86 protein-coding genes, 1 tRNA gene and 2 pseudogenes (1 of these 89 running past the window's edge) are annotated in these 115,343 nt (G+C 72.2%); 58 read left to right on the top strand and 31 right to left on the bottom strand.

Annotated features, from left to right (window positions below; genetic code table 11):
• Positions 1 to 911 carry the start of a penicillin-binding protein 2 gene (mrdA, locus tag ACZ6X9_RS02040; protein WP_469775984.1) on the bottom strand. 1,267 nt of this gene lie to the left of the window's left edge, so only the first 911 of its 2,178 coding nucleotides appear in the window; it begins with the start codon at positions 909 to 911; its stop codon lies beyond the left edge, outside the window.
• A gap of 320 nt (positions 912 to 1,231) precedes the next feature.
• Positions 1,232 to 2,176 (bottom strand): arginase family protein, encoded by a 945-nt coding sequence (locus ACZ6X9_RS02035; RefSeq protein ID WP_469775983.1) that lies wholly within the window; start codon positions 2,174 to 2,176, stop codon positions 1,232 to 1,234.
• A gap of 422 nt (positions 2,177 to 2,598) precedes the next feature.
• Here ACZ6X9_RS02035 and ACZ6X9_RS02030 point away from each other — a divergent pair, with 422 nt between their 5' ends.
• The 8 genes from ACZ6X9_RS02030 (at position 2,599) to bla (ending at position 11,529) form a co-directional block, all read left to right on the top strand.
• The gene (locus ACZ6X9_RS02030; RefSeq protein WP_469775982.1) at positions 2,599 to 3,309 is read left to right on the top strand and encodes a CmcI family methyltransferase; all 711 of its coding nucleotides are present in this window, start codon (positions 2,599 to 2,601) and stop codon (positions 3,307 to 3,309) included.
• 47 nt (positions 3,310 to 3,356) lie between these two features.
• Positions 3,357 to 4,238: a CmcJ/NvfI family oxidoreductase gene (locus ACZ6X9_RS02025; RefSeq protein WP_469775981.1), complete on the top strand. Its 882-nt coding sequence runs from the start codon at positions 3,357 to 3,359 to the stop codon at positions 4,236 to 4,238.
• 36 nt (positions 4,239 to 4,274) lie between these two features.
• Positions 4,275 to 5,228, top strand: coding sequence for a 2OG-Fe(II) oxygenase family protein (locus ACZ6X9_RS02020; protein ID WP_469775980.1), 954 nt, complete (start codon positions 4,275 to 4,277; stop codon positions 5,226 to 5,228).
• A gap of 100 nt (positions 5,229 to 5,328) precedes the next feature.
• Positions 5,329 to 6,072 (top strand): class I SAM-dependent methyltransferase, encoded by a 744-nt coding sequence (locus ACZ6X9_RS02015; RefSeq protein ID WP_469775979.1) that lies wholly within the window; start codon positions 5,329 to 5,331, stop codon positions 6,070 to 6,072.
• Positions 6,069 to 7,685, top strand: a complete 1,617-nt coding sequence (locus ACZ6X9_RS02010) for a long-chain-fatty-acid--CoA ligase (RefSeq protein WP_469775978.1) — start codon at positions 6,069 to 6,071, stop codon at positions 7,683 to 7,685. Before ACZ6X9_RS02015 ends, ACZ6X9_RS02010 begins: the two co-directional genes overlap by 4 nt.
• 39 nt (positions 7,686 to 7,724) lie before the next feature.
• On the top strand, positions 7,725 to 8,852 hold the full coding sequence (gene metX / locus ACZ6X9_RS02005) for a homoserine O-acetyltransferase MetX (RefSeq protein ID WP_469775977.1): 1,128 nt from the start codon (positions 7,725 to 7,727) through the stop codon (positions 8,850 to 8,852).
• A 4-nt stretch (positions 8,853 to 8,856) separates the two neighbouring features.
• Positions 8,857 to 10,293 (top strand): MFS transporter, encoded by a 1,437-nt coding sequence (locus ACZ6X9_RS02000; protein ID WP_469775976.1) that lies wholly within the window; start codon positions 8,857 to 8,859, stop codon positions 10,291 to 10,293.
• 267 nt (positions 10,294 to 10,560) lie between these two features.
• Entirely contained in the window at positions 10,561 to 11,529 is a 969-nt protein-coding gene (gene bla / locus ACZ6X9_RS01995; protein ID WP_469775975.1) for a class A beta-lactamase, read from the top strand.
• A gap of 20 nt (positions 11,530 to 11,549) precedes the next feature.
• Here bla and ACZ6X9_RS01990 read toward each other — a convergent pair whose 3' ends face one another.
• From ACZ6X9_RS01990 to ACZ6X9_RS01975, 4 genes are all read right to left on the bottom strand, one after another.
• Positions 11,550 to 14,948, bottom strand: a complete 3,399-nt coding sequence (locus ACZ6X9_RS01990; protein ID WP_469775974.1) for a D-alanyl-D-alanine carboxypeptidase family protein — start codon at positions 14,946 to 14,948, stop codon at positions 11,550 to 11,552.
• Between the two features lie 412 nt (positions 14,949 to 15,360).
• Positions 15,361 to 16,899 carry an L-piperidine-6-carboxylate dehydrogenase gene (amaB, locus tag ACZ6X9_RS01985; RefSeq protein ID WP_469775973.1) on the bottom strand — a complete coding sequence of 513 codons (1,539 nt, stop codon included), beginning with the start codon at positions 16,897 to 16,899 and terminating at the stop codon, positions 15,361 to 15,363.
• 15 nt (positions 16,900 to 16,914) lie between these two features.
• Positions 16,915 to 17,850, bottom strand: a complete 936-nt coding sequence (locus ACZ6X9_RS01980; protein WP_469776617.1) for a 2OG-Fe(II) oxygenase family protein — start codon at positions 17,848 to 17,850, stop codon at positions 16,915 to 16,917.
• Between the two features lie 138 nt (positions 17,851 to 17,988).
• Positions 17,989 to 19,221, bottom strand: coding sequence for an aminotransferase class V-fold PLP-dependent enzyme (locus tag ACZ6X9_RS01975; protein WP_469775972.1), 1,233 nt, complete (start codon positions 19,219 to 19,221; stop codon positions 17,989 to 17,991).
• Between the two features lie 261 nt (positions 19,222 to 19,482).
• Between ACZ6X9_RS01975 and lat the strand changes: the two genes are divergently transcribed.
• The 3 genes from lat (at position 19,483) to ACZ6X9_RS01960 (ending at position 33,676) form a co-directional block, all read left to right on the top strand.
• The gene (lat, locus tag ACZ6X9_RS01970) at positions 19,483 to 20,850 is read left to right on the top strand and encodes an L-lysine 6-transaminase (RefSeq protein ID WP_469775971.1); all 1,368 of its coding nucleotides are present in this window, start codon (positions 19,483 to 19,485) and stop codon (positions 20,848 to 20,850) included.
• Positions 20,851 to 21,272: 422 nt separating this feature from the next.
• Positions 21,273 to 32,657 (top strand): amino acid adenylation domain-containing protein, encoded by an 11,385-nt coding sequence (locus tag ACZ6X9_RS01965; protein ID WP_469775970.1) that lies wholly within the window; start codon positions 21,273 to 21,275, stop codon positions 32,655 to 32,657.
• A 29-nt stretch (positions 32,658 to 32,686) separates the two neighbouring features.
• Entirely contained in the window at positions 32,687 to 33,676 is a 990-nt protein-coding gene (locus ACZ6X9_RS01960; protein WP_469775969.1) for a 2OG-Fe(II) oxygenase family protein, read from the top strand.
• Between the two features lie 978 nt (positions 33,677 to 34,654).
• On the opposite strand, the pseudogene ACZ6X9_RS01955 reads toward ACZ6X9_RS01960, so the two are convergent.
• Positions 34,655 to 35,473, bottom strand: a pseudogene (locus ACZ6X9_RS01955) (IS5 family transposase).
• Between the two features lie 291 nt (positions 35,474 to 35,764).
• On the opposite strand from ACZ6X9_RS01955, the gene ACZ6X9_RS01950 reads away from it, so the two are divergent.
• Positions 35,765 to 35,962 (top strand): helix-turn-helix transcriptional regulator, encoded by a 198-nt coding sequence (locus ACZ6X9_RS01950; RefSeq protein WP_469775968.1) that lies wholly within the window; start codon positions 35,765 to 35,767, stop codon positions 35,960 to 35,962.
• Positions 35,963 to 37,004: 1,042 nt separating this feature from the next.
• On the top strand, positions 37,005 to 37,484 hold the full coding sequence (locus ACZ6X9_RS01945) for a hypothetical protein (RefSeq protein ID WP_469775967.1): 480 nt from the start codon (positions 37,005 to 37,007) through the stop codon (positions 37,482 to 37,484).
• 101 nt (positions 37,485 to 37,585) lie between these two features.
• Here ACZ6X9_RS01945 and ACZ6X9_RS01940 read toward each other — a convergent pair.
• Positions 37,586 to 37,657, bottom strand: a tRNA-Arg gene (locus ACZ6X9_RS01940).
• 234 nt (positions 37,658 to 37,891) lie between these two features.
• Between ACZ6X9_RS01940 and ACZ6X9_RS01935 the strand changes: the two genes are divergently transcribed.
• The 25 genes from ACZ6X9_RS01935 to ACZ6X9_RS01815 all read left to right on the top strand — a co-directional run bounded on the left by ACZ6X9_RS01935 (position 37,892) and on the right by ACZ6X9_RS01815 (position 64,487).
• On the top strand, positions 37,892 to 38,341 hold the full coding sequence (locus ACZ6X9_RS01935) for a response regulator (RefSeq protein WP_469775966.1): 450 nt from the start codon (positions 37,892 to 37,894) through the stop codon (positions 38,339 to 38,341).
• Positions 38,342 to 38,422: 81 nt separating this feature from the next.
• Positions 38,423 to 39,250 carry an ArgS-related anticodon-binding protein NrtL gene (gene nrtL, locus ACZ6X9_RS01930; protein WP_469775965.1) on the top strand — a complete coding sequence of 276 codons (828 nt, stop codon included), beginning with the start codon at positions 38,423 to 38,425 and terminating at the stop codon, positions 39,248 to 39,250.
• A gap of 120 nt (positions 39,251 to 39,370) precedes the next feature.
• Positions 39,371 to 40,762, top strand: coding sequence for a diaminopimelate decarboxylase (gene lysA / locus ACZ6X9_RS01925; protein WP_469775964.1), 1,392 nt, complete (start codon positions 39,371 to 39,373; stop codon positions 40,760 to 40,762).
• A 165-nt stretch (positions 40,763 to 40,927) separates the two neighbouring features.
• Positions 40,928 to 42,220: a homoserine dehydrogenase gene (locus ACZ6X9_RS01920; protein ID WP_469775963.1), complete on the top strand. Its 1,293-nt coding sequence runs from the start codon at positions 40,928 to 40,930 to the stop codon at positions 42,218 to 42,220.
• 16 nt (positions 42,221 to 42,236) lie between these two features.
• Positions 42,237 to 43,319, top strand: coding sequence for a threonine synthase (thrC, locus tag ACZ6X9_RS01915; RefSeq protein ID WP_469775962.1), 1,083 nt, complete (start codon positions 42,237 to 42,239; stop codon positions 43,317 to 43,319).
• A gap of 769 nt (positions 43,320 to 44,088) precedes the next feature.
• The gene (gene thrB / locus ACZ6X9_RS01910; RefSeq protein ID WP_436780301.1) at positions 44,089 to 45,003 is read left to right on the top strand and encodes a homoserine kinase; all 915 of its coding nucleotides are present in this window, start codon (positions 44,089 to 44,091) and stop codon (positions 45,001 to 45,003) included.
• A gap of 426 nt (positions 45,004 to 45,429) precedes the next feature.
• Positions 45,430 to 47,496: a transcription termination factor Rho gene (gene rho, locus ACZ6X9_RS01905; RefSeq protein ID WP_469775961.1), complete on the top strand. Its 2,067-nt coding sequence runs from the start codon at positions 45,430 to 45,432 to the stop codon at positions 47,494 to 47,496.
• A 413-nt stretch (positions 47,497 to 47,909) separates the two neighbouring features.
• Positions 47,910 to 49,025: an LCP family protein gene (locus tag ACZ6X9_RS01900; protein ID WP_469775960.1), complete on the top strand. Its 1,116-nt coding sequence runs from the start codon at positions 47,910 to 47,912 to the stop codon at positions 49,023 to 49,025.
• A 164-nt stretch (positions 49,026 to 49,189) separates the two neighbouring features.
• The gene (gene rpmE, locus ACZ6X9_RS01895) at positions 49,190 to 49,414 is read left to right on the top strand and encodes a 50S ribosomal protein L31 (protein ID WP_004953295.1); all 225 of its coding nucleotides are present in this window, start codon (positions 49,190 to 49,192) and stop codon (positions 49,412 to 49,414) included.
• Positions 49,415 to 49,532: 118 nt separating this feature from the next.
• Complete coding sequence (gene prfA / locus ACZ6X9_RS01890; protein WP_469775959.1) at positions 49,533 to 50,612, top strand: peptide chain release factor 1; 1,080 nt, start codon at positions 49,533 to 49,535, stop codon at positions 50,610 to 50,612.
• A 49-nt stretch (positions 50,613 to 50,661) separates the two neighbouring features.
• Positions 50,662 to 51,507 carry a peptide chain release factor N(5)-glutamine methyltransferase gene (gene prmC, locus ACZ6X9_RS01885; protein WP_004953292.1) on the top strand — a complete coding sequence of 282 codons (846 nt, stop codon included), beginning with the start codon at positions 50,662 to 50,664 and terminating at the stop codon, positions 51,505 to 51,507.
• A gap of 47 nt (positions 51,508 to 51,554) precedes the next feature.
• A complete protein-coding gene (locus ACZ6X9_RS01880) occupies positions 51,555 to 52,202 on the top strand; it encodes an L-threonylcarbamoyladenylate synthase (protein WP_469775958.1) in 648 nt (215 codons plus the stop codon).
• A complete protein-coding gene (locus tag ACZ6X9_RS01875) occupies positions 52,199 to 52,849 on the top strand; it encodes an arsenate reductase/protein-tyrosine-phosphatase family protein (RefSeq protein ID WP_469775957.1) in 651 nt (216 codons plus the stop codon). The genes ACZ6X9_RS01880 and ACZ6X9_RS01875 overlap by 4 nt, the downstream gene beginning before the upstream one ends.
• 253 nt (positions 52,850 to 53,102) lie before the next feature.
• The gene (locus tag ACZ6X9_RS01870) at positions 53,103 to 54,344 is read left to right on the top strand and encodes a serine hydroxymethyltransferase (RefSeq protein WP_469775956.1); all 1,242 of its coding nucleotides are present in this window, start codon (positions 53,103 to 53,105) and stop codon (positions 54,342 to 54,344) included.
• Between the two features lie 123 nt (positions 54,345 to 54,467).
• Positions 54,468 to 55,814, top strand: coding sequence for an MraY family glycosyltransferase (locus tag ACZ6X9_RS01865; protein ID WP_469775955.1), 1,347 nt, complete (start codon positions 54,468 to 54,470; stop codon positions 55,812 to 55,814).
• 271 nt (positions 55,815 to 56,085) lie between these two features.
• A complete protein-coding gene (locus ACZ6X9_RS01860; protein WP_469775954.1) occupies positions 56,086 to 56,526 on the top strand; it encodes a hypothetical protein in 441 nt (146 codons plus the stop codon).
• A gap of 279 nt (positions 56,527 to 56,805) precedes the next feature.
• Positions 56,806 to 57,600 (top strand): F0F1 ATP synthase subunit A, encoded by a 795-nt coding sequence (gene atpB / locus ACZ6X9_RS01855; RefSeq protein ID WP_185940202.1) that lies wholly within the window; start codon positions 56,806 to 56,808, stop codon positions 57,598 to 57,600.
• A gap of 76 nt (positions 57,601 to 57,676) precedes the next feature.
• Positions 57,677 to 57,931 (top strand): ATP synthase subunit c family protein, encoded by a 255-nt coding sequence (locus tag ACZ6X9_RS01850; RefSeq protein ID WP_004953266.1) that lies wholly within the window; start codon positions 57,677 to 57,679, stop codon positions 57,929 to 57,931.
• 49 nt (positions 57,932 to 57,980) lie between these two features.
• Positions 57,981 to 58,541, top strand: a complete 561-nt coding sequence (locus tag ACZ6X9_RS01845) for a F0F1 ATP synthase subunit B (RefSeq protein ID WP_469776616.1) — start codon at positions 57,981 to 57,983, stop codon at positions 58,539 to 58,541.
• Positions 58,538 to 59,353, top strand: coding sequence for a F0F1 ATP synthase subunit delta (locus ACZ6X9_RS01840; RefSeq protein WP_469775953.1), 816 nt, complete (start codon positions 58,538 to 58,540; stop codon positions 59,351 to 59,353). Before ACZ6X9_RS01845 ends, ACZ6X9_RS01840 begins: the two co-directional genes overlap by 4 nt.
• 138 nt (positions 59,354 to 59,491) lie before the next feature.
• A complete protein-coding gene (gene atpA / locus ACZ6X9_RS01835) occupies positions 59,492 to 61,063 on the top strand; it encodes a F0F1 ATP synthase subunit alpha (RefSeq protein ID WP_469775952.1) in 1,572 nt (523 codons plus the stop codon).
• Between the two features lie 2 nt (positions 61,064 to 61,065).
• Positions 61,066 to 61,983, top strand: a complete 918-nt coding sequence (locus ACZ6X9_RS01830; RefSeq protein WP_469775951.1) for a F0F1 ATP synthase subunit gamma — start codon at positions 61,066 to 61,068, stop codon at positions 61,981 to 61,983.
• Positions 61,984 to 63,426: a F0F1 ATP synthase subunit beta gene (gene atpD / locus ACZ6X9_RS01825; RefSeq protein WP_469775950.1), complete on the top strand. Its 1,443-nt coding sequence runs from the start codon at positions 61,984 to 61,986 to the stop codon at positions 63,424 to 63,426.
• A gap of 114 nt (positions 63,427 to 63,540) precedes the next feature.
• On the top strand, positions 63,541 to 63,918 hold the full coding sequence (locus tag ACZ6X9_RS01820) for a F0F1 ATP synthase subunit epsilon (RefSeq protein WP_469775949.1): 378 nt from the start codon (positions 63,541 to 63,543) through the stop codon (positions 63,916 to 63,918).
• 113 nt (positions 63,919 to 64,031) lie between these two features.
• On the top strand, positions 64,032 to 64,487 hold the full coding sequence (locus ACZ6X9_RS01815) for a DUF2550 domain-containing protein (protein ID WP_469775948.1): 456 nt from the start codon (positions 64,032 to 64,034) through the stop codon (positions 64,485 to 64,487).
• Positions 64,488 to 64,652: 165 nt separating this feature from the next.
• On the opposite strand, the gene ACZ6X9_RS01810 is transcribed toward ACZ6X9_RS01815, so the two are convergent.
• From ACZ6X9_RS01810 to ACZ6X9_RS01800, 3 genes are all read right to left on the bottom strand, one after another.
• Positions 64,653 to 67,040 (bottom strand): glycosyl hydrolase family 18 protein, encoded by a 2,388-nt coding sequence (locus ACZ6X9_RS01810; protein ID WP_469775947.1) that lies wholly within the window; start codon positions 67,038 to 67,040, stop codon positions 64,653 to 64,655.
• Positions 67,041 to 67,225: 185 nt separating this feature from the next.
• Complete coding sequence (locus ACZ6X9_RS01805; protein ID WP_469775946.1) at positions 67,226 to 67,900, bottom strand: response regulator; 675 nt, start codon at positions 67,898 to 67,900, stop codon at positions 67,226 to 67,228.
• Positions 67,897 to 69,087: a sensor histidine kinase gene (locus tag ACZ6X9_RS01800; RefSeq protein WP_469775945.1), complete on the bottom strand. Its 1,191-nt coding sequence runs from the start codon at positions 69,085 to 69,087 to the stop codon at positions 67,897 to 67,899. The genes ACZ6X9_RS01805 and ACZ6X9_RS01800 overlap by 4 nt, the downstream gene beginning before the upstream one ends.
• 159 nt (positions 69,088 to 69,246) lie before the next feature.
• On the opposite strand from ACZ6X9_RS01800, the pseudogene ACZ6X9_RS01795 reads away from it, so the two are divergent.
• A pseudogene (locus tag ACZ6X9_RS01795) lies at positions 69,247 to 69,947 on the top strand (hypothetical protein).
• Here the strand turns inward: ACZ6X9_RS01795 and ACZ6X9_RS01790 are convergent.
• Positions 69,880 to 70,452 (bottom strand): cob(I)yrinic acid a,c-diamide adenosyltransferase, encoded by a 573-nt coding sequence (locus ACZ6X9_RS01790; protein ID WP_469775944.1) that lies wholly within the window; start codon positions 70,450 to 70,452, stop codon positions 69,880 to 69,882. The pseudogene ACZ6X9_RS01795 and the gene ACZ6X9_RS01790 overlap by 68 nt on opposite strands.
• Positions 70,453 to 70,708: 256 nt before the next feature.
• On the opposite strand from ACZ6X9_RS01790, the gene ACZ6X9_RS01785 reads away from it, so the two are divergent.
• The 3 genes from ACZ6X9_RS01785 (at position 70,709) to ACZ6X9_RS01775 (ending at position 74,812) form a co-directional block, all read left to right on the top strand.
• The gene (locus tag ACZ6X9_RS01785; RefSeq protein WP_469775943.1) at positions 70,709 to 71,557 is read left to right on the top strand and encodes a 3-hydroxyacyl-CoA dehydrogenase family protein; all 849 of its coding nucleotides are present in this window, start codon (positions 70,709 to 70,711) and stop codon (positions 71,555 to 71,557) included.
• Between the two features lie 137 nt (positions 71,558 to 71,694).
• Positions 71,695 to 72,039, top strand: coding sequence for an STAS domain-containing protein (locus ACZ6X9_RS01780; RefSeq protein WP_436783564.1), 345 nt, complete (start codon positions 71,695 to 71,697; stop codon positions 72,037 to 72,039).
• Positions 72,040 to 72,247: 208 nt separating this feature from the next.
• Positions 72,248 to 74,812, top strand: coding sequence for an ATP-binding protein (locus tag ACZ6X9_RS01775; RefSeq protein WP_469775942.1), 2,565 nt, complete (start codon positions 72,248 to 72,250; stop codon positions 74,810 to 74,812).
• 233 nt (positions 74,813 to 75,045) lie between these two features.
• Here ACZ6X9_RS01775 and nucS read toward each other — a convergent pair whose 3' ends face one another.
• A complete protein-coding gene (gene nucS / locus ACZ6X9_RS01770; protein ID WP_469775941.1) occupies positions 75,046 to 75,708 on the bottom strand; it encodes an endonuclease NucS in 663 nt (220 codons plus the stop codon).
• A gap of 211 nt (positions 75,709 to 75,919) precedes the next feature.
• On the opposite strand from nucS, the gene ACZ6X9_RS01765 reads away from it, so the two are divergent.
• Positions 75,920 to 76,312, top strand: coding sequence for an SCO5389 family protein (locus ACZ6X9_RS01765; RefSeq protein ID WP_469775940.1), 393 nt, complete (start codon positions 75,920 to 75,922; stop codon positions 76,310 to 76,312).
• A gap of 389 nt (positions 76,313 to 76,701) precedes the next feature.
• Here the strand turns inward: ACZ6X9_RS01765 and ACZ6X9_RS01760 are convergent, their stop codons facing one another.
• Positions 76,702 to 77,727, bottom strand: coding sequence for an LLM class flavin-dependent oxidoreductase (locus ACZ6X9_RS01760; RefSeq protein ID WP_469775939.1), 1,026 nt, complete (start codon positions 77,725 to 77,727; stop codon positions 76,702 to 76,704).
• Between the two features lie 201 nt (positions 77,728 to 77,928).
• Between ACZ6X9_RS01760 and ACZ6X9_RS01755 the strand changes: the two genes are divergently transcribed.
• Positions 77,929 to 78,267 (top strand): ATP/GTP-binding protein, encoded by a 339-nt coding sequence (locus ACZ6X9_RS01755; protein ID WP_469775938.1) that lies wholly within the window; start codon positions 77,929 to 77,931, stop codon positions 78,265 to 78,267.
• A gap of 45 nt (positions 78,268 to 78,312) precedes the next feature.
• Here ACZ6X9_RS01755 and ACZ6X9_RS01750 read toward each other — a convergent pair whose 3' ends face one another.
• From ACZ6X9_RS01750 to mce, 8 genes are all read right to left on the bottom strand, one after another.
• On the bottom strand, positions 78,313 to 79,224 hold the full coding sequence (locus tag ACZ6X9_RS01750; RefSeq protein ID WP_469775937.1) for an ABC transporter permease: 912 nt from the start codon (positions 79,222 to 79,224) through the stop codon (positions 78,313 to 78,315).
• The gene (locus tag ACZ6X9_RS01745; RefSeq protein ID WP_469775936.1) at positions 79,221 to 80,441 is read right to left on the bottom strand and encodes an ABC transporter ATP-binding protein; all 1,221 of its coding nucleotides are present in this window, start codon (positions 80,439 to 80,441) and stop codon (positions 79,221 to 79,223) included. Before ACZ6X9_RS01745 ends, ACZ6X9_RS01750 begins: the two co-directional genes overlap by 4 nt.
• A gap of 105 nt (positions 80,442 to 80,546) precedes the next feature.
• A complete protein-coding gene (locus ACZ6X9_RS01740) occupies positions 80,547 to 81,536 on the bottom strand; it encodes a hypothetical protein (protein WP_469775935.1) in 990 nt (329 codons plus the stop codon).
• A 4-nt stretch (positions 81,537 to 81,540) separates the two neighbouring features.
• Complete coding sequence (locus ACZ6X9_RS01735) at positions 81,541 to 82,311, bottom strand: ABC transporter permease (protein WP_469775934.1); 771 nt, start codon at positions 82,309 to 82,311, stop codon at positions 81,541 to 81,543.
• 2 nt (positions 82,312 to 82,313) lie between these two features.
• The gene (locus tag ACZ6X9_RS01730) at positions 82,314 to 83,369 is read right to left on the bottom strand and encodes an ATP-binding cassette domain-containing protein (RefSeq protein WP_469775933.1); all 1,056 of its coding nucleotides are present in this window, start codon (positions 83,367 to 83,369) and stop codon (positions 82,314 to 82,316) included.
• A 352-nt stretch (positions 83,370 to 83,721) separates the two neighbouring features.
• Complete coding sequence (locus ACZ6X9_RS01725) at positions 83,722 to 84,660, bottom strand: coiled-coil domain-containing protein (protein WP_004952125.1); 939 nt, start codon at positions 84,658 to 84,660, stop codon at positions 83,722 to 83,724.
• A gap of 124 nt (positions 84,661 to 84,784) precedes the next feature.
• Positions 84,785 to 89,257, bottom strand: coding sequence for a polarized growth protein Scy (gene scy, locus ACZ6X9_RS01720; protein WP_469776615.1), 4,473 nt, complete (start codon positions 89,255 to 89,257; stop codon positions 84,785 to 84,787).
• 170 nt (positions 89,258 to 89,427) lie between these two features.
• Entirely contained in the window at positions 89,428 to 89,868 is a 441-nt protein-coding gene (mce, locus tag ACZ6X9_RS01715; protein WP_469775932.1) for a methylmalonyl-CoA epimerase, read from the bottom strand.
• A 173-nt stretch (positions 89,869 to 90,041) separates the two neighbouring features.
• Here mce and ACZ6X9_RS01710 point away from each other — a divergent pair, with 173 nt between their 5' ends.
• Positions 90,042 to 91,217: an acetyl-CoA C-acetyltransferase gene (locus tag ACZ6X9_RS01710; protein WP_469776614.1), complete on the top strand. Its 1,176-nt coding sequence runs from the start codon at positions 90,042 to 90,044 to the stop codon at positions 91,215 to 91,217.
• A gap of 37 nt (positions 91,218 to 91,254) precedes the next feature.
• On the top strand, positions 91,255 to 92,223 hold the full coding sequence (gene meaB / locus ACZ6X9_RS01705) for a methylmalonyl Co-A mutase-associated GTPase MeaB (RefSeq protein ID WP_469775931.1): 969 nt from the start codon (positions 91,255 to 91,257) through the stop codon (positions 92,221 to 92,223).
• 114 nt (positions 92,224 to 92,337) lie between these two features.
• On the opposite strand, the gene ACZ6X9_RS01700 is transcribed toward meaB, so the two are convergent.
• The 4 genes from ACZ6X9_RS01700 to ACZ6X9_RS01685 all read right to left on the bottom strand — a co-directional run bounded on the left by ACZ6X9_RS01700 (position 92,338) and on the right by ACZ6X9_RS01685 (position 94,975).
• Complete coding sequence (locus tag ACZ6X9_RS01700; RefSeq protein ID WP_436780348.1) at positions 92,338 to 92,814, bottom strand: MarR family winged helix-turn-helix transcriptional regulator; 477 nt, start codon at positions 92,812 to 92,814, stop codon at positions 92,338 to 92,340.
• A gap of 99 nt (positions 92,815 to 92,913) precedes the next feature.
• Positions 92,914 to 93,690, bottom strand: coding sequence for an AIM24 family protein (locus ACZ6X9_RS01695; protein ID WP_469775930.1), 777 nt, complete (start codon positions 93,688 to 93,690; stop codon positions 92,914 to 92,916).
• A complete protein-coding gene (locus ACZ6X9_RS01690) occupies positions 93,687 to 94,337 on the bottom strand; it encodes an AIM24 family protein (protein ID WP_469775929.1) in 651 nt (216 codons plus the stop codon). The genes ACZ6X9_RS01695 and ACZ6X9_RS01690 overlap by 4 nt, the downstream gene beginning before the upstream one ends.
• Positions 94,337 to 94,975: an AIM24 family protein gene (locus ACZ6X9_RS01685; RefSeq protein WP_469775928.1), complete on the bottom strand. Its 639-nt coding sequence runs from the start codon at positions 94,973 to 94,975 to the stop codon at positions 94,337 to 94,339. The genes ACZ6X9_RS01690 and ACZ6X9_RS01685 overlap by 1 nt, the downstream gene beginning before the upstream one ends.
• Positions 94,976 to 95,217: 242 nt before the next feature.
• On the opposite strand from ACZ6X9_RS01685, the gene ACZ6X9_RS01680 reads away from it, so the two are divergent.
• The gene (locus ACZ6X9_RS01680; protein WP_469775927.1) at positions 95,218 to 95,562 is read left to right on the top strand and encodes a DUF3817 domain-containing protein; all 345 of its coding nucleotides are present in this window, start codon (positions 95,218 to 95,220) and stop codon (positions 95,560 to 95,562) included.
• Positions 95,559 to 95,852 (top strand): MTH1187 family thiamine-binding protein, encoded by a 294-nt coding sequence (locus ACZ6X9_RS01675; protein WP_469775926.1) that lies wholly within the window; start codon positions 95,559 to 95,561, stop codon positions 95,850 to 95,852. The genes ACZ6X9_RS01680 and ACZ6X9_RS01675 overlap by 4 nt, the downstream gene beginning before the upstream one ends.
• Here the strand turns inward: ACZ6X9_RS01675 and ACZ6X9_RS01670 are convergent.
• Positions 95,809 to 96,903 carry an ArsR/SmtB family transcription factor gene (locus tag ACZ6X9_RS01670; protein WP_469775925.1) on the bottom strand — a complete coding sequence of 365 codons (1,095 nt, stop codon included), beginning with the start codon at positions 96,901 to 96,903 and terminating at the stop codon, positions 95,809 to 95,811. The two genes, ACZ6X9_RS01675 and ACZ6X9_RS01670, sit on opposite strands and share 44 nt — an antisense overlap.
• A 148-nt stretch (positions 96,904 to 97,051) precedes the next feature.
• Between ACZ6X9_RS01670 and ACZ6X9_RS01665 the strand changes: the two genes are divergently transcribed.
• The 5 genes from ACZ6X9_RS01665 (at position 97,052) to ACZ6X9_RS01645 (ending at position 102,802) form a co-directional block, all read left to right on the top strand.
• Positions 97,052 to 98,509 carry an MFS transporter gene (locus ACZ6X9_RS01665; RefSeq protein ID WP_469775924.1) on the top strand — a complete coding sequence of 486 codons (1,458 nt, stop codon included), beginning with the start codon at positions 97,052 to 97,054 and terminating at the stop codon, positions 98,507 to 98,509.
• 9 nt (positions 98,510 to 98,518) lie between these two features.
• Positions 98,519 to 99,070, top strand: a complete 552-nt coding sequence (locus ACZ6X9_RS01660) for a MarR family winged helix-turn-helix transcriptional regulator (protein WP_469775923.1) — start codon at positions 98,519 to 98,521, stop codon at positions 99,068 to 99,070.
• Between the two features lie 224 nt (positions 99,071 to 99,294).
• The gene (locus ACZ6X9_RS01655) at positions 99,295 to 99,636 is read left to right on the top strand and encodes a DUF3817 domain-containing protein (RefSeq protein ID WP_469775922.1); all 342 of its coding nucleotides are present in this window, start codon (positions 99,295 to 99,297) and stop codon (positions 99,634 to 99,636) included.
• A gap of 215 nt (positions 99,637 to 99,851) precedes the next feature.
• Positions 99,852 to 101,552: an acyl-CoA mutase large subunit family protein gene (locus ACZ6X9_RS01650; protein ID WP_469775921.1), complete on the top strand. Its 1,701-nt coding sequence runs from the start codon at positions 99,852 to 99,854 to the stop codon at positions 101,550 to 101,552.
• Positions 101,553 to 101,656: 104 nt separating this feature from the next.
• Positions 101,657 to 102,802, top strand: a complete 1,146-nt coding sequence (locus tag ACZ6X9_RS01645) for a serine hydrolase domain-containing protein (protein WP_469775920.1) — start codon at positions 101,657 to 101,659, stop codon at positions 102,800 to 102,802.
• A gap of 212 nt (positions 102,803 to 103,014) precedes the next feature.
• Here the strand turns inward: ACZ6X9_RS01645 and ACZ6X9_RS01640 are convergent, their stop codons facing one another.
• Entirely contained in the window at positions 103,015 to 103,662 is a 648-nt protein-coding gene (locus ACZ6X9_RS01640; RefSeq protein WP_469775919.1) for a TetR/AcrR family transcriptional regulator, read from the bottom strand.
• A gap of 207 nt (positions 103,663 to 103,869) precedes the next feature.
• Between ACZ6X9_RS01640 and ACZ6X9_RS01635 the strand changes: the two genes are divergently transcribed.
• The 4 genes from ACZ6X9_RS01635 (at position 103,870) to ACZ6X9_RS01620 (ending at position 108,129) form a co-directional block, all read left to right on the top strand.
• Positions 103,870 to 104,835 carry a tetratricopeptide repeat protein gene (locus tag ACZ6X9_RS01635; RefSeq protein WP_469775918.1) on the top strand — a complete coding sequence of 322 codons (966 nt, stop codon included), beginning with the start codon at positions 103,870 to 103,872 and terminating at the stop codon, positions 104,833 to 104,835.
• Positions 104,836 to 105,428: 593 nt separating this feature from the next.
• The gene (locus tag ACZ6X9_RS01630; protein ID WP_469775917.1) at positions 105,429 to 106,100 is read left to right on the top strand and encodes a DUF6230 family protein; all 672 of its coding nucleotides are present in this window, start codon (positions 105,429 to 105,431) and stop codon (positions 106,098 to 106,100) included.
• A gap of 118 nt (positions 106,101 to 106,218) precedes the next feature.
• The gene (locus ACZ6X9_RS01625) at positions 106,219 to 106,707 is read left to right on the top strand and encodes a DUF6114 domain-containing protein (protein ID WP_469775916.1); all 489 of its coding nucleotides are present in this window, start codon (positions 106,219 to 106,221) and stop codon (positions 106,705 to 106,707) included.
• Positions 106,708 to 106,719: 12 nt separating this feature from the next.
• The gene (locus tag ACZ6X9_RS01620) at positions 106,720 to 108,129 is read left to right on the top strand and encodes a hypothetical protein (RefSeq protein ID WP_469775915.1); all 1,410 of its coding nucleotides are present in this window, start codon (positions 106,720 to 106,722) and stop codon (positions 108,127 to 108,129) included.
• Positions 108,130 to 108,216: 87 nt separating this feature from the next.
• Here ACZ6X9_RS01620 and pyk read toward each other — a convergent pair whose 3' ends face one another.
• The 3 genes from pyk to pta all read right to left on the bottom strand — a co-directional run bounded on the left by pyk (position 108,217) and on the right by pta (position 113,108).
• The gene (gene pyk / locus ACZ6X9_RS01615) at positions 108,217 to 109,641 is read right to left on the bottom strand and encodes a pyruvate kinase (protein WP_469775914.1); all 1,425 of its coding nucleotides are present in this window, start codon (positions 109,639 to 109,641) and stop codon (positions 108,217 to 108,219) included.
• A gap of 96 nt (positions 109,642 to 109,737) precedes the next feature.
• Positions 109,738 to 110,967: an acetate kinase gene (locus ACZ6X9_RS01610; RefSeq protein WP_469775913.1), complete on the bottom strand. Its 1,230-nt coding sequence runs from the start codon at positions 110,965 to 110,967 to the stop codon at positions 109,738 to 109,740.
• A gap of 44 nt (positions 110,968 to 111,011) precedes the next feature.
• Positions 111,012 to 113,108: a phosphate acetyltransferase gene (gene pta / locus ACZ6X9_RS01605; RefSeq protein WP_469775912.1), complete on the bottom strand. Its 2,097-nt coding sequence runs from the start codon at positions 113,106 to 113,108 to the stop codon at positions 111,012 to 111,014.
• A gap of 286 nt (positions 113,109 to 113,394) precedes the next feature.
• Here pta and ACZ6X9_RS01600 point away from each other — a divergent pair, with 286 nt between their 5' ends.
• A complete protein-coding gene (locus ACZ6X9_RS01600) occupies positions 113,395 to 114,420 on the top strand; it encodes an ATP-dependent 6-phosphofructokinase (protein ID WP_004950879.1) in 1,026 nt (341 codons plus the stop codon).
• Positions 114,421 to 115,343 lie beyond the last annotated feature (923 nt).

Below are 115,343 nucleotides of genomic sequence, written 5' to 3'. Positions count from 1 at the left end.
ATGACCACGACGGAGCCGGAGTCCGCCTTGTAGTTCTCGCCGGTGTTGTGGTCCCACTCCTTGCGCGCGGCCTTCATGGCCTCGTTCAGCTCGTACTCGGCGACCCGCTGGACGCGGGCGTCGATGCTGGTGACGAGGTTCGAGCCGGGCACGGGCGGGTCGCTCTCGGCGGTGCCGACGACCCGGCCCAGCTTGTCGACCTCGTGCCGGGTCACCCCGGCCCTGCCGCGCAGCACCGCGTCGTACTGCCGCTCCAGGCCGGAGCGGCCGATCATGTCCGAGCGGAGGTAGGGCGAGTCGGTGTCCTTGGCCCGCTGGACCTCCTCGTCGGTGACGGGGGAGAGGTAGCCGAGCACCTGCGCGGTGTTGGCCTCGCCGGGGGCGGGGTAGCGGCGCACCGCCGTGGGCTCGGCGGTGATGCCCGGGAACTCCTCGGCGCGCTCCCGGATCTGGAGCGCCTGCCGGGTGGTGGCCTTGTCGGTGATGGGGATCGGCTGGTAGGGAGAACCGTTCCAGCAGGGCCGGGGCGTCTTGGCGTCACACAGCCGGACCTTCGCCGTGACCTCCTTCGGGTCCATGCCCAGCAGCCCGGCGAGCCGGGTCAGCACCGCCTTGCCGCGGTCCTTCGCCTTCGACAGCTCGGTGCGGGACGCGGTGACGACGAGGCGGCTCTCGTTGTCCGCGAGCGGGACGCCGCGCGCGTCGAGGATCGAGCCCCGGACGGCCGGCTGGACGGACCGCTGGACCCGGTTGCCGGTCGCCTCCGCGGCGTACTCGTCCCCCTTGCGGATCTGGAGGTACCAGAGCCGTCCGCCCAGGGTCAGGAGGAGCGAGAAGACGAGGATCTGGACGACGACGAGCCGTATGCGTATTCGCTGTGTCCGGCCACCGGTCTCCGGAATGTTGGTCACGCGCCATCCCTCTGCTGTGCCGTCGAGGGGGCGCTCGCCACCCGGCCCTCCCGCCTTCCCGTGCGGCGCGCACGCCGTGGGAGAGGGCGCGGACGGGGCCGGGAGTGCCCCGGTGCCCACCGGCCCCGCCCGGACGCGGCCACGGCGGAAGTGCGGTGCGGATGCGCGGCGTTCCCCCCACTGGAACCGAACAGTCGTACCAGGTGCAGAGCTTAGGCGACGCTTCCCGCGTACCGCAGCCCGGGATCACGTCAACTTCGCGGTCGGCGCCGTGGAGCCCGCCGGCCGCCGGCCCGTTCCCGCCGCAGGGCTTCCCGGCGCTACGGCAGGACGTCCCGGACGGCGCCGGTGGTGTAGGCGCGGGCGTACTGGTGGAGCAGCTCCGCCCCGACCTCCGCGGCCAGGACCGACGCGGTGCCGCCGCGGTCGTCGAGCGGCGCGGCCTCCACGACGTCGAAGCCGACCGGTCCGAGGTCGCCGACGCAGCGGAGCAGGGAGAGGACCTCGCGCGAGCCGAGGCCGTCCGGTGCCGGCGCGGCCGTGCCGGGGGCGACGGCGGGACCGGACGCGCCGATGCCGACCGAGACGTACAGCGGCCGGAAGCCGATCCGTTCACGGATGAGGTCGGTGGTGCCGCGCACCCCCAGCTCGCCGAACTCCCCGGCCGTCACCACCCGGACGCCCCGGTCGCGGGCCCGGCCGGCCGCGTCCGGCCGCGTCGCCGGCCCCCGGCCGCCGACCCGGACCGTCGCGGCGGGATCGACGAGCCGTTCGTCGATGCCGTGCCGGAACGGCGTGCTCCGCGGGTACCGGCCGGCCGGGCCGGCGTCGCACCGGGCCTCGAGGAGCACCAGGGCGACCGGGCCGTGCTGTTCGGCCACCGCGCGCAGGGCGGCCACGGTCAGCGCGTGGTCGCCGCCCAGCATCAGGAAGGCGGCGTTGGTCCGCAGCAGCGTTCCCAGGCGCCGCTCGGCCGCCAGGATGGCCAAGTCCACGTCCGGCGGCGCGAGATCCATGTCCCCGGCGTCCACACAGGTGATCAGGTCGAGGAGACCGCGGCCGGCCCCCGCCCCGCGCGCCGCACGGGACGCGGTGCGGACGCTCCCCGGGCCGAACCGGGCGCCGGGCGGCCGGCCGGTGCCGCCGTCGTGGGGCGCTCCGACGACCACGACGTCGTACCCCCGGGGGAACCGGACGTGCGGCAGGCGCATGAAGGTGGGGAACGGCGCGTGATCGGGCGGGACGCGCGGATTGATGCACTCCAACGGTTTCCGCTTCCTCTCCTGGGAGTTCGGTGACGGCCGGGGCGCGGGCTTCCGGGGATCCTGGCAGAACCCTCTCTTCACGCCCTCTCCGGGAGGTATCGGCGGCGATGGTGCGGAGAGCGGACGGATGGTGGGGATTCGGCCGGAATTACCGGCGGAGCCGACGGCGCGGCACCCGGCCGGAAAGGCCGGATTTCCCGCGCGGCGTCGGAACGGCGGGCCCCGGCGCGCCTTCCGGCCCGGAAACGGCCCGCATTTCCCCGCGTCTTCCGGGAATCCCGCAAGATCGTCCGGAGAGAGCCCGGAGAGGATCCCAAGAGGACCGCCCCATAGGCTCGACAAGCCCGATCACCCCGGAACACCGTATCCGTTTCGCCACCACGGCACCGGAAAGACTCCGGGAATTCACGAGGGAGAAGCGCGTGAACGACTACTCCAGTACGGAGTTCCTGGACCTGAACACCTTCCGCGGACTGGGAGAGGACCCGGCATACCACCCCCCGGCCCTCACCGGCCGGCCGCGCGACTGGCCGCTGGACCGCTGGGACGAGGCGCCGCGCGACCTCGGCTTCCCGGACTTCGCCCGCTACCAGTGGCGGGGTCTGCGGATGCTCAAGGACCCGGACACCCAGGCGGCCCTCCACGACCTCGTGTACGAGCTGCGCCCGCGCACCATCGTCGAACTGGGCGTGTACAGCGGCGGATCCCTCGTCTGGTTCCGTGACCTGACCCGGCTCATGGGCATCGACTGCCAGGTCGTCGGCATCGACCGGGACCTGTCCCGCTGCCGCATCCCGGAGAACGAGATGACGGGCATCTCCCTCCGCGAGGCCGACTGCTCCGACCTGAAGACCTTCGAGCAGCTCCGCGAACTGGCGCACCCGCTGCTTTTCATCGACGACGCCCACGCCAACACGTTCAACATCATGAAATGGGCGGTCGACCACCTCCTCGAAGCGGGCGACTATTTCGTCATCGAGGACATGATTCCGTACTGGCACCGGTACAGCCCCAAGCTGCTGACCGAATACCTCGCGACGTTCCGCGACGTCCTGACCATGGACATGGTGTACGCCAACACGAGCCCGCAACTGGACCGCGGAGTCTTCCGCCGGACGTCGCACGGACTGTAACCCCGGCGGCCGGTGACGTTTCCGCGGACGGGAAAGGAGGTGCGGTCGTGCCGACCGTGTCGGGTCTCCTGAACTACAGCGCGCCCCTGACACCGGAGGGACGGACCGACGACTGGTGCGTCGACGCCGTGTCCCGGGCCCCCGAGGTGGTCCTCAACTTCCGTATGGACCCCGTCGAGACGGTCGTCACCGACCTGCGCGACGGCGGCCCGCGGCCGGCGCTGGACGTCACGGGCTTCGAGAAGGCCGACGTCCCCACCCGCGCCGGACAGCGGGACCTCGCCGAGGGCGCGGAATCGGCCCTGGAGCGGTACCGGCGGGAGACCGCCGAGCTGCTGACGGCGCTCACCGGCGCCGACGACGTGCGGTTCTTCGACGCCACGATCCGGCGGAAGGGCGGGGAGGGCCCGGCGGGCCCGTTCCAGGAGTCCCCGCACCTGCGGGTGCACGTGGACCAGACCCCGCGCAGCGCCCGGGCCCGCGCCGAGCTGCACACCGGCCCCGGACGGCCGTTCCGCAGGTTCCAGATCGTCAACGTCTGGCGCCCGCTCCTCGCGCCCGTCCGCAACTACCCGCTCGCCGTCTGCGACTACCGGTCGCTGGACCTCGCGGCCGACCTGGTGGCGACCCGACTGGAGTTCCCCGCGTGGCTCAAGGACCGCGAGACCTACTCCGTGCGGCACAACCCCCGCCACCGGTGGCACCACTGGAGCGCGCTCACACCGGACGAGGCCATCGTCTTCAAGTGCTACGACAGCGCGAGCCGCGGCCTGGCGGCCGCCGGTGACGACGCGGAACACGCCGGCCGGGACGGCCTCCGCGAGATCGCCGGCCTCGTCCCGCACACGGCCTTCCGCGACCCGGACGGGCCCGCCGACGGACCACTGCGCACCTCCCTGGAGCTGCGCGCCGTGCTCTACCACCACTGATCTGCACCGAGGAACCGCGAAAGGGAGCAGGGGGACATGCAGGACACGACGGTACCGCTCTTCAGCCTCGCCGCACTGCGGAAGGGGGACGGCCTGGACGCGTTCCGCACGTGCGTGACCGGGACCGGGGTCTTCTACCTCACCGAGTACGGCGTCACCGAGGCGGACCACCAACGGGCCACGCGCACGGCGACCGACTTCTTCGAGCGGGGCACCCCGGAGGAGAAGAAGGCCGTGACCACCGACGTCCCCACCCTGCGCCGCGGTTACTCCGCGCTGGAGGCCGAGAGCACCGCCCAGGTGACGAAGACCGGCAGTTACACGGACTACTCCATGTCGTTCTCGATGGGCGTCGCGGACAACCTCTTCCCCTCGCGGGCCTTCGAGGACGTATGGACGGACTATTTCCGCCGGCTCCGCACCGCCGCCGAGGACACCGCACGGGTCGTCCTGGAGACGTGCGGGACGCACGGCGGGGACACCCCGCCCACCGGTACCGCCGACCCGCTCCGGGACACCGACCCCGTCCTGCGGCTGCGCTACTTCCCCGAGGTGCCCGAGGACCGCGCGGCCGAGCGGGAACCGCGCCGGATGGCGCCGCACTACGATTTGTCCCTGGTCACCCTGATCCACCAGACCCCGTGCGCCAACGGCTTCGTGAGCCTCCAGGCGGAGATCGACGGCACCATGGTGGACCTGCCGCACGTGCCGGAGGCGGTGGTCGTGCTCTGCGGCGCCATCGCCCCGCTGGCCACCGGCGGCGCGGTGCCCGCGCCCCGCCACCACGTCGCCTCGCCGGGCGCGGACCAGCGTGAGGGCAGCGACCGCACGTCGAGCGTCTTCTTCCTGCGCCCCTCGACCGACTACACCTTCTCGGTCCCCGAGGCGCGGGCCTACGGCCTCGACGTGAGCCTGGACGCCGAGACCGCGACGTTCGGCGACTGGATCGGCACCAACTACGTGACCATGCACGCCGCCCCCCGCGCCTGACCCCGCACCGCCCCTTCCGGCCCGTCCCCCTGCGCCCTTCTTCTCTTCCCCCCTTCCCTGTCCGGCCCAGCCACGCCTTCCCCACGCCGAGGAGACACCCATGGAACACCGGTCCGACGCCGTCTTCGCCAAACCCTCGATCTTCCGGGAGGGCATCCGGGAGTACGCGGAACGCTCCTCCTCGCCGGTCTCCGCCGAACTCGCGGAGATCGCCGAGGAGACCACCCGCGCCACCCCCGAGTGGGCGGACATCTCCACCACCGCCGTCCAGGCGACCTTCCTCCAGATGCTGATCTCCACCGCCGGCATGCGCCGCGTGCTGGAGGTGGGCACCTTCACCGGCCACGGCACCCTCGCCATGGCGGCGGCCCTCCCCGACGACGGCGAGATCCTCACCATCGACAGCTACGTCGCCGACAAGCGGACGCAGGACGTGGCCTCCAAGGCGTTCGAGCGCAGCTCCCACGGGCACAAGATCAAGCCCGTGCTGGACGACGCCCTCTCCGCCCTCCAGGAGGTCGAGGGCGACTTCGACCTCATCTTCATGGACGCGGACAAGCCCAACTACATCTCGTACTTCGAGACCATCCTGGCCCGCCGCCTCCTCCGGCCCCGCGGCCTCCTGGTCATCGACAACACCCTCTGGGGCGGCGAGGTCCTCAACCCGCGCACCCTGCCCCCGGCCGACGAGGCGAGCAGCGGCGAGGAGTGGGTGGAGCGCATGTTCGCCAACTGGGCCCACGACGTCGTCAAGTTCAACCGGCACATCGCCGAGGACCCGCGCGTGCGCACCGCCGTGCTCACCGTCCAGGACGGCATGACCCTCGTCCAGCTCGCGTCGTGAGCGGGCAGGGCGGCATCGGCCTCTCGGTGGGCATGCTGCTGCGGCGCGCCGTCGCCGTGGCACCCGGCAAGGAGATCCGCGAGACGGACGTCGCCGGGCGCACCGGGGGAACGTCCTGGAGCGTGCTGCGGGACCACGTCCTGCGACTGGTCGGCGCCCTCGGGCAGCGGCTCGGCATCGAACCGGGCGCCTCGGTGGCCACGTTCGCCTGGAACAGCACGCGCCACCTCGAATGGTTCTTCGGTGCCCCGATGGCGGGCGCCGTCCTGGTCCCGGTCAACGTCCGGTTCTCGGACGAGCAGATCGAGTGGGTCGTCACCCACGCGAACGCCCGGGTGATGGTGGTCGACGCCTCCCTCACCTGGCGGCTGGCGGAGATCCTGGACCGGCTCGGCACGGTACGGGAGTTCGTCGTCGTCCCGGACGGCGGCGAGGCGCACCCCGCGTTCGCCGACGCGGTCCGCCACGACGACCTGCTCGCCGGGTCCGAGCCCGTCGAGCCGCGCGACGTGGCGGAGAACCGGACCGCCTGCGTGTGCTACACGGGCGGCACCACCGGGCGGCCCAAGGCCGTGGCCCACTCGCACCGGTCCCTGGTCCTGCACTCGCTGGCCGTGTGCGCGGCCGACGCCTACGCGGTCCGCGAACCGGACGTGATCCTCCCGCTGACACCGCTGTTCCACGCCGTCGCCTGGGGGCTGCCCTACGCCGCCGCGCTGGCCGGCGCGGGCCTGGTGTTCACCGGGCCGCACCTGGAGCCGGAGTCCATCGCGGCGACCCTGGAGCGGGAAGGCGTCACCCTGTCGGCCGGCGTGCCCACCTTCTGGCTCGCCCTCGACGAACTCGATCCGCCCGCCTCGGTGTTCGCCTCCGTCGAGCGCGTCATCTGCGGCGGCTCGGCGATCCCCGCCGGCCTGGTCCGCCGGTACGCCGACCGGGGCGTGACCATGCAGCAGGGGCTCGGCATGACGGAGAACATGGCGCTGGTCGCCCTGACCAACGTCCGCAGCGTGCACGCCGCCCAGCCCCTCGAGAAGCAACTGGAACTGCACCACACCCAGGGCCTGGCGGCGCCCGGCGTCGAACTGCGGTTGGTCGGCGAGGACGGCGAGGCGCTGCCCCACGACGGCGTCACCCAGGGCGAACTGGAGATCCGGTCGCTCTGGGGCGCGACCCGCTACGGGACCCCCGACGACGAGACGCCCGGCGCCGACGCCACCGGCTTCCACGACGGCTGGGTGCGCAGCGGCGACATCGCCACCATCGACCCGGACGGCTACATCAGGATCACCGACCGCGCCAAGGACCTGATCAAGTCCGGCGGAGAGTGGATCAGTTCCATCGAGGTGGAGTCCGCGCTCATGGACCACCCCGGCGTCCGCGAGGCGGCCGTCGTCGCGGTGCCGGACGCCCGCTGGCAGGAACGCCCGCTGGCCGTCGTGGTGGCCCGCCCCGGCGCCGAGCCGACCGCCGACGACCTGCGGGCCTTCCTCCTCGGCCGGCTGACGAAGTGGTGGGTGCCCGACCGCTTCGTGTTCGTCCCGGAACTCCCGCGGACGGCCACCAACAAGTTCGACAAGAAGGCACTGCGCAGCCGCTACGCGGACCACTGACGCGCGGGCCCGACCGGAGCGACCACGGAGGATGCGCGCATGCGCCTGCACAACACCGGAGCGTGGCAGCCCGGTGACCCCGAGGGGAACCGGCGGTTCGTCACGACCCACTCGGCCGAGGCCCCCCTGACGCTGTTCTCCGGGCGCACCCTCGGGCCGGTGACCATGGCGTACGAGGCGTGGGGCGAGCTCGATCCGGACCGCGGCAACGCGGTCCTGGTCCTGCCGCCGCTCAGCATGAGCAGCCACGCGGCGGGCCCCGCCGGGCCCGGGCACCGGGCGGAGGGCTGGTGGGACTCCGTGATCGGCCCCGGCCGGCCGCTGGACACCGACCGCTTCCACGTCGTCGTCGTCAACAACCTCGGCGGCTGCGACGGGAGCACCGGCCCCGCGAGCCTCGACCCGGCGGGCCGGCCGTGGGCCTCCCGCTTCCCCGCGCTGGACGTGGTCGACCAGGTGAACGCCGAGGCGGCGCTGGCCGACGCGCTGGGCATCCGGCGCTGGCACACGGTCGTCGGCATGTCCATCGGCGGGGCCCGCGCCCTGGAGTGGGCGGTGTCCCGCCCGGACCGGGTGGGCCGGCTGCTGCTCATCGCCGTGGCGGCGGCCACCCGGATCGAACAGGCCGGCCACACCCACGTGGAACTGGAGCTGATCCGGCGGGACCCGCACTTCCACGGCGGCGAGTTCTACCACCTGCCCGAGGGCTGCGGTCCCGTCACCGGCATGGCGCTCGCCCGCAGCTTCTCCCACCTGCGCTACGGCACGGAGGCGTACTGGCAGGAACGGTTCGGCGGCGAGGCCTGGTACCACGACTCGGACGGCTGCCACGCGAAGTTCCGCGAGTACGTGCTGGCCCAGGGCGAGAAGGTGTGGGAACGCTTCGACACCAACTGCCACGTCGTCCTCTCCGAGACCGCCCTGAGCGCCACCGTGGCACGCGGCCGGGGGAGCATCGGCGACGCCCTGGCCCGGATCACCGCCCCCACCCACATCGTCGGCTTCTCTTCCGACCGCGCCTACCCGCCGGAGTGCCAGCGGGAGCTGGCGGACGGCATCCGGGGCGCCCGCGTGCGGACCGTCGACACCCACCTGGGCCACTACGGCTTCCTCTTCGAGCCCGGCCTGATCGAACCCGACCTCCGCCGGGCCCTCGGAGAGGAGTGAGCCGGTGCTCGCCGTGCTCCTCGTGGGTGCCTTCATGCCCACCCTGGACTTCTTCATCGTCAACGTCGCCGTCCCGTCCATCACCGCGGACCTCGCCGCGACCAGCGGCGAGACGCAGCTCGTCGTGGCCTCCTACGGGATCGTCTACGCCTGCCTGCTGGTGCTCGGCGGCCGGCTCGGCGACCACTGGGGGCGCAAACGGGCGTTCGTCGTCGGAATCGCCCTGTTCACGGCCACGTCGGCGATCTGCGGCTTCGCCCCGGACGTGTGGTGGTTGATCTGCGGACGCGCGCTCCAGGGCGCCGCCTCCGTCGTGCTCTTCCCCCAGGTGCTCGCCCTCATCCGGATCCACTACCCGCCGGCCGAACGGCCGCGGGTGATGCGCGTCTACGGGTTCACCCTGGGCAGCGCGATGGCCGGGGGACAGCTCCTCGGCGGACTGCTCCTCAGCCTCGACTGGCTGGGCCTGTCCTGGCGGTGGGCCTTCCTCGTCAACCTCCCGGTCGGCGTGGTGACCCTGCTCCTCGCCCCCCGGATGCTGCCCGCCACCCCCCGCCGGGGCGGACTGCGGTTCGACCGCATGGGGGTGCTGCTGTTCGCGGGGGCCATGGTGCTGCTGGTGGTGCCCCTGACGGTCGGGCGCTCAGTGGGCTGGCCGGCGTGGGCCCTGGGCATGCTCGGGGGCGCGGCCGTGCTGCTGCCCGTGTTCTGGCACTGGGAGCGCCGCACCGAGGCCCGCGGCCGCGAGGCCCTGCTGCCCACCGGGCTGCTGCGTGACGGCACGATGCGCACCGGGCTGCTGACCAGCTTCGCCTTCTACGCCTCCCTCTCCTCGTTCCTGTACGTGCTGGCCGTGCTCCTCCAGGAGGGGCACGGCCTGTCGCCGATCCGCGCGGGCCTGGCGACCAGCCCGCTGGCCTTCGGTTTCTGCGGGGCGAGCATGGCCTCGTCCGCCCTGACGGCCCGCTGGGGGACACGGCCCCTCAAGGTGGCGATGTACGTCCAGATCGCGGGCTACGCGGCGCAGTTCCTGCTGCTGCTCGGGCGGCCGGAGGACGTGAGCCTGCCGGCGCTGGCGGCCCTGCTCGCCGTCAACGGGATCTGCACCGGCGTCGTGATGAGCCCGCTGCTCGGACTGGTCCTCGACGGGGCGGACCCCGCGCAGGCCGGTGCCGCCAGCGGCCTGCTGGCCACGACCCAGCAGGTCGCCGCGGCCGTCGGGCTCTCCGTCATCGGCGCCGTGTTCTACGGCCTCACCCGGCACCCGGCGCCGGACCCCGACCGGATCGCCGCCGGTTACCGGCACGGCCTGGTCTTCCTCACGCTGACGTCGGTGGCCACACTCGCCGGACTGTACGCGCTGGCCCGGGGCCGGGACGACGGCCGGCGGCCCGCCGGGAACGCCGCTGGTACGGGGGACGCGGTGGCAGCGCGGCAGTGAGGGTTCGCACCGGGGGGCAGCCGGAGCCAAGAGATCCGCACGTTCCTCGTACGCCCGTACGAGAGGGTCACACGACGTGACGGCGGAGGTGGACGGTCGGCCGCACGAGCGCGTACAAATGCGACAACAGGGCCTGCTGGTACGTCGGTTGGGGTCGATCCGGAGCAGGTCACGCCGTCGCGTGCCCGTTCGCGCGTGGCGCCCCGCCCGACCGAGCGAGCCCCTTGAGCGACCCGTGGGGGGCGTCCGAAAGCAGGTACCACCGCGATGCCCTCCCAGCCCGCCCGGCCCGTCCGGCCCCCGACGCCGTCCCGCCGCGTGTTCCTGCTCTCGGCGGCCCTGCTGCCGCTGGCCGGCTGCGGGGGGCGCGGCCGTACCGAGACCGCGCCGTCGCCCGGCTCCGGCGGCCGCCCCGCCGGTCCCTCCCCGGCGGGCCCCCGCCCGGCGGCCCATGTCCCCGCCGCCCGGTTCACCGAGCTCGAACGCCGTTACGGCGCACGGCTGGGCGTCTACGCCCTGGCCACCGGCACCGGCGCCACCGTCACCCACCGGGCGGACGAGCGGTTCGCGTTCTGCTCCACGTACAAGGCGTTCGCCGCGGCGGCCGTCCTGCACCGCGACCCGGTCGACCGCCTCGACCGGCGCATCGCCTACACGGCGGACGACATCGACTCCACGTCACCCGTCACCAGGGACCACACCGGCACCGGCATGACCCTCCGGCAGCTCTGCGACGCCGCCGTCCGCTACAGCGACGGCACGGCCGGCAACCTGCTGATGCGCGACCTCGGCGGCCCGGCCCGGCTGACCGCCTACCTCCGCACCCTGGGCGACACCACCGGCCGCGTCGACCGGTACGAGCCCGCCCTCCACAGGGGCGGACCGGGCGACCCGCGCGACACCACCACCCCCCGGGCGGTCGCCGCCGGCTTCCGCGCGCTCCTGCTGGGCGACGCCCTGCCCGCGGACCGGCGCGCCCTGCTCAAGGACTGGCTCACCCACAGCACCACCGGTGCCAAGCGCGTCCGCGCGGGCCTCCCCAAGGGCTGGACGGTGGCCGACAAGACCGGCACCGGCAACTACGGCCGGGCCAACGACATCGCCGTCGTCTGGCCGCCGGCCGGCGGCGCGCCGCTCGTGCTGGCCCTCATGTCCGAACGGTCCGGACACGACGACGCGCCCCAGGAGACCCTGCTCGCCGACGCCACGGCGCGGATCGTCGCCGCCCTCACCTGACGCTCACCTGACGCCGCCGCTCAGCCCAGGCGCGTCAGACGCGTGCCGAAGGACGGCTCGGGCAGCGCGGACTCCAGCACGACCGGCACCTTCCGCGCCCCGGGCCCGGTGCCCACGGCGAGCTCACCCACGACGGTCCCGGCCTTCGCCCCTTGGGGGACGGACCGGCCGCCGTCACGGAAGGTGACGCGCACCTTCTGCCCCGGCAGGCCGACCAGGCGGAGGTCCTTGGCGGCCACGATCCGCGCCCGGTGGCCCAGCCCGTCGTCCACCCGGCCGACGGCGTGCCCCTTGCGCACGACCGTGCCGGACGTCAGGTTCTCGCGCACGGCCGCGATGACCTTCCTGCTGTTCTCCAGCACCAGGGCGAGGCTGTTGGCGCCGTTCGGGTCCGGGCCCGTGACGTGCTGGTCCATCAGCGTCCCGAGGACCAGTCGGTCCACGCCGTCCACCCGGGTCCGCGCCGCCCACGACAGGGTGCCGCCGGCCGGCGTGTTGGACCCGGTCTTGATGCCCTGGACGCCCAGACCGGCCGTGAGCAGCGGCACGTTGTTGTTGTCGATGTGACCGGCGCCCGGGATGTCGGCCCCGGGCAGCGCGACGACCGCGCGGAACGCGTCGTACTTCATGACCGCGTCGGCCAGGCGCAACTGGTCCACGGCGGTGCTGACGGTTCCCCGGTGCAGGCCGCTGGGGTCGGTGTACGTGGTGTTCCGCATGCCCAGGTCGCGGGCCGCGTCGTTCATCTTCCGGACGAACGCCTTCTCGTCCTTCGCCCCGGTGTCCCAACGGGCCAGCATCCGGGCGATGTTGTTGCCCGACGGGATCATCAGCATCTTCAGCATGTCCTGCTCGCTGAAGCTCTGCCCCTCCTGGAGGCCCTCGACGCGCGACTCGTCCTCGGACATGCCGTCCTGCACGGTCTTGGCGTCGATCGTGATGCGCGGCCCCTTCTCGCCCTTCTTCAGCGGGTGCTCGCGCAGGATCACATACGCCGTCATGATCTTCGCGACACTGGCCGTCGGCACGGGCTTCTCCGGCCCGAACGTCCCGACGGTGCCCTGCCCGGCGACCATCACCGCGCCCTGCCCCTTCGCCGGCCACGGGATGGAGAACCCGCCGCCGGGAACGGTCACCGTGTACGCCGCCTTGCCCACGGAGAGCTCCGGATCGGGCAACGGCCGCACCGCCTGCACCACCAGGAACACCAGCGCGAGCAGCACGGCGACCGCGCCCCCCACCACGACCGGGCGGCGCCGCAGCGCACCGGCCGCCGACACGGAGGCACCCGCCGGCCGCACGACCTCCGGCCGCCGGAACTCCGGGGCCGACGGGGCTTCCCCCGGGGCGCTCGGGGCGTTCGCCGGGGCGGCGGCGCTCTTGCCGCCGGGGGCGGCGCTCTTCGCGGCGGCGTTGCCGCGGGGGGCGGCTGCGGCGGTTGCCGCGGTTGCCGCTGCGGCCGCGGCGGACGTGGCGGCCTTGGCTCCGGCCTTGCCGCCGCTCTTGCCGCTGCTCTTGGGCGTGGCCCCGGCCTCTGGCTTGGCCTCGGCCCCGGCCTCGGGCTTGGCCTCTGGCTTGGCCTCTGGCTTGGCCTCGGCCTCGGCCTTGGGCGTGGCCCCGGCCTTGGGCGTGGTCTTGGTGGCGGCGCCGGATCCGGTCTTCGCCGCGCTCCCGGCTTCGCCCTCGGACTCGGCGGTGGCCTTGGGGCTGCCGCTGTCGCCCGAGGCGTCGGAGGCGTCGTCGGCCGAGGGTTCGGTGCTCGCCGCGCTCTCGGCGGCGTTCTTGGACTTGCCGGTGTTCTCGGGGCTGCCGCTGCCGGTGCCGCTGCCGCTGTCGCTCGGGACGCCGGAGGCGGCGCCGGCCGAGAGCCCGGTCTTCGCCGTCTTCGCGGCGCCGGCCTTCGGCTGGGCGGGGGCGTCGGTGCTGTCGTCGCCGGCGACGTCGGCCGCGGCTGCGGGATCGGTGTTTGCGGTGTTCGCGGCGTCGGCCTGGGACTCGGCGGCGGGGCCGGCTGCCGGGTCGGTCTTCGCCGTGCTGGTGGCATCCGCCTCGGCCTTCGCGGAGGCTTCGGAGCCGCCGCTGCCGCCCGAGGCGTCAGGGGCGACATCGACCGTGGTCGCGGCCTCCGTCGTCTTCGCCGTGCTCCCGGCCTCGCTCTCGGGCACGGGGGAGTCCTCGGCGCCCGCAGCGGGCGCGGCGGCGGTGGCTGCCTTGCCCCCGCCGCCGGGCCGGTCCTCGGCGGCGGTCCTCGCCTTGCCGCGCCCTTCGGACCGGGCGTCATCTTCGTCGCCGGTGCCGGCACTCGCGACCGCTCCGGTCGCGGCGGCCGCCTTGGGCGCCGTCGTGCGCGCGCCGTCGGGCGTGGCCTCCGCCCTGTCCTCCGCTTCGCCTCCGGCGGCTGCGGGGGCGCCGGGCCGGGTCTCGGCGTCCGTCGTGCCCCGGGCCTCCGGCCGGGCCGCTGTCCCGTCGGCGTCCACGCTTCGGGCGGCGGGTTCGTCGCTTTCCTCCCCGGACTCGGCGTCCGCACCCTCGGAATCCTCGGAGGCGTTCCCGGCCTCACGGGGGCTCCGCCCTTCCCGCCCGGCGGAGGACTCGGACGTCTCGGCGCCCGAGGCGTCCTGCTCGCCGGCGGCAGGCGCCTCGGGGGCCCGGGCGGCGTCCGTGTCCGAGGACTCCGTCCCCTTGGACCCGGCAGTGGGCGAGTCCTTGACGGGCGTTTCGCCGTCCCGGCGCCCGGCGGAGGGCGCCTTGGGCGTGCCAGTGCCGGAGGCTTGGGCGTCGGCGGGGACGGGCGTGTCATCGGCCGGAGAGGCGTCGGCATTCGGGGACTTCGTCCCCTTGGGTCCGGCAGTGGGGGAGCCCTTCGCGGGCGCTTCGTCGTCGTCCCGACGTGCGGCGGTGGGCGCCTTCGGGGTGTCGGAGGTTTGCGCGTCGTCGGTAACGGGTGCGTCAGCGGCCGGAGAGGCGTCCGTGTCCGAGGACTTCGTCCCCTTGGGTCCCGCGGTGGGTGAGCCCTTCGCGGGCGCGTCGTCGTCCTGACGCGCGGCGGTGGGCGCCTTCCGGGTGTCGTCGGCGGCCGGGGTTCCGGCCGTGCCGGAGAGTCGCGGGTCGGTGGGAACGGCCGTGCCACCGTCGGTGGAAGCGTCCGTGTTCGCGGAGCTGTCCGAGGTGCCCGGTCGCTTCCGCGCCGCGCTGTCCGCGCCGCCCCCGTCGGGCGTCGTCTCGGGCCGGGCGCCCGCCCCCTCGTCGTCCGCACCCTTCTCCGAGGTCACCGCCGCCGTGGCCGGCGTCCGCTTCGTGGGCGGGCCGGCGAGGGCCGTGCGGGGGTCCGCGGGGCGGCGGGACGGATCGCGATCGTCGGTGGAGGCGTCCGTCGGCGTCGGGTGCTCGTCGGGTGCGTCGGGGGATCGGCCCGCCATCCATGTCTCCTACGTCGCGTGTCCTGGTGCCGCGGGGCCGGTGTGTCTCGCCCGAGGGCCCCAACAGGCCCGGCGAGCCCGATGGATGCGGCGACGCACGACCTGACACGCTCGGTGCGCCCGGGTACTCCCGGGCACGGGAAGAGGACGGTGTGAATCGCCGCCGGGGCCCAGGGCTCCGTCCGGGCTCTTCCCCCGGGAGCCTGAAAGCCGTTCACCGTGCGGCGGCGACAGCGTAACCGATCAGTGTTCGACGGCGGCCGGGCGCACCCGGCCGCCGATCGGCCGCTTTCCGGACGGGCCGGCCGGGTGGGACCGGCCGGAAGGCGGAGCGGGCGGTTTCGTCACCTTCCTCCCACCCCGCCCGACGCCCGATCACCTCACCACCGGGCCGCCCTACCGCCCTACCGCCCTACCGCGAGAAGTCCACCCCCTGCGCCAGTGCCACCCGCCCCGAGTAGTTCACCGTGTTCGTCGCCCGGCGCATGTAGGCCCGCCAGGCGTCGGAGCCGGACTCGCGTCCGCCGCCGGTCTCCTTCTCGCCGCCGAACGCGCCGCCGATCTCCGCCCCGGAGGTGCCGATGTTGACGTTGACGATGCCGCAGTCCGCGCCGTCGGCGGCGAGGAACCGTTCGGCCTCGCCCTGGTCGGTGGTGAAGATGCCGGCCGACAGCCCTTGCGGGACGTCGTTCTGCAGGCGGATCGCCTCGTCGAGGTCGCGGTAGGTGAGGACGTAGAGGACGGGCGCGAACGTCTCCTCCCGGACCACGGCGGTCTGCCCGGGCATCCGGACGAGGGCGGGCCGGACGTAGTGGGCGTCCGGCGCCGCCTCGGCGAGCTCCCGGCCGCCGCCGGCGACCAGTGTGCCGCCGTCGGCCGCCGCGCGGTCGAGCGCGGCCCGCATCCGGGTGTGGGCGGCGGCGTCGACGAGCGGGCCGACCAGGGTGGACTCGTGGAACGGGTCGCCGACCGGCAGCCGCCGGTACGCCGCGGCGAGCCGGTCGACCACCTCGTCGGCGACGTCGGCGTGCACGATCAGCCGGCGGAGCGTCGTACACCGCTGGCCCGCGGTGCCCGCGGCGGCGAACACGGCGGCGTTGACCGTGAGGTCGAGGTCGGCCGACGGGGTCACCACGGCCGCGTTGTTCCCGCCGAGTTCCAGGAGGCTGCGCCCGAAGCGGGCGGCCACGCGGGGGCCCACCGCCCGTCCCATCCGGGTCGAACCGGTCGCGCTGACCAGCGGTACGTCCGGGGAGTCGACCAGCCGTTCCCCGGCCTCCGCCCCGCCCAGGACGACCTGGTTGAGGCCGGCCGGGGCGCCGGTGTCGGCGGCGGCGCGGTCGAGGAGGGCGGAGCACGCCAGCGCGGTCAGCGGAGTGAGCTCGGAGGGCTTCCATACCACCGTGTCGCCGCAGACCAGGGCCACCGCCGCGTTCCACGCCCACACCGCGACCGGGAAGTTGAAGGCGGTGATCACCCCCACCACGCCCAGCGGGTGCCAGGTCTCCATCAGCCGGTGCCCCGGCCGCTCGGACGGCATCGTCCGGCCGTACAACTGCCGGGACAGTCCCACCGCGAAGTCGCAGACGTCGATCATCTCCTGCACTTCGCCGAGCGCCTCGGAACGGATCTTCCCGGCCTCGACGGTGACGAGGTCGGCGAGGTCCTCCTTGTGCTCGGTGAGGAGTTCGCCGAGGCGTTTGACCAGGGCGCCGCGTACGGGCGCCGGGGTCGTCCGCCACTTCAGGAAGGCCGTCCGCGCCGTGGCGACGGCCCGGTCGACGTCCTCCGGCGCGTCGGCGCGCAGGCCGAAGAGGGCCGCGCCGGTGACCGGGGTCCGGGCGGTGAGGGCGTCGCCCTTGCGCGCGGCGGGGTCGGCCCCGCAGCGGGCCAGGGCCGCCTCCGCCCGGGCCCGGATCGTCGCCGTGTCGGTGAGTGCTGTCGTCGCCATGCCGGTTCGTGCCCCTTACGCTTCGGACTTGGTGCGAATGTTGACGTAGTTGCCGCCGATCCAGTCCTGGAACGTGGCGGTCTCGTCCTCCATGCCGATGTCGAACCCGCACTCGCGGGCGAGCGGCACCGAGAAGGTGAAGCCGGGGTCGGGGCGCAGGAAGAAGACGCTGGACGTCCGGCCGCTGCCCCTGATCAGGTCCCGGCCCGGGGCCGCGACGTGGTGCCGGGGTGCCTTCACCCGGCCGCCGGTCACCAGGGTGGCGACGGCCCCGCAGAAGACGAGGACCGCGTCCGGCACGGCCGGCAGGTCCACGAACTCACCGCCGACCTCGCACTGGAGGCTCACGAAGCCGTTCGGGCACGGTGTCTGCTGGATCAGCGTCACCGTCGACAGGTCGTAGTGCGGGGCCATCCGCGACGGCACCTCCTCCGCGCTGCGGTCCTCCGGCACCTCCGGGAAGTAGCGGAAACGGAGGAGCGGTTCGCAGTTCACGAAGGACTCCGTGCCGCCCTCCGGCACCGTCCCGGTGGTCTTCAGCACCTGCCGCGCCACCTCGCGGGAGGCGTCGTACATGCGGTCGAAGTAGTCCGTCCAGACGCGCTCGAAGGTCTTCGAGGGGAAGACGTTGTCCGACGTCCCCATCGAGTAGCACATCGAGTAGTCGGTGTACGTCCCATTGTTGGTGATCTTCGCGGTGCTCTCCGACTCCAGCCCGGTGAAGCCGCGCCGGAGGGTGGGGACCGCCGAGGTCACGGCCCGCTTCTCGGCCTCGGTGCCGTGCTCGAAGAAGTCGACGGCGACGTCCTTGGCGGACTTCTGGTCGGTGTCCGACAGACCGCTGTCGGTCAGGTAGAACACGCCCTTCTCCGCCAGACAGGAGCGGAACTCCTCCTGCTGGCGGCCCTGCTGGAGATCGGTCAGGCTGAACGTCGGCACCGTCGTGTCCATCGGCACGTCGCGCCCCTCTCGTGATCGCGTGGTCGGCAACTCGCCGGCTCTCGCCGGCTCCTGGTCAGGCGGCTGTTCGGCGGATCGCGGGCGGCGCTCCGGCGCGGGGCCGGGCCGCCGCCCCGGCCCGCGGGTACGTCACCGGAGGCCGGCGGGGGAGGCCGCGGGCGCGGCGGTCCGGCCCGCCGTCAGCTCGCCCAGCGCCTCCGCCAGCCGGTCCAGCTCCGCTTCGGTGGTGTGGAAGTTCACCGAGACGCGGAGCAGCGCGCCGTCCGGCCGCTCGGCCACCCCCGTCTCGATCCGGAAGTCCTCCCAGAGCCCGCGGGCCAGTTCGTCCGCCCGTACCCGGCCGGGCGGCCGGAACGCCACCATCCCGGCGGACAGCTCCGGCGACCCGGGGGTGATGGGCTCCAGCCCCGGCCCGTCGGCGAGCAGCCGGCGCACCCGGCCCGCCAGTTCGCGCCGGCGGGCCCGGACCCGGGCGGGCCCCAGCTCCTCCTGGAAACCGATCGACTCCGGCAGGACGAGCCACGGGCAGAGGTCGCGGGTCCCCTCGCACTCGAACCGGCGCAGCCGCGGCGTACTGCCGAACCGGTCGCGCTCGTCCGGCGGGCTCCCCGGCGGGAGCCGGTACGCCCAGCTCACCTGCGCCGGTTCGAGGCGGTCGGCCTGTCCCTCGCCGAGGTGCAGGAAGCCGGTGCCGGTGGGGCCGAGAAGCCATTTGTGGCCGCTTCCGGCGTAGAAGTCGCAGGGGATGCCGGCCAGGTCCAGGCCGATCAGACCCGGCGCGTGCGCCCCGTCGACGACGGTGGTGATCCCGCGCCGGCGGGCCTCCTCGCACAACTCCCGGGCGGGCAGCACCGTCCCGGTGCCGGCCAGGACGTGGGAGAAGGCCAGCAGCCGGGTTCGCGGGCCCATCGCCGCGACGACCGCGTCGAGCAACGCGCCGGGGCCGGACGGCCGTTCCGGGAGCCGGACCGTCCGTACCTCCAGCCCGAGCCGCCGGGCGGCCCGCTCCCAGCACCACCGCATCGGCGGGTACTCGTGGTCGGTCAGCAGGATCTCGCCCGGGCCGGGCAGCTCCAGCGACGACGCGACCAGGTTGACGGCCGCGGTCGCGTTGGTGGTGAGGACCAGCCGGTGCGGGTCCCCGCCCAGGAAGCCGGCCAGCCGTTCCCGGGCGGCCCACAGCAGCGGGGGGACCTCGCGCAGCAGGAAGTTCATCGGCGCCCGGGCCAGCCGGGCGCGGAGTTCGGTGAGGCGGTCGAAGGCGACCCGCGGCAGCGGGCCGCCGGAACCGGTGTTGAGGTTGACGGCGGTCGGGTCGAGCAGCATCCGGCCGCGGGCATCGTCCCAGTCGGCATCGGCCATGTCGTCATCTCCCGTGTGTTCAGAAGGAAACAGGGGCCCGCCGACATTCGTTCGACGCCCCGCACAGTAGCAGCCGGTGCGGGAATTCCGACAGGGCGATCCCGGAAATTGCACAACCGGGAAGAGATTCCCGAGAGAGCGAAAAGAGGGGCTCAAGAGCGAGCCCGGTTAGCATCGGGATCCCGCCTTCCCAGTTCGCCGTCACGGCAGTCCGGCGTCCTGTAGCTCCGGCAATTCAGCCCGTCCCAGAGGAGTTTTCCCATGGGTGAACAAGAATGTCGTCCCGGCACTGACCTCGTCCACTCGGCAGGTCTCCAGGCCGGTGACGTGCACCGCGCGCTCGCACCTCACGTGCTGGTGGACGGTTACGACATCGTTCTCGACCTGACTGCCAGTTCCGGCACCCGCATGGTCGACGCCATCACGGGCAAGGAATACCTCGACCTCTTCTCGTTCTTCGCCTCGGCTCCTCTCGGCATCAATCCGCCCTGTATCACCGAGGACCCGGACTTTCTGCGCGAACTCGCGTCCGCGGCCGTCAACAAACCCTCGAACCCGGACCTTTACACCATTCCGTACGCCCGGTTCGTCACGACGTTCGCCCGGGTGCTCGGCGACCCGGCGCTGCCGCACCTGTTCTTCGTGGACGGTGGCGCGCTGGCCGTCGAGAACGCGCTCAAGGCCGCTTTCGACTGGAAGGCGCAGAAGCTGGGCCTGGAGGGGCGGGCCGCCGACGGTCTCCAGGTGCTGCACTTGGAGCGGGCGTTCCACGGCCGCAGCGGCTACACCATGTCCCTCACCAACACCGAGCCGGCGAAGACCGCCCGCTTCCCCGCCTTCGCCTGGCCCCGGATCCCGTCCCCGGCCCTCCGGCACCCGCTCGCCGAGCACGCCCGGGAGAACCGGGAGGCCGAACGGCGGGCCCTGGAGGCCGCCGAGGCCGCCTTCCGTGCCGCCGACGGCATGATCGCCTGCTTCATCGCCGAGCCGATCCAGGGCGAGGGCGGCGACCACCACCTGAGCGCCGGGTTCCTCCAGGAGATGCAGCGGCTCTGCCACGAGCACGACGCCCTGTTCGTCCTGGACGAGGTGCAGAGCGGCTGCGGGATCACCGGCACACCGTGGACGTACCAGCAGCTCGACCTCAGCCCCGACCTGGTGGCCTTCGGCAAGAAGACGCAGGTCTGCGGGGTGATGGGCGGCGGCCGGATCGACGAGGTGCCGGACAACGTCTTCACCGTCTCCTCCCGGATCAGCTCCACCTGGGGCGGCAACCTCGCCGACATGGTCCGCGCCACCCGGCTGCTGGAGACGATCGAGAGCACCCAGCTCCTCGACGCCGTCGTCCGGCGCGGCAAGTACCTGCTCGACGGCCTGGAGGCGCTGGCCGGCGAGCACCCGGACGTCCTGGACAACGCCCGCGGCCGCGGCCTGATGTGCGCGGTCGACCTGCCGGACACCCGCCGGCGCGACGAGGTTCTGCGCCGGATGTACCGGGACCACCGCGTCATCGCCCTGCCGTGCGGCGACCGCGGCCTGCGGTTCCGCCCGCCGCTGACCATCGGCGAGGGCGAGATCGACGAGGCCCTGGAGGCGCTGGAGCGCAGCCTGCCACCGGTCGCCGGCTGAGGGACGGCCGTACCGGCCCCGGCGGCGGGTGCGAGCCTCAAGGCGCGTGAGCTCCAAGAGGCGTGAGTTTCACAGCGCATGAGCTCCGAAGCGCGTGAGCGCCAGGGTGCCTGAGCGCCGGGATGTCTGAGCACCAAGGTGCTTGAGCTTCCGGACGCTTGAGCCCCAGGCGCTTCGACCCCGAGGTGCGCGGGCCCGCGAGGCGCCCAGGCCCGCACGGCACCCACGCCCCCGTCCCCTACGCCCCACCCCACCCGGCACGCCACTCCCCCCGGCACCCGAGGCGCGGCGACGGCGCACCCCGGTGGCGTGCGCCCGCGCGACGGACGTCTCGCGCGCCCCGTTCTCTGACCCCGCGGCCCGGCGGCGGCCCCGAGCCCGCCGTGCGCCGCACACCCCCTGGCACGACGGAGAGCCCACGGATGAAGTCAGCCCCGTACCCGACGACCGCCGCGGAATGGTCCGCCCGCGTCGCAGCAGTGTCGAACGAGCGCTGCGACCTGGAAATGCTCCTCAAGGACGAGTGGCGCAACAGGATCGCCGTCCGGGACGACGACCCCGCCGTCCGGGCCACGGACAGCCGTGAACTGACCATCACCGGCGGCGATGTCGCCGCGCTGCGCGCCACGCTCCGGGACGGCGGCCCGTCCGCCGCCGCGTTCGCGCTCGCCACCCTGCACAGCGTCATGCGCGCGTACGGGCACGGGAGTCGGACCGTCACGGCGTTCGTCGACGCCACCGGGCCCGAAGGGCCGCGCGGGGCCCGCGTCCTGCCCGTCATCGTCGATCACGAGGAGCAGGCCCGGCTCGGCCGGCTCGCGGCCGTCCGCGAACTCGACGCGGCGCTGAGCCGGAAGGACGCCTTCCTGGCCCCGGACGAGGTGCTGGGCCGCGGCCTGTTCGACGCCCACCTGGTGCTCACCGACCGTGAACTGCCCCTCGCCGAGCTGCCCGCCTCCCCGCTCACCCTCGTCGTCCGCGACACCGGGGACGACCTGCGGTGGACGCTGGCCTACGCGGCGGACCTCTTCGAGGGCCCGACCATCAGCGGCGTGCTCGACGTGGTGCGCGAGGTGTGCGGCCAGTACCTGCACGGACCGGACCGGACCGTCGCCGACATCGAACTCGTCTCGCCGGAGCAGCGGGAGCGGCTGCGCCGGTGGAACGCCACCGACGGCGACTTCCCGGCCGGCCGCCGGCTCGACGACCTGGTCGACGACGCGATCCGGCGCTGGCCGGACCGGGAGGCCGTCGTCTTCGGCGACACCCGGCTGACCTACCGCGAGATTGGCGACCGCGCCGACCGGCTGGCCGACCGGCTGCTCGGTTCGGACCCGGCCGTCCGGCCCGGGCAGCTCGTCGGGCTGTACCTCGACAAGAGCGATCTCGGCGTCGTGGCCACCCTCGGGATCTGGAAGGCCGGGGCGGCCTACGTGCCGATCGACCCCGGCTACCCGGCCGACCGCGTCCGCTTCGCCGTCCGGGACACCGGCCTCGACGTCGTCGTCACCAACCGGCACCACGCGGCGCGCCTCCGGGAGATGTTCGGCGCCGAGCCCGCCGGCGTCCGCCTCGTCGAGATCGAGACGGTCCTGGACGGGGACGCCGCCGCCCCCGGCGCACCGCGGAACCTTCCCCGGCCGCCCCGGGACGCCGGCGACCTCGCCTACGTCACGTACACCTCCGGCACCACAGGCGTCCCGAAGGGCGTCCCCAAGTACCACGAGAGCGTCGTCAACAGCATCACGGACCTCTCCGAGCGCTACGACATGCTGCGCCCCGGCACCGAACGCGTGGCGCTCTTCGCCTCCTACGTGTTCGAGCCGCACCTCCGGCAGACCCTGATCGCGCTGGTCAACGGGCAGACGCTGGTGGTCGTCCCGGAAGAGGTCCGGCTGGACCCGGACCTGTTCCCCGCGTACATCGAGCGGCACGGGGTGACGTACCTCAACGGCACCGGTTCGGTGCTCCAGCACTTCGACCTGCGCCGGTGCCCCAGCCTGAAGAAGCTGCTGCTGGTCGGGGAGGAGCTGACGGCGGCCGGGCTGCGCAGGCTCCGCCGGACGTTCTCCGGCCGCGTGATCAACGAATACGCCTTCACGGAGGCGGCGTTCGTCACCGCCGTCAAGGAGTTCGCCCCGGGTGTGACCGAGCGCCGGGACCGCAGCATCGGCCGGCCGGTCCGCAACGTGAAGTGGTACGTGCTGAGCCAGAACCTCAAGCAGCTCCCCGTCGGCGCCATCGGCGAACTGTGGATCGGCGGCTGCGGCGTCGCCCCCGGCTACCTCAACCGGGACGACCTGACCGCCGAGCGGTTCCTCCCCAACCCCTTCCAGACCGAGGAGGAACGGGCGCTCGGCCGCAACGCCCGCCTCTACCGCACCGGCGACCTCGCCCGCGTCCTGCCCTCCGGCGAAGTGGAGTTCATGGGACGCGCCGACTTCCAGCTCAAGCTGAACGGCGTCCGCGTGGAGCCCGGCGAGATCGAGGCCCGCGCCACCGCCTACCCGGGCGTGCGGAAGTGCACGGTCGTCGCGCGCGGCGACGACGAGGCCGCCGGGGGCCGCCACCTGGTCGGCTACTACACGACCGAGCCCGGCGCGACGGTCACCGAGGACGAGCTGCTGGCGTTCCTGGCGGAGCGGCTGATCCGGATCATGGTCCCGGCCCGGATGGTCCGCCTGGACGACATCCCGGTCAACGTCAACGGCAAGGTCGACTGGCGGGCCCTGCCCGAGGTGGACGCCGTCCGCCCGGCCCCCGCCGCCGCGGAGCCCGCCGCCGTACGGCCGGCCGGCGGCGTCCTGGACGCCCTGCGCGCGATCTGGGGCGAGGTCCTCGGCCTGCCCGCCGACCGGATCGGCGACGGCGACGACTTCTTCCGGCTCGGCGGCCAGAGCATCTCCTGCATCCTGCTCATCGCCCGGGTCCGGCAGCGGCTCGGCGTCTTCGTCGGCGTCGAGGACGTCTTCGCCCTCCGCACCCTGGCCGACCTGGCCCGCCACCTGGAGACCGCCCCCGAGCACCGGACCGAGCCGGCCGCCGCCCCCGCCGCGCCGGCGCCGGCGGACGCCCCGCTGACCCTGCGCGCCAACGGCCTCCAGCAGGGGCTGCTCTACCACGCGCTGAAGAGCGGCGACGGCGACGACGCCTACGTCATGCAGTCCGTCCACCGCTACCGCTGCGCCCTCCGCCCCGAGCTGATGCGCGAGGCGTGGCAGCACGCCCAGCGCACCTACCCGGCCCTGCGGCTGCGGTTCGAGTGGACCGAGGAGCCGCTCCAGATCATCGAGCCCGACGACCGGCCCGTCGACTGGCGGTACCTGGACCTGAGCGAGGTGCCCGGCACCGACGAGCAGGACGCCCGGATCAGGGAGCTCCAGGAGCGCGACCGCGCCGAGCCCTACGACCCGGCCGCCGGCCGCCTGTTCCGCATCCACCTGGTCAAACAGCGCGACGACCTGTACTCGCTGGTCTTCAGTTGCCACCACCTCATCCTGGACGGCTGGAGCCTGCCCGTACTCCACGACGACGTCCACCGCACCTACCTGCGCCTGCTGCGCGGCGAGCCGCTCGACCAGGCCGTGGACGGCGCCTACGTGGCGGCCCAGCGGTACTGGGAGGAGCACCGGGAGGACGACGTCGACCACTGGCTCCGGGAGATCGAACGCGTCGACGAGCGCGGCGACTTCGCCGGGCTGCTCAAGGAGGACATCCGCTACCGCGTCGACCTGAGCGACTACGACCACGTCCGCGAACACCGGACCCGGAAGCTGGGCCTCGGCGCGGAACGCACCGCCGCCCTCAAGGCGCTGTGCGCCGCCCACTCCGTCACCCTGCACTCGGTGCTCCAGTTCGTCTGGCACCAGGTGCTGCACGCCGTCGGCGGCGGGAACACCACGGTGGTCGGCACGATCGTGTCCGGCCGCAACCTGCGCGTCGACGGCATCGAGAACTCCGTCGGCCTGTACATCAACACCCTGCCCCTGATCGTCGACCACGAGGCGCAGGCGGCCGGCGACGTCGGCACCGCCCTCCGGGACATCCAGTCCGCGGTCAACACCATGAACAGCCGGAGCACCGTCGAGCTGGGCCGGCTGGGCACCGGCGGGATGAAGCGCCGGCTGTTCGACACCCTGCTGGTGCTGGAGAACTACCCGCGCCTCCTGGCGGAGGCCGAGGAGCACGACGAACTCCTCCGCTTCGAGAAGGCGTACGACGCCGACAAGGTCGACTACCCGCTGGCCGTCGTGGCCCGGGAGGAGGGCGACGAGCTGACGGTCACCCTCTGGTACGCGGGCGAGCTCTTCGAGGACGCCACCATCGACTCGCTCCTCGACGTGGCCGGCACCCTCTTCGCCCAGGTGGCGGAGGACGTCACCCGGCCCCTCACCGCCCTGGAGTCGGTGTCCCCCGCGATGATCGAGCGGTTCGACGCCTGGAACCGCACCTGGACCCCGTACCCGGCGGACCTCACCCTGCACGCCGTCTTCGAACGGCAGGCCGCCGCCTGGCCCGACGAGACCGCGGTGGTCTACCGCGACACCCGCCTCACCTACCGCGAACTGGACGAGCGCGCCAACCGACTGGCCCACTACCTGCGGTCCGTCGTCCCGCTGCGGCCGGACGACCTGGTGGGCCTGGTGCTCGACAAGAGCGAACTGATGATCGTGGCGATCCTCGCGGTGTGGAAGGCCGGTGCCGCGTACGTCCCGATCGACCCCGGCTACCCCGACGACCGCATCGCGTACATGCTGGAGGACACCGGCGCCCGGCTCGTCGTCGCCAACGAGGCGCACGGCGACCGGCTCCGCGCCCTGCCCGGCGCGGCGGCGTACCGGGTGCTCGGCGCCGAGGGGCTGCCCCTGGCCGGACAGCCGGCGGAGAAGCCGGTCACGGACGTCACCAGCACCGACCTCGCCTACGCCATCTACACCTCCGGCACCACCGGCCGGCCCAAGGCCGTCCTCGTCGAGCACCGCGGCGTCGTCAACCTCCAGACGTCCCTGGCCGAGCTGTTCACCCTGGACCGCAGCCGCGGCCGGGAGGCGCTGCTGTCCTTCTCCAACTACGTCTTCGACCACTTCGTCGAGCAGATGACCGACGCGCTGCTCAACGGCCAGAAGCTCGTCGTCCTGGACGACACCATGCGCACCGACCCCGAGCGGCTGTACCGGTACATCGAGGACGAGCACGTCACCTACCTCTCCGGCACGCCGTCGGTGCTCTCCCTCTACGACTGGTCCACGACGCGCACGCTGACCCGCATCGACGCCATCGGCGAGGACTTCACCGAGCCGGTGTTCGACCGGATCCGCGAGACCTTCGACGGCACGATCATCAACGGGTACGGACCGACCGAGATCTCGATCACCAGCCACAAGCGGCCGTACGAGGTCGGCGAGCGGCGGGCAACCAAGAGCATCGGCCACCCGGTCGCCAACACCACCGCCTACGTCCTCGACCGCTGGATGCGCCGGGTGCCCGTCGGCGGCCTGGGCGAACTCTGCATCGGCGGCGACGGCGTCACCCGTGGCTACCTGCACCGCGACGACCTCACGGCGGAACGCTTCGTCGACAACCCCTTCCGCACCCCGGAGGACGTCGCCGCCGGCCGGAACGCCCGCCTCTACCGGACGGGCGACCTCGTCCGCTGGCTGCCCAACGGCGAACTGGAGTGCCTCGGCCGCACCGACCTCCAGGTCAAGATCCGCGGCCAGCGCGTCGAACTCGGCGAGGTGGAGGCCGTCCTGTCCGCCTACCCCGGGGTGACCCGCTCCCTGGTGATCGCCCGCGAGCACGGCGGCCGCGCGGGGGCGCAGAAGTACCTCGTCGGCTTCTGCATCTGCGACCCGGAGGTCGAGGAGTTCGACGAGCAGGACGTCAAGCAGTGGATGCGCGCGACCCTGCCCGAGGCCATCGTGCCCGCCCGCATCCTGCGCATCACCGACATCCCCGTCACCCCCAGCGGCAAGCTGGACGTGCGCCGGCTCCCGGAAACCGACTTCGGGCCGGGCGACACCACCGAGTACATCGCCCCCGCCGACGACGTCGAGGTCCGGCTGTGCGGCATCTGGGCCGCCGTGCTCGACGTCCCCCCGGACCGCATCGGCGCCCACGACGACTTCTTCGCGCTCGGCGGCGACAGCATCCGCGCGATGGCGCTCGCCCAGGCCGTCACCACCGGCTTCGGCCGCGGCCTCGGCGTCACCACCGTGCTCCGCCACACCACCCTGCGCGCGCAGGCCCGGCACATCCGGGAGACGGCCGCCCGGCCGGACGACGCCTCCGCCGCGCCCGGGACCGCCCGCCTCGCCGTGACCGGCCGGCCCCCGGTCTCCCTCGCGCAGGAACGGCTGCTGTTCATCGACGAGTTCGAGGGCGGGACCGCCGCCTACGACATCCCGTTCGCGCTCCGGCTCCCGGTCCCGGACGACGGCGCCCCGGACGCCGTCACGCCGGACACCGTCACCGAGGCGCTCCGCACCCTGGTACGGCGCCACCCCGCCCTGCGCACCCTGCTCACGACCGACGGCGACGGCGTCCGGCGGCAGCACGTCCTGCCCGAGGACGCCGTGTCCGCCGCGTTCGCCGTGCCCGTGCACCGGGTCGAGGACATCGCCGCGCTGGACGAGCGGCTGGTGGAGCGCGCCGGCCACGTCTTCCGGCTGGACGCCGAACCGCCGCTGAAGGCCGACCTGTTCGAGGTCGCGGGCGATCCCGGCGCCCTGTACCTGAGCCTCGTGTTCCACCACACCTGCTTCGACGGCTGGTCCTGGAACGTCTTCCGCGAGGAGCTGACGGCCCTGCTCCAGGGCGCGCCCGAGAGCGCGCTCGGGGCGGCCGGGGGCAGCTACGCCGAACACGCCGTGGCCGAGCGGCGGTACCTCACCGGCCGCCGGCTGGCCGCGCTCACCGAGTTCTGGACCGGCGCGCTGGCGGGCCACGAGCCCGTCGCGCTCCCGCTGGACCGGCCGCGCCCGCCCCGCTTCGACCACTGGGGCCGGGAGCTGGACTTCGCCGTGGACGAGCCGACCACGGAGGCGCTGCGGGCCCTGGCCCGCTCCGCGCGCGTGAGTCTCTACAGCGTGCTGCTGGGCGCCTGGTGCCTCATGCTCAACACCTACACCGGCCGTCACGACTTCGTCGTCGGCACACCCACCGCCAACCGCGGGCGCCCCGAGTTCGACCGGACGATCGGCCTCTTCGCCAACCTGCTCGCCCTGCGCGTCCACGTCGACCCCGACGCGACGCTCACGGACTACGTCCGGGCGGTGGGCGAGCGGGTGGTCGCGGCCCAGGTGCACGGCGAGCTGCCGTTCGAGCAGCTCGTCAAGGAACTCGCCCTCGAACAGGACCCGAGCCGCCACCCCCTCGTCCAGGTCAACTTCACCCTCCAGAACCTCACCGCGGCCCCCGCCCCGGCGGCGGACGGACGGCCCGTGCCCACCGAGCACCGGCCGGACGCGGACGGCCGGACGGCCACCAAGTTCGACCTGTCGGCCACCCTGACCGAGACCCCCGGCGGGCTCGCGGGCAACCTGACGTTCGCGGCGTCCCTCTTCGACGACGCGACCGCCGAGGGGTTCGCCGCCACCTTCCGGCACATCCTGGGGGAGTTCGCCCGGCTGTCCGGCGCGGGGGGCCGGGCGGGGCTGGCGGAGGTGACGCTGGTCGAGGGGGCCACTTGGGCTGTTGAGGCCACCGAGGCCACCGGGACGGCGGGGGACGAGGCGCGGACCGCGCCGGTCCCGTCCTCCGCCCGCGTGCCGGCCGTCCCGGCCGCGTCGTCCGCCGGCGTCCAGGCCGTCCCGTCCCGGACACTGCACGCCGTGTTCGAGGAGCAGGCGGCGGCCCGCCCGGACGAGACCGCGGTGATCTGCGGTGACGTCGAGCTGACGTACCGTCAGCTCGACGAGCGGGCCGATCGGTTGGCCCGCCGCCTGCGGTCCGCCGTCGCGCTGCGGCCGGGCGACCTGGTCGCCCTGATGCTCGGCAAGAGCGAGCTGACGGTCGTCGCGATCCTGGCGGTGTGGAAGGCCGGGGCGGCGTACGTGCCGATCGACCCGGACCACCCCGACGACCGCGTCGCCTTCATGCTGGACGACACCCGGGCCCGGCTCGTGGTCACCGACCGGGACCACGGGGCGCGGCTGCGGGGCCTGCCGGTCGTGGACGTCACGGAGGACGCCACGGAGGACGTCACGCGGGACGCCGCCGAGCCCGCCCTCGCGGAGGTCACCGTGGGCGGCACCGCGGACACCGCCCCGGAGGCCACGAGCGCCGACCTCGCCTACGCCATCTACACCTCGGGCACCACCGGCCGCCCCAAGGCGGTACGGGTCCCGCACCGTGCGGTGGACGGCTTCCGCCGGGAGGTGGCCGGACGGTACGTGAGCGTGCCGGGCACGCCCGGGACGGCGCGGGAGGGCGTCCTGTTCCTGGCCAACTACGTCTTCGACTTCTCCGTCGAACAACTGGCCCTCTCCGTCCTCAGCGGCAACACCCTCGTCGTCCCGCCGCCGGACGCCGCCCACGACGACGCCTTCTACGCCTACGCCGAGCGCGCGGGCCTCACCTACCTCAGCGGCACCCCGACCCAGGTCCAGCAGTTCGACCTGGCGAAGCTGCCCGGCCTGCGCTGCGTCCTCGTCGCCGGCGAGGCGTTCCACGAGCACCACTTCGACCGGATCCGCGAGGGGTACACCGGCCCGATCGTCAACGCCTACGGCACCACCGAGACGGCCGTCTACAACACCGTCCGCCACTTCGCCCCCGGCGAGCCCTACCGGGACACCCTGGGCCGGCCGCTCGGGAACACCCGGCTCCACGTGCTCGGCGACGCCATGCGCCCGCTTCCCCCGGGAGCCGTCGGCGAGCTGTACATGGCCGGCGAGTGCGTCGCCGACGGCTACCTCGACCGGCCGGAACTCACGGCCGAACGGTTCCTGCCCAACCCGTTCCGCACCCCGGACGAGCAGCGCGACGGCCGGAACCCCGTCCTCTACCGCACCGGCGACCTCGTCCGCCTCACCCACGACGGCGAACTCCGCTACATCGGCCGCAACGACGCCCAGGTGAAGATCAACGGTCTCCGGATCGAACCCGGCGAGGTGGAGGCCGTCCTGGCCGCCTGCCCGCACGTCCGCGAGTGCGCCGTCGTCGCCACGGCGGACGGCGGGGCGCCGGGCGGCAAGCGGCTCGTCGGCTACTACACGGCCGACGAGGGGACGACCGTCGACGAGGACGCGGCCTTCGCCGCCCTGCGGGCGCGGCTCATGCCGGGCATGGTGCCGTCCACGCTGGTGCGCCTCGACCGACTGCCGACCACCGTCAACGGCAAGCTCGACACCAAGGCCCTCCCGGAGGTGGACTTCGCGGCCCGCCGCACGGCCCACACCGCCCCGCGCGACCGCGCCGAGGCCCTGCTCTGCCGCCTCTGGGGCGAACTGCTGCCCGGCGGCACGGTGGGCATCGACGACGACTTCTTCCGCTCGGGCGGCGACAGCATCGGAGCGCTCCGCCTGGCGAGCCGGGTGCGGCGGGAGACCGGGCACGACGTCGGCGTCAAGGACGTCTTCGACCACCCCACCGTCCGCGGGTTCGCCGACCACGTCCTCGCCGGGCCGGCCGCCGCGCGCCGGGTCGCGGGGGAGGGGGAGCGGGACCACGAGGCACCCGAGCAGGGGACGCTGAGCGGCGACTGCCCGCTGCTCCCCGTCCAGGAGTGGTTCTTCGCCAGGCCCCTCACCGACCGCGCCCACTGGAACCAGACCTTCGCCGTCCGGACCCCGGAGCTGGACACGGACCGACTGCGGCGGGCCCTGGCCCGACTGGCCGGCCACCACGACGCGTTCCGCCTGCGGTACGCGGGCGGGGACGGTACGGAGATCACCCAGTTCTACGCGTCCGGCGTCCCGTCCCTCGAGCCGTACGAGCTCGACGTGCGCGGCCTGACCGACGAGGAGGTCCGGCGGCGGCTCGCCGAATGGCAGTCCGGCTTCGACCTGGAACACGGCCCGACCGCCCGCGCCGCGTACCTCCACGGGTACGCCGACGGCAGCGCGCGGGTCTGGTTCGCCCTGCACCACCTGATCGTCGACACCGTCAGTTGGCACATCCTCGCCCAGGACCTGGAGATCCTGTACCACGGCGGCGAACTGGGCGAGAAGACGGCGAGCTACCGGCAGTGGGCCCGGGCCCTGCGCGCCTACACCCCCGACGAGGAGGAGCGGCGGCTCTGGGACGCGACCGTACGCGGCCTGACCTCGGCGGACGCCCTGACCTCGGCGGATGCCCTGACCTCGGCGGACGCCCTGGGCGCGGTGGGCGCGGTGGACGGCGCGGGCGCGGCGGGCAGCTTGGGTACGGCGGGCGACGGCACCGTGTCGCACCGCGAGGAGTTCACCCTGAGCCCCTCCGACACCCGCACCCTGCTCACCGAGAGCCACTGGGCGTACGACACCACCATGAACGACCTGCTGCTGACGGCGACCGGCCTGGCGCTGCGGTCGGTGACCGGCCGGGCGGAACAGCACGTCACCGTCGAGGGCCACGGCCGCGAACGGTTCGCGGGGGCGCCCGACGTCCGGGCCACCGTCGGCTGGTTCACGGCGATGCACCCGCTGGCCGTCCGGACGGATCCCCAGGACCTGGGCCGCAGCATCCTCGCCACCCGCGAGGCCGTCCGGCGGGTCCCGCACCACGGCATCGGCTACGGCGCCCTCCACGGCGCCTACGGCGGTGAACGCGCGCCGCTCGCTCCGGTCTCCTTCAACTACCTGGGCCGGTTCGCGGACGACGGGCCGCGGGCGGCGGACGGTTCCGCGCCGTGGCGGCTCGACCCCGCCCTGTGCGGCGCCCACACCTCCGAACGCGACCGCGGGGTCCACCAGTTCGCCGTCGACGTGACCGCGCACTGCGCCGGCGACCGCCTCGTCACCGTGATCGACAGCCGCCTGGACCGGGCCACCACCGAACGGTTCGCGGGCGAGCTGCGGAAGTGGCTGGAACGGATCGTCGCCCACACGGTGACGGTGGCGCGGGAAGCGGAGGACCCGAAGCGACGGAACGAGGGAGGAACACCCCTCAACACCCTCCCCGCCGGCGAACCCTTCACCCCCTACCTCCTCGTCAACGAGGAGAACACGGACCACACCCTCTTCGTCTTCCCGCCAGGAGAAGGCGGCGCCGAGAGCTACCTGGGCAACATCGCCCAACGGCTGACCGGTTCCCGGCTCGTCCTGTTCAACAACGTGCACCTGCACACACCCATGGCGTCGTTCGAGGCCGTTGCCGACTACTACCTCGAACACATCCGCGCACTCCGCCCCTCCGGCCCGTACAGCCTCCTCGGCTGGAGCTTCGGCGGCATCGTCGCCCTCGAGACGGCGCTGCGCCTGGCCAGGGACGGAGAGAAGATCGACCACCTCTTCCTGATCGACCCCTACTTCGACATACGGCGGGCCACGGCCGCCATCGGCCTCCCGGGCGTCCAGGACGTACTCGACCCGATCAACCACCACTACGTCCCCGACCCGGCCGACCTGGAACGGCTCGACGCGAGCACCGGCAAGGTGGTGCTGTTCAAGGCGGGCGAGGAGAACGAGATCGCCCGCGACGACCGCCAGCGCCGGCTGTTCGCCCACTACCAGCGCTCGCCCTACAACGGCCTCGACGCGCTCCTGCCGGCCCGGTCGATCGACGTCCACCCGCTGCGCGGCGCCACCCACCACTCCTGGGTGCGGAACGACCGTCTGGTGGCCGAGCTCTGCGCACGCGTCGAAAACCTGCGTGACGCCACCTGACCTCTCCCTACGGTTCCACGGAGGATTCCATGCCCATTCCGATGCCGTCGGCGGACGTCCCGACGATCGACATCTCGCCGCTCTTCGGCACCGACCCGGACGCGAAAGCCGACGTCGCCCGGCAGATCGACAAGGCCTGCCGCGGCTCCGGTTTCTTCTACGCGTCCCATCACGGAATCGACGTCCGAAAGCTCCAGGACGTCGTGAACGAATTCCACCGCACGATGACGGACGAGGAGAAACACGACCTCGCCATCAACGCCTACAACCCCGCCAACCCCCGGGTGCGCAACGGCTACTACATGGCCGTGAAGGGCAAAAAAGCCGTCGAGTCCTGGTGCTACCTCAACCCGTCGTTCGACGCGGACCACCCCATGATCCAAGCCGGCGCCCCGATGCACGAGGTCAACATCTGGCCCGACGAGGACCGGCACCCGGGATTCCGCGCGTTCTCCGAGCAGTACTACCGCGACATGTTCCGGCTCTCCCGCCACCTGATGCGCGGCTTCGCCCTCGCCCTGGGCCGCCCGGAGGACTTCTTCGACGCCGCCCTCGACGAGACCGACACCCTCTCCGCCGTCTCGATGATCCGCTACCCCCGCCTGGACGACTACCCGCCGGTCAAGACCGGCCCGGACGGCACGAAACTCAGCTTCGAGGACCACCTCGACGTCTCCATGATCACCGTCCTCTTCCAGACCGAGGTCCAGAACCTCCAGGTCGAGACCGTCGACGGCTGGCGCGACCTCCCCACCTCGGGCGAGAACTTCCTGGTGAACTGCGGCACCTACCTGGGCTACCTCACCCACGACCACTTCCCCGCCCCGAACCACCGCGTCAAATTCATCAACGCGGAACGCCTCAGCCTCCCCTTCTTCCTCCACGCCGGCGCCAAAACAGTGCTCACCCCCTTCACCCCCGAAAACTCCACCACACCCCCCACCAACCCCCCCATCCCCTACGGCGACTACCTCCAACACGGCTTCCACGCCCTGATCGCCAAAAACGGCCAGACCTGACCCCTCCGGTCGACCGGATTGAGCACCCGTCCCGCCATTAATTCACACGAGGAAGACCCTGCGCCCGGAATTCGCTGGGCGCAGGGTCTTCCTGAGATTTCAGTGAAATTCCAGAAGGCTCTGTTCAAAGTGCATGCAAGCCAGAAATGCTTGCATGACCTGAGCACCCATGGGTCTTCATGGATTTTCACGGAATTTTATAGGGAGTAGTTTGCTCATAGTTGACGCGCACTACTCAGGAATTTAGGTGCGTGCCCGTTAGTCCATGGTTTCGCCGCTCAGGAGCCGCTGGGCATGACGCTTCACGGCTGCTGGCCATCGACATGAACGACAGCGCTCCAAGCGGGAGCGTCCGAAGCTGCGAGCTTCGCGCTCGGGCAAGCGTAGAAAATTGTCGGGATGGGTGACGTATTGACAGTGTTCGTCCGCTGAATGATAGACCGTACGTGGCACTCCCGAGCTCCTGCGAACGAGGCAGGGAACACTTTCTTTTTCACTGACAAGCTCGGCGACTTCACGTTCAATTTTCAGCAGCCGCCGACGAAGTTCCGAGCGGCGATTCTCCTCTTCTTGGCGCCTGCTCTCCTCGTCTCGGTGATGGGCGTATAAGAGGTTCATCTGGCGCTGACGGTAGGGAGCAACCCATGGACCCATGTCGACTATCTTTCGTTAGGAAGAATGCTGAGAGCTTCCTTTCTAGCGTCCTGATGGCTCTGAGTGATGCGGTTTCCCGCAAAGTCATCCATCTGAGTGACATGGCAGGGGGTTGCTTAACGTCCAAGGGTATGGTTCGCCCGGCGAGGCCCCTCGATGTGACACCCGTGGTCCACCCTCCTGGGTGGGTGCTGACGCTCTCATGTGCGCGATCGGGGGCCACCTGGGCCGGTAGGCTGGGCAGCCTAGCTCAGGGCTTCCGCATTGCCCTGCCCAAGGGACCCAAGGCTGGGGGCGGCGAGGACAGCTGAGTTAGACCGTGTCCTATGTGGTGAGGCGGATGAGTCGCTTGTAGCAGCAGATCGCTGCAGCAAGTCCGAAAAAGGCCAGGTAGTCGCGGGGATTGCTCTCGTAGCGGGGGGCTGAGTCGGCGGTAGCCCGACAGCCAGGACATCGTGCGCTCGATCACCCATCTGCGGCGGCCCAATCGTTCGCTGGACTCGATGCCCTTGCGCGCGATCCGCACTCCGATGTGCTTACCGCGTAGCCATTTGCGCAGATCAGCATGGTCATAGGCCTTATCCGCGTGCAGCCTCTGGGGCTTGAAGTTCCGGCCGCGATCGGGGTCGTGTCTCGTTTGGTGACCGGCGACCATGGGCTTCAGCCCTTCGCTGTCGTGCGTGTTGCCGACCGAGAGGCCGACGAGGAGGGGCAGTCCGTTCCGGTCCGACAGGATGCGCATCTTGGAACCCGGCTTTGCCCGGTCCACGGGCGACGGGCCTGTGAGTTCGCCCCCTTTTTAGCGCGGACGTGGGCGGCGTCGAGGACGACGCGGGTGACATCGATCAGGCCGGCGTCGTCGAGCCGGTGCAGGACCGCTTCGTGGAGGCGGCCCCAGACGCCGGCACGCGACCAGATCAGGAACCTGCGGTGGGCAGTTGACTTCGATATGCCGAAGCACGGCGGCAGCGCCCGCCAGGCACACCCGCTGACCAGCACGTAGATGATGGCCGCGAACAGCGTTTCATCGGGCGTATCCTGCGTCCCGCCGCCCTGCGGCCGGACCTTCAACGGCGGGATCAACGGCTTCGCGATCTCCCACAACCCGTCCGGCACGATCCAATTCCATGTTCCCCGCCCCATGCCCTAAACAACGACGCCTCACCACCAGGACACACGGTCTAAGGACCCCTCGGTGTCCTCGCTAACGTCCGTACTCGGCACCAGCTCTGACCTGCGCACTCACACAAGATTCCGGACGCTGCGGACGCTATCCCGCACAGCACTTCTAATCCGAGACTGCGCTGCCCCATCTGCGAACAGCCCGTGGCGCCAGCGCTGACCGCGGCGGGCCACCTCAAACACCCGGGTTGTTGACGGCATCCGGGCGCAACTGTGACCGATCGCAGCCACAACAGAAGAGAGGGAGCCGGTATGAGCAGCGGCCGCGTGCCGGACGAAAAAGTGACCATCCAGGAAGTGCTCGCCGACCTGAAGGTCGCCCCGGCAACTTTCTACAGGTGGCGTCAACTCGGTAAAGGGCCCCGCTCGATCGAACCCCCGAACGGGGACGTGCGCATTCGTCGTTCCGAATGCGAGCGGTGGCTGGCCGAGCGGGAGGATGCTGCGTGAAAGCTGAGAACAACACCCCGGCCAGGCTCCCTCGCGCATCAGCTCGGCCGGGTTATACCTTCGACGTCAGCCTCTGGAACACATCGAAGACTGGACAAAAATCCCGTCCCTGGCGCGTGCGTTGGGTTGTTGCGGGTCAAGTATTTGGTGGCGCGTTCACCACGTACCCCCTTCGCCAAAAGTCGACGCAATGAGCTGTGGCAGGCCATGAACCGACGCGGTGAGGCGTTCGACATTGAGTCGGGAGTACCCGAGTCCGAAATGCGCGTCGCAGCGGAGGTTGCGGAAGCAGCCAGGCAGCCTCGAAGTTGGACCCCACCTGGTGGCAATTCTCGCGCGAGTTCATGAAGCGGCGTTGGCGCACTGCACCAGCGAAGACGCGCGAGGGATTTGCCGACAGCCTCGCTTCTGCTGCCTTGGGCATGATAGAGGAGGGTCTTGGTGCCCCAGACCTCTTGGAGCGGTGCGGAGGGCCGTGAGATGCGCTGTTGTGCCGACCCACGAGGGCGAAGAGCCACCACTGAATCTGGAGAAGGCTTGCGCGTGGTTGGAGCGCAACTACCGTCCCTTATCGGCTCTGAGAAAACCCGGGGTGCCAGAGGACGTCCACTATCGGCTGGCCTACAGGTACGATGGCAAGCTGGCTGCCAGGGAAACCTACAAACGTCGCCGGAGGTGCTTCAACGCGGCGACCGCATACGCGATCCAGAGCGGGTATATGGACGAAAACCTGGTTACCGAATTCGATAGGCCGCAACCGCCCGAGGCGCCTCGATAGATCGAACCCGATCCAGGCGCGTGAGTTCCTCACCGCCGTACCCTACGTCGGGTCAGTAAACCGAAACCGGGGTAGACGTCTAGTCGCCTTCTTCGGCTGCATCCTGTATGCGGCCATGCGGCCATGCGGCCATGCGGCCATGCGGCCGGCGGAAGTGGTAGGGCTACGGTTGTCGGACTGCTACTTGCTGGAAACGGGATGGGGTGTGCCTCCTCTTCAGGAGACGCCCCCTGTGTCGGGAAAGAAGTGGACTGACATCGGGGAATGGCACGACAAGCGGGGGCTGAAGATGCGGGACCCAAACGCGGATCGCCCGGTTCCGATTCCCTCCCCGAGCTGGTGACGATGCTCCGGGCGCACCTGAAGGATTTCGGTACAGCCCCTGATGGCCGGGTTTTCCAGAACGAACGGGGCGGCTTGGTGGGCATGACCTCGTACTACCGGGTCTGGGTGGAGGCGCGCGTCTATGCCTTCCCGCCGCCCAAGTTCCACTCCCCATTGGCGGAGAACCCGTACGCTGGGCGGGCGTTGTGCATCACGCAGTGGCTTCTGGCGGGGCTGGCGATCGCTGAAGTCGCGCGGCGTGCGGGCACCTCCCCGGAGGTCATCGACCGCCACTACGCAGGTCTGATCGACAACAGTGAGGAAGAGAACAACAAGAAGATCGAGGGGGGTGATGGGGTGGACTGGGGAGCGGGGCGGCGCGACCTGACGAGTGTGTCGGAGGTGTGGCGCGAACAGTGAGAGGCAACGAGAGAGAGCGGGAGTCAGTGAGACTGACTCCCGCTCTCTCTCATCGGCATCCGCCCTGGTCAGAACCCTTGACTCGGTATCTGACCGGCGAGTGCCCCCGGCAGGATTCGAACCTGCGCACACGGCTCCGGAGGCCGTTGCTCTATCCCCTGAGCTACGGGGGCGTGTCGTCCGGTTGCGGTCTCGCTCGCGGCGACAGGAAGAACAGTACCAGCTCCGGGCGGGTGATCCGTAACGGGTTCCGGAGGGGGTGCGGAGGAGGTGCGGAGGGGTGGGGGGGGAGGGATGGAGGAGGGGGGAGAGGGGCCGGGGTGGGGGGAGGGGGTGGTGGGGGCTTTCTGTGGGTGGAAGTGGGGAAAAGCCGGACGCGGTGCCGTGGGCGCGCCTACTCTCGGGGTGTGCCTGGCTTGCCCGGCCGGGTCCTCGTTGTCGACGACAACAGGGTCATCCGGCAGTTGATCAGGGTCAATCTCGAGCTCGAGGGCTTCGAGGTGGTGACCGCGGCCGATGGTGCCGAGTGCCTGGAGATCGTGCATCGGGTGCGTCCCGATGTCGTGACCCTCGACTTCGTGATGCCGCGGCTCGACGGATTGCGGACGGCGGCGCGGTTGCGGGGTGACGCGCGGACGCGGGACATACCCATCGCCATCATCAGCGCGTGCACGCAGCCGGAGGTGGACGGTGGGCGGTCCGCGGGGGTGGACGCGTTCCTGGCCAAGCCCTTCGAGCCCGCGGAGCTGGTGCGGATGGTGTGGGGACTGATGGCGGGGCGTGGGGGCGAGGGGGATGCGGGGGAGGCGTCGTCCGGGGGTGCCGGGGCCGTGGTGCGGCCGGCCGGCTGGCCCTGAGGACGGTGTAAGGGGCATGTCCGGGGAACATCGGGGAAACCGGCCGGCCGAGCGACCTCCTTCCTCCCCTAGGCTTGCCCTGTGACCCCCGCAGATCTCTCCCGTACCGTGCTGCGCGCCGTGCGTCGGGCCGTCGAGGCCGACGAGCTGCGCGTCGTCGTGCCGAGCACGGTCGGGGTCCGGGTGCCGCCGCACCCGGGCAGTGGGGACTACGCGACCAGCGTCGCGTTGCGGCTCGCCAAGGAGAGCGGCCGGCCCGCCCCGGAGGTGGCCGAGCTGCTGCGGCGCCGGCTGGTCCGGGAGCCCGGTATCGAGCGGGTCGACATCGCCGGTCCCGGTTTCCTCAACATCACTCTCGCGGGCGCGCCGCAGGCGCGGCTCGTGGCGGAGGTTCTGGAGCGGTGGGAGGCGGGGGAGGCGTTGGCCGTGCGGCCCCCCGACGAGCTGGTCCGGCGGCTGGGGTCCGACGCCGCCCGCTGGAGTGTGCTCAGCCCGCCCGGTCTCGACCGTGACCTGCTGCTGGTGCAGCGGGAAGCCAATCCCCTCTTCCGGGTGCGGTACGCCCATTCCCGGTGCCGCGCCCTGCGGCGCAACGCTCGTGATCTCGGGTTCGACTCCCTGACCGACGGTGTCGGCGACGACTTCGGGGAGGGCGCCGGTCCTCTTCTCGCCGCCCTCGCCGATCACCCCCGCATCGTCGCCGCCCGCGACCCCGAGCGGCTCGCGCGGGCCCTGGAGCGGCTGGCCGACGCCTTCCTCCGCTGGCAGGCGTCGTGTCCGACGCTGCCCCGGGGGGACGAGAAACCCTTGGTCGTCCACCGCGCCCGCCTGGCCCTCGCCGAGGCCACGGGCACGGTGCTCGCCGACGGCCTCCACCAGCTCGGCATCACCGCACCCGCACACCTCTGAGAGCCGCATGTCTCCGAGACCCGCACAGCTCCGAGACCGCACGCCTCCGAGACCCGCACACCTCCGAGACCCCACACCTCCGAGATCGCACATCTCTGAGCACCCGAGGAGATCAGCGCCATGAGCCGCTCCGCCCACCCCGCCGGGCCCCGCTACGCCGACGTCCTGCCCGAGGGCCACCACCCGGCGCCCCCCGCCGACCTCAACGTCCTCCACCCGCGCGTCTGGTCGCGCACCGTCTCCCGCGACGAGGACGGTGTCGCCACCGTCGGCGGGCTGGACGTCAAGCGGCTGGCCGAGGAGTTCGGCACGCCCGCCTACTTCCTCGACGAGGACGACTTCCGGGCCCGCTGCCGGGCCTGGCGCGAGGCGTTCGGGCCGGACGCCGACGTCTTCTACGCGGGGAAGGCGTTCCTGTCCCGGGCCGTCGTGCGCTGGCTGACCGAGGAGGGGCTCAACCTCGACGTCTGCTCCGCCGGCGAGCTGGCCACCGCGCTCGACGCGGGCATGCCCGCCGGGCGGATCGCCCTGCACGGCAACAACAAGTCGGCCGAGGAGATCGACCGGGCCGTCGAGGCCGGTGTCGGGCGGATCGTCGTCGACTCCTTCCAGGAGCTGGTGCGCGTCGCGCACACCGCTCAGCGGGCCGGGAAGCGGCAGCGGGTGCAGATCCGCGTCACGGTCGGCGTGGAGGCGCACACCCACGAGTTCATCGCCACCGCCCACGAGGACCAGAAGTTCGGACTGCCGCTGGCCGGCGGCCAGGCCGCCGAGGCCGTCCGCCGGGCGCTGAAGCTGGACGGGCTCGAACTGGTCGGCATCCACTCGCACATCGGCTCGCAGATCTTCGACACCTCGGGCTTCGAGGTCGCGGCGCACCGCGTCGTCGGCCTGCTCCGCGACATCCGCGACGAGCACGGTGTCGAGCTGCCCGAGATCGACCTCGGTGGCGGCCTCGGCATCGCCTACACCCCGGACGACGACCCCCGCGAGCCGCAGGAGATCGCCACCGCGCTGCGGGCCATCGTCGAGCGGGAGTGCGCGGCGGCCGGGCTCGCGGTGCCGCGCCTGTCCGTCGAGCCGGGGCGCGCGATCGTCGGTCCCACCGCTTTCACGCTGTACGAGGTGGGCACGGTCAAGGAGCTCCCCGGGCTGCGGACGTACGTCAGCGTCGACGGCGGCATGTCCGACAACATCCGTACCGCGCTCTACGACGCCGACTACTCGGTCGCCCTGGTGTCGCGTACGTCGACGGCCGGGCCGATGCTCTCCCGCGTCGTCGGCAAGCACTGCGAGTCCGGTGACATCGTGGTCCGCGACGCCTTCCTGCCCGCCGACATCGCCCCCGGCGACCTCCTCGCCGTGCCCGCGACCGGCGCGTACTGCCGGTCCATGGCCAGCAACTACAACCACGCGCTGCGGCCCCCGGTCGTGGCGGTGAAGGACGGCGCGGCCCGGGTGATCGTCCGGCGGGAGACGGAGGAGGACCTGCTCCGCCTCGACGTCGGCTGACGACGACCCGACGTCGGCTGACGACGACCGGCCGATCACGGCCGCCGGCCGCCCGAAAACCGGCTGGCGGAAGACGGAATCTCGGATACTGGACGGGGGAGGGAAAGCCTCCGACCGGTGAGTGAGACTGGTGTACCACCCAAGATGTACGAGAAACGAGGTCGGATGATGCGTACGCGTCCGCTGAAAGTGGCGCTGCTGGGCTGTGGAGTGGTCGGCTCCGAGGTGACGCGCATCATGACGACGCACGCGGACGACCTCGCGGCCCGGATCGGCGCCCCGGTCGAGCTGGCCGGCATCGCCGTGCGCCGGCCGGACCGGGTCCGGGCCGGGGTGCCCGCCGAGCTCATCACCACCGATGCCACCGCCCTGGTCAAACGGGGCGACATCGACGTCGTCGTCGAGGTCATCGGCGGCATCGAGCCGGCCCGCTCCCTGATCACCACGGCCTTCGAGCACGGCGCGAGCGTCGTCTCGGCCAACAAGGCGCTGCTCGCCGAGGACGGCGCCGCCCTGCACGCCGCCGCCGGGCAGCACGGCGCGGACCTCTACTACGAGGCCGCCGTCGCCGGTGCCATCCCGCTGATCCGCCCGCTGCGCGAGTCCCTCGCCGGTGACAAGGTCAACCGGGTGCTGGGCATCGTCAACGGCACCACCAACTTCATCCTCGACAAGATGGACTCGACGGGCGCCGGCTACCAGGAGGCCCTGGACGAGGCCACCGCCCTCGGCTACGCCGAGGCGGACCCGACGGCCGACGTCGAGGGCTTCGACGCCGCCGCCAAGGCCGCGATCCTCGCCGGCATCGCGTTCCACACCCGCGTCCGCCTCGACGACGTCCACCGCGAGGGCATGACGGAGGTCACGGCCGCGGACTTCGCGTCCGCGAAACAGATGGGCTGCACCATCAAGCTGCTGGCCATCTGCGAGCGCGCCGCCGACGGCCGGTCGGTCACCGCCCGTGTCCACCCCGCGATGATCCCCCTGAACCACCCGCTGGCCTCGGTCCGCGAGGCGTACAACGCGGTGTTCGTCGAGGCCGAGGCCGCCGGACAACTGATGTTCTACGGGCCGGGCGCCGGCGGCGCGCCGACCGCCTCCGCGGTCCTCGGCGACCTGGTCGCCGTGTGCCGCAACAAGCTGGCCGGGACCACCGGGCCGGGCGAGTCGGCGTACGCGCGGCTGACCGTCAGCCCCATGGGCGAGGTCGTCACGCGCTACCACATCAGCCTCGACGTCGCCGACAAGCCGGGCGTGCTCGCCCAGGTGGCCACGGTCTTCGCCGAGCACGGGGTGTCCATCGACACCGTCCGCCAGCAGGGCAAGGACGGCGAGGCGGCGCTGGTCGTCGTCACGCACCGGGCCCCCGACGCCGCGCTGTCGGCCACGGTCGAGGCCCTGCGCCGGCTGGACACGGTCCGCGGGGTCGCCAGCATCATGCGCGTCGAAGGTGAGTAGGGGAGCAAGGAAGACCATGTCTGCGAACAACGGCAACGCCGCCACCCGTCAGTGGCGCGGCATCATCGAGGAGTACCGCGACCGCCTCCCGGTCTCCGCGGACACGCCGGTGGTCACCCTGCGCGAGGGCGGCACGCCCCTGGTGCCGGCCCAGGTGCTCTCCGAGCGCACCGGCTGCGAGGTCCACCTCAAGGTGGAGGGCGCCAACCCCACCGGCTCCTTCAAGGACCGCGGGATGACGATGGCCATCACGCGGGCGAAGGAGGAGGGCGCCAAGGCCGTCATCTGCGCCTCCACCGGCAACACCTCCGCCTCCGCCGCGGCCTACGCCGTCCGGGCCGGGATGGTCTGCGCCGTCCTGGTGCCCGAGGGCAAGATCGCGCTCGGCAAGATGGGCCAGGCCCTGGTGCACGGCGCCCGCATCCTCCAGGTCGCCGGCAACTTCGACGACTGCCTGGACCTGGCCCGCGGCCTGGCCGACAACTATCCGGTGGCCCTGGTCAATTCGGTCAATCCGGTGCGCATCGAGGGGCAGAAGACCGCCGCCTTCGAGATCGTGGACGCGCTCGGCGACGCCCCGGACATCCACGTCCTGCCGGTGGGCAACGCGGGCAACATCACCGCGTACTGGAAGGGGTACCGGGAGTACGCCGGGGACGGCATCGCTTCCCGCACCCCGCGCATGTGGGGCTACCAGGCGGCCGGCTCGGCGCCGATCGTGCGCGGCGAGCCGGTGAAGGAGCCGCACACCATCGCCACCGCCATCCGCATCGGCAACCCCGCCTCGTGGCGGTTCGCCGAGCAGGCGCGCGACGAGTCCGGCGGGCACATCGACGAGGTGACCGACCGCCAGATCCTCGCCGCCTACCGGTTGTTGGCCGCGCAGGAGGGCGTCTTCGTCGAGCCCGCCTCGGCGGCGAGCGTCGCCGGTCTGCTCAAGGCCGCCGAGCAGGGCAAGGTCGATCCGGGCCAGCGCATCGTCTGTACGGTCACGGGCAACGGCCTCAAGGACCCCGACTGGGCGGTGGCCGGCGCCCCGCAGCCGGTCACCGTCCCCGTGGACGCGTCCGCCGCGGCCGAACGGCTCGGGCTCGCGTAGGCGAGGGCCCCGCGCGGGCGGAGAAGCCCGCGGAGGCGGAGAAGCCCGCGTAGGGGGAGGGAGCTGGCGCAGGAGGAAAGCCCGCGCAGGCGACGAAGCCCGCGCAGGCGACGAAGCCCGCGCGGGCGAGGGAGCCCGGCCGGGTGCAGGAGCCCGTGCGGACACGTGAGCCCCCGCGGACACGCGAGCCCGCGCGGACACGTGAGCCCGCGCGGGCGATCGGGCGGCCGTCCCCGAAGAGGCAGCCGTTCTCGGAGGACGGCCGTCATCCGAAGAAGCGGCCGTCCCCCTCCGGAAAAGCAGTCGTCCCCCTCCGGAAAAGCGGTCGTCCCCCGAAGAGACGGCCGTCCCCCGGAGAAGTCGTCGTCCGCCGGGGAAGCGGGCGTTCCCCCGCCGGAACGGCCGCCTCCCCGGTGGAACAGCCGCCCTCCCCGCGAGGCGATGACCCCGCCCCCGGACCCGGGCGCAACCAGGCGCCGGGGGAGAGCGAAAAATTCCGTCCGCTCCTCTCCATATCCCCTCGTATTCACGAATCCCCAGGTCACAACCCCGACGAAAGTCCGCCAAAATCGACACGGGGCATGGCTTGGCGTGCGACACGCATCGCGCGCCTCCTGTGCGCCCTATGTCGCCACAGAACCTTCCTTCGATAGGCTGTCCTCACTCCGCCCCGTCGCTGACCAAGCCGCCCCCCATGCGGTACCGCCGTCGCGGCCCTTGCGGATGTCGCACGCCCTACCAAGGCCACATCAAGGAGAGTCATCGAGCGATGGCCGGTCCCGCCTTCCGCGCCGCCGCCGTCCGAGTGCGCACCCCCGCCACCAGCGCCAATCTCGGTCCCGGCTTCGACGCCCTCGGTCTGTCCCTGGGGCTCTACGACGACGTCGTGGTCCGGGTGGCCGAATCAGGGCTGCACATCGACATCGCCGGCGAGGGCGCCGATTCGCTCCCGCGCGACGAGAGTCACCTGCTCGTACGGTCCCTGCGCACCACGTTCGACCTGCTGGGCGGCCAGCCGCGCGGCCTGGAGGTGGTGTGTGCGAACCGCATCCCGCACGGCCGCGGCCTGGGCTCCTCGGCCGCCGCGATCTGCGCCGGGATCGTCGCCGCCCGGGCGGTGACGATAGGCGGGGCCGAGCGGCTCGACGCCACGGCGATGCTGGAGCTGGCCACGGAGATCGAGGGCCACCCGGACAACGTCGCGGCCTGCCTGCTCGGCGGTTTCACCCTGGCCTGGATGGACGGGGGAGCGGCCCGCGCGGTGCGGATGGACCCCGCCGATTCCATCGTTCCGGTGGTCTTCGTGCCCGGCCGTCCCGTGGCGACGGAGACCGCGCGCGGCCTGCTGCCGCGCCAGGTCCCCCATGTGGACGCGGCGGCCAACGCCGGACGGGCCGCGCTGCTGGTCGAGGCCCTCACCCGGCGCCCCGAGCTGCTGCTGCCGGCCACCGAGGACCGGCTCCACCAGGAGTACCGCGCACCGGCGATGCCGGAGAGCGTGGCCCTGGTCAACCGACTGCGGGCGGACGGTGTCCCCGCGGTCGTCTCCGGCGCGGGCCCCACGGTGCTCGCGCTGGTCGAGGACAGTGCGGCCGAGAAGGTCGCACGGCTGGCGGGCGAGGGGTGGGCGGCCAACCGGCTGTCCCTCGACGCCGGGGGGGCGAGCGTGCTTCCGCTCGCCTGACGCTTGCCTGACAAGGGGCGGAAGGCGGTGGTACGCCGCCGAGGAAGGCCCCGCGGAAAACGCGGTTGCCGGACTTTGAGAGGGGGAATGTTTGTGGGATCCGGTAGTGTTAACCTCAAGTCTGCACCCGAAGCCACGTCGGCTCGGTGCTCTGTGTCCCGATCAGGGACCGCTTTTCTTCCGGGAGCCTCCCAGACTGCCTGAGCAGATTCGAGCACGCTCCGGAAATCGGCGTGGGCGACATGAGTGATGCGATGCGTCTTGTCCTCACTGATTTCCCCACGTCGGCATCAATGCACTGATTCTTCCGCCGTACCGCGGCGGACCACCGCCCCGGCCCGGTCCGCACAGCAGGACCGCAGCCGGACAGCACAACCGGTCGCCGAGCCAGACAGGCCGACGCCCGCTCCAGGGAAGGACCCCTTCGTGAGCGACACCACCGATCTGATGGGCGTGAACGCCGCGGGCACCAAGGGTGCCGCGGGCAATGCCTCCGCGCCCGCCACGGACGCTCCCGCCGCGCCTGCCACCGGTGCTTCCGCCGCCCCCCGGCGGCGACGCTCGGGCACGGGCCTCGACGCCATGGTCCTGGCCGAGCTCCAGCAGCTCGCCTCCAGCCTCGGCATCAAGGGCACCGCGCGGATGCGCAAAGGCCAGTTGATCGAGGTCATCAAGGAGAGGCAGGCCGGTTCCGGCGCCTCCGCCAAGCCCGCCGCCGAGCCGGCCGCGGAGCAGCCGGCGGAGAAGCCGAAGCGCCGCGCCACCTCCCGGGCCCGTACCGGCGAGGCCGCCGAGAAGACCGCCGAGCAGGCCCCCGCCGCTCAGCAGCAGATCGAGATCCCGGGCCAGCCGGGCGCCGAGGAGGCGCCGGCCGGTGAGCGCCGTCGTCGTCGCGCCACCGCCCCCGCGGGCTCCCCGGAGCCCACCGCCGAGGCGCGGACCGAGGCCCGTACCGAGGTGCTGACCTCGGAGAAGCCCGAGGCCGCGGTGGACACCGCCGAGGGCCGGGGCGCCAAGGGCGACCGTCAGGACCGCGGCGACCGTGCCGAGCGCGGCCAGAAGGGCGACCGCCGTGAGCGCGGGGACCGTGCCGAGCGCGGCGACCGTGCCGAGCGGGGCGACCGTGGCGAGCGCGGCCAGCGCGACCGCCGTGGCCGTGGCGACGAGGCCGGCGCCGGCCAGCAGGGCGGCGGCAACCGTCAGCAGCAGCGCGCCGGGCGCGCCGAGGCCCCGCAGGACGACTTCGACGACGAGGCGGGCGGCCGTCGCGGCCGTCGCGGCCGCTACCGTGACCGCCGGGGCCGTCGTGGCCGCGACGAGTTCGCGAACGAGCCGCAGGTGTCCGAGGACGACGTCCTGATCCCCGTCGCGGGCATCCTCGACATCCTCGACAACTACGCGTTCATCCGGACCTCCGGCTACCTGCCGGGCCCGAACGACGTCTACGTCTCCCTCGCCCAGGTCCGCAAGAACGGCCTGCGCAAGGGTGACCACGTCACCGGCGCGGTGCGGCAGCCGAAGGACGGCGAGCGGCGCGAGAAGTTCAACGCCCTCGTGCGCCTGGACTCGGTGAACGGCATGGCGCCCGAAACCGGCCGCGGCCGCCCCGAGTTCCACAAGCTGACGCCGCTCTACCCGCAGGACCGGCTGCGGTTGGAGACCGACCCGGGCGTTCTGACGACCCGTATCATCGACCTGGTCGCCCCCATCGGCAAGGGCCAGCGCGGTCTGATCGTGGCCCCGCCGAAGACCGGCAAGACCATGATCATGCAGGCGATCGCCAACGCGATCACCACCAACAACCCCGAGTGCCACCTGATGGTCGTCCTGGTCGACGAGCGTCCGGAAGAGGTCACCGACATGCAGCGGTCGGTCAAGGGCGAGGTCATCTCCTCGACCTTCGACCGTCCGGCCGAGGACCACACCACCGTCGCCGAGCTGGCCATCGAGCGCGCCAAGCGCCTCGTGGAGCTGGGTCACGACGTGGTCGTGCTGCTCGACTCCATCACCCGCCTGGGCCGCGCCTACAACCTGGCGGCGCCGGCCTCCGGCCGCATCCTGTCCGGTGGTGTCGACTCGACCGCGCTCTACCCGCCGAAGAAGTTCTTCGGTGCCGCGCGCAACATCGAGGACGGCGGCTCGCTGACCATCCTGGCCACCGCGCTGGTCGAGACCGGCTCGCGGATGGACGAGGTGATCTTCGAGGAGTTCAAGGGCACCGGCAACATGGAGCTCAAGCTCGACCGGAAGCTCGCCGACAAGCGCATCTTCCCCGCGGTGGACGTCGACCCGTCCAGCACCCGCAAGGAGGAGATCCTGCTCGGCGGCGAGGAGCTCGCCATCGTCTGGAAGCTCCGCCGGGTGCTGCACGCGCTGGACTCGCAGCAGGCCATCGAGCTGCTCCTCGACAAGATGAAGCAGACGAAGTCGAACGCCGAGTTCCTGATGCAGATCGCCAAGACGGCGCCCGCGCCGGGCAACGGCAACGACTGATCCGGCGACCGCCGGCGGTTCCCGGAACCTCCCCGTCACCTCGGTGGCGGGGAGGTTCCGCGTTTCCGGGGGCGCAGGCCGCGGCGGACGGTTCCGGAGGATCTCCGTCCGTCGGCCTCCGCGCCGGGTGTTTTCTTCGTGATCTTGCCGAGTCCTCACCGTGACCTTTTGAGACATCCGCCACAGGAGCACCCGCCGAAGCGAGCCGCGCCGGCGCTGATATGGAGGCCGAAAACGCAGGTGACAGGGGGTGTGGGTGGGTTTGTCACGCCGTTCCGTCCGGTCGGTTCCCAAGAAAGCTCTCTTATGTCGCCGTGCAACCCTGTCGCAGACCTCGCCGTCTGAGAGTGGCGAGACACCGCGCCTGATCGGGCGGCAGGGGGGAAGCCGAAACACGGAGGACTGAGGAGCGTATGGCGGACGAGACCAGGGGCAGGCAGGCGGGAGCGCGCCGTCGGCGTCCCGGCGGACCCCGCGGCCGCAGGCGCAAGCCTCGTGCGCGCCGTACGGGCTGGCGCATAGTCCTCTGGACGGCCGCGGCGCTGGTCGTCCTGGGCGGCTCCGGGATCGGATACGTCTACTTCAAGCTCAACGGCAACCTGCACGGCGTGGACATCAACTCCGCGCTCGGCACCGACCGCCCCGAGAACGTGGACAACGGCTCGCAGGACATCCTCGTCCTGGGCTCCGACTCGCGGGCCGGCGACAACAAGAAGTACGGCCGGGACGAGGGCAGCTCCCGCTCCGACACCGCGATGATCGTCCATGTCTACGCGGGTCACAAGCAGGCCAGTGTGGTCAGCATCCCGCGCGACACGATGGTCCCCCGGCCCGAGTGCAAGACCCTCGACGGGAAGACCAGCCCGGCCGTCCGGCGCGCGCAGTTCAACGACGCGTATTCGGTGGGCGGCGCGGTCTGCGCGGTGAAGACCGTCGAGGCCCTGACCGGGATCCGGATGGACCACTACCTGGAGGTCGACTTCGCCGGCTTCCAGAAGCTCATCGACAAGCTCGGCGGCGTCGAGGTGACCACCACCAAGCCGATCCGCGACAAGTGGAGCCACCTGAACCTCCCGGCCGGCAAGCACACGCTCAACGGCGAGCAGTCGCTCGGCCTGGTCCGTACCCGGCACGGCGTCGGCGACGGCAGCGACCTCGGCCGGATCAAGCTCCAGCAGGCGTTCATCAAGGCCCTCATCGACCAGGTGAAGTCCGTCGGGCTGTTCACCAGCCCCACCAAGCTCTACGGGATCGCGGACACCGCCACCAAGGCGCTCACCACCGACTCCGAGCTGGCCTCGGTCGACAAGCTGCTCTCCTTCGCCAACGGCCTCAAGGGCATCGGCTCCGGGGACATGCACATGGTGACGCTGCCCGTCACCACCGACCCGCTGGACAAGAACCGCGTGGTGCCGCTGAAGGCCGCCAAGGAGATGTGGCGGGCGCTGCACGAGGACAAGCCGATCCCCGCCTCCGCCCTCAAGGACGGCGAGGGGACGAAGACGGACGCCGACGGCGTCGTGAAGTAGCGCCGGACGGCCGCGCCCGGCCCGCCGGAGGCCCGGGAATAACGGGCCCCCGGACCCCGTTTTGGGGGATGCGGCCGGTACTGGCAGACTGGTACGTCGGCCCCGGTTCACGTACGGCAATCCCGCCGCACGACCCGGAGCCCTCCCGAACCTAGGAGAACCCCTTGAAGCGCGACATCCACCCGGAGTACGTCGAGACCCAGGTCAGCTGCACCTGTGGCGCCTCGTTCACCACCCGTAGCACCGTCGCGGACGGCACCATCCGTGCCGACGTGTGCTCCGAGTGCCACCCGTTCTACACGGGCAAGCAGAAGATCCTCGACACCGGTGGCCGTGTGGCGCGGTTCGAGGCCCGCTTCGGCAAGAACGCCGGGTCCGCGAAGAAGTAGCGGCCCGCAGGCGCCGGTCGGCCGTCCCTCCTCGGCGGGGGACGGCCGGACCGGCGCTTTGTCGTCCAGCAGGTCCGTCACTTCCAGCAGGTCCGTCACCTTCGCATAGGGAATCTTGATGTTCGAGGCAGTCGAGGAACTGATCGGCGAGCACGCCGACCTCGAGAAGCGGCTCGCCGACCCCGCCGTCCACGCGGACCAGGCCAACGCCCGCAAGCTCAACAAGCGCTACGCCGAGCTCACCCCGATCGTCGGCACGTACCGCTCCTGGAAGCAGACCGCGGACGACATCGAAACGGCCCGCGAGTTCGCGGCCGACGACCCCGACTTCGTCGCCGAGGTCAAGGAGCTGGAGAAGCGGCGCGAGGAGCTCACCGAGAAGCTCCGCCTGCTGCTCGTCCCGCGCGACCCCAGCGACGACAAGGACGTCATCCTGGAGATCAAGGCCGGCGCCGGCGGCGACGAGTCCGCGCTGTTCGCGGGCGACCTGCTGCGCATGTACCTGCGCTACGCCGAGCGCGTCGGCTGGAAGACCGAGATCATCGACGCCACCGAGTCCGAGCTCGGCGGCTACAAGGACGTCCAGGTCGCCGTGAAGACCAAGGGCGGCAACGGCGCCACCGAGCCCGGCCAGGGCGTCTGGGCCCGGCTGAAGTACGAGGGCGGCGTGCACCGCGTCCAGCGCGTGCCGGCCACCGAGTCCCAGGGCCGCATCCACACCTCCGCCGCCGGCGTGCTCGTCACGCCCGAGGCCGAGGAGATCGACGTCGAGGTCAACCCCAACGACCTGCGGATCGACGTCTACCGCTCGTCCGGTCCCGGCGGCCAGTCCGTCAACACCACCGACTCGGCCGTCCGCATCACGCACCTGCCGACCGGCGTCGTGGCCTCCTGCCAGAACGAGAAGAGCCAGCTCCAGAACAAGGAGCAGGCCCTGCGCATCCTCCGCTCCCGGCTGCTCGCCGCGGCGCAGGAGAAGGCCGAGGCCGAGGCCGCGGACGCGCGCCGCAGCCAGGTCCGCACGGTCGACCGTTCCGAGAAGATCCGGACCTACAACTACCCGGAAAACCGGATCTCGGACCACCGGGTCGGGTTCAAGGCGTACAACTTGGACCAGGTGCTCGACGGCGACCTGGACGCCGTGATCCAGGCGTGCGTCGACGCCGACTCGGCGGCCAAGCTGGCTGCCGCACAGTAGAGACCGCGTACGAGAGACCGGTCATGGAGCGCAACAGGAGGAAGGTCCAGTGAACCTGCTGCTCGCCGAGGTGGCGCAGGCCACCCAGCGGCTGGCCGACGCCGGCGTGCCCTCCCCGCGCTTCGACGCGGAGGAGCTCGCCGCCTTCGTGCACGGCGTCAAACGGGGTGAGCTGCACCTGGTCGCCGACGCGGACTTCGACGCCCGCTACTGGGAGGCCGTCGCCCGCCGCGAGGCCCGCGAACCCCTCCAGCACATCACCGGGCGCGCCTTCTTCCGCTACCTGGAGCTCCAGGTCGGACCCGGCGTCTTCGTCCCCCGGCCGGAGACCGAGTCGGTCGTCGGCTGGGCCATAGACGCGGTCCGCGCCATGGACGTCGTCGAACCCCTGATCGTCGACCTGTGCACCGGCTCCGGCGCCATCGCGCTGGCCCTGGCCCAGGAGGTGCCGCGGTCGCGCGTGCACGCCGTGGAGCTGGACGAGGGCGCCCTGTCCTGGGCGCGCAAGAACGTCGAGGGCTCGCGCGTCCAGTTGCACCACGGGAACGCGCTCGACGCGCTCCCCGAGCTCGACGGCCAGGTCGACCTGGTCATCAGCAACCCGCCGTACATCCCGCTCACCGAGTGGGAGTACGTCGCCCCCGAGGCCCGCGACCACGACCCGCAGCTCGCGCTGTTCTCGGGCGAGGACGGCCTCGACACCATCCGCGGCCTGGAGCGCACCGCGCACCGGCTGCTGCGCCCCGGCGGCGTGGTCGTCATCGAGCACGCCGACACCCAGGGCGGCCAGGTGCCGTGGATCTTCACCGAGGAGCGGGGCTGGGCCGACGCGGCCGACCACCCCGACCTCAACAACCGGCCCCGGTTCGCCACGGCCCGGAAGGCCCTGCCGTGACCGCCACGGCACCCCAGACATCTGCCCCGTACGAGGAGGTTGGCTCAATGGCTCGGCGATACGACTGCGGCGACGCGACCGACCGCAGGACCGGTCTGCGTGAGGCGACCGCCGCGGTCCGCCGCGGCGAGCTGGTCGTGCTGCCCACCGACACCGTGTACGGCATCGGTGCGGACGCCTTCAGCCGCGACGCCGTCGGCGACCTCCTCCAGGCCAAGGGCCGCGGCCGGGGCATGCCCTCGCCGGTCCTCGTCGGCTCCCCGAACACCCTGCACGGGCTCGTCACCGACTTCTCCGAGCAGGCCTGGGAGCTCGTCGACGCCTTCTGGCCCGGCGCGCTCACCCTGGTCGCCACCCACCAGCCGTCGCTGACCTGGGACCTCGGCGAGACCCGTGGCACGGTCGCGGTGCGGATGCCGCTGCACCCCGTCGCCATCGAACTGCTCACCGAGTTCGGCCCCATGGCCGTCTCCAGCGCCAACCTCACCGGCCACCCGGCGCCGCAGACCTGCGACGCCGCCCAGGAGATGCTCGGCGACTCCGTCTCCGTCTACCTCGACGGCGGCCCCACCCCCGCGGACGTGCCGTCCTCGATCGTTGACGTCACCGGCAAGGTGCCGGTGCTGCTGCGGGCCGGTGCCATCAGCGCCGAGCGGCTCCGCGAGGTGGTACCCGACCTCGAGGTGGCGAATTGATCGCCCCGCAGGGGCGTGGCATAGCGGGACCGGAGACGAGCACCGACACCTTCCGCATCCTCCACGTCAGCACCGGCAACGTCTGCCGCTCGCCCATCACCGAGCGGCTGACCCGCCATGCCCTCTCCGAGCGCCTCGGCGACCCGGACGCGGGCGGGCTGGTGGTGGAGAGCGCCGGCACCTGGGGGCACGAGGGCGCGCCCATGGAGGCCCACGCGGCCACCGTGCTGGCCGACTTCGGCGCGGACCCGCACGGGTTCACCGGGCGGGAACTGCTGGACGAGCACGTCATCCGGGCCGATCTGGTGCTCACCGCTACGCGTGATCACCGGGCTCAGGTCATCTCGATGGGGCACTCGGCGGGGCTGCGGACCTTCACGTTGAAGGAGTTCACCCGGCTGGTGCGGGCCATCGATCCGGCGACGTTGCCCGCGCCGGACGGGGACGGCGGTGTCGTCGAGCGCGCCCGCGCGCTGGTGCAGGCTGCCGCGGCGCTGCGGGGGTGGTTGCTGGCGCCCGACGCCGAGGCGGATGAGGTGCACGATCCGTATGGGGCGCCCATCACGTTCTTCCGCTCGATCGGCGAGGAGATTCAGGTGGCGCTGGATCCTGTGGTGACGGCCCTGACCGGGGTCCCGGCGGTTTGAGGGGCCCCTGACCCTCCCTTTCACCGTTTCCTGGGGCTGCGCCCCAGACCCCCTTTGTCCTCAAACGCCGGACGGGCTGAATATCAGCCCGTCCGGCGTTTGAGGACAGCGCGCGCAGCGCGCTTCGGGGGTGCGGGGGCCTGCCCCCGCAAGAAACGGTGAAAGGGAGGGTCCGGGGCACCCTGCACACCCCCCGCACCGGGCCTACATTGGGAGTGAGCACAGCGCTCACCCCCACCGCACGGAGCCCCCGATGCCCGTCACCGAAGCAGCGGCCGACGCGCTCACGCGTCAGGATCCCGAAATCGCCGGCATCATCCTCGCCGAGGCGAGACGGCAGTCCGCAGGACTCCAGCTCATCGCGGCGGAGAACTTCGCCTCCCCCGCCGTGCTGCAGGCGCTCGGCTCACCGCTGGTGAACAAGTACGCCGAGGGCTACCCGGGAGCCCGGCACCACGGCGGCTGCGAGGTCGTGGACATGGCCGAGCGGGTGGCCCAGGAGCGGGCCAGGGGACTGTTCGGGGCGGAGCACGCCAACGTGCAGCCGCACTCGGGGTCGGCGGCCGTGCTGGCCGCGTACGCGGCGCTGCTGGCCCCGGGGGACCGGGTGCTGGCGATGGGGCTGCGGGAGGGCGGGCACCTCACCCACGGGTCGCCCGCGAACTTCTCGGGGCGGTGGTTCGACTTCACGGGGTACGGGGCCCGCGCGGACACCGGCCGGATCGACTACGACCGGGTGCGGGACCTCGCCCGGGCCCGCCGCCCGCGGGCGATCGTCTGCGGTTCCATCGCCTACCCGCGCCACCCGGACTACGCGCTGTTCCGGGAGATCGCCGACGAGGTGGACGCGCTCCTGATCGTGGACGCCGCGCATCCGATCGGCCTGGTCGCCGGGGGAGCGGCGCCGAACCCGGTGCCGTACGCGGACGTGGTGTGCGCCACCACGCACAAGGTGCTGCGCGGGCCGCGCGGCGGGATGCTGCTGTGCGGCGGGCGGCAGGGGGAGCGGGTGGACCGGGCGGTGTTCCCGTTCACACAGGGCGGCGCCCAGATGCACAGCGTGGCGGCGAAGGCCGTCGCCTTCGGGGAGGCCGCGACGCCGGCGTACGCCGCGTACGTCCGACAGGTGGTGGCCAACGCCCGGGCCCTCGCGGCCGGACTGGCCGAGCAGGGGCTCGCCGTCGCCACCGGTGGCACCGACACCCACCTGATCGTCGCGGACGCGACGGGGCTCGGGCTGGACGGTGTGCGGGCGCGTGGCCGGCTGGCGGCGGCCGGCATCGTCCTCGACGTCTGCGGGCTGGGCCACGGCGCCGCCCGCGGTCTGCGGCTGGGCACCGCGGCGGTGACGACCCAGGGGATGCGCGAGCCGGAGATGGCCCGGGTGGCGGCGCTCGTCGGGGCGGCGCTGCGGGGCGAGGGCACCGCCGTGCGGCTCCGGGAGGCGGTCGCGGAACTGGCGCTCGCGTTTCCGCCGTATCCTGCGCTGGCGTGATCGTTTACCGAGCGCTCGCAACCATCAGGGGGTGGTGAACGTCTTCATCTGCATTCACGGATCCGGTCCGGACGCGAATATGGTGTGGGGCTGTGATGGCCGGCGAAATCCCTGGGGCAGCCCGTGCGTGAATACCTGCTGACGCTGTGCGTCACCGTGGCGGTCACCTATCTCCTCACGGGCCCGGTGCGGAAGTTCGCCATCGCGGCGGGCGCGATGCCGGAGATCCGGGCGCGTGACGTGCACCGCGAACCGACGCCGCGGCTGGGCGGGATCGCCATGTTCGGCGGACTGTGCGCGGGCCTGCTGGTCGCCTCGCACCTGTCCAGTCTCAAGCACGTCTTCGAGACCTCCAACGAGCCGCGCGCGCTGCTCTCGGGTGCCGGACTGATCTGGCTGCTCGGGGTGCTGGACGACAAGTGGGGCGTGGATGCCCTGGTGAAGCTCGGCGGGCAGATGATCGCCGCGGGCGTGATGGTGCTCCAGGGACTCACGATCCTCTGGCTGCCGGTGCCCGGCGTGGGCACGGTGGCCCTGACCCCCATGCAGGGCACCCTGCTGACCGTCGCCCTGGTCGTGATCACCATCAACGCCGTGAACTTCGTCGACGGCCTCGACGGGCTCGCCTCGGGCATGGTCTGCCTGGCGGCGGCGGCGTTCTTCCTCTACGCCTACCGGCTCTGGTACGGGCACAACGTGGAGGCGGCGGCCCCGGCGACGCTGTTCGCGGCCATCCTGATGGGCATGTGCCTGGGCTTCCTGCCGCACAACATGCACCCCGCACGGATCTTCATGGGCGACTCCGGCTCGATGCTCATCGGGCTGGTGCTGGCCGCCGGCGCGATCTCCATCACCGGCCAGGTCGACCCGGACCTGCTGGGCTCCTTCACCGGTTCGGAGAAGGCGACCGTCCAGGCCACGGTGCCGATCTACATCCCGCTGCTGCTGCCGCTGACGATCATCGCGGTGCCGGTCGCCGACCTGTTGCTGGCGATCGTGCGCCGGACGTGGAACGGCCAGTCGCCGTTCGCGGCCGACCGCGGCCATCTGCACCACCGGCTGCTGGAGATCGGCCACTCGCACAGCCGGGCCGTGTTGATCATGTACTTCTGGTCCGCGCTGATCGCCTTCGGCACGGTGGCGTACTCGGTGAACTCGGCGGGCGGCGTCCTGCTGTTGATCGTCGCGCTGAGCGCCGTCGGCCTGGTGCTGTTGCTGATGCCGCGGTTCCGGCCCCGGGCTCCCCGCTGGGCCGAACACCTGGTGCCGCCCCGCTACCGCCGTCGCCGCACCCCGGTGCCGGCGGAGGGGCGGCCGGAGGAGCGGACGGAGGGCCCGGTGGATCGCCCGGCGCCGGACGAGGCGCCCGCCGAGGAGCCGGAGCCGGTACCGGCCGGGCTGCACGGCGCGACGGCCGTGGGCGACCGCTCGCGGTTCCGTCACGTACGGGACATCAGCAACCACCACTGACGAAGCCAGGGGTCAAGGGCATTAGCAGAGAAGAAGCCGCTCGTCAGCACAACGACGGGCGGCTTGACTCTTGTGTGTGACAGGCGGCACACGATATAGGTAAAGACCTCATCAAATAGTTTGTGATACCGTTCACGAAACCCGTGGCAGAGCCGAAGGACCGTAGTGGAGCGCCCCCCGGCGGTTCCTTCGTCGCGAGGTCGCGCCCACACCCCGGGATACCCTCGTCCCCGACGAATCGTTGCTTCCGAATCCGCCGGAGAGACCCTTCATGCAGGCCAACGACGCCCGAACGCTACTTCAGTGCGCCGTCCCGACCGCAGTCGCGGGGCTCGTCGCCGTTGCCGTCGGTTTCGCCGTCGCGGGCGGCAAGGGGGCCGTCGGGGCCGTGGTGGGCACGCTGCTCGCGCTGGCCAGCATGTCCCTCGGGCTCTACCTGCTGCAGCGGACCGCGCGGCAGTGGCCGCAGGTCTTCCAGATGATGGGCCTCGCGCTGTACGCCGTGCAGTGCCTGGCGATCGTCATTCTCCTCGGCATCCTGAAGGGCACCACGCTCTTCAGCTTCAAGGCCTTCGCCTTCTCCGTGCTCGCCGCGACGCTGGTGTGGGTCGCCGCGCAACTGCGCGCCCACCTGAAGATGAAGATCCTGTACGTCGATCCGGAGGCCGCCGCCGACGCGAGGAAGCCCGCGCCGGCGGAGTCCCCGTCATGACAGGTAGGGCCGGGATAAGCGCCCGCGTGCTCACCTGCTATCGTCCGGTGCCATCTGAGGTGCAGCGGACGCGGACAGCCGAAGCCCCGCTCCACGCGGGAGCGAACCGGCCATCCGCGCCGATGATGCCCGCGATGGCTCCCGGCCCCCGGCCGACCTGCCGCACCCCTAACCGTAAGACCAGTCCAGTGCCGTTCCGTGGCTGCTTGCCGCGCCGACACAACGAGGTTGCCGTACCTATGCGCCACGCTGAAGGAGCTCGCGGTGAGTGCTGACCAGATGCTCGCCTTCGAGACCGATTGCCACATCTTCGACGGGTGCGGCTTCCCGACCCCAGGGCTCCACTCCTTTGTGTTCGAGCCGCTGTTCACCGTCGGCGGTATCGAGGTCAACAAGCCGATGCTCCTGGCCGTCCTGGGCTCGGTCATCACGATCGTGTTCCTCTGGGCCGCTTTCGGCCGGGCCAAGCTGGTGCCCGGCAAGCTCCAGATGGTCGGTGAGGCGGGCTACGACTTCATCCGCAAGGGGATCGTCTACGAGGCCCTGGGGAAGAAGGAGGGCGAGAAGTACGTCCCCCTCATGGTCTCGCTGTTCTTCTTCATCTGGATGATGAACCTCTGGTCGATCATCCCGGTCGCCCAGTTCCCGGTGACGTCGATCATCGCCTACCCGGCGGGTCTCGCACTGCTGGTCTATCTGATCTGGGTGCCCCTGACGTTCAAGCGGCACGGCTTCATCGGCGGCATCAAGAACATCAGCGGTTACAACAAGGAACTCGGCTGGGTTCTTCCGCTGGTCATGGTCCTGGAGCTCTTCTCCAACCTGCTGATCCGGCCCTTCACCCACGCCGTGCGGCTCTTCGCCAACATGTTCGCGGGCCACGTGCTGCTGCTGATCTTCACGATCGCGAGCTGGTACCTGCTGAACGGGATCGGCATCGCCTACGCCGGTGTCTCCTTCGTGATGGTCATCCTGCTGACCGTCTTCGAGATGTTCATCCAGGCCCTTCAGGCGTACGTCTTCGTCCTCCTGGCCTGCTCCTACATCCAGGGCGCTCTCGCCGAGCACCACTGAGCAGACCCTCCCCACAGACCCCCAGACGTCCGGTGGCCAACCCCCACCGGTCCGTGAAAGAGAAGGAAGTAACGGCATGTCCGCTGCTCTCGAAATGGTCAACCTCGCCGCCGCCAAGGACACGTTCCACGGCAACGCCGCTGCGATCGGTTACGGTCTCGCGGCCATCGGCCCCGGTGTCGGCGTCGGCATCATCTTCGGCAACGGCACGCAGGCCCTGGCTCGTCAGCCCGAGGCGGCCGGCCTGATCCGCGCCAACCAGATCCTGGGCTTCGTCCTCTGTGAGGCGCTCGCCCTGATCGGCCTCGTCATGGGTTTCGTCTACAGCTAATCGGTAGACGGCCACTCATTACGCGACGAAAGGCACTGATGTGATCGCCCTGGCAGCAGCCATGCTGGCGTCGGAGGAGACGGAGCCCGCCTTCCTCCCGCCGGTCCCCGAGCTCGTCATCGGCACGCTCGCCTTCCTCATCGTCGTCCTCTTCCTCGGCAAGAAGCTCCTCCCGAACTTCAACAAGGTTCTGGACGAGCGCCGGGCGGCCATCGAGGGCGGCCTGGAGAAGGCCAAGGCCGCGCAGGACGAGGCCCAGCAGGTCCTCGACGACTACCGCGCGCAGCTCGCCGAGGCCCGCAACGAGGCCGCACAGTTGCGCCAGGACGCGCAGGAGCAGGGCGCCGCCATGGTCGCCGAGATGCGGGTCGAGGGCCAGCGGCAGCGTGAGGAAATCATCGCCGCCGGCCACGCCCAGGTCGAGGCCGACCGCCAGGCCGCCGCGGCCTCGCTCCGCCAGGACGTCGGCAAGCTGGCCATCGACCTGGCCGACCGGATCGTCGGCGAGTCCATGAAGGACGCCGCCCGACAGGAGCGCACCATCGACCGGTTCCTCGACGCGCTCGAGGCCAAGCCGGCCGACACGACGAAGGCTGAGGTCACGCGATGAACGGAGCGAGCCGCGAGGCCCTTGCCTCGGCACGCGAAAACCTCAACGCGCTGGCGGACAGCGCCTCGGTCGACGCGGCGAAGCTGGCCGGGGACCTTGCCTCCGTCACCGCGCTGTTCGACCGCGAGGTCTCGCTGCGCCGGGTCCTCACCGACCCGGCGCAGCCCGGCGCGGCCAAGGCCGAGCTGGCCGGGCGCCTGCTCGGCGGTCAGGTCGGCGCCGACTGCGCCGACCTGGTGAGCGGCATGGTCCGCTCCCGCTGGTCGACCTCGCGCGACCTCGTCGACTCCCTGGAGGAGCTCGCCGCGTCGGCCGACCTGGCCGCCGCCCAGCGGGCCGGCCGGCTGGACGACGTCGAGGACGAGCTGTTCCGTTTCGGCCGGATCGTCGAGTCCAACCCCGGTCTGCGCGCCGCGCTGACCGACAAGGTCGCCGACCGTTCCGCCAAGGCCGAACTGCTGCGACGCCTGCTGGGCGGCCGGGCCAACCCGGTCACCGAGCGGCTCGTCGTCCGCCTGGTCACCGCGCCGCGAGGCCGTAGCCTGGAGGCGGGGCTCACCGCCCTCTCCAAGCTGGCCGCCGACCGCCGCGGCCGCGTCGTCGCGGAGGTCACCTCCGCGGTGCCGCTGAACGACCGGCAGAAGCAGCGGCTGGGCGACGCGCTCGCCAGGCTGTACGGGAAGAGCGTCCACCTCAACCTGGACGTCGACCCGGAGGTCCTCGGTGGCATCCAGGTGCGCATCGGCGACGAGGTCATCAGCGGGACCATCGCCGACCGCCTCGCGGAGGCGGGCCGGCACCTGGCCGGCTGACGCCGGCCGGGCTGGCGGCTGACCAGCCACCAACTCAAGAGCATGACTGACGGCCCGAGTTGGGCCGACGGTGTCCCGCGGGGGAGCCCCCGCGGGAGAGAAATACTTCGGGCCCAACAAGGAGAGCAGGGAACCCAGATGGCGGAGCTCACGATCCGGCCGGAGGAGATCCGGGACGCGCTGGAGAACTTTGTCCAGGCGTACAAGCCGGACGCGGCCTCGCGCGAGGAGGTCGGTACGGTCAGCCTTGCCGGCGACGGCATCGCGAAGGTCGAGGGTCTTCCCTCGGCCATGGCGAACGAGCTGCTGAAGTTCGAGGACGGCACCCTCGGCCTCGCCCTCAACCTTGAGGAGCGCGAGATCGGTGCGATCGTCCTCGGCGAGTTCAGCGGCATCGAGGAGGGCCAGCCGGTGCAGCGCACCGGCGAGGTGCTCTCCGTGGGTGTGGGCGAGGGCTACCTCGGCCGCGTCGTCGACCCGCTGGGCAACCCGATCGACGGCCTCGGCGAGATCAAGACCGAGGGCCGCCGCGCCCTCGAACTGCAGGCCCCCGGCGTCATGGTCCGCAAGTCGGTCCACGAGCCGATGGAGACGGGCTACAAGGCCGTCGACGCCATGACCCCGATCGGCCGCGGCCAGCGCCAGCTCATCATCGGCGACCGCCAGACCGGCAAGACCGCCCTGGCGATCGACACGATCATCAACCAGCGGGCCAACTGGCGCACCGGCGACCCCAAGAAGCAGGTCCGCTGCATCTACGTCGCCATCGGCCAGAAGGGCTCCACCATCGCGTCCGTCCGCGGCGCGCTGGAGGAGGCCGGCGCCCTGGAGTACACGACGATCGTCGCGGCTCCGGCGTCCGACCCGGCCGGCTTCAAGTACCTCGCGCCGTACACCGGCTCCGCCATCGGCCAGCACTGGATGTACCAGGGCAAGCACGTCCTGATCGTCTTCGACGACCTGTCGAAGCAGGCCGACGCCTACCGTGCCGTCTCCCTGCTGCTGCGCCGCCCGCCGGGCCGTGAGGCCTACCCGGGTGACGTCTTCTACCTGCACTCCCGTCTGCTGGAGCGCTGCGCCAAGCTCTCCGACGACATGGGCGCCGGCTCGATGACCGGTCTGCCGATCGTCGAGACCAAGGCCAACGACGTCTCGGCGTTCATCCCGACCAACGTCATCTCCATCACCGACGGCCAGTGCTTCCTGGAGTCCGACCTGTTCAACGCCGGCCAGCGCCCGGCCCTGAACGTCGGTATCTCGGTCTCCCGTGTCGGTGGCTCCGCCCAGCACAAGGCCATGCGCCAGGTGTCCGGCCGGCTCCGCGTGGACCTCGCCCAGTACCGCGAGCTGGAGGCGTTCGCCGCCTTCGGTTCCGACCTGGACGCGGCCTCCAAGGCGGCCCTGGAGCGCGGCAAGCGCATGGTCGAGCTGCTGAAGCAGACCCAGTACGCGCCGTACGCCACCGAGGACCAGGTCGTCTCGATCTGGGCCGGCACCACCGGCAAGATGGACGACGTCCCGGTCGAGGACATCCGCCGCTTCGAGCGCGAGCTGCTGGACTACCTGCACCAGGCGCACAAGGGCCTGATGACCAGCATCGTCGAGGGCGGCAAGATGTCGGACGACACGCTGCAGGCGCTCGGCGACGCCGTCGCGTCCTTCAAGCAGCAGTTCCAGACCGCGGACGGCAAGCTGCTGGGCGAGGGCTGAGCATGGGTGCCCAGCTTCGGGTCTACAAGAGGCGGATCAAAGCCGTCTCCGCGACCAAGAAGATCACCAAGGCGATGGAGATGATCGCCGCCTCGCGCATCGTCAAGGCGCAGCGCAGGGTGGCCGCGTCGGCTCCGTACGCCGGTGAGCTCACCCGCGCCGTGACCGCCGTCGCCACCGGTTCCAACACCCGGCACCCGCTGACGACCGAGGTCGAGCAGCCGGCGCGGGCCGCGGTCCTGCTCGTCACGAGCGACCGCGGTCTGGCGGGCGGCTACTCGTCCAACGCCATCAAGGCGGCGGAGCAGCTCACCGAGCGGCTGCGCGGCGAGGGCCGCGAGGTCGTCCACTACATCGTCGGCCGCAAGGGCGTGGGCTACTACGCCTTCCGGGAGCGCCCGGTGGCCGACTCGTGGACGGGCTTCACGGACAACCCGACGTACGCGGACGCCAAGAAGGTGGCCGACCCGCTGATCGAGGCCGTCCTCAAGGACACGGCCGAGGGCGGCGTGGACGAGCTGTACATCGTCTCCACGGAGTTCGTGTCGATGATGACGCAGACGCCGGTGGACAAGCGGCTGCTGCCGCTGACCCTCGAGAAGGCGGACGCGGAGGACGCGGCGAAGGACAAGATCCTTCCGCTGTTCGAGTTCGAGCCGTCGGACGAGGCCGTGCTCGACGCGCTGCTGCCGCGGTACGTCGAGTCCCGGGTCTACAACGCCCTGCTGCAGGCCGCGGCCTCCGAGCACGCGGCCCGGCGCCGGGCGATGAAGTCGGCGACCGACAACGCCGAAGAGCTCATCAAGTCGTTCACGCGGCTTGCCAATGCGGCCCGACAGGCCGACATCACCCAGGAAATCAGCGAGATCGTCGGAGGCGCGAGCGCCCTGGCCGACGCGACCGCGGGGAGTGACCGATAAATGACCACCACTGTTGAGACGGCCGCCGCGACGGGCCGCGTCGCCCGGGTCATCGGCCCGGTCGTCGACGTGGAGTTCCCCGTCGACGCGATGCCGGAGATCTACAACGCCCTGACCGTCGAGGTCTCCGACCCGGCCGAGGCCGGCCGGAAGAAGACCCTGACGCTCGAGGTCGCGCAGCACCTGGGCGAGGGCGTGGTGCGCGCCATCTCCATGGAGCCCACCGACGGCCTGGTCCGCCAGGCGGCCGTGACCGACACCGGGACGGGCATCACCGTTCCCGTCGGTGACGTCACCAAGGGCCGGGTGTTCAACACCCTGGGCAAGATCCTGAACGACCCCGAGGCCGAGAACGAGGTCACCGAGCGCTGGTCCATCCACCGCAAGGCGCCCGCGTTCGACCAGCTCGAGTCGAAGACCGAGATGTTCGAGACCGGTCTGAAGGTCGTCGACCTGCTGACCCCGTACGTCAAGGGCGGCAAGATCGGTCTGTTCGGTGGTGCCGGTGTCGGCAAGACCGTGCTGATCCAGGAAATGATCATGCGTGTGGCCAAGCTGCACGATGGTGTTTCCGTGTTCGCCGGTGTCGGTGAGCGCACCCGTGAGGGCAACGACCTCATCCAGGAAATGGAAGAGTCGGGCGTTCTCGACAAGACCGCACTGGTCTTCGGTCAGATGGACGAGCCCCCGGGCACCCGTCTGCGCGTCGCGCTGGCCGGCCTCACCATGGCCGAGTACTTCCGTGACGTCCAGAAGCAGGACGTGCTGTTCTTCATCGACAACATCTTCCGCTTCACCCAGGCCGGTTCCGAGGTCTCGACCCTGCTCGGCCGCATGCCCTCCGCGGTGGGCTACCAGCCGAACCTGGCCGACGAGATGGGTCTCCTCCAGGAGCGCATCACCTCGACCCGCGGTCACTCGATCACCTCCATGCAGGCGATCTACGTCCCCGCGGACGACCTGACCGACCCGGCCCCGGCCACCACCTTCGCCCACCTCGACGCGACGACGGTGCTCTCCCGTCCGATCTCCGAGAAGGGCATCTACCCGGCCGTGGACCCGCTGGACTCCACGTCCCGGATCCTGGACCCGCGCTACATCGCGCAGGAGCACTACGAGTGCGCCTCGCGCGTCAAGGGGATCCTGCAGAAGTACAAGGACCTCCAGGACATCATCAACATCCTCGGTATCGACGAGCTGGGCGAAGAGGACAAGCTGGTCGTCCACCGCGCCCGTCGCGTCGAGCGCTTCCTGTCGCAGAACACCCACGCGGCGAAGCAGTTCACCGGTGTCGACGGTTCGGACGTTCCGCTGGACGAGTCCATCGCCGCGTTCAACGCCATCTGCGACGGTGAGTACGACCACTTCCCCGAGCAGGCCTTCTTCATGTGCGGTGGTCTCGAGGACCTCAAGAAGAACGCCAAGGAGCTGGGCGTCTCCTGAGCATCGTGATGCTCGCGGTCCGGGGGCGGGGCACTCCCGCCCCCGGACCGCACGTCCCCTATTCTTTGACCCAACACCCGCCGCGCCCGGCGGGTGGAGACCCGAGGAGCCACGTTGGCTGCTGAGCTGCACGTCGAGCTGGTCGCGGCGGACCGAAGCGTCTGGTCCGGCGAGGCCACTCTGGTCATCGCGCGTACCACATCGGGTGACATCGGCGTCATGCCCGGCCACCAGCCGCTGCTCGGTGTGCTGGAGTCCGGCCCGGTGACCATCAGGACCACCGGTGGCGGCACCGTCGTCGCCGCGGTGCACGGCGGATTCATCTCCTTCGCGGACGACAAGCTGTCGCTGCTGGCGGAGACCGCCGAGCTGGCGGACGAGATCGACGTCACCCGTGCGGAGCGGGCTCTGGAGCGCGCGAAGGCGGAAGCCGACGGCGCCGCCGAGCGTCGCGCGGATGTCCGGCTGCGTGCGGTCGCGGGCCCTCACTAGCCCGCGGCCTCACTGAAGTACGTCCCTCAGCCGCGGACCGCCTGGAACAATCCAGGCCGGTCCGCGGCTGAGGCAATACAGGTGCGGTTGCTCTAGATGATGCGAGGAGGTCGGTGGTGATGGTCCTCGCTCTGCTCGTGAGCGGCATCGTCGTTCTGCTGGTACTGCTGGGACTCTTCGTCTTCGGACTGCGCAGACGGCTCATCCAGCGGTCGGGGGGAACCTTCGACTGCAGCCTCCGCTGGGACGTCACCGAGCCGGCCGCCGACCCGCCCGGGAAAGGGTGGGTGTATGGCGTCTCGCGGTACAGCGGTGACCGGATCGAGTGGTTTCGGGTCTTCTCGTACGCGTACCGCCCGCGGCGGGTGCTGGAACGGGACGCGATCGAGGTTCTGGAGCGGCGGGCTCCTCATGGGGATGAGGAACTGGCCCTGTTGTCGGACGCGGTCGTGCTGCGGTGTTCTCTGCGGGGAACGCTTCTTGAGCTGGCCATGAGCGAGGACGCTCTGACCGGCTTCTTGGCGTGGCTGGAGGCGGCGCCTCCTGGGCAGCGGGTGAATGTGGCGTAGGGGGGTGTGCCCCGGACCCTCCCTTTCGCCGTTTCCTGGGGCTGACGCCCCAGACCCCCTTGTCCTCAAACGCCGGACGGGCTGACTGGTCAGCCCGTCCGGGGGTGCGGGGGCGGAGCCCCCGCAAGAAACGGTGAATGGGCGGGGCCGGGGCTCCCTACCGTGCTAGCGGAGACCGTTGTCCAGTGCGGTCATGAGCGTGCCGCTGTCACCGCTCATCTCCCACACCATGGCCCCGCCAAGCCTCTTCGACTTCAGCCAAGCCGTCTTCTTCCCGATCGACCAAGCGTCGTCGAACGTCCACCACTGCCCGTTCTCGCCGGTGTAGCCGTACGTCGCCACCGACGTCTCGTCGTGGTAGATCTTCAGGTTCGGCACGGAGGCCAGCAGGTTGTCGTAGCCGCGCGTGCCGGACTCCTCCGGGAACTGGCCCGGTGCGGCGCCGTTGGCCTTCTGCCAGACGCCGTGGACGCCGCCGTCGGCGACCTGCTGCCAGCCGCGGCCGTAGAAGGCGAGGCCGAGGACGAGCTTGCGGGAGTCGACGCCGGCGTCGAGGTAGGTCTGGACGGTCTTCTCGACGCTGAACTTGGTGGTGTACGGGTCCTTGGCGTCGGGGTACAGGTTGCCCTGGTGGCCGGTGAGGTTGGGCTCCCAACTGTTGTCGCTGCCCGCGCCGTGGAAGTCGTAGCCCTGGACGTTGGCGTAGTCCATGTAGTCGAACACGCTGGGCGTGCCGTCCTTGGTGGTGATGTCCCAGCCCGCCTCGATCTTGCCGGGGTCGGCCGGGGTGAAGGCCGAGAGCTGGTACTTCCTGCCGTCGGCCGCGCCCTGCGCGTCGAGCTGGCGGCGGAACTCGGCGAAGAGGAGGGTGTTGCCGGCCTTGTCCTCCTTGGAGATGTGGTTGCCGGCGTGGCCCTCGGAGCCGGGCCACTCCCAGTCGAGGTCGAAGCCGTCGAAGATCCCGGCCGCGACGCCGTTGCCGCCGCGTCCGTTGGTGACCGGCAGGTTGCCCTTGATGTACATGTCGATACAGGACTTCACGAACTTCTGCCGGGAGGCGTCGGTCTTGACGACGTCGGAGAAGTACTTGCTGTACGTCCAGCCGCCGATCGACATCATCACCTTGAGCTTCGGGTACTTGGCCTTGAGCTGCTTCAGTTGGTTGAAGTTGCCGGCCAGCGGCTGGTCCCAGGTGTCCTGGGTGCCGTTGACGGACTCGCCGGAGCTGAAGCCCTTCTCGTAGTCGGCCCAGGAGTCACCGGCGCCGTCGCCCTGGTTGGGGTCCTGCGGGTTGGAGCCGGTGGCCTTGGTGACGCCGTTGAGGCAGGTGAGGTTGTTCGGGTCGATGTTGCTGAAGGCGTAGTTGATGTGGGTGAGCTTGGCGGCGGCGCCCGTGGTGTCGAGGGACTTCACGGTGTAGCCGCGGCCGTAGATGCCCCACTGGGCGAAGTACCCGGCCTTGATCATGTCGCCGGCCGGCTGGGTACCGCCGCCGGTGGTGCGGACGGTCAGCGGCGGGCTGGCCGGTCCGGTCTGGCCGGCGCTGTCCCGGGCGACGACGGTGTAGGTGTAGTCGGTGCCGGGCTGGAGGCCGGTGTCGGTGTACGCCAGTTTGGCGACGGTCGCGACCTTGGACGTGCCGCGGAAGACGTCGTACTCCTTGACGCCCTTGTCGGACGTCGCCGCCGTCCACTTGAGGGCGACGGAGGTGTCGGTGATCGCCGTGGCCTGGGGGGTGCCAGGGGCGGACGGAGGCTGGTCGGAGCCGCTCTTCGTGGTACGGAAGGTGGCGGCGGGGCTCGCGGGCCCCGTCTTGCCGTTCAGGTTGCGGGCCACCACCGTGTACGTGTACTCGGTGTCCGCCGTCAGACCGGTGTCGGTGTAGGCGAGCTTGGCGACGGTCGCGACCTTGGCCGTGCCGCGATAGACGTCGTACTCCTTGATGCCCTTGGCGTCGGTGGCGGCGGCCCACTTCAGGCCGATGCTGGTGGCCGTGACGCCGGTCGACTCCGGTTTGCCGGGCGCGCTGGGCGGGGTGTCGGTGGACGAGCCGTCGCACGCCCCGCCGTTGAGCTTGCAGTTGTCCGGGGCGCCGGATCCGGTGGCGACGAATCCGAAGGAGACGCTGCCGCCGGGCGGTATGGAGCCGTTGTACTCCCGGTTCTTGGCCGTGTAGTGCGAGCCCGAGGCGGTGATCAGGGCGTCCCAGTAGGCGCCGACGCCGGTGCCGGAGGGGAGGTCCCACTCGACGGTCCAGCCGTCGATGGCCGTCGTCCCGGTGTTCTTGACGGTCCACTCGCCCTGGTAGCCGGAGCCCCAGTCGCCGGTCTTGGCGAACGTGGCGGTGGCGGAGGCGGCCTTGACGGGCTTGCCCGCCGCGGACGTCACCGGGTGGGCCGCCGCGCCCGCGGAGTTCGCCGGCGTCGCGAACCCGACGAGGGCCGCGGCCGGGAGGAGCAGCGCGCCGAGGGCGGCGACGGCGCGGGTGAAGGGCTTTCTGCGGGGGGAGTTGAGGGTGGGGCTTGCGTGATGTCGAGAGGGCTCTGTTGACAAGAGAGTGCTCCTCGGTGAGGTCAGGAGATGTGGGGGGGTGATGTGGGGGGTGGGGGGTTCCATGACCTGTGCGCAGCGAGGTGAGCGCGCGTGGGCGAGGGGGACGGGCCCGGCGCAGGGGGGTGCGTTCGATGAGAACGCTCACCACGACTGTGAGGGGAGCGTAAGAAGGTCCGTACCAATGGTCAAGAGGTCTGGACCAGGCCCAATTCCTGCGCGAGGACGGCCGCTTGGACCCGGCTGCGCAGCCCCAGCTTGCCCAGCACCCGGCTGACGTGGGTCTTCACCGTCGCCTCGGCCATCCCCAGGCGCCCCGCGACCTCCGCGTTGGACAGCCCGCCGCCCAGACAGGCCAGCACCTCCCGCTCACGGCGGGTGAGGGTGTCCACCACCGCCGCGTCGCGGTGCACGGCGGGGTCGGGGGCGCGGCGGGCGAACTCGGAGATCAGCCGGCGGGTCACGGCGGGCGAGATGAGGCCCTCGCCGCGGGCGACGGTCCGTACCGCCGCCACCAGGTCGGCGGCCTCGCTGTCCTTGAGCAGGAAGCCGGCCGCGCCGGCGCGCAGCGCGCCGAAGACGTACTCGTCCAGGTCGAAGGTGGTCAGGACCAGCACGTCGGCGAGGCCCTCGCCGGAGATCAGACGGGTGGCCGCGATGCCGTCGAGCCGCGGCATCCGGACGTCCATCAGAACCAGGTCCGGGCGCAGTTCCCGGGCGAGCCGGACCGCCTCCTCGCCGTCGGCCGCCTCCCCGGCCACCTCCACGCCGGGGGCCGACCGCAGGATCAGCACCAACCCGGACCGCACCGACGCCTGGTCCTCGGCCACGACCACCCGGATCGGCCGTTCCCGCTCGCTCATGCGTTCTTCTCCTCGTCGTTCAGGGGCAGTTCGGCCCGCACTTCCCAGGCACCGGCGTCCCCGGCGGCCGGCCCGGCCGCCAGCCGGCCGCCCAGCAGGGCGACACGTTCCCGCATCCCCACCAGACCCGCCCCGGCGCCCGGGGCCCGGGGCACCGACCCGCCGCCGAGCGCGTTCGTCACCCGTACGGTCAGGGCGCGCTCCCGGCCGTCCGCACCGGTCAGTTCCACCGTGACGGGACCCGGAGCCGCGTGCTTGACGGCGTTCGTCAGCGACTCCTCGACGATGCGGTAGGCGGCCAGCTCCACGGGGGCCGGCAGCGGGCCGGGGCCGCGCCCGTCCCGCAGTTCCACGGTGAAGCGCTCGTCGGAGAGTGCGGCGCGAGTCCGTTCGAGGAGCACGCCGAGACTGCCGAGGGTGGGGGTCGTGGCCGGCTCGGCGCTGTCCTCCGCCCCGCGCAGCAGGGCGATCAGGCGGCGCATTTCGGCCAGACCCTGGACGCTGTCCCGACGGATGACGCCCAGTGCCTCGCGGGACGCGTCCGGCTCGCCGATGGACAGGGCGGCGGTGGAGTGGATCGCGATGGCCGACAGGTGGCCCGCCACCACGTCGTGCAGCTCGCGGGCCATCCGCGCGCGCTCCGCGACGACCGCTTCGCGCCGGTCCATCTCGGCCAGCAGGACGGTCCGTTCGGCCGCGAGCCGGGCGGCCTGGGCCGCGTCACGGTGGTGGCGCACGCCGACGCCCGTCCAGGCGGGGGCGATGGTGGCCACGGCCAGTCCGACACCGATGAGGACCGCCTCCGGGCGGCGGATCAGGGCGACGGACACCAGCGTCCCGATCACCGTGACCGCCTCGCAGGCGCGGGGGAGGAGGCGGTACGCGGCCTGAGGACCGTAGAGGACGGCCGCGTACAGCAGGTCCGTGAACATCACCGTGGTCGCGATCAGGTTGCCCGAGCACACGTCGAGCGTCAGCGCGCAGGTTCCCACCGCGAGCGCGACGAGAGGGTTCCGGCGACGCAGCAGTTCGGCCCCGGAAATCACCACCAGCGCCACGAGCGACAGTTGGTGCGGCAGCGCGGCCACCGGCCGGCTGCTCAGCCCCAGCGCGTACAGCGCGAGGCCGCCGAGCAGCCCGGCCCCCGCGATCAGCAGGTCGTCGCGGTGCGGGAGGGAACGGGGCATGAGGCCATCACAGCACGTGGGGGCGGGTGCCGTCGTCCGCCGTCCGGCCGCCGGGCGGGGCGCGGAGTACATCAAAGGATGCAGTCGCGAATCGCCGCCCGTGAGGACGAACGGGCGCGCGCCGGCGGCGAGCCTGGAAGGGAGGGAAGGGAGAGCGCAATGGTCGTCACGCTGATCGTCGCCTGCGAGGTGGCCTTCTGGCTGCTGCTGGCCGGCGGGCTGAGCCTGCGCTACCTGCTGCGCATGCCGCGGGCGGGGGCGGCCCGCGGGCGGGGGCGGCGCTGCTGCTCGTGGAGCCGGTGCTGGAGCTGGTCCTGCTGGTCGTGACCGCGATGGACCTCCGCGACGGCGCGACGGCCGACTGGAAGCACGGCCTGGCCGCCGTCTACGTCGGCTTCTCGGTGGGCCTCGGTCACTCCACGCTGAAGTGGGCCGACCAGCGCTTCGCCCACCGGTTCGCGGGCGGACCGCCGCCGGTCAAGCCGCCGAAGCACGGGCGGGCGCGGACGGTCCACGAGTGGAAGACCGCCGGCCGCTGGATCCTCTCCGCGGCGGTCGCCCTGGCGCTGCTCCAGGCGGCCGTCTGGTACGTCGGGAGCTCCGGGGACACGTCGTCGCTGCGGATGTGGCAGACGCGAATGCTGTGGGTGATCGGCATCAATGTGGCCATCGCGGCGAGCTACACCCTGTGGCCGAAACGAGCCTCGACGCCTGAAGATTCGGCCACTGGCGCCTGGGCCTCGGCCCCCGGGGCGCCAGGACCCGGCCGGGCGGGGTGGGCGGACGCGTGCCTCAGCGGTTCTCGCCCGGCACCCACAGGACGTCGCCGACTTCCTTGTTCGCCGTCCGCGCCAGGATGAACAGCAGGTCGGAGAGGCGGTTGAGGTAGGTGGCGGTCAGGGGGTTCATGGTCTCCGCGTGTGTCTCCATGGCCGCCCAGGTCGAGCGCTCCGCGCGGCGTACGACCGTGCACGCCTGGTGCAGCAGGGCCGCGCCCGGGGTGCCGCCCGGCAGGATGAAGCTGCGCAGCTTCTCCAGTTCCTCCAGGAAGCGGTCGCAGTCGGCCTCCAGCCGGTCGACGTACGACTGCTCCACGCGCAGGGGCGGGTACTTCGGGTTCTCCGTGACCGGGGTGGAGAGGTCCGCGCCCACGTCGAAGAGGTCGTTCTGCACCCGGACGAGCACCTGTGCGACGTCCTCGGGCAATCGGCCGAGGGCCAGGGCGACCCCGATCGCCGCGTTCGCCTCGTTGGCGTCCGCGTAGGCGGCGATGCGGGGGTCGGTCTTGGCGGTGCGGCTCATGTCGCCCAGCGCGGTGGTGCCCTTGTCGCCGGTGCGGGTGTAGATGCGCGTCAGATTGACCATGGCCACGAGCCTAGCCGCGGCCCGTCCGGGGGCGGTCGGCGCCGGTGCCGCCAGGGCCGAACGGGTGTGACCCGCGGTACGGGAGTGACTGGATTGAGGCGTGCGCCCGCGCCGCCGCGGTGTCCGGTGTGATGTCCGTCATTTGGGACGTGACGCGCATCTCTCTGCCCCCACCAGCGCGGTGACGGGCGCTAAGGTCCGCAGCGGAGCCGTAAGTGAACCGCCGGTAAGCGCACAGGAATTAAAGGGGACAGTCGTGGCCAAGAAGCTCGCCGTCGTCGGAGCCGGACTGATGGGTTCCGGTATTGCCCAGGTCTCCGCCCAGGCCGGCTGGGAGGTCGTCCTCCGGGACGTCACCGACGCGGCGCTGCGGCGGGGCACCGACGGGATCCGGGCCTCGTACGACAAGTTCGTCTCCAAGGGCAAGCTGACGGCCGAGGCGGCCGACGCGGCGTTCGGGCGGATCACGGCCACCACGGACCTGGACGCGGCGGCCGACGCGGACGTCGTCGTCGAGGCGGTCTTCGAGGACATCGACACCAAGCGCGACATCTTCCGCGCGCTGGACGGGATGGTTCGCGAGGACGCCGTGCTCGCGTCCAACACCTCCGCGATCCCGATCACCAAGATCGCCGCCGCGACCTCCCGCCCGGAGCGCGTCGTGGGCGTCCACTTCTTCTCGCCGGTGCCGCTGATGCAGTTGTGCGAGCTGGTGCGCGGCTACAAGACCAGCGACGAAACGCTCGCCCGCGCCCGGGAGTTCGCCGAGGGCGTCGGCAAGACCTGCATCGTCGTCAACCGTGACGTGGCCGGTTTCGTCACCACCCGCCTGATCACCGCGCTCGTCGGCGAGGCCGTGAAGCTGTACGAGTCCGGGGTGGCCACCGCCGAGGACATCGACACCGCGTGCAAGCTCGGCTTCGGCCACGCGATGGGCCCGCTGGCCACCGCCGACCTCACCGGCGTGGACATCCTCATGCACGCGATGGGGAACATCTACGCCGAGTCCCAGGACGAGAAGTTCGCCCCGCCGGAGATCATGCGCCGGATGGTGGACGCCGGCGACCTCGGCCGCAAGAGCGGTCAGGGCTTTTACCAGCACTGACCCTTCGGGGCCAAGGCCGGTTCACTCTGCCGTGTGAATTGGGTAATGGTTCGCTAACGGACGGCAACCTTGGCGTGTGAGAGGCAGTCAGTTCTTTAGAGCCACACCCACACCACGCAGCACTCAAGGGAGCGCATATGCACATCAGGGGCGACCACGCCGAACTGGTCGTCGGGGGCCGCCTCGACGTCCGCAACGCGGCGGACGCCCGAACGGTCCTGCACTCCGCGCTCGACGCCGGCCGGGGCGACCTCGTCCTGGACCTCACCGAGCTGGACTCCTGGGACGCCACCGGACTCGGCGTCATCATGGGGGCCCACCGCCGGGCCGGGCGCACCGGCCGCCGGCTGGTGCTGCGCGGGGTGCCGGACCGGATGCAGCGCGTGCTGGTGGCCACCCGGCTGCACCGGATCCTCGCCATCGAGGACCCCGAACAGCCGGGCCGCATCACCCCGTTTCCGGCCTGCGAAAGAGCCGGATGAGCCGGGTGTGAGCCAAGTGTCCGGATTACCCGTACGAGGGTGACGCCCGGGGCGCCGTGGGCGCCCCCCGTCGGCGATACTGTCCCCAGGTCTGTTCGGTTTCCCGTCGCTTCGCAGAAGCCCGCGGGGCGCCGGACCGGTGGTCGGAAGAGCGCGGACAGGCCGGGAGGACACGACGGCACGCCACGCGACTGGGGGGCTTTGAACGATGGACCCGACCAACCGGACACCCGACGCGGCGCGCCCGGGTGAGGGCCGCACGGGTGCGGACTCCCCGGCGGAGGACGCGGGCCAGGGCCCGGCGCCGGTCCGGGTCGTCCAGCTCGTCGCCGGGGACTACCTGCTGACCGTCAACCCCGTGGACGGCAGCGAGATAGAGCCCTGCCCGCCCGGCCGGCTGCCCGCGGCCCCCCGCCGGCACGACCCCGAGGCGCGTGCCGACCGCGACCGCGCCGCGCTCCCGCCGCCGCCCGCCGGGGCCGCCCGGTCCGGGGCGCCGCTCATCGGCCGCGGCGAGGTCCGTGAACGACTGGGCCGGCTGCTCTCGCGCGGCCGTTCCGTCCGCCTCACCGGCCCCGCCGGTTCCGGCCGTACCACCCTGCTGGACGTCGTCGCGGCCGACTGCGCCCACCTGGCGCCCGACGGCGTCGTCCGGCTGAACGGCCGGCACCGCACCGCCACCGACCTCCTCCACGAGCTCTTCGCCGCCGTCCACCACGCGCCGCTGCACCGGCCGGACCGGGCCGGACTGCCGGCCGCCGTACGGGAGATCGGCGCGGTCGTCGTCCTGGACGACCTGGAGTTCGGCGGTGCCGCGCTCGACGAACTCCTGGACGCCACCCCGGAGTGCGCCTTCCTCTTCGCCGCCCGGCCCGACGTCCCGGCGCCCTCCGCCGACGCCCACGTCGAGGAGGTCGCCCTCGACGGCCTCGACCGCACGGAGGCCCTGGAGCTGCTGGAGACGGCCGTGGACCGGCCGCTCACCGACGAGGAGGCCGACTGGGCCGCCGACCTGTGGGTCGAATCGGACGGGCTGCCGCTCCGGTTCGTCCAGGCCGGCGCGCTGCTGCGGCGGCTCGACACCGCCGCGTCCGAGGCCGCCGCGGCCGACGACGAGCGGCCGTTCAGCATCCCCGAGGACGCCGGGAGCACCGGCGCCCCGGCCGGCCGGCGCGAGCCGCTGCCCCGCGGGACCGCCCCCGCCGTGGCGCTCGCCGCCCGGCTCGGCGACTCCGCCCGCGAGACCCTGCGGTTCGCCCTCGCCCTGGGCGGCGAGGTCCCGCACCAGGCCCAACTGCCCGCGCTCGTCGGGGACGAGCACGCCGACGCCGCCGTGGGCGAACTGGTCGACGGCGGCCTGATCACCGCGGTCGGCGCGCACTGGCGGGTGGCCGCCGGAGTCGCGGAGCAACTGACCGGCGCGGCAGGCGGTGCCGGCGGGGACTGGTCCGAAGGCGCCGCCGAGCGCGCCCTGGCCGCCGCCCGGCACTACGCCTGGTGGGCCGGGCACCCCTCCGTCACCCCCGAGCGCATCGCCGCCGAGGCGGACGTCGTCCTCGCCGCGCTCGCCGCCCTGGTGGCCTCCGGCGCGCCCGGCCACCCGGCCGCCGCCGTGCTGCTGGCCCGCACGGCCGCGCCGGCGTTCGCGGGCGCCCTGCACTGGAGCGCCTGGGAGCGCGGGCTCCGGCACGGCCAGGAGGCCGCCCGGCTGGCCGGCGAAGTGGGCGAAGAAGCGTATTTCCACCACGAGTTGGGCGTCCTGGCGCTGTGCACCGGCAACCTCGGCCGGGCCCGCGCCGAACTGGAGGCCTCCACCGGACTGCGCGGGGTGCTCGCCGACAAGCGCGGCGCCGTCGCGAGCCGGCGGGCGCTCGCCCTCGTCGCCGACCGGTCTCGCCCGGCACCGGCCCCCACGCCCGCCCCGGTGTTCCCGTCACCGGCGGGATCGCCCGGCGGCGGGGCCGCCGCCCGGCCGTACGCGGCACCCGCCGGCCGGCCGCGCGGTTCCGCGGGCGAGGAGGTCCCGGCGGCCCGCAGCGAGCAGTCCGCCGCGCCACCCGCCGGGCCCGTGCCCTTCACCACCGACCCGGACCGCGTCTCCACCGCGGCCATCAAGCGGGTGCCCGCGCCGCGGGCCGGGGCAAAGGCCGCTGCTCCCTCGGCGTCCGGCAAGCGGGCCGGCGGGCCGCAGGCCTGGGTACAGAAGCTGATGGCCGGCGGCGGACGCCGCAACCTCGCCGCGGCCGGGGCCGGCGTGGTGCTCGCCGCCGTGCTCGGGACCGTCGTCTCGCTCGGTACCTCCGCCGGGAGTGGGGAGCAGGGTGGGGGCGAGCAGGATGCGGTGAAGCCGGATCGGTCTTCTTCGCAGCAGGACGGGGAGCCCGATCTCACCGCTGACCACCCGGCGTCGGGCAGGGGCGGGCCCGCGCCGATGCGTGGCCGGCCCACCGGGGGGCCCGAGCGGCCCGGCACTCCGGGGCCGACGGGTGCGCCGTCGGGGACGCCGTCCGGGAGCTCCTCGCCTTCGCCGTCGGGCTCGGCTTCGCCCGACGACTCGCCGTCGCCGACGCGGACGGGTGGGGGGCGCCCGAGCCCGACGCGTACGTCCGGGGGCGGCGAGCCGACCAAGGAGCCGCAACCGCCGACCACGCCGCCCGAGCCCACGGCTCCGACGAAGACGGATTCGCCGCCGGCGACTCAGCAGCCGCCGACTCCGCCGTCCGGCGGGGGGAATCCGCCGCCCGGATCGGGGACGGTCAAGCCGACCGGCTGACGGGGGTGGGGTGCCCCGGTCCCTCCCCCAGAGGGGGCACCCCCATTCGCCGTTTCCTGGGGGCTCCGCCCCCAGGCCCCCTGATCGCGGCTCCGCCGCTCGTCCTCAATCGCCGGACGGGCTGAATCAGCCCGTCCGGCGATTGAGGACAGCGCCCGTAGGGCGCTTCGGGGGTGCGGGGCGCAGCCCCCGCAAGAAACGGTGAAAGGGCGGGACCGGGGCACCCCCCCCGCTCAGAACAGCCTGAGCTTGTCGTCCTCGATCCCCCGCAGCGCGTCGTAGTCGAGCACGACGCACCCGATCCCCCGGTCCGTGGCAAGCACCCGAGCCTGCGGCTTGATCTCCTGGGCGGCGAAGATGCCGCGCACCGGCGCCAGGTGCGGATCGCGGTTGAGGAGTTCGAGGTAGCGGGTGAGCTGTTCGACGCCGTCGATGTCGCCGCGTCGCTTGAGCTCGACGGCGACGGTCCGGCCGTCGGCGTCGCGGCAGAGGATGTCGACGGGGCCGATGGCCGTCGGGTACTCGCGGCGGATCAGGGTGTAGCCCTCGCCGAGGGTCTCGATGCGGTCCGCGAGGAGCTCCTGAAGGTGCGCTTCCACGCCGTCCTTGATGAGGCCGGGATCGACGCCGAGCTCGTGCGAGGAGTCGTGGAGGACTTCCTCCATGGTGATGATGAGCTTCTCGCCCGCCTTGTTGATCACCGTCCACACGCTGCCGTCGCCCTCCTTGAGGGTGCACGGCGGGGACATCCAGTTGAGGGGCTTGTAGGCACGGTCGTCCGCGTGGATCGAGACACTGCCGTCGGCCTTGACGAGGATGAGACGGGGGGCGGACGGCAGGTGGGCGGTGAGCCGGCCGGCGTAGTCCACGGAGCAACGGGCGATGACGAGACGCATGGTGAGCCACGCTACTCGACTCCCGGCACCGGACGCGATTCGCCCTGGATGGGCCCCTTCGCCGGTGGCCAGTTGTAGGTGCGTTCTCCTGGTGGGGCAGCAGTGGCCGGATTACCGTTGAAGCGGGCGGTCGTCGTACGGGCACGGGGCGTCGTCGTCCGCTCGCCCACCCCCAGGACCCCGCCCGTCGGGGTCCGCGAGAGGAGAACTCATGTCGCTCGACGTCTCACCGGCCCTCCTCGAACAGGCCGAGCGAGGCGAGGTCGACGAAGAGGCATTCGTCGACTGCGTCCGGAACTCCCTGCCCTACGCCTGGGAGATGATCAGCTCGCTGGTGGCCCGGCTCGAGGTCGAAGGCGGCGAGTTCGCCGACAACCGGACGCCGCCGCCGGACGAGCAGGCGCGTGGCCAGTTGCTGCGCGCCCTGGCGAGCGACGCGATCCGCGGAGCGCTGCAGCGGCACTTCGGGGTCCGGCTGGCGTTCCAGAACTGCCACCGGGTCGCCGTCTTCCCCCTCGACCCCTCGGTCGACGAGCGGCTGGCCCGCTTCACCTCCGTCCGGGGGCAGTTGCTCAACCAGTCCCCGGAGTTGCGCGACTGCTGAGCCCGCGCCGACGCCGCTCCGCGCGCGGGGGCGCGGGACGGTCGGGGCGGTGGCCCCCCGGGCTGTGGTGCTCAGGGGCGGTGGCTCCCCGGGGCCTGTGGCCGGGGAGAAGGCAGATGCGGGAGGTGGTGGCGGGGTCTCTGGTGTCACCCGTGTCACGGCTCGCCGGCGTCCGTGGCGCCCCGCGCGGCGCTGCCGGCGCGGTGCGCGCCGGGGGCGGTCCACCGCGGCGCCGGTCCGCGTCCGTGCGCCGCCATGGGAAACGGCCAAAGGCCGGGGGTGCCGGGGTCCGGTGGACCCCGTTCGTCCCCCGTCCGTCCTCCCCGGCGGATTGGGCGGATTCGGCGGCTCGGTGGATCGGCGGGTCGGCGGGTCGGTAGTTCAGCGGGTCAGTGGATCAGCGGCAGGACCTCGGCGCCGAGCCGGCGCAGGTTCTCCTCGGTCGCCGCGAGGTCGCCCGACCCCTCGGCCAGCAGCGCGAACCCGCGGATCCCGGTCCGCTCCGCGGTGGCCGCCAGGCGATCGGCGCAGAGCCGGGGCGGGCCGACCGGATGGAGCGAGCACAGCAGCTCGGTGTACGCGAGCGGGTCCCGCATCCGGCGCTCCCGGCCGTCGACGGTGACATGTGCCCCGAGTCCCTGACGCAGCCAGCCGGGCATCGTCTTCAGCAGGGTCTCCGCCGCTTCCTGGCGGCGGTCCGCCACCTGCACCACGCCCGCCGCCACATGCCCGGCGGACGCCACGTGCTCCGGTGAACTCCCGGATTCCAGCGCACACTTGCGCCACAGGGACACCATCTCGGCCTTTTCCTCGTCGGTGCTGTGCATGCCGAGCAGCATCGGCAGCCCGTGCCGGGCGGCCAGCCGGACCCCGGCGGGCGAGGTGCAGGCGACCAGCACCGGCGGGCCGGGCCGGTCCAGCAGTTCGTCCGGCCGCGGCACCACGGGTACCTCGCGGAAGGAGAATCGTTTGCCCGAGGCGCCGACGCGGGGTTCCCGCAGCCAGCGCATCAGCAGTTCGAGCGATTCCGGAAACGCTTCTTCGTAAGCCTGGAGGCCCGCGTTGAACACTTCCAGGTCCACCCAAGGTCCGCCGCGGCCGACCCCGAGGGTGAACCGGCCGCCCGAGGCGATGTGCAGCAGCGCCGTCTGCTCGCCCAGGGTCACGGGGTGGGTGGTCGGCAGGACGCTCACCGCCGTGCCCACCCGGATCCGCCGGGTACGGCCCAGGAGCAGCCCGGCCAGCGTCACCGCCGACGGGCAGACGCCGTAGGGGACGAAGTGGTGTTCGGCCAGCCAGACCGCGTCGAGACCGGCCTCCTCGGCGACCTCGGCCGTCCGCACCGCCCGGTACAGCGCCTCTCCGTGACCCTGGCCCGGGAACTGGGCGGCCAGGACGAACGCTCCAACGCGCATGTGTGCACCTTCCTGCGCGACCGACCCGACCCCCCGTTGGCAATAACGCCCGACACGTGCCACGAGGTACGGGCGTTCAGGAAGTTTTCATGATGATCGGAGAGGGTGGCCGGGTGGGTGGTCGACTCACCCGGCCGGGGCGGTGACCGTGACGCGTACCCTGGTCACAGCCCGTAGCTCGCCCGACCTTCGAGGTGAACCGTGTCCCCGCGCCGAAACCGCCCCCGAGGCGGCGCCGTCAGTCACACCGCAGAGAACGCCCGGTACGAGGGCGGCGGGGTGCGGTACGGACTGGAGCAGACGGAGAGCTGGCAGGGCGAGGACTGGTCGGTCCGCATGGTCGGCGGGAGCGCGGCGGCCAAGCGTTACCGCTGCCCCGGCTGCGACCAGGAGATCCCGCCCGGGGTGCCGCACCTGGTGGTGTGGCCGCAGTACGGCGCGGGGGTCGAGGACCGGCGCCACTGGCACAAGGCCTGCTGGAACGCGAGGGACCGCCGGAGCGCGCGGCTCCAGCGGTCCCGTAACGCGCCGCGGTACTGAGCGCACCGCGTGGGGGCCGGTCGAAGGCCCCCTCGCCGATCTCCGTCAGGCGTCCCGCTTGTTGATCACCAGGTGGGCGCCGGCCGTGGCGGCGGCGGTCAGCGCGAGCATGATCCACAGCGGGTCCCAGCCGGACGGCCCCGAGTCGACCTCCGCGCCGTAAAGGGTGAACAACTGCATCGGGATCGAGTACTTGGCGAGCACCTCACCGATCTTCTGGACGGAGTCGGCCTGGAGGAAGAGCGACAGCAGCGGCGGCAGCAGCACCAGGCCCAGCATGGTGGTGATCGCTCCGGCGGAGTGCCGCAGCAGGGTGCCGACGGCCAGCGCCAGCAGCCCGGCCAGCGCCACGTAGAGGCTGACCCCGACGGTCGCCTTGAACCACTGGCCGGCGGTCGGGTCGTCGATGACCTGGTCGTCCAGCAGGGCGGCACTGATCATGGCGACGAAGAGCGTCGCGACCAGCGTGGTCACGAAGGCCAGGGAGCCCAGGACGATCGCCTTCGCCGTCAGCACGCGGGAGCGGCTGGGGCAAGCGGTCAGGGTGGTGCGGACCAGCCCGGTCCCGTACTCCGAGGAGATGGTCAGCACGCCCAGGGTGAGCACCGGGATCATGCCGAGCAGCACGCCGACGGCGCCCAGGCCCAGCATGTCCTCACCGTCGGCGGTCTTGTCCGAGGAGGAGGCGACCAGCGACAGCGTCAGACCGAGGCCGACGACGATCACCAGCATGGTGCCGAGCGTCCACATCGTGGACCGCAGGCTGCGGATCTTCGTCCACTCGGCCATGACGGCGTCCCCGAGGTGCGCCGCGCGCACCGGGACCGGGGACACGTACCCGCCGGGGCCGCCCGGGCCCGCCTGACCGGGCCAGTACGGCTGCGCGGGGCCCTGGCCGGGCTGCTGCGGCGCGCCCTGCGGGGGCACGGGGTGCTGAGGGGTCGTCGGGGTGGTCATCGGGCGTCCTCGGTGTCGCGCTTGGTCAGGTCGGCGGGTGCTGAGGGGGCGTCGGACGGCGCGTCGGCCGGCGGGGCGGCGGGCGCGGTGGGGGCCGGGGCGGCCTGCGGGGGCGCCGCGGGCTGCCGGGGGAGGGCGGGCTGCTGCGGGGCGGCGGGCTGCTGGGCGTAGGGGTTGGGCTGCTCACCCGGCAGCACCGGGTAGCCGGCCGGTCCGTTCCACCCCTGCGGCACCGGTGCCGGGCCGCCGGGCATCGCGTGCCCGGGGACGGCCGGCGGCTGGAAGCCGGCCCGGGGGTCGTGGGTCGACCGGTAGTCGACGGCCCCCTGCGTCATCCGCATGTACGCCTCCTCCAGGGACGCCTGGTGCGGGGAGAGCTCCCAGAGGCGGACGTCGTGGTCGTGGGCGACGTCGCTGATCCGGGGCAGCTCCAGGCCGGTGACGCGCAGGGCGCCGTCGGGCTCGGGCAGCACCTGGCCGCCCGCCTCGACCAGCGCGGCGATCAGCTTCTCGCGCCCCTCCGGCTCGGTGTCGGGGGTACGGACGCGGGCGAAACCGGCCGAGTTGGCGGCGATGAAGTCCTGGACGCTCATGTCGGCGAGCAACTGCCCGCGGCCGATGACGATCAGGTGGTCGGCGGTCAGCGCCATCTCGCTCATCAGGTGCGAGGAGACGAACACCGTCCGGCCCTCGGCGGCCAGCCGCTTCATCAGGTTGCGGACCCAGAGGATGCCCTCGGGGTCGAGACCGTTGACGGGCTCGTCGAACAGCAGCACCTGCGGGTCGCCGAGCAGCGCCGCGGCGATGCCGAGCCGCTGGCCCATGCCGAGCGAGAAGCCGCGGGAGCGCTGCTTGGCCACGTTGTGCAGACCCACCACGCCCAGCACCTCGTCCACCCGGGAGCGCGGGATGCCGGCGAGCTGGGCGAGGGACAGCAGGTGGTTGTAGGCGCTGCGCCCGCCGTGCACGGCCTTGGCGTCGATCAGCGCGCCGACCTGGCGAGCGGCGTTGGGCAGTTCCCGGTAGGGGCGGCCACCGATGGTGACCCGGCCAGCGGTCGGTGCGTCCAGGCCCAGGATCATGCGCATGGTCGTGGACTTGCCGGAACCGTTGGGGCCCAGGAAGCCGGTGACGGCACCCGGCCTCACCCGGAAGTTCAGGTTGTGCACGGCCGTCTTGGCGCCGTAGCGCTTCGTCAGGCCGACTGCCTCGATCATTCTCCGCCCCTCGCGAGATGGTCGGGGCGTGTGCCCCCGTTCGGGTTAGGAGGATAACGAGAGGCTGACGGTTCCACGGAATGCCGGGGGAGGGGGCGGACGGGGTCAAGGGGACAGGTCGGCGTGGCGGAGGTCGGCCGTTCCGGAACGTGACGGAAGGTCGCCTTCCGGGTGGATCCAGCCCTCCTCCCGGAAGATCCGGGCGCCCTCCGCCCGTACCGTCTCCTCGGCGCGGGCCCGCTCGGTCCAGGCGTGCGGGTCGGGCCCGAGCAGGGTCCGCAGCCGCTTCGAGGAACGCAGCAGGGCGGCGAGCAGCGCGCCCTGGTCCTCCCCGCCGGGGCGCGGCCGGCCGGTGGCCGGGTCGGCCAGCACCCCATGCCGGGAGACATAGAGGTAGGCGCCGCCCAGATGGTCGCCGGAGGGCAGGGTCATCGGGAACGCCGTGCCGCGCAGCAGCACCCGCCGGTAATGCAGCTCGGAGGCGTCCACGGCGGCCAACTGGGCCGGGTCCAGCCAGCTCACCACCAGCCGCCGCTCGGCCGCCGGGTCCGCGTACGGCGCGGCGGCCACGTACCCGGCCCGCCCGATGTGGGCGGAGCAGCCCACCCCGATGCCGCGGACGGTCACCGGGACCATGGGCACCGCGGCCGGCAGCCGGTGCGCGGCCAGCTTGTGGCCCATCTGGGCGGGGGAGGCGTTGGAGCCCACGGCGAGGACGGGGTGGCGGTGGCCGGTGACGAGCCGTCCCAGGACGGTCAGCACGGCGTCCAGCGCGGGACCGGTGCCGTCGGGCGGCGGGGCGGCAGCAGCAGGAGCGGGGCCGGTGCCGTCGGGGCGGCCGGGCACCGAGGGCGTACCGGACGGGGGCCCGGACGGGGACGGCGTATCGGGGGCGGCGGACGCCCCCGTCCCGTCCGGGACCGGCGCGCCGACGACCGGCCACGCCCCGAGCGGCCGTCCCGGGACGGCGCGCAGCGGGAGCAGCTCCGTCTCCAGCAGCAGGCACGGCTCCGGGGCCGGGCGGCCCGGGTACTCCAGGGGACGCCGGAACGGGACGGCGTCCAGTCCGAGGTCGCGCAGGGTCCGGCGCGTCACCGTGCTACGCGTCGCGCTTCTTCAGCACCACGTACCCGCCCACCAGCGCGGCGGCCACCCACAGCACCATGATGGCGAAGCCTCCCCAGGGCCCGTACGGGGCGTCGTCGTCCACCAGGACCACCTGCATGACCTTCTGCCCCGCCTTGTCCGGCAGGTACTCGCCGACCTTCTTCGTCGCCGAGACGTTCGCCAGGATGCTGGAGATCAGGAAGAAGAACGGCATCAGGACGCCGAGCGAGAGCATGGGGCTGCGCAGCATCGCCGCCACCCCCATCGAGAACACCGTGATCAGCGTCATGTACAGCCCGCCGCCGACCACCGCGCGCAGCACTCCCGGGTCGCCGAGGTGCGCGCCGCGGTCGCCGAGCATCGCCTGTCCGACGAAAAACGTCAGGAAACTCGTGATCATGCCCACGACCAGTGCGAGTGCGGTCGCAATTGCGATCTTGCCGAACAGGAAGAGACCGCGACGCGGAACGGCCGCCAATGATGTGCGGATCATTCCGGTGCTGTATTCGTTGGCGACCACCAATACCCCGAAAACGATCAATGCGAGCTGGCCGAGTCCCATCCCCGCGAAACTGATGAATGTCGGGTCGAACGTGAACCGGTCGCGCGGCGAGAGATTCTCGTAGTCGTTCTTCGCGAGTGCGCTGATCAGCGCGCCGAGTGCGACGGTGACCACCACTCCGGTGCCCAGCGTCCACACCGTGGAGCGCACGGATTTGATCTTCGTCCATTCCGATCGCAGAACCTGTGCCGTCACCGCCATGATCAGGATTCCTTCCCGCGCCGCTCCTCGCGCCAGTCCGCTCCCCATGACGAGCGACCCGGCCCCGGCCCGCCCGACCCCGGCTCACCCGGGCCCGGCCCGGCCGGTGCCGCCCCACCCGCCGTCGGCCCGGCCTCCGGCTCCGCGCCGCGTCCGGCCCGCGCGTGGTACTCCACGGACTCGGCCGTCAGCCGCATGAACGCCTCCTCCAGCGAGGCCCGCTGCGGACTGAGCTCGTGCAGCGTGATCCCGTGCCGCGCCGCCAGTTCGCCCAGGCGGGCCGCGTCCTCGCCGGTGACGTCCAGGCCGCCCTCCGGCCCCGGCGCGGCCGTGATCCCGGCGTCCGCGAGCACGTCCCGCAGGCGCTCCTGCTCCGGCGAGCGCATCCGCACGTACGAACGGGAGTTCTGCGCGATGAAGTCGGCCATGGAGGTGTCGGCGAGCAGCTTGCCCTGGCCGATGACGATCAGGTGGTCGGCGGTCAGCGCCATCTCGCTCATCAGGTGCGAGGAGACGAAGACCGTCCGGCCCTGCGCCGCCAGCCCCTTCATCAGCGTCCGGATCCAGTGGATCCCCTCCGGGTCGAGGCCGTTGACCGGTTCGTCGAACATGAGGATGCGCGGGTCGCCGAGGAGCGCCGCCGCGATGCCCAGCCGCTGGCCCATGCCGAGCGAGAACCCCTTGGCCCGCTTCCGCGCCACCGAGGTCAGCCCCACCGTGTCCAGCACCTCGCGCACCCGTGCGGGCGGGATGCCGTTGCTCTGCGCCAGGCACAGCAGGTGGTGGTAGGCGCTGCGACCGCCGTGGATCGCCTTGGCGTCCAGCAGGGCGCCCACCGTCCGCAGGGGGTCGCGCAGTTCGCGGTAGTGCCGGCCGTCGATGCGGACCGTGCCGTCGGTGGGGTTGTCGAGGTCGAGCATCATGCGCATCGTGGTCGACTTGCCCGCGCCGTTGGGACCGAGGAAGCCGGTGACGATGCCGGGGCGCACGGTGCAGGTGAGGTGATCGACGGCGAGTTTGTCGCCGTATCGCTTGGTCAGACCCTCCAGCTCGATCATTCATTCACGGTACGGGCGTGCCAGGGACCTCGCCACCGGAAGGACGCCGTTCGCGAGGGCAAGGGCGCGCGGGACACGTCAGCGCGCCGTAAGCCGCCGCCGGATCCTCGGACGGCCACGACGCGCTGAGCGCGGGATCCCCCGAACGAATGTGGTGCTGGGTACTGCTGTTGCTGCTGTGGTGAGTTGCTGCTGTGGTGCTGTGGTGCTGTGGTGCTGTGGTGCTGTGGTGCTGTGTGGTGCCGCTCTGTACTGTCCGTGCCGCCGCTGCGCGAACCCGCCGTACCGCTGCCCTCGTACGGATTCCTCGCGGCTCCGCGGTCGCCGCGCGCCGCCGGTGAACCGCCGCGGTTCAGCGGCTCTGCTGGGCCGGGACGCCGCGCGAGATCGGCTCGTCGTCACCGGGCACACCGGCCGCGGCCACCGCGGCGCCGGTCAGCGTGGCGAGCATCTCGCGGACGTTGGTGAGCTGGGCGTTGATGCTGTCGCGACGGTTGGTCAGCGCCGCCAGCTCGCGCTCGGACTCGCTGCGGATGCGGTCCGCCTTGGCGTTGGCGTCGGCCACGATGTCCTCGGCCTGGCGCTGCGCGGTCTCCACCGTCTGACGGGCCCGGCGCTCCGCGTCCGTCCGCAGCTTCTCGGCCTCCAGCCGCAACTGCTCCGCGCGGTGCTCGATCTCCGCCAGCCGCTTCTCCGCCTTCGCCTGCCGGGAGGCGAGGTCCCGCTCGGACTGCTCGCGGCGCTTGGCCAGGTTGGTCTCGAAGTCGGCCGCCGCCTGGGCCGCCTTGGCGCGCGTCTCCTCGAAGAGGGCATCAGCCTCCTCGCGCTTGGACTGCGCGTCCTTCTGCGCCTCGGCCCGCAGCGTCGCCGCGTCCCCCTTGGCCTTCTCGACGATCCGGGCGCCCTCGTCCTCCGCCTTCGCCTTGCGGTCGGCGGCGAACGCCTCGGCGTCGTTGCGCACTTGCTGCGCCGCCGACTCCGCCAGCTCACGGTGCTGCTCCGCCGCCCGACGGGCCTCCTCACGCAGGTCCTTGGCCTCCTCCTCGGCCAGCCGGAGGATCTTCTCGACCCGCGCCCCGAGCCCCGCGTACGACGGTTCCGCGTCATTGATCTGGGCCTGAGCGTTCTGCGTTTCGAGGTGCAGCTCCTCGATGCGCTTTTCCAGAGAGGTGATCCGGGCCAGTGCGCTGTCACGGTCGGCGACGAGCTTGGTAATGCGGTCGTCCACCTGGCCGCGGTCGTATCCACGCCGCACGAGCTCGAAGCCGAAGGGGGAGGAAGTGTCGCTCATGGGGTTCCTGTCGAAAGAGACCGGTGAGGTGATAAGGGAATCCTAGGGCGGTGAGCGGCGTCGCATGGAGCAGATCCTCGTACTCGGTTGGCGGATTGGGGAATTGTCCCCTCGAATGAGTGGCTTACTTCTGCGACTGCTTGCCACCCGAACGAGTAGCGCCGGCTCCCGCCGTCGCCTTCACCCCGCCCTCCTTGGAGCCGCTTGCCCCAGGGGACTCAAATGATTCCAACGCCTCCAACACGTCCTGGACACGGGAAATCTCCGCGTTGATGTCCTCGCGGCGCCGAACCAGCGCCTCCAACTCGGTCCGGCCGCCCTCGACCAGACGCCGCGCCTCCTCCTCGGCCTCGGTGCGCAGGCGCTCCGCCTCGCGTACGGCCTCGCCGCGCAGCCGCTCGGCGTCGCGCACGGCGGCGGCCTTCTTCTGCTCGGCCTCCTTCAGCAGGCCCTCCGCCTTCTTGACGGCGGCGACCCGGACCTTGTTCGCCTCGCCGCCGGCGTCGGACACCAACTGCTTCGCCTTCGCCTCGGCCTCCGCCAACTGCTCGGTGGCGGCGGCGACGAGCTTGTCGCACCGCTCGCCGGCCGACTGCATGGCCTCCGCGGCCTCCCGCCGCGCCCGGTCGTGCAGCTCCTCGACCTCGGCCTCGATCCGCGCCCGCAGCTCCTCGGCGCGGTCCCTTATGGCGGTCGCGTCCCCACGGGCCTCGGACAACAGGGTGTCCGCGTCCGTACGGGCCCGCTCCACCAGCGCGTTGCCCTCGCCGGTGGCCTCGGCGACGATCCGCTCGGCCTCCCGGCGGGCGACGCCGACCATGGTGTCCGCCTGCTCCTCGGCCGCGGCGGCGGTCTTCACCGCCTCCTCCTGAGCCTTGGCGATCAGCGCGTCCGCCTGCTCGGCCGCCTCGGTACGCCGCTGTGCCGCCGCGTCCCGCGCCTCGTCGACCGTCCGCTCGGCCTCCTCGCGCGCCTCCGCGCGCAGCCGCTCGGCCTCCAGCACCGCGTCGGCCTTGAGCTTGGCCGAGTCCGCGCGCGTGCTGTTGGCGTTCTCCTGCGCCGCGGCCAGCGCCGCCCGCGCCTCGGCGGCCATCCGCTCGGCCTCGGCCGTCGCCTCGGCGACCAGCTCGTCGGCCTGGCGTGCCGCCTCCGCACGGCGCCTGTCGGCGGCCTCCCGCGCCTCGTCCGCCGTCTCGGCGGCCTCCTGACGCGCCTGCTCCAGCGCCGCCGCCGCGTCGGCCCGCACCCGCTCGGCCTCGGCCTTGGCGTCCGCCAGCGTCCGCTCGGCCTCCGCCGCGGTCTCCGCGCGGTGCGCCTCCGCCGCCGCGCGGGCCTCCTCGACCGTACGCGCGGCCTCGGCGGCCATCCGCTCGGCCTCGCTCGTCGCCTCGGCGACCAGCTCGTCCGCCTGACGGCCGGCCTCCGCGCGGCGCTTGTCGGCCGCCGCACGGGCCTCGTCCAGGATGCGGTCGGCGTCCTCCTGCGCCGAAGAGGTCAGCTCCGCCGCCTCGTTGACGATCCGTTCGGCCTCCGCACGGCCGTCCGCCCGCATCTTGTTCGCGTCCTCGCGGGCCTCGGCCCGGGCACGCGCCGCGTCCTGCTCGGCCGACGCCAGCGCGTCCGACGCGTCCGTGCGCATCTGCTGCGCCTTCGCCGACGCGTCCGAGACCAGCCGCTCGGCCTCGGCCGTCGCCTTGGCGACCAGCTCGTCGGCCTGCTGCGCTGCCTCGACGCGGTGGGCGTCGGCCGCGTCGCGCGCCTCGTCCATGACCCGCCGGGCCTCGGCGCGCAGCGCCTCGGCGTCGGACGCCGCCTGGGCGCGCTCCGCCTCGGCGGCCTCCTCGGCCTCGTCCAGCACCCGGCCGGCGTCCGCGCGCAGCCGCTCGGCCTCGCTCGTCGCCTCGGCGATCAGGGCGTCCGCCTGCTCGGCGGCGTCCGAACGGCGCTTGTTGGCCGCCTCGCGGGCCTCCTCCAGCACACCGGCGGCCTCGGCCCGGACCCGCTCGCCCTCGGCGATGGCCTCCTCGACCGTGCGCTCGGCCAGCTCGCGGGCCGCCTCCGAGGCCGACTGGGCCTCGGAGCGGATCCGCACCGCGTCCTCCCGGGCGCTCTCGCGCTCGGCGTACGCCTCGGAGCGGACCCGGTCCGCCTCCTGCTGTGCCTCGGTGACCGTCCGCTCGGCACTGTGCTCGGCGGCCGAGCGCAGCCCGGCGATCTCCTCCTCGGCCTGCTCGTGCAGGCCCGCGACGGACTCCCGGACCTGCTGGGCCGTCTGCTCCGCCGCGGACACCAGCTCCGTCGCGCGCGCCTCGGCCTCCTCGACCAGGCGCCGGGCCTCCTCCTGCGCCTCCGCGACCCGCTTGCGCGCCGACGCCAGCAGCTCCTCGCTCTGCTCGTGCGCCGCCTCGCGCTCCGCCTGCGCCTCCGTACGGGCGTCGCCGAGCGTCTCCTCCGCCTCGCGGCGGCGCCGGGCGGCCTCCTCCTGCGCGGCGGCCAGCTCCTCGGCGGCCTCCGCCGCCGTCCGCTCCGCCGCGGCGTTGGCCTCGGCCCGGATCCGGTCGGCGGCCTCCTGCGCCTCCGACCGCAGCCGCTCGGCCTCCTCGGCCGCCTCGGCGCGCAGCCGCGACGCCGTCTCCTGGCCCTCGGCACGGGCCGCGGCGGCCTCCTCGGCGGCCTCCGCGCGCTGCCGCTCGGCGTCCTCCTCGGCCTGCGCCCGCAGCGCCCGGGCCCGCTCCGCGGCCTCGGTCCGCTGCCGCTCGGACTCCTCGGCGGCCTCCTTGCGCAGCCGCTCGGCCTCCGTACGGGCCTCGCGCAGCGCCTCCTCGGCGGCCTCGACCCGCTCCTCGGCCTCGGTCCGCAGCCGGGTCAGCTCCTCGGCGGCGTCCTCGCGCAGCGCCTCGGCTGCCTTCTCGGCCTCCGCGCGCAGCTTCTCCGCCGCCTCGGCGGCCTCCGTGCGGGTGCGCTCGGCGTGGTCCTCGGCCTCCTCGGCCATCTCCTCGGCCTCGGCCCTGGCCCGCTCCAGCGCCTCCTCGGCCTGCTTGCGCAGCCCGGCGGCGCGCTCGGCGGCCTCGGCCCGGACCCGCTCGCCCTCGGCGGTGGCCGCCGACCGCGTCTCGGCCGCGTCGGACTTCGCCTTGGCCAGTAGCTCCTCGGCGGTCTTCGCCGCCTCCTCGATCTGCTGGAGCGCCTCGCGGCGCGCCTCGGCGCGCACCTTCTCGGCCTCGGCGACGGCGTCGGCACGCAACTGCTCGGCCTCGCCGCGCAGCCGCCGCGCCTCCTCCTGGAGCTCGACGGTCTTGGCCCGGTACTCCTTGGTGTCGTCCTTCGCGGCGCCCTTGAGCTGCTCGGCCGACTCCTCGGCCTGCTTGCGCAGCCGCTCCGCCTCGGCCTCCGCCTCCTTGCGGATGCGCTCGGCCTCGGCGGCGGCCGCCTTGGTGGCGGCCCGCGCGTCCTCGGACGCCTTGGACAGCATCTCCTCGGCCGTCCGCGCGGCCTTCGCCAACTGGGCCGCCGAGTCCTCGGCGGCGGCGCTGCGCGCCTTCTCCGCCGTCTCGGCCAGCAGCCGCTCGGCCTCCGCCGCCGCGTCGTCCCGCAACTGCCGGGCCTCGGCCCGCAGTGCCTCGGCCTCCTTGGTGGCCTCGCCGACCAGCCGGGTGATCTCGGCACGGGCGGCCCGGGTGCGCTGCTCGTTGTCCGTCTCGGCCTCGGAGAGCCGCGCCGCGGCGGCCTGCGCGGCCTCGGCGACGACCTTGTCGGCCTCGGCGCGCGCCTCGCGCAGCGCCGTCTCGGCCTCCCGCATCCGCGCCTCGGCGGCCCGGGTCAGCTCGGTGGCGGCCGTCCTGGCCTGCTCGGCCTCGCCGCCGGCCTCCGTGCGCAGCCGCTCGGCGTGGTCGGTGGCCTCCTGGGCCTGCTGGGAGGCGGCGGTCAGCAGCCGCTCGGCGTCGGTGCGCGCCCGGCGCAGGATCGCTTCGGCTTCGGCGCGGGCCTCCTCGGCGGCGGCGCCGAGCCGGGTGCGCGCCTGTTCGGTGAGGCGCGCGGCCTCGGCGCGGGCGGCGCTCAGCGCCTGCTCGGCCTCGGCGCGGGACTCCTCCATGAGCCGGCGGGCCTGCGACTCCGTGCGGGCGCGCAACTGCTCGGCCCAGGCGACGTTCTCGTTGACGTGCGACTCGACGGTCGACCGGCGCTCGTTGAGCTCCTCGTCCAGCCGCTGCCGGCGGGCCACCGCCTCGGCGTGCAGCTCGGCCTCCATACGGGCCTGCCGCTCGGCGTGCTCCTGGAGCAGCCGCTGCGTCTGGGCGCGCGCCTCGCGGAGCTCGCGCTCGGCGTCCGCGCGCAACTGGTCGGCCTGGATCTGCGCGTTGCGCAGAAGCTGCTCGGCCTGGTAATCGAGTCCGGCCGCGTCATAGGCGGGACGGTGGGCGAGGGTGCGGCGCGCCTCGTGCAGCTTGGCGCGCAACACCTCGACCTGGTAGCCGAGGTCGTCGGCGTGCTGGACCGCCTTCTCCCGCTCCTTCTTCAGCCGCTCCATCTCGGCCTCGAATTGCGAGAGGTGGTCGGTTTCAGCCCGCTGGCTGTCCTGGCGCTCGTAGCCCCGCACTGCGCGGTCCATCCGTCCCCTGGTCGCGTCGGTGGCCGGCCCCGTGCGTGGTGGTGGAACCCGGAGCCCGCCCTTCCGAAGAAATGGTGTCAGATCATCGGCACAGCCTGGGCCGGGCCCCACCCGTACCCCGGCCGAACCTGCACTCTACCGGCCGGGGCAGGTGTGGGTCAGTGCTCCTCGGCCGGGCGGGGCGCCGAGGTGACCAGTTCCGTCAGCACGCCGTGGCAGTCCTTGGGGTGCAGGAAGGTGATGCGCGAGCCCATGGAACCGGTGCGCGGGGTGTCGTAGAGGACGCGGACGCCCTTGTCCCGCACGGCGTCCGCGTCGGCGTCCACGTCGGCCGTGCCGAACGCGATGTGGTGCACGCCCTCGCCGTTCTTCGCCAGCCACTTGCCCACCGCGGAATCCTCCCGGGTGGGCTCCAGGAGCTGGAGATAGGAGGCGCCGCCGTCCGACGTCTCATTGATCTTCAGCATGGCCTCGCGTACCCCCTGTTCCTCGTTGACCTCCGTGTGGAACACCTCGAAGCCGTACGTGGCACGGTAGAAGTCGACGGTGGTGTCGAGGTCGAAGCAGGCGATCCCGATGTGGTCGATGCGCGTCAGCATGGGTCCAGTGCACCGCCGCGCGGAGCGGTTACGCAACGTGCGCGCGATCACACCCGCCGCCCGATGACCGACCGGTGTACCGCTCAGTACATTGACGAGAACCACCGTTAACCGCCTCCGCCGAAGGAGCACCGTCCATGTCTGGTACGAACGGTTCGACCGCCCCCACCTCCGTGATCGTCGCCGGGGCCCGGACGCCCATGGGCCGGCTGCTCGGGTCCCTCCGCTCCTTCTCCGCGGCCGAACTGGGCGGTTTCGCCATCAAGGCCGCGCTGGACCGGGCCGGCATCGGCGGTGACCAGGTGCAGTACGTGATCATGGGTCAGGTGCTCCAGGCCGGCGCCGGGCAGATCCCCGCCCGCCAGGCGGCCGTCAAGGGCGGCATCCCCATGAACGTTCCCGCCCTCACCGTCAACAAGGTGTGCCTCTCCGGCCTGGACGCCATCGCGCTGGCCGACCAGCTCATCCGCGCGGGTGAGTTCGACATCGTGGTCGCGGGCGGCCAGGAGTCGATGACCAACGCCCCGCACCTGCTGCCGAAGTCGCGCGAGGGCTACAAGTACGGCGCGATCGAGATGCTCGACTCCATGGCGCACGACGGGCTCACCGACCCCTTCGAGTCCATCGCCATGGGCGAGTCGACGGAGAAGCACAACACCCGGCTGGGCATCGGCCGCGCGGCGCAGGACGAGGTCGGCGCGCGCTCGCACCAGCGGGCCGCCGCCGCGCAGAAGAACGGCCTGTTCGACGCCGAGATCACCCCGGTCGCGGTGCCGCAGCGCAAGGGCGAGCCGGTGGTCTTCAGCAAGGACGAGGGCATCCGCGGGGACACCACCGCCGAGGTGCTCGGCAAGCTGAAGCCCTCGTTCAGCAAGGACGGCACCATCACCGCGGGCACCTCCTCGCAGATCTCCGACGGCGCCGCGGCCGTGGTCGTGATGAGCAAGGCCAAGGCCGAGGAGCTGGGCCTGGAGTGGATCGCCGAGATCGGCGCCCACGGCAACGTGGCCGGCCCCGACAACTCGCTGCACTCCCAGCCGTCCAACGCGATCCGGCACGCCCTCGCCAAGGAGGGGCTGACCGTCGACGATCTGGACCTGATCGAGATCAATGAGGCTTTCGCGGCGGTTGTGGTGCAGTCAACCAAGGATCTGGGGGTATCGCCGGAAAAGGTGAACGTCAACGGTGGTGCCATCGCCCTGGGCCACCCCATCGGCATGTCGGGCGCCCGGACCGTGCTCCACCTCGCCCTGGAGCTGCGGCGGCGCGGCGGCGGGGTCGGCGCGGCGGCGCTGTGCGGCGGCGGCGGCCAGGGTGACGCCCTGATCGTCCGCGTCCCCGGCAAGTGACGGCCCGACCCGGCGGACCACGGCGGAAGGAGCGGCGATGGCCGACGTGACCGCGCTGGTCGAGCAGGCCCGGGCCGGCGGTCCGCGCGCCGTCGCCCGGCTGATCTCGCTGGTGGAGGGGGCGTCCCCGCAGTTGCGCGAGGTGATGGCGGCGCTGGCGCCGCTGGCCGGCGGGGCCTATGTGGTCGGCCTCACCGGCTCGCCCGGGGTCGGCAAGTCGACGTCCACCTCGGCCCTGGTCGCCGCCTACCGGCGGCGGGGCAAGCGGGTGGGGGTGCTGGCCGTCGACCCGTCCTCGCCGTTCTCCGGGGGCGCTCTGCTGGGCGACCGGGTGCGGATGTCGGAGCACGCCTCCGACCCGGGCGTCTACATCCGCTCGATGGCCACCCGCGGGCACCTGGGCGGCCTGTCCTGGGCCGCGCCGCAGGCGATCCGGGTCCTGGACGCGGCCGGCTGCGACGTGGTGCTGGTGGAGACGGTGGGCGTGGGCCAGTCCGAGGTGGACATCGCCTCGGAGGCCGATACGACGGTGGTGCTGCTGGCCCCGGGCATGGGCGACGGGATCCAGGCGGCGAAGGCCGGGATCCTGGAGATCGGCGACGTCTACGTGGTCAACAAGGCGGACCGGGACGGCGCGGACGCGACGGCCCGCGAGCTCAACCACATGCTGGGCCTGGGCGAGGCCCGCGAGCCCGGCGACTGGCGGCCGCCGATCGTCAAGACGGTGGCGGCCCGCGGCGAGGGCACCGACGAGGTGGTCGAGGCGCTGGAGAAGCACCGGGCCTGGATGGAGGAGAACGGCGTCCTCGCGGAACGGCGCGCCGCCCGGGTGGCGCACGAGATCGAGCGGATCGCCCTCACGGCGCTGCGCTCGCGCATCGGCGACCTGCGCGGCGGCCGGGACGTGGGCGTCCTGGCGGCACGGGTGCTGGACGGGTCGCTGGACCCGTACGCGGCGGCGGACGAGCTGGTGGCGGGGCTGACGGCGGGAACGGCGGGGGTCTGAGCCTCCGTTCCTCCAGGGCCGGCCCGGCCGTTCGTGCCCGAGACTCCTCGGACGCGAACGGCCGGGCCGGTGCCGTCCCACGGAGGTGGCGGCCGTGGGCCCCCGGCCTGTGGATCAGCCCTTGCCCCGCGCGGCCCGCAGGTGGTCGGCCACCGGGGTCAGCGAGGTGTGCAGCGCCTTGAGCTCGCCGGGGCCCAGCAGGTCGATGAAGTGCTGCCGGACGGACGCCACATGGTGGGGGGCCACCTTCCGCATGGTCTCCCAGCCCTGTTCGGTGAGGACGGCGAACAGCCCCCGCCGGTCGGACTCGCAGTTCTCCCGGCGGACCAGACCCGCGTTCTCCATCCGCGTGATCTGGTGCGAGAGGCGGCTCTTCGACTGGAGGGTCGCGGCGGCGAGATCGCTCATCCGCATCCGGTGGTCCTTCGACTCGGAGAGGTTGACCAGGATCTCGTAGTCGTTGTTGGTCAGTCCGAACGGCTGGAGGTCCCGTTCGAGCTGGTGCATCAACAGTCTGCTGACGTCCAGATGGGTACGCCAGGTGCGCTGTTCCTCATCGCTGAGCCAACGTGTGCCGTTCTCGGTGTCCATGGTGAGATTCTACCTAAGAAAGTTGAAAAGCGAACCAATTGGAATGTGGGGCCGGAACGGGAGGTCAGGCGTTCGACGTCACACTCCGCAGGGTACCGCTCACAGCCCGAAGCGGCGCTGGAGGTCTCCCAACTGGCCGGGGAGCCGGGGGGCGGATGGCTGGTTCCCATGTGTCGAAGGCGTGCCGCCCCCCGGCACACCCGCCTCGTCCGGCGGCGCCCCGGTGGGCTGCTCGGCCATCAACTGCTCGCTGGACTGCAGCAGTACCGTGCCGGCGCCGACGAACTCGAACTGGTGCTCCTCGCCCGACGTCCCGCCGAAACCGGTGAACATCCGCACCCCGCCCAGCACTCCGCGCAGGTACCCGTGGTCGTAGTGGTGGCACGGCGACGGACAGTCCGCCCAGCCGACCAGCGCCTGCGGATCCACCCGGATCGGCGGCTCCACGAACACCACCGGACCGTTGGACGCGGCGACGAACTTCCCCGAGCCGATGAGCGTCACGAACCCCGGGATGATCGACTGCTTGAGCGCCAGGGTCGGCTGGTAGGCCAGCAGGTTGCCCGACCGGACGGTGAGGTTGCCCTCCTCCAGGTCGTACGAGTTGACGTCGAACGACCGGTCCGCGAGCAGCATCCTGCCCCGCCCCTCGGCGACCACCCAGTCCGCCGCGTGCAACGGCGAGTGGAAACTGCTGCGGATCAGCCGGTCCAGGGGGCCGTGGCCGATGCCGTGGAAGCTGATCTGCCCGAAGTAGGCGATCATCTTCCCCTTCTGCAGGAACCACTGCCCGTCGAGGTCCACGCTGAACGCGTAGGGATTGACGTTGTCGTTGACCGGCAGCGTGTACGCGTCGTGGATGACCGGGCCGTTCACAGCTTCTCCTCGGATGCCTGGACGTAGACCGTGCCGCTGCCGGACAGCTCCAGTTGGAACGCCTCGCCCGAGCCGCGGCCGATCATCTCCCGCCAGCCGATCGCCGTCGACAGCTTGTTCCGCACGTCGCCGCGGTGCGCGACGTACGCCTGCGGATCGACGTGGACGGGCTGTTGGGGCCGGATCGGCAGCTCGACGAAGCCCCCGTGGGCCATCACCGCCACCGCGCCGTGCCCCTTGAGCGTCGTGGTGAACAGACCCTGGCCCGTCACCTGGCCGCGCACCATGCCCATGACGCCGCCCTGCGACCCCATGAACATCGTGCCCTGCTGGAGCGAACCGTCGAACGCCAGCAGCCGGTCCGCCTCCACGTAGAGGGTGTCACCGGTCAGGTCGATCACATGGACGTGATGACCGCCGTGCCCGAACATCACCGTGCCGCTGCCCTCCACCGTCATCAGCGGGGTGGCCTCGTTGGCGATCCGGCGGCCGATCATCCCCATGACGCCGCCCTGGCCGCCCGTGATGCTGGGCGTGAAGGAGACCTCGCCCTTGTACGCGAGCATCGCGCCGCGCTGGCTGAACAGCCGCTGCCCCGGCAGCACCTGGGCCTCGACCATGCGCGAGTTCAGCGAACGGAACGGCATCAGACGTCACCCCCGAAGGTGGTGCGCTCGCTCGGCTGCACGTACACCAGCCCGTCGCCCTCGAAGCGGATCTGGAACGCCTCGCCCGACCCCTCGCCCACGAACGTCCGGAAGTTCACCCCCGACTGGAAGTGCTGCCGGAGGCCGCCCGTGTGCGCGATGTACGCCCCCGGGTCCACGGACAGCGGCGTCTGCGGCGTCACCCGCAGCACGATCGCCGTGCCCTCCGAGAGGATCGCCGCCTGCCCGGTGCCTTCCACGGTCGTCGTGAACAGGCCGTTGCCCTGTGACGCCCCGCGCAGACCCGTGAACGACGTGCCGGTGCGCAGCGCCGAGTCGGTGCAGAGGAGGTTGCTCGCCTCCACGTAGAGCGTCTCGCCCTGGAGGCTCACCAGGTTGATCTCGCTCGCCCGGTCGGCGAAGTAGCAGGTGCCGCGCCCCTTCACCTCCATGACCGTCATCTGTTCCCCCGTGAGCCGGCGGGTGACCATGCCACGCAGGCCGTCACCGCCACCGGTCATCTTCTTGAACGTCATGTCGCCCTCGTACGCGACCATGGACCCGTTCTTGGCCTTGACCGCGTCGCCCGTCATGTCGACGGCGAGGATTTTGCTCCCTTGGAGCCGAAACTGTGCCACGCCTCGACGCTAGCGGGCGCCGGCGCCGCTCCGACAGGCCCCGGTCCCGGATCGACCCCTGAGCCGTCCCCGAGAACATCCCTGGTCCCGGCTCGAACGCATCCCTGATGCCGGCCCGGGCGCCACCCCGATCCGGGGGTGCCGGAGGGGACTGCAACAATGGGCGGAACTTGTGAACGCACTCACAAGATCGCTGCAGTGCGTGACCGTCCCGCCACTCCCGACGGAAAGGGTGCTTTCCCGTGGACCTCAAGACCGCCTCCGCTCTGCGTCGGCTCCGACTGATCTCCGCGCCCGAGGCCACGTCGTTCCTGCTGCTGATCACGTGCTCGGTCCTCAAGCGCACCACCGACTTCAACGCCGTGCCCGCCATGGGCATGGTGCACGGCTTCCTGTTCCTGATCTACGTGCTCTTCTGGATCGACGCCTGGAAACGGGCCAAGTGGGAGAACAAGACCGCCGCCCTCTACTTCGCCCTCTCGGTCATCCCGCTGGGCGGCTTCTTCGCGGACCGCAAGCTGCGCCGTGAGGCCGAGGCGAGCGTCATGGCCGCCCGGGCCCGCAAGGAAGGCGTGGTCGGCGCGTGATCGTCGCTTTCTCCGTCACCCCGATCGGTGCCGGTGAGGACGTCGGCGAGTACGTCGCGGAAGCGGTCCGCGTCGTCCGCGCCTCCGGCCTGCCGAACCGCACCGACGCCATGTTCACCTCGCTGGAGGGCGAGTGGGACGAGGTCATGGACGTCGTCAAGCGCGCCGTCCGGGCCGTCGAGGCCCGCTGCGGCCGGGTCTCCCTCGTCCTCAAGGCGGACATCCGCCCGGGCGTCACGGACGGCCTCACCAGCAAGGTCGAGACGGTGGAGCGCCACCTGGCGTCCTGACCGGGCGGCCCGCCCGCCCGGAACCCACCGGGGCCGGCCCGGTGCCGCGGCCTCCGACGCCCGGCGCCCGGCCGGTTCGGCCCTCGGCCACCGCCGTCCCCAGCGCCGTCCGCTCGTACAGCACGCGCCGGCCCCGCCGTCGCGCGGTCAGCAGCGCCGCGTCGCGCAGCACGGTCAGGTGCGCCGAGACCGACGAGAGCGCCAGACCGTGCCGTTCGGCCAGGTCCGTCGTGGTCGCCGGGGCGGACAGGCCGGCGAGCAGGGCCGCCCGGTTGCGGCCCAGCAGCCTGATCAGCGCGTCCGACGGCGCCGCGGGCGAGGCCCAGAGGCCGCCGATGCCGCGCGCCGGGTAGACCAGCGTGGCCTGCCAGGGCGGGTCGAAGCCGCCGACCGGCTTCGGCCAGACGAAGGCGCTCGGCACCAGCAACAGCCCCTCGCCCCGCAGCGTCCGCTCGTGATCGCCCTGGTGGCGGATGGTCAGGGTGCCGGCCCGCCAGGTCAGCGCGGGGTGCAGGTCCGCGAACAACCGCTCGAGACCGCCGTCCGCCACCTGCCGGGTCCGGTACGCCACGTCGTCCTCCAGCAGGGCCCGGTGCCGTGACCAGTGGGGGAGGAGCAGCGACCGCCAGGCCCGTTCCAGGACGGCGGTCAACTCCCGCAGCGCCGCGGCCGGGTCGGCGAGCATCGCCCGGCCCCGCTCCGACTCCGCGGCCCCCGGTGTGTCGGCGAGGGACCGGGCCAGTTCCTCCCTGACCAGCTCCGGGGCCGCCGTCCGCACGCGCGCCAGCTCGTCCGCGAAGGACGCCGACGGGTCGCGGGGCGGCGGACAGAGGACGTCGGGCGAGTACCCGCGGCGCGGCATCACCAGCCGGTAGGCCGAGAAGTCGATCCCCGCCGCCGCCTCCCGTACCCGGCGCAGCCAGGGGCCGTAGTACCCGTGCCGTTCCGGCTGGTGCAGGGTGCGCAGCGCCTCCTGCGTCTCCCAGAGCGGCGACACGGCGAAGCGGCAGCGCAGCAGGTCATCGGGTCCGAAGTACAGGTGGTACGGCATGGCCCCCCAGCCGGTCGTCCCCGGTCGGCGCGGCTCGTCCCCTCGTCCCCGGTCGGCGCCGGGCCGTTCCGCCGTGCGCCTCCGGTGGACGGATTCGTCTCAGGCCGAAAGATTAGAGCGGGCTGCCGGCGGTCGGAATGCTTCGGCCATGGGCTCCTCGACTTCCCCGGATTCCCCCACGTCCCCTCCGTCCCCTCCGTCCCCTCCGTCCCCTCCGTCTCCTGCTCCTCCGACTTCCTCTGCGCAGTCGGCTCCTCTTGCCTCCCCTGCTCCCCTCGCCCCTATCGCCCCTCTTGTCTCTCCCGCACCCCCGTCTCCCCCCGCCCGGCACGACGCCCCGCCCGCGCGGACCGGTTACGCCGCCGTCTTCGCCGTACCGGAGTTCCGGGCGGTCTTCGCCGCGCATCTGCTGTCCCTGCTCGGCGTCGTGGTCTGTGAACTCGCCCTGTCCGTCCTCGTCTTCCGGATCACCGGATCGCCGCTGCTCAGCGCGCTGACGTTCGCCCTCGGGTTCCTCCCGTACCTCGTCGGCGGCACCCTGCTGTCCGGGATCGCCGACCGGTACCCGGCCCGCCGCGTCCTGGTCTGCTGCGACCTGCTGTGCGCCGGAGCCGCGACGGCGATGGCCCTGCCCTGGACACCGGTCGGCGTCCTGCTGGTGCTGCGCTGCGTCAGCGCCGTCGTGAGCCCGGTGTTCGCCGGGACCCGGGCGGCCACCCTCGGGGACATCCTGGGCGAGGGCGACCTGTTCGTCCTGGGCCGCTCGCTGCTCCGGCTGGTCTCCCAGGGGGCGCAGCTCGCCGGGTTCGCCGCCGGGGGCCTGCTGCTGACCGTGCTCGCACCCCGGCGGGCGCTCTTGGTGACCGTGGCGGGCTTCCTCGCGTCGGCGCTGCTGCTGCGGCTGGGCACCCGCCGCCGCCCGGCGCGCGCCGGCGGGGGCGAGGGCCTGCTGCGGACCTCGCTGACGGGCACCTGGCGGCTGCTGGCCGACCGGCGCGTACGCGGGCTGGTGCTCCTGGTCTGGGTGCCGCCGTTCTTCCTCGTCGCCCCCGAGGCGCTCGCCGCCTCGTACGCCGACGCCGTCGGGGCCGGCCCGGTCGGGCTGGGGCTGCTGATGTGCGGGATGCCCGTCGGGGCGATCGTGGGGGAGGCCCTGGCGGGCGGCCTGCTGGGCCCCGGTGCCCGGGAACGGGCCGCGCTGCCGGTGGCCGTCGTCTCCCTGCTCCCGTTCCTGGCGTTCGCCTGGCGTCCGTCCGTCCCCTGGGCGCTGCCGGCGTTGGCCCTGGCGGGCGCGGGGATGCTGTACACGCTCGGTGTGGACCAGTGGTTCGTCCGGGCGGTCCCCGAGGAGCTGCGCGGGCGGGCGATGACCTTCCAGACGGCCGGCCTGATGACCGTCCAGGGCCTGGGCATGGCCCTCGCGGGGGCGGCGGCCGAGTTCGCGCCACCGTCGGCGGTGATCGCGGGCGCGGGTACGGCGGGGGCGCTCGCGACGGCGGCCGTGGCCCGGTCGGTCCGCTCGGTACGCACCGACGCCCGCCGGCCCGGGATCCGGGCCGGGTCCGGATCCCGGAACGCGGGCGCCGGGGAAGAGGCCGGGCGATAGGGTCGTGCCGTGTCCAAGCCGCTCAGCCTCCCCTTCGACCCCATCGCCCGCGCCGACGAACTGTGGGAGCGGCGCTGGGGCGCGGTGCCCTCCATGGCCGCGATCACCTCGATCATGCGGGCCCACCAGATCCTGCTCGGCCAGGTCGACGCCGTCGTCAAGCCGTACGGGCTGACGTTCGCGCGCTACGAGGCGCTGGTGCTGCTCACCTTCTCCAAGGCGGGCGAGCTGCCGATGTCGAAGATCGGGGAGCGGCTGATGGTGCACCCGACGTCCGTGACCAACACGGTGGACCGCCTGGTGACGGCGGGGTTCGTGGACAAGCGCCCCAATCCCAGGGACGGCCGCGGCACGCTCGCGTCGATCACCGACAAGGGGCGCGAGGTCGTGGAAGCGGCGACGCGGGACCTGATGGCGATGGACTTCGGGCTGGGCGTGTACGACGCGGAGGAGTGCGCGGAGATCTTCCGCATCCTGCGGCCGCTGCGGGTGGCGGCGTCGGACTTCACCGAGGACTCGGAGGAGGGCACCTCGGCGGACCGGGCGGACCGGGCGGGGTAGAGGCCGCCCGACGCCCCGGGCGGGAACCCGTCCGCCGCCGTCGGTGACGGCCCGTCCGCCCCTCCGGCAGCGGATCGGCGGGAGCCCGTCCGCCCCTCCGGCAGGGGCCCGTCCGCCCTCCGGCCGGGCCGCGCGACACGCCCCGCACCCGTCTCACCAGGCACCCTTCACCCACGCCAGGGGCGGCGAAGATCGCCCCGGATGGTGCCGTTACGCTCTCCCCCATGAAGCGCTCCGTCCTGACCCGCTACCGTGCCCTGGCCTACATCACCGGCGTGCTGCTGGTCCTGCTGACGATCGGCGTGATCGCCAAGTACGGACTGGACATGGACGGGGTGGCCGGCCCCCTCCGGGTCGTCGCCATCGCCCACGGCTGGCTCTACGTCCTGTACCTGGTCTTCGCCTTCGACATGGGCTCCAAGGCCAAGTGGCCGTTCGGCCGGCTGGCCTGGATCCTGCTGGCGGGCACCATCCCGACGGCCGCCTTCTTCGTGGAGCGCAAGGTCACCCGGGAGCTGGAGCCCCTGTTCGCGGAGCCGGCGGCCGCTCCGTCGCCCGTCGCCTGACCCCGCCCGGCGGGGGCACCCCCCGGAACGGACAGCCCCGGACACCCCTTGTGTCCGGGGCTTTCTTGCGCGACGATTTACTAGGACGTCCTAGTAGTTTTTCGTGGCTTCTAGTAGTTCGACGTCCCCGGGACGGCCCGCGACGACGGGGGCCGCCCGGCGGTCGAGTCCCGCGCGGGGTCGCGCGGGAGCCCGGAGAGGCGGACGGCACCACCATGGACGCAGCATCCATCGAAGCGGGACGCGGACGCTGGCAGGCCCGTTACGACGCGGCGCGCAAGCGGGACGCCGACTTCACCACCCTGTCCGGCGACCCGGTCGACCCGGTCTACGGCCCCCGCCCCGGCGACACGTACGAGGGCTTCGAGCGCATCGGCTGGCCCGGCGAGTACCCGTTCACCCGGGGCCTGCACCCCACCGGCTACCGGGGCCGCACCTGGACCATCCGCCAGTTCGCCGGCTTCGGCAACGCCGAGCAGACCAACGAGCGCTACAAGATGATCCTGGCCGCGGGCGGCGGCGGCCTCTCGGTCGCCTTCGACATGCCGACCCTGATGGGCCGCGACTCCGACGACCCCCGCTCGCTCGGCGAGGTGGGCCACTGCGGCGTCGCCATCGACTCGGCCGCCGACATGGAGGTCCTGTTCAAGGACATCCCGCTCGGCGACGTCACCACCTCCATGACGATCAGCGGCCCGGCCGTGCCGGTCTTCTGCATGTACCTCGTCGCAGCCGAACGCCAGGGCGTCGACCCGGCCGTGCTCAACGGCACGCTCCAGACCGACATCTTCAAGGAGTACATCGCCCAGAAGGAGTGGCTGTTCGGCCCCGAGCCGCACCTGCGCCTGATCGGCGACCTGATGGAGCACTGCACCCGCGCCATCCCCGCCTACAAGCCGCTCTCCGTCTCCGGCTACCACATCCGCGAGGCGGGGGCCACGGCCGCGCAGGAGCTCGCGTACACCCTGGCCGACGGGTTTGGGTACGTGGAACTCGGGCTTTCCCGCGGCCTGGACGTGGACACCTTCGCCCCCGGCCTGTCCTTCTTCTTCGACGCGCACCTCGACTTCTTCGAGGAGATCGCCAAGTTCCGCGCGGCGCGCCGGATCTGGGCCCGCTGGATGAAGGAGGTCTACGGCGCGAAGACGGACAAGGCGCAGTGGCTCCGCTTCCACACCCAGACCGCCGGTGTCTCGCTCACCGCCCAGCAGCCGTACAACAATGTCGTCCGCACGGCCGTGGAGGCCCTCGCCGCCGTCCTCGGCGGCACCAACTCCCTCCACACCAACGCCCTCGACGAGACCCTGGCGCTGCCCAGCGAGCAGGCCGCCGAGATCGCGCTGCGCACACAGCAGGTGCTGATGGAGGAGACGGGCGTCGCCAACGTCGCGGACCCGCTGGGTGGTTCGTGGTTCGTCGAGCAGCTCACCGACCGCATCGAGGCCGACGCCGAGAAGATCTTCGAGCAGATCAAGGAGCGCGGCCTGCGCGCCCACCCGGACGGGAAGCACCCGATCGGCCCGATCACCTCCGGCATCCTGCGCGGCATCGAGGACGGCTGGTTCACCGGCGAGATCGCCGAGAGCGCCTTCCGCTACCAGCAGTCGCTGGAGAAGGGCGACAAGCGGGTCGTCGGCGTCAACTGCCACGAGGGCTCGGTCACCGGTGACCTGGAGATCCTGCGCGTCAGCCACGAGGTGGAGCGCGAGCAGGTCCGCGTCCTGGCCGACCGCAAGGCGGCCCGCGACGACGCCGCCGTCACCGCCGCCCTGAACGCCATGCTGGCCGCGGCCCGCGACGGCTCCAACATGATCGAGCCGATGCTGGAGGCGGTCCGCGCGGAGGCCACGCTCGGCGAGATCTGCGACGTGCTGCGGGACGAGTGGGGGACGTACACGGAGCCGGCGGGCTTCTGACCCCGAGCTCCCGGAACCCTAAATGCGTTCGAAATGCCTGGTCACCCCTCGTTAGGGTGACCAGGCATCGATCTTGGTGCGGACGCGATTCAGGGGGAACGGGCATGCGCTACGACGGACACGTGGACGAGGGCTTCGGAGCCGTCGCGGACGCGTTCGCGCGGAACTTCGCGGAGACGACGGAGCTCGGCGCGGCCGTCACCGTCTTCCACGGCGGCCGCAAGGTCGTGGACCTCTGGGGCGGCACCGCCGACGAGCGCACCGGCCGCCCCTGGGAGGCGGACACGGCCGTCCCGGTGATGTCCGCCGGCAAGGGCGTGCTCGCCGTCTGCGTCCACCTCCTCGCCCAGCGGGGCCTGCTGGACCTCGAAGCGCCCGTGGCCCGCTACTGGCCCGAGTTCGCGCGGAACGGCAAGGAGGGCATCACCGTCCGCATGGTCCTCGGCCACCGCGCCGGCCTCCCCGTCCTCGACGCGAGCCCGTCCTTCGCGGAGATCACCGCCTGGACGCCGGTCGTCCGCGCCCTGGAGGAGCAGAAGCCGCTCTGGGAGCCCGGCACGACCCACGAGTACCACGGCCACACCTTCGGCTGGCTGGCCGGCGAGCTGGTCCGGCGGATCACCGGCCTCACCCCCGGCGCGTACTTCCGTTCCGCCGTCGCCGACGACCTGGGCCTGCGCACCTGGATCGGCGTCCCCGAGGACGAGTACGAGGGCCTGGCCCGTCTCGCGTACGACGGCGAGCCGCCGGCCCTCCCGGGCCCCGACCACCTCTTCACGCGCATCCTCACCATGAACGGCGCCTTCGTCTTCCCGGGCCTCGACCACCCGCGCGGCTGGAACGCCAAGGACTTCCTGACCGCCGAGATCCCCGGCACCGGAGCCGTCTCCACCGCCCGCGGCCTCGCCGCGACCTACGCGGCGGCGGTCACCGGCGTCGACGGCTCGCCCCGGCTGCTCACCGAGGACACGGTGACCGCCGCCCTGCGCCCGCAGTCCTCCGGCGCCTCCTGGTCCGGCTTCCCCGACCTCGGCGTCCGCTGGGGCGTCGGCTTCCACCTCGACTCACCCCCCGCCGTCCCCCTGCTCGGCCCCCGCAGCTTCGGCCACGACGGCGCGGGCGGGCATCTGGGCTTCGGCGACGACGCGTTCGAGGTCGGATTCGGGTATGTCGCCAATCGCATGATCGGCGAGGGGGATGAGCGGGCGGGGCGGCTGGTGGCGGCGGTGCGGGGGTGTTTGGAGGGGTGAGGGCCCCGACCCCGCCCCTTCACCGTTTCCTGGGGCTGCGCCCCAGACCCCGCTTGTCGCGGCTTCGCCGCTCGTCCTCAAACGCCGGACGGGCTGAATAGGGCGCCCACTCCAGCCCGTCCGGCGTTTGAGGACAACCGCGCGGAGCGCGGTTTCAGGGGGGTGCGGGGCCCTCCCCGCAGAAACGGCGAAAGGGCGGGACCGGGGCACCCCTACCGCGGCGAAGCCGCGCTCGCCAACCCCCCGATGAGCAACGCCGTGAACCCCCGCGCCCACTCCGCGTCCACCGGCTCCGCACTCACCAGCGTCCGATGCACGACCGCCCCCGCGATGACGTCGAAGATGAGATCGGCGGTACGGGCCGCGACGGCCGGCTCGTCCTCGCGGGGGAGTTCCCCGCGAGCCTGGGCGCGGGCACGACCCAGCAGGACCAGGCCCTTCTGGCGTTCGACGATCGCGGAGCGGATGCGCTCACGCAGCACCTCGTCCCGCGTCGACTCGGCCACGACGGCCATCAGAGCCGTCTTCGTCTCCGGCCGGTCGAGGAGCGCGGCGAAGCGGAGGACGACGCCCTCGATGTCCGCCTGGAGGCTGCCGCGGTCGGGGAGTTCGAGGTGCTCGTCGAAGAGGTCGGCGACGGCGTCGACGACGAGGGCGTTCTTGCCGGCCCAGCGCCGGTACAAGGTCGTCTTGGCGACCCCCGCGCGGGCGGCGACGTCGCCCATCGTCAGCTTGCCCCAGCCGAGTTCCACCAGCGCGGCGCGGGTCGCGTCGAGGATCGCGCGGTCGGCCTCGGCGCTGCGGGGGCGGCCCGTGCGACCGCTCGCGCGCTGTGCGGGGGGCGGCGGGGCGGACGTCATACGGCGACCTTACCGCCGGGTAGTCACACGGGTATGAGCCAGATCACGGGAGGCGCTCTGCCGCGGTCGTGGGCTTTTAGTTACGCTACGAGTCGTAGCGAAAGAGTGAGCGACAACCACGGACGCCAGGTGGGGACCCGGCGTCGAATTCGCTGTGTACCGCTGCGTACTTTTCCGATCGCCGCGCGGAGGGGGGAGGATAGGCCCATGCAGCCACGGAACATGTCCATGAGTGGAGTGGTCGACCTCGCCGCGGTGAAGGCGGCCGGGGAAGCCAAGCAGAAGGCGGAGCAGGCGCGGGCCGAGGCGGCCCGCCAGGGCGGTGTGCCCGCGGGCGCGGGACGCCTGGTCCTCGACGTCGACGAGGCGTCGTTCGAGCACGAGGTGCTCCAGCGGTCGGCCGAGGTGCCGGTCGTCATCGACTTCTGGGCCGACTGGTGCGAGCCCTGCAAGCAGCTCGGCCCGGTCCTGGAGCGGCTGGCCGGGGAGTACGCGGGCCGGTTCGTGCTGGCCAAGGTGGACGTCGAGGCCAACCAGCGGCTGTTCCAGCAGTTCGGCGTCCAGTCCATCCCCGCGGTTTTCGCGGTGGTGGCCGGGCAGGCGTTGCCGCTGTTCCAGGGCGCGGCGCCCGAGGCGCAGATCCGCCAGGTGCTCGACCAGCTCGTCCAGGTCGCCGAGCAGCAGTTCGGCATCGTCGGCGCGCCCGTCGCGCCGGGTGCGGACGACGAGGCGCAGGTGCCCGCGCGTCCCGCCGGGCCGTACGACGCGGCGCTGGGCGCGGCCCACGACGCCCTCGACAAGGGCGACCTGGGCGGTGCCGTCCAGGCGTACAAGAACGTGCTGTCCGACGACCCGGGCAACGTCGAGGCCAAGCTGGGCCTGGCGCAGGCCGAGTTGCTCCGGCGGGTCCAGGGGGTGGACGCCCAGCAGGTGCGCAAGGCCGCGGCCGACGCGCCGGGCGATGTGCGGGCGCAGATCGCGGCGGCTGATCTCGACCTGGTCGGCGGACACGTCGAGGACGCGTTCGGCCGGCTGATCGACGTCATCCGGCGCACGGCCGGCGAGGACCGCGACGCGGCGCGCGTCCGGCTGCTGGAGCTCTTCGAGGTCATCGGTCCGGACGATCCGCGGGTGACGGTCGCGCGTGCGGCGCTGTCGCGGGCGCTGTTCTGACGCTCCGCTTCTGAACACTCCGCTCACACGATTGTCACAAACGAACCACCGGTCGCGGTATATCAAATCTTTATAAACGCGGCCGCAGTTACTTGCGGTAAGGGAAACCCGGGCTTCCGCCCGGGTTTTTCCGTTCATGCCGCCACTTTTCCGGCATCGCGCCGCTCACGCCCCGTGCCCGCCCGTCGCGAGCCGGACTCCTCGGGGTTATCCGGGCGTTACTCGCAAGTAATGAACCTCTTGTGCCCTGCCCCGGAATCGACCACGATCGGCGCAACCCGGTCCAGCACCGCGGCCCGGCATCCGGCCGGCGCCCGGCGTTGGGTCCCCACCGGGTGCGGCCGGCGGCTGTCCGCCGGCCGTGGGACAGGGGGGTCCCCGCCGCCAACGGCGGGGCCTGTCCCGGAGGTTGCGCGCACGCGTGGCCACGTGGTTGTCGCTCGGGGGTGATCGCCGGTGTTTCGGTCGCGGCTTGGCGTTGGAGGCCACCGCAAGGCGACGGCGCTCCGCTTCCGAGGACGTAGCACGTCTCCCACCCCGGGCCAGGGGTCATCGGCCCGTTCCGGGGTGTACGTCCGAGAAGGAGGCAAGTCATGAAGTCCCAGGCACGCGGCGGGACCAGATGGAAGCGGTTCGCGGTCGTCATGGTCCCGAGTGTGGGCGCGGCGGCGGCGGTCACGATGGCGATCGCGCAGGGCGCGCTGGCGGCGTCGTTCAGCGTCTCCGGCCAGCAGTTCCAGGTGTCGGCCGGCGAGATGGTGGGCGAGGACTTCGTCCAGTACGGCGCGCTCGAGAAGAACAAGTCCGGCCCCCACCCGGTGGCTGTCGTCGGCCTGAACCACGCCACGATCAGCAACCTGTGCCAGTCGGTCTCGATCCCCATCAAGGGCCTCGGCGAAGTGTCCATGAAACTCCGGGCGGGCCAGGGCCCCAAGGAGGACGACAAGGTCGACGCGACGAACCTCTACATCGACGCGGACGTCCTCAACGCCGACGCCAGGTTCGAGAAGATCGATATCGGTGTCTCCGTCGACAGCACCAAGAAGGGCGAGAACGGCGGCAAGGGCCCCGGCCCGTCGTCGGGCGACACGTACGTCCCGGGCTCCTTCGCCCAGCAGGCGGAGAAGGTGACCTTCAAGGACGCCAAGCAGCGGGCCTGGGCCACCTCGGCCGGGACCTTCACGCTCAAGGGCCTGAAGATGAGCGTCGGTTTCGGGAAGAACGAGTGCTTCAAGGATTCGGACCTGAAGGGCGCCGACGACTGACCCCTCGCGGGGCGCGGGGCACGGGAAGCCCCGCCCCCGCGCCCGGGCGACGGGCACTCACCCGGCCGCCCGCGAGCACCGCGTACCACTGATTCGCCAGCCCCGAGGAGCTGTACCCATGAGCGCCGACACGCGATCGCAGCAGTCAGGCTCGTTCGGCCGCGCACGCCGTGCCTTCAAGGGGTGGCGGGGGAGGCGCCCGTTCTGGGGCGGGCTGTGGACCCTGCTGGCGGGCATCCCCGTCATGTACATCCCGTACCAGACCATGTCGATCGGTGACCTCCACATCCGGATGGCCACCACCGCGGGCGCGGGCTCCCTCATCATCGGGGTGCTGCTCATCGTCCTGGGACTGACGATGTGGTTCCAGCCGCAGTCGCGGATCTTCGCCGGGGTGGCGACGATCCTGCTGGGCCTGGTCTCCCTGGTCGTCTCGAACTTCGGCGCCTTCCTGATCGGATTCCTGCTGGCCCTCGTGGGCGGCGGGCTGGGCGTCTCCTGGATGCCGGGCCGGCCGGCCGCCGAGGCGGGGGAGCCCGGTGCCGACGGCGGACCCTCCGAGGCGCCGTCCGTCGTGCCCGGTGGGCCCTCTCTGGTCAAGGAATGAACGGGGGCGACCGTGCCGACCGATGACGTCGAGCGCGCGCAGAGCGCGCCGAGAAGCGGGCCGCGGCATGCCGCGGCCCGGAAGTCGCTGCTGTCCCGGCTGCACATGCCGGCGGGGAAGGCCGTCGCCTTGGCGGCCATGCCCACCGCCGTGCTCATGGGCATGGGCTTCACGCCCCAACTGGCGTCCGCCAAGCCGGGGGAGCCGAGCCCCTTCGGCGACGCCTTCTGCCTGACGGCTCCGGACGGATCGCCGTCCGCGACGCCGTCTTCCGGAACACCGTCTCCCGGAACATCGTCCTCCGCCACGCCGTCTCCCGGGGCGAGCGGTGTCACCGAGGACGGCGAGGAGAAGGGCAAGGACAAGTCGAAGGACAAGAAGAAGGACGAGGACGGCAAGGACGACGACGGGCCGAAGGGCGGGGCGACGAAGCGGCCGGCGCCCCCCGCCGACGGGTCCGGCACACCGGACCCGGGGCGGTCGACCCCCCCCGCCCCGCCGGCGGACCGGACGGACGGCCCCAAGGAGCCGGGTGGCAGGCTGCCGGTGCCTCCGCCGCTCCCCGGCCCGCTCACACCGCCACCGGTTCCGCAGCCCACGACCACTCCGTCCCCGGCCACCACTCCGTCCCCGAGCGGAACCCGCGGCACTCCGGCACCGCCCGCGACGACACCGTCGTCGGAAGCGAGCGAGGACGCCGCCGAGAAGGCGCGGGACGCGGCGGAAAAGGCCGCCGAGGCACGGAGGAAGGCGGAGGCGGCCAAGAAGGCGGAGGCGGCGAAGAAGGCCGCCCACCCGTCGGGCGAGCCGGCTCCGGGGGACACCCCGTCGCCCGGCCGCACCCCCACGGCGTCCCCGGACCCGTCCTCCTCCGCGAGCCCCTCGGGCACCCCGTCCCCGGGGGCGTCGGGTACGAAGACGCCGCTTCCCTGCCCGGCCGTCAAGAAGCAGGGCGACCAGGGTCAGGCGGCCTTCGCCGACAACCCCTGGTTCATGGAGTCGAACAAGCTCACGCTGACCGGGCTGACCTACGAGGGCGTCAAGGAGATCACCACGGCGGGCGGCCGGAAGAAGTCCGTCCTCAAGTTCAGCGCCGACAAACTGGAGATCGGCCGGCTCCACGCCATGGTCAACGACCGAGGCAAGATCTACCACCAGACCGGTGCGGGCGCCGCGGCGACGATCGACGGCAGCCGGGTCACCATGTACACGGAGGAGCTCAAGGGCAAGCTCCTCGGCAGCACCCTCCCGCTCTTCGCCGCCGACTACACCGCCGAGCACCCGCCCCCGCTCATCCCGGGCCTCAAGCTGCCCATCCCGATCTTCTTCACCGACGTGAAGATCCGCCAGGCGGGTCAGTTCGGCGGCTCCCTCACCATCCCGAACATGCGCGTCTACGTGACGGACGGGGTGTATCCGTAGCGGGAGTCGAGCCGAGCCGGAAGCCGGAAACGGCCGTGGCCGCCACCCCCGGGAGGGGTGGCGGCCATGGCCGTTTCGGGCGCGAGGTCAGTTCTCGCGGCCGAGGTGGTGGACGCGGACCATGTTGGTCGTGCCCGGGACGCCGGGCGGGGAGCCGGCGGTGATGATCATGGTGTCGCCCTCGTTGTAGCGCTTGAGCTTGAGGAGCTCGGCGTCGACGAGGTCGACCATGGCGTCGGTGTTGTCGACGTGCGGGACGACGTAGGTCTCGACGCCCCAGCTCAGGGCGAGCTGGTTGCGGGTGGCGGCGTCGGTGGTGAAGGCCAGGATCGGCTGGGCCGCGCGGTAGCGGGACAGGCGGCGGGCGGTGTCGCCGGACTTGGTGAAGGCGACGAGGGCCTTGCCGCCCAGGAAGTCGGCGATCTCGGCGGCGGCGCGGGCCACCGAACCGCCCTGGGTGCGCGGCTTCTTGCCCGGGACGAGCGGCTGGAGGCCCTTGGAGAGGAGCTCCTGTTCGGCCGCCTCGACGATGCGGGACATCGTCTTGACGGTCTCGATCGGGTAGGCGCCGACGGAGGACTCGGCCGACAGCATGACCGCGTCCGCGCCGTCCAGAATCGCGTTGGCGACGTCGGACGCCTCGGCGCGGGTCGGACGCGAGTTGGTGATCATCGACTCCATCATCTGGGTCGCGACGATCACCGGCTTGGCGTTGCGGCGGCACATCTCGATGAGGCGCTTCTGCACCATCGGGACGCGCTCCAGCGGGTACTCCACCGCCAGGTCGCCACGGGCCACCATCACACCGTCGAAGGCCATGACGACCTCCTGCATGTTCTCGACGGCCTGCGGCTTCTCGACCTTGGCGATCACCGGGACGCGCCGACCGACCTCGTCCATGACCTCGTGCACGTCGAGGACGTCCTTGGCGTCGCGGACGAAGGACAGGGCGACCATGTCGCAGCCCATCGCGAGCGCGAACTTCAGGTCCTCGATGTCCTTCTCGGACAGCGCCGGGACGTTGACGGCCGCGCCGGGCAGGTTGATGCCCTTGTGGTCGGAGATGACGCCGCCCTCGATGACGATGGTCCTGACCCGCGGGCCGTCGACCTCCGTCACGCGCAGCTCGACGTTGCCGTCGTTGATCAGGATCTGGTCACCCTTGGCGACGTCACCCGGCAGGCCCTTGTAGGTGGTGCCGCAGATCGTCTTGTCGCCGGCGACGTCCTCCGTCGTGATGGTGAACTCGTCACCGCGCACCAGCTCCACCGGACCGTCCGCGAAGGTCTCCAGGCGGATCTTCGGGCCCTGGAGGTCGGCCAGGACGCCGACCGCGCGGCCGGTCTCCTCGGCGGCCTTGCGGAGGCGGTGGTACCGCTCCTCGTGCTCCGAGTGGCTGCCGTGGCTCATGTTGAAGCGGGCCACGTTCATACCGGCCTCGATCAGCGTCTTAAGCTGCTCGAAGGAGTCGACGGCGGGGCCCAGGGTGCAGACGATTTTGGAACGGCGCATGGGGCAGATCCTATCGGTTTGTTTCGGAGCGGAATATTCGAGCTGTGGGAAATGACAGGGGCGGACCGGGGGCCGGAACCCCCGGTTCCGCAGGAATCAGGCGCTGACCAGGGCGTATGCCTGGGTGGCGATCTCCAGCTCCTCGTCGGTCGGCACCACCGCGACGGCGACCCGCGCGTAGTCGGGGGAGATCAGCCGCGCCGAGTCCCCGCGCTGCGCGTTGAGCTCCGCGTCCACGGCCAGGCCCAGCTCCTCCAGGCCGGCCACGGCGGCCTCCCGCACGGGCGCCGCGTTCTCGCCCACACCCGCCGTGAAGGCGATCGCGTCGACCTTGCCCAGCACCGCGTAGTAGGCGCCGATGTACTTCTTCAGCCGGTGCACGTAGATGTCGAACGCGAGCCGCGCCGCCTCGTCGCCCTCGTCGATCCGCCGGCGGATCTCGCGCATGTCGTTGTCGCCGCACAGTCCGATCAGACCGCTCTTCTTGTTGAGCAGCGAGTCGATCTCGTCGACCGACATTCCGGCGTTCCGTGCCAGGTGGAAGATGACCGCCGGGTCGAGGTCACCGGAGCGGGTGCCCATGACCAGGCCCTCCAGCGGCGTCAGACCCATGGAGGTGTCCACGCAGCGTCCCCCCTGGACGGCGGACGCCGAGGCGCCGTTGCCCAGGTGCAGGACGATCACGTTGACCTCGGACGGGTCCTTGCCCAGCAGCTTCGCCGTCTCCCGCGAGACGTACGCGTGCGAGGTGCCGTGGAAGCCGTAGCGGCGCACCCGGTGCGCGTCGGCCGTGGCCACGTCGATCGCGTAGCGCGCGGCGTGCTCCGGCATCGTCGTGTGGAACGCCGTGTCGAACACCGCGACCTGCGGCAGGTCCGGACGGAGCGCCTGGGCGGTGCGGATGCCGGTGATGTTGGCCGGGTTGTGCAGCGGGGCCACCGGGATCAGCCGCTCGATCTCCGCCAGCACCTCGTCGGTGATCAGCGTCGGCTCGGTGAACTGGTTGCCGCCGTGCACCACGCGGTGGCCGATCGCGGCCAGCTCGGGGGAGTCCAGGCCGAGCCCGTCGGCGGCCAGCTCGGCGGCGACGGCCCGGAGCGCGGCGGTGTGGTCCGCGATCCGCTCGGTGATCTCGCGCTTGGTGCCGCCGGTCGCCAGCGGGGTGTGGGCCAGCCGCGAGGAGTCCTCGCCGATGCGCTCGACGAGCCCGACGGCGAGCCGGGAGCCGTCGGCCATGTCCAGGAGCTGGTACTTCAGCGAGGACGAGCCGGAGTTGAGGACGAGGACGCGGGTCGCGCGGGAGGTGGCCTGGGCGTTGGCAGTCATGGGGCTTTCCGTGGTGGGGGGAACGTCGGGGAGCGGGAGGGGCGTCACGGCTCGACGCGGTCGCCGCGCTGGTCGCCCTGGGCCTGGATGGCCGTGATGGCGACGGTGTTGACGATGTCCTGGACGAGGGCGCCGCGGGACAGGTCGTTGACCGGCTTGCGCAGACCCTGGAGGACCGGGCCGACCGCGACCGCGTGGGCCGACCGCTGCACGGCCTTGTAGGTGTTGTTGCCCGTGTTCAGGTCGGGGAACACGAGGACGGTCGCCTTGCCTGCCACCTCGGACCCGGGCAGCTTGGTGGCGGCGACGGCGGCGTCCACGGCCGCGTCGTACTGGATCGGGCCCTCGACCAGCAGGTCGGGACGGCGCTCGCGGACCAGCTCGGTCGCCCGGCGCACCTTGTCCACGTCCGCGCCGGAACCGGAGGTGCCGGTGGAGTACGACAGCATGGCGATCCGCGGCTCCACGCCGAACTGGGTCGCCGTCGCCGCGGACTGGATGGCGATGTCCGCGAGCTGCTCGGCGTTCGGGTCCGGGTTGACGGCGCAGTCGCCGTAGACGAGGACCCGGTCGGCCAGGCACATGAAGAAGACCGACGAGACGATCTGCGCGCCCGGCGCGGTCTTGATGATCTCGAAGGCGGGCCGGATGGTGGCGGCGGTGGAGTGCACCGCGCCGGAGACCATGCCGTCGGCCAGCCCCTCCTGCACCATCAGCGTGCCGAAGTACGACACGTCGGCGACGACGTCGTGGGCCAGCTCCACCGTCATGCCCTTGTGGGCGCGGGCCGCCGCGTAGATCCCGGCGAAGCGCTCGCGCAGCGGCGACTTCTGCGGGTCGATGAGCTGCGCCTCGCCCAGGTCGATGCCCAGCTCGGCGGCGCGCTTGCGGATGGCCTCCTCCTCGCCCAGCAGGGTGAGGTCGCAGACGTCGCGGCGCAGCAGCACGTCGGCGGCGCGCAGCACCCGCTCCTCGGTGCCCTCGGGGAGGACGACCCGGCGGCGGGCGGAGCGGGAGCGCTCGATCAGCTCGTGCTCGAACATCATCGGCGTGACGCGGCCGGAGCGGGCCACGGCGATGCGCTCGGTGAGCTCGGCGGTGTTGACGTGCCGCTCGAACAGGCCGAGGGCGGTCTCCGCCTTGCGCGGCGACGAGCCGTCCAGCTTGCCCTCGACGGCGAACAGCTCGGCCGCCGTCGGGAAGGAGCCGCCGGGTACGGAGATCACCGGGGTGCCGGGGGCGAGCCGGCCGGCCAGCGCGAGGATGTCCGGTCCAGGCCGCTCGTCCAGGGTGAGGAGCACGCCGGCTATCGAGGGGGCGCCGGCGCTGTGCGCGGCGAGGGCGCCGACGATCAGGTCGACGCGGTCGCCGGGGGTGACCACCAGGCAGCCGTCGGTCAGGGCCGGGAGGAAGACGGGGAGCATGGCGCCGCCGAAGACGAAGTCCTTGGCGTCCCGGTTGAGCCCGGCGTCGTCGCCGAGCAGCACCTCGGCACCCAGCTTGCGGACGATCTGCGCCACGGTCGGCGCGGAGAGCGAGGCGTCCTCGGGGAGCGCGTAGCAGGGCACGGGCAGGCTCGCCGACAGCCCCTCGGCGATGGCCTCGCGGTCGGCCGGGGCCACCCGGTTGACGACGAGGGCGACGACGTCGCAGCCCAGCGCCTCGTAGGCGCGGCAGGCGTTGCGGGCCTCGGCGCGGACGGCCTCGGCGGTCTGGCCGCCGCCCCCCACCACGGTGATCACGGAGGCGCCGAACTCGTTCGCCAGCCGCGCGTTGAGGGCCAGCTCGTCCGGCAGGTTGCTGCCGATGAAGTCGGTGCCGAGGACGAGGACGTTCTCGTACTCCCGGGACACCGCGTGGAAGCGCTCGACGAGCCGGGAGACCAGCTCGTCCGTGCCCTTCTCGGCCTGGAGGGCGGCGGCCTCGGCGTAGCTGAGGCCGTACACGCTTTCGGGTGACTGCTCCAGCCGGTAGCGGGTGCGCAGGAGGTCGAAGAGGCGGTCCGGCCCGTCACCGTGGACGAGCGGGCGGAACACCCCGACCCGGTCCACCTGGCGGGTGAGGAGCTCCATGACTCCCAGCTCGATGACCTGGCGTCCGTCGCCGCGGTCGGTCCCGGTCACGTACACGCTGCGCGTCACGCGTGCTCTCCTTGCTCCATGGCCGTGTGCTGTTCGGGTGGCGTTTGTTCGGCTTGTGAAATTACCCGTTAGGGTGGTCTTGCCCTCTTGACAATACCTGCGACCCTGGATAAGGCGCTCGTCAGGCGGAAGGCGAGAGGCTCGGCGGAAGATCGTCAGTGTGTTGGTTAATGTGCGTTGACGGCCGCCCGTACGAGCCCGGCGGGCCCGCCGGGCCCGTGGAACAATCGGGTCCGGCTCACAGGTCCCACTAGCGACCACCAGAACCAGCAGGAGACACAGCACGATGCGCATCGGAGTCCTCACCGCGGGCGGCGACTGCCCCGGCCTGAACGCCGTCATCCGCTCGGTGGTGCACCGTGCCATCACGGAGCACGGTGACGAGGTCATCGGCTTCGAGGACGGCTTCAAGGGCCTGCTCGACGGCCGGTTCCGCAAGCTCGACCTCGACGCCGTGAGCGGCATCCTGGCCCGTGGCGGCACCATCCTGGGCTCCGCCCGGCTGGAGCGCGCCCGGCTGCGCGAGGCGTGCGAGAACGCCAAGGACTTCTCCCGTGAGCACGGCATCGACGTGCTCATTCCCATCGGCGGCGAAGGCACTCTCACCGCGGCCCGGATGCTGTCGGACGCCGGTCTCCCGGTCGTCGGCGTACCCAAGACGATCGACAACGACATCTCCTCCACCGACCGCACCTTCGGTTTCGACACGGCCGTCGGCGTCGCCACCGAGGCCATCGACCGGCTGAAGACCACCGCCGAGTCCCACCAGCGGGTGATGGTCGTCGAGGTCATGGGACGGCACGCCGGCTGGATCGCCCTGGAGTCCGGCATGGCCGGCGGCGCCCACGGCATCTGCCTCCCCGAGCGGGCCTTCGACCCCGCCGACCTGGTGAAGATGGTGGAGGAGCGGTTCGCCCGCGGCAAGAAGTTCGCCGTCATCTGCGTCGCCGAGGGCGCCCACCCGGCCGACGGGACGATGGACTACAAGAAGGGCGCCATAGACCAGTTCGGCCACGAGCGGTTCGCCGGCATCGGCACCAAGCTCGCGGGCGAGCTGGAGCGCCGCCTCGGCAAGGAGGCCCGCCCGGTCATCCTCGGCCACGTCCAGCGCGGCGGCACCCCGACCGCGTACGACCGCGTCCTCGCCACCCGCTTCGGCTGGCACGCGGTCGAGGCCGCGCACCGCGGCGACTTCGGCAAGATGACCGCGCTGCGCGGCACCGACATCACGATGGTGCCGCTGGCGGACGCGATCACCGAGCTGAAGCGGGTGCCGGAGGACCGGATGGACGAGGCGGAGTCGGTTTTCTGACCGGCTGAGGGGCCGAGGGTTCGCGGGCGGAGGGCTCGTCCGGAGGCTCCGGTTCGCGGCTTTCCGCCTCCCCCGTACGGGGGTTGGCGGGTACGGCGCTTGACGCGGCGGCGTTTACGGTGTGGTGCGGGGGCGCTAGAGTGCTGGTGGCCCTGGGGAGTCTTCGGAATCCTTGGGGTTGGGGACGCCCCACGGCTTCGTCCACGAGTCTTCCTGGGCGAAGTGCTCCCTTCATTTGCAGCGAAGCACAAGAGAAAAAAGAGGCTCTCGCCCCGGGGGTCAGCCGGAGACGAGAGCCAACCGCCCTCAACGGACGGCATCCTGACCGTCAGTCCTCAGCTATCCGGAGGACTGGCGGTCACCGAGGCGGCGCTCACCGCGTCGTCGCCGTACAACCAAAAAGAGGCTCCCGCCCCGGCGGTCCCCGGGACGAGAGCCGACACCGCCCTCAACGGACGGCATCCTGACCGTCAGTCCTCAGTACTCCGGAGGACTGGCGGTCACCGTTCGTTGAGCCACCTCCAGAACTCCCGGATCACTGCCGCGATCCGCTCGTGCAGAGGCTTCTTGCGGTGACGCCCCACGGCGCCCCCCTTCGACGGTTGCGGCCAGAGGACCGGTGACCGCTCCGGAGGGGGCCCGGGTTCGGACTCCCCGCCCGTGGAAGCCCGTGAAGGACCTCCCGGACGAGGACCCCGACGTGCGTGGGTCCCTCGTGAAGGGGGGCGCGTGTGCAGCGCTGGTCCGTATGCTATCGCAACGGGCGTGCGCTCAAAGGCCGTTGAGAGGCCGTTGAGGGGGAGCGCGAAAGCGGCGTGGGGGGGGGGGGGGGGGCGCGGCGGGGCACGCCGCGCCTGGGCCAGCCCCCCGCCCGCGGGGGCGGGGGTGTGGTGTTGGAATAATCAAGGGAGCGCAGCTAGAGG

Source organism: Streptomyces sp. NPDC052910, assembly GCF_055585605.1.
Note: the sequence above shows the minus strand (reverse complement) of the source record. Positions and strands in the feature narration are given on the sequence as shown.

Bases quoted from the DNA above. Each gene is read 5' to 3' on its own strand.
- ACZ6X9_RS02020 (WP_469775980.1), top strand. From the start codon at position 4,275: ATGCAGGACACGACGGTACCGCTCTTCAGCCTCGCCGCACTGCGGAAG.
- ACZ6X9_RS02015 (WP_469775979.1), top strand. From the start codon at position 5,329: ATGGAACACCGGTCCGACGCCGTCTTCGCCAAACCCTCGATCTTCCGG.
- metX (WP_469775977.1), top strand. From the start codon at position 7,725: ATGCGCCTGCACAACACCGGAGCGTGGCAGCCCGGTGACCCCGAGGGG.
- bla (WP_469775975.1), top strand. From the start codon at position 10,561: ATGCCCTCCCAGCCCGCCCGGCCCGTCCGGCCCCCGACGCCGTCCCGC.
- ACZ6X9_RS01990 (WP_469775974.1), bottom strand. From the start codon at position 14,948: ATGGCGGGCCGATCCCCCGACGCACCCGACGAGCACCCGACGCCGACG.
- amaB (WP_469775973.1), bottom strand. From the start codon at position 16,899: ATGGCGACGACAGCACTCACCGACACGGCGACGATCCGGGCCCGGGCG.
- ACZ6X9_RS01980 (WP_469776617.1), bottom strand. From the start codon at position 17,850: ATGGACACGACGGTGCCGACGTTCAGCCTGACCGATCTCCAGCAGGGC.
- ACZ6X9_RS01975 (WP_469775972.1), bottom strand. From the start codon at position 19,221: ATGGCCGATGCCGACTGGGACGATGCCCGCGGCCGGATGCTGCTCGAC.
- lat (WP_469775971.1), top strand. From the start codon at position 19,483: ATGGGTGAACAAGAATGTCGTCCCGGCACTGACCTCGTCCACTCGGCA.
- ACZ6X9_RS01965 (WP_469775970.1), top strand. From the start codon at position 21,273: ATGAAGTCAGCCCCGTACCCGACGACCGCCGCGGAATGGTCCGCCCGC.
- ACZ6X9_RS01960 (WP_469775969.1), top strand. From the start codon at position 32,687: ATGCCCATTCCGATGCCGTCGGCGGACGTCCCGACGATCGACATCTCG.
- ACZ6X9_RS01950 (WP_469775968.1), top strand. From the start codon at position 35,765: ATGAGCAGCGGCCGCGTGCCGGACGAAAAAGTGACCATCCAGGAAGTG.
- ACZ6X9_RS01945 (WP_469775967.1), top strand. From the start codon at position 37,005: ATGGCACGACAAGCGGGGGCTGAAGATGCGGGACCCAAACGCGGATCG.
- lysA (WP_469775964.1), top strand. From the start codon at position 39,371: ATGAGCCGCTCCGCCCACCCCGCCGGGCCCCGCTACGCCGACGTCCTG.
- ACZ6X9_RS01920 (WP_469775963.1), top strand. From the start codon at position 40,928: ATGATGCGTACGCGTCCGCTGAAAGTGGCGCTGCTGGGCTGTGGAGTG.
- thrC (WP_469775962.1), top strand. From the start codon at position 42,237: ATGTCTGCGAACAACGGCAACGCCGCCACCCGTCAGTGGCGCGGCATC.
- thrB (WP_436780301.1), top strand. From the start codon at position 44,089: ATGGCCGGTCCCGCCTTCCGCGCCGCCGCCGTCCGAGTGCGCACCCCC.
- ACZ6X9_RS01900 (WP_469775960.1), top strand. From the start codon at position 47,910: ATGGCGGACGAGACCAGGGGCAGGCAGGCGGGAGCGCGCCGTCGGCGT.
- prfA (WP_469775959.1), top strand. From the start codon at position 49,533: ATGTTCGAGGCAGTCGAGGAACTGATCGGCGAGCACGCCGACCTCGAG.
- ACZ6X9_RS01880 (WP_469775958.1), top strand. From the start codon at position 51,555: ATGGCTCGGCGATACGACTGCGGCGACGCGACCGACCGCAGGACCGGT.
- ACZ6X9_RS01870 (WP_469775956.1), top strand. From the start codon at position 53,103: ATGCCCGTCACCGAAGCAGCGGCCGACGCGCTCACGCGTCAGGATCCC.
- ACZ6X9_RS01860 (WP_469775954.1), top strand. From the start codon at position 56,086: ATGCAGGCCAACGACGCCCGAACGCTACTTCAGTGCGCCGTCCCGACC.
- atpB (WP_185940202.1), top strand. From the start codon at position 56,806: ATGCTCGCCTTCGAGACCGATTGCCACATCTTCGACGGGTGCGGCTTC.
- ACZ6X9_RS01850 (WP_004953266.1), top strand. From the start codon at position 57,677: ATGTCCGCTGCTCTCGAAATGGTCAACCTCGCCGCCGCCAAGGACACG.
- ACZ6X9_RS01840 (WP_469775953.1), top strand. From the start codon at position 58,538: ATGAACGGAGCGAGCCGCGAGGCCCTTGCCTCGGCACGCGAAAACCTC.
- atpA (WP_469775952.1), top strand. From the start codon at position 59,492: ATGGCGGAGCTCACGATCCGGCCGGAGGAGATCCGGGACGCGCTGGAG.
- ACZ6X9_RS01830 (WP_469775951.1), top strand. From the start codon at position 61,066: ATGGGTGCCCAGCTTCGGGTCTACAAGAGGCGGATCAAAGCCGTCTCC.
- atpD (WP_469775950.1), top strand. From the start codon at position 61,984: ATGACCACCACTGTTGAGACGGCCGCCGCGACGGGCCGCGTCGCCCGG.
- ACZ6X9_RS01805 (WP_469775946.1), bottom strand. From the start codon at position 67,900: ATGAGCGAGCGGGAACGGCCGATCCGGGTGGTCGTGGCCGAGGACCAG.
- ACZ6X9_RS01800 (WP_469775945.1), bottom strand. From the start codon at position 69,087: ATGCCCCGTTCCCTCCCGCACCGCGACGACCTGCTGATCGCGGGGGCC.
- ACZ6X9_RS01790 (WP_469775944.1), bottom strand. From the start codon at position 70,452: ATGGTCAATCTGACGCGCATCTACACCCGCACCGGCGACAAGGGCACC.
- ACZ6X9_RS01780 (WP_436783564.1), top strand. From the start codon at position 71,695: ATGCACATCAGGGGCGACCACGCCGAACTGGTCGTCGGGGGCCGCCTC.
- ACZ6X9_RS01775 (WP_469775942.1), top strand. From the start codon at position 72,248: ATGGACCCGACCAACCGGACACCCGACGCGGCGCGCCCGGGTGAGGGC.
- nucS (WP_469775941.1), bottom strand. From the start codon at position 75,708: ATGCGTCTCGTCATCGCCCGTTGCTCCGTGGACTACGCCGGCCGGCTC.
- ACZ6X9_RS01765 (WP_469775940.1), top strand. From the start codon at position 75,920: ATGTCGCTCGACGTCTCACCGGCCCTCCTCGAACAGGCCGAGCGAGGC.
- ACZ6X9_RS01760 (WP_469775939.1), bottom strand. From the start codon at position 77,727: ATGCGCGTTGGAGCGTTCGTCCTGGCCGCCCAGTTCCCGGGCCAGGGT.
- ACZ6X9_RS01750 (WP_469775937.1), bottom strand. From the start codon at position 79,224: ATGACCACCCCGACGACCCCTCAGCACCCCGTGCCCCCGCAGGGCGCG.
- ACZ6X9_RS01745 (WP_469775936.1), bottom strand. From the start codon at position 80,441: ATGATCGAGGCAGTCGGCCTGACGAAGCGCTACGGCGCCAAGACGGCC.
- ACZ6X9_RS01735 (WP_469775934.1), bottom strand. From the start codon at position 82,311: ATGGCGGTGACGGCACAGGTTCTGCGATCGGAATGGACGAAGATCAAA.
- ACZ6X9_RS01730 (WP_469775933.1), bottom strand. From the start codon at position 83,369: ATGATCGAGCTGGAGGGTCTGACCAAGCGATACGGCGACAAACTCGCC.
- ACZ6X9_RS01725 (WP_004952125.1), bottom strand. From the start codon at position 84,660: ATGAGCGACACTTCCTCCCCCTTCGGCTTCGAGCTCGTGCGGCGTGGA.
- mce (WP_469775932.1), bottom strand. From the start codon at position 89,868: ATGCTGACGCGCATCGACCACATCGGGATCGCCTGCTTCGACCTCGAC.
- meaB (WP_469775931.1), top strand. From the start codon at position 91,255: ATGGCCGACGTGACCGCGCTGGTCGAGCAGGCCCGGGCCGGCGGTCCG.
- ACZ6X9_RS01700 (WP_436780348.1), bottom strand. From the start codon at position 92,814: ATGGACACCGAGAACGGCACACGTTGGCTCAGCGATGAGGAACAGCGC.
- ACZ6X9_RS01690 (WP_469775929.1), bottom strand. From the start codon at position 94,337: ATGCCGTTCCGTTCGCTGAACTCGCGCATGGTCGAGGCCCAGGTGCTG.
- ACZ6X9_RS01670 (WP_469775925.1), bottom strand. From the start codon at position 96,903: ATGCCGTACCACCTGTACTTCGGACCCGATGACCTGCTGCGCTGCCGC.
- ACZ6X9_RS01665 (WP_469775924.1), top strand. From the start codon at position 97,052: ATGGGCTCCTCGACTTCCCCGGATTCCCCCACGTCCCCTCCGTCCCCT.
- ACZ6X9_RS01655 (WP_469775922.1), top strand. From the start codon at position 99,295: ATGAAGCGCTCCGTCCTGACCCGCTACCGTGCCCTGGCCTACATCACC.
- ACZ6X9_RS01650 (WP_469775921.1), top strand. From the start codon at position 99,852: ATGGACGCAGCATCCATCGAAGCGGGACGCGGACGCTGGCAGGCCCGT.
- ACZ6X9_RS01645 (WP_469775920.1), top strand. From the start codon at position 101,657: ATGCGCTACGACGGACACGTGGACGAGGGCTTCGGAGCCGTCGCGGAC.
- ACZ6X9_RS01640 (WP_469775919.1), bottom strand. From the start codon at position 103,662: ATGACGTCCGCCCCGCCGCCCCCCGCACAGCGCGCGAGCGGTCGCACG.
- ACZ6X9_RS01635 (WP_469775918.1), top strand. From the start codon at position 103,870: ATGCAGCCACGGAACATGTCCATGAGTGGAGTGGTCGACCTCGCCGCG.
- ACZ6X9_RS01630 (WP_469775917.1), top strand. From the start codon at position 105,429: ATGAAGTCCCAGGCACGCGGCGGGACCAGATGGAAGCGGTTCGCGGTC.
- ACZ6X9_RS01625 (WP_469775916.1), top strand. From the start codon at position 106,219: ATGAGCGCCGACACGCGATCGCAGCAGTCAGGCTCGTTCGGCCGCGCA.
- pyk (WP_469775914.1), bottom strand. From the start codon at position 109,641: ATGCGCCGTTCCAAAATCGTCTGCACCCTGGGCCCCGCCGTCGACTCC.
- ACZ6X9_RS01610 (WP_469775913.1), bottom strand. From the start codon at position 110,967: ATGACTGCCAACGCCCAGGCCACCTCCCGCGCGACCCGCGTCCTCGTC.
- ACZ6X9_RS01600 (WP_004950879.1), top strand. From the start codon at position 113,395: ATGCGCATCGGAGTCCTCACCGCGGGCGGCGACTGCCCCGGCCTGAAC.